Source organism: Novosphingobium mississippiense (assembly GCF_044029535.1).
In the GTDB taxonomy this organism is placed as follows: domain Bacteria; phylum Pseudomonadota; class Alphaproteobacteria; order Sphingomonadales; family Sphingomonadaceae; genus Novosphingobium.
In genome coordinates this window covers 1,822,501-1,934,034 of sequence record NZ_CP147003.1, presented here as the reverse complement: position 1 = coordinate 1,934,034, position 111,534 = coordinate 1,822,501, and the positions used below count along the sequence as shown (strand labels likewise).

Below are 111,534 nucleotides of genomic sequence, written 5' to 3'. Positions count from 1 at the left end.
GCCTCCCACAGCGCGCCGATCTGGACGTAGCGGCGGGCGATGTTAAGCGCGAGGATCTCGTAGACCGGAGCCTTCGGATTATCGCTCACGACCTTGCGCAGCCCGACGCTGGGCAGATCGATGGTGCGCGTGGCGATCGAGCCCTTCAGACGGCCGTTCCGATTAAAGATTTCACCGATGTTCATCGTCTTTACCTTTCGAATGTCGCTCGAAACCATTCTCGGCGACACCCTCACCGGCCCTTCTCTCCTCTCTATCCCGCGCTCGCCTCCCGCGCCGCCCGCCCGCGGCGAGGCGCTTCGCCTCCACCAGCGCGACGCCGCCGCGGTTCACGCGCAACGCCCCCGCCGCCCGCAACTCCGCGCGACACCGCGGCACGATCAGGGGCAGAGGCGCGGCACGAGGGATGGTGAAGGTGGATTGGGGCGCGACGCCGGGGGCGCGGCGGTAGCCGCGCGGGTGCTAGACTCGCGGGAGTCGCCGTAGCGAGGGGCAGCGGCGTGAACCGGCGGTCATCGCAGACACTGCGGGAGCGGCGTGGTCGGCGGCACCGGCAGGTGCGGTCCCGGTATCGGGAGCGAGCGGGAGATAGGGGCGGGCCGCGCGGCGGAAAGACTGGCCTTCGAAAGAAGGCGGATGCGACCGCTCGAAATCCCCAGCCAGTTCGGAGTTGAAATTGATGTAACGGCGTGATCGGCCGATCTGGGAAATGGCGAGTGCGTAAAAGGTTGGAGCCAGTGTTCCGGCTACCGCTTACTTGCCGTATCGCAGGACGCCAGCATCGTGCCGAACGCTTGGGACACACGGCCTTCGGAGTAACCGCCTATCCAGGCTATCCGTTCGAGATATGTCCTGTAGGGATTAGCCGATGTGGGCTCACCGCGTCGTGCCGCCACGAAACCGAGGTGGCGGATCATCGAGAATTCTTTCAAGAAAGCCTCCTGATTCGCTGGGATATTGCATTGCAGCATGCGGGGCACAGATAGTCCAGAGCTTCAGTGGAATGTCTCGCGTTTCTACTCCGGCCCTTGCTCGAAGGCTTTGGCCCCTGCGCGTTGGAAGGCCTCAAGAACCTCCGGTCCCAGAAGGCGGGCGGTTTCGCTGCTTTCCAGTCCGGAATACGCGATGGTGTAGGTGCCGTCTTCATGCGTGACGATCCTCACCTCGATGTCGCCTTTCGACGCGGTGGCCTGGGCCAGATCGATATTCCACTCACCGATGCGAACCTTAGACATGGTCGAAGCCTCATGGAAGATTTGGGAAACGCGGTGCCCCGGCCGGCAAACAGCACGAGAAGCAGCGGCTGGAGCGAGGTGCCCCACATGGGCCTGTGATCAAGGGGTTGTGCCTGCATCGGTTACCGCCCCCTGCCCGGAGCATCCGCTAGGCAAGGATGCGGCGCCACCGACGCGGCCCATCCTTCCGGATCGCGCAGCCGCAGTATTGACAGGTTCCGATGTAATGATCCCCGTTCCACCACATATCCCTCCGGAACGATTTATGACGATCGAGCGGACAAAAAACGAAGCGCCACACCAAAGAGATCATGGTCGTTCTCCAGGACTGCGATGCCCCTATGCGGTGGGCCTTCCTGCGCCATCGCGGCCCTGACGATGAAATAACCCGCCTGCCCCTCGGGTGCGCAGGTGGCCTTGAAGATTGGGACATTTGGCCGCAGGGGCGGCCAGATCTCAAGACCGGGCACATTGTGTGTGCTGCACGTGCGAAGAGTCAAGAGGGGGCGTCATCCTGCAGGTTCCAATGGAACGAGCGGTCGAATCCTCGTCGGTGCAGTGCATGCGCGAATGCAAGCTCTTGCGGATAGCCAGTACGCGAGACCGGCAAAATGAACATCACGTCCCATGCGGGTGAGGTAATCAGGCGGCGAGCCTCTCGACACCTTCGTTGAAGCGATCGATCCATTCGCGCATATGGGGTCGCCGCTCCACGGGAATGGCCGCCGCGACACGCTGGAAATCAATGAGATCGACTGGTGCGCCTGCGACGATGGCGTCGATCTCGTCGGGATCAAGAAGCCCTCGCTGCCGGATGAACATGGTCATGGAGCCGGGACGGGCTTTTGTCGCCCGACGCCACAATCCCTCGACATTGCGCAAGCGTGGGGCGGCCCGCGCCTCAACCAACACGATCAATCGAAGCACCCAGCGCGGCAATTGCGCGACTTCCTCGGAACGCATATGCGCACAGATGACGCAGCTCGATTTCGGGGGAACCGGCAAGCCTTCAGCCTCAATTCGCCGGATGCAGGCGTCGCGGTCCCAATGCCATTCGTGCAGAAGCGGATAAAGATAGTCGTATCGGGCATCCACGATACCTTCGCGGTTCGCATAACGCCGGCTGTCGGCAGGTGAAGCGTCATACCCGATCAGCTTGACAACCTTACCGCCAACCTGCCATATATTCTTTGCAAGTTGCCATTTTAACACCCAAAGGTCTTGAGGCTGCACCTTCCATTTGACCGAACAAGATTTTCTACCAAATGAGGCAGATGGCAAAGTCGAGTTCGTCAGGCAATTCTCCAATATTGTGAAGTACGGCGGCCAATGCTTGAATTTCTTCGGCTCGTATCGAACAATATGGTGCGATATGCCTCGATCGTCCATCCATTTCTGAAAAATCGGAAGGTAGGCGTAACTCTGGGGCTTTTCGGCGCCAGTATCCGCGGTCAATACGGCATCCAGCCTTCGGCCCCGGGCTACCCATTCTATAATCATGGCGGTGCTGTTTACGCCCATGCCCCAGGCCGCCACGACTGGATAGGTGGCAGATGGCATCGTCATGCGACCATCGCCAGCCAGCGATCGGGCCAGGCCGGCGGCCGCATCGTAACCCTGAACGCCTGTAGCGGCGCGACACCATGCACGACATAGTGCGGCACACCAGTCGCACGCCGCAGCTGCTGGGCTGTTCTGAGCGCGTGATCGAAGCTGGAGAGTTGCCGCCGCAGAGACGACAGGCTGCTGGGCGGGACAGGCGTAGACATGAAACCTCCGGGAAAGAAGCGGCGCCCGTGATCAGGCAGCGATCGGAAGATCGACAGCGGTCGGAACAGCGGTATCGAGCGCCAGCAGGCTGGGGAGCGTGACAGGTGGCCGGTTCGCCCGCCGCGTCTTCGGCCCGCGCGTGGGCCGCGCCGGATCATTGAACCGGCAGCCGAGACGCGCGGCATGCTTGCCGATGACGGCGGGATCGCGGCCAAGGGCCTGCGCGACATCGACCATCGAGACGCCATATGCCCAGGCGTTACGGATCGCCCTGTCCTCGTCGGCGCTGAATGCGCGCATGAACCCGTGGGAAAGGCCCATGCGGTTCGCATGGTAGAGAACGGCGCGCACGCCGCGGCCAAGCGCCTCGGCGATCTGGCGGGTCGGAACCTTGCCATAGTCTGCCCGCAACCGGGCTTCTTCCCCGGCCGTCCAGACCGGACCCTGCCGAAATCCGTCCCGGCGGACATGCGATCCCCTGAGCCCCAGCGCTTCGGCCCGCCAGCGGATCGAGTGGGGGGTGCGCCCAAGCCGCTCGCGCAGCGGCGTCAGGCTCGCGCCCGTCGCGTAAGCATGATGCAGAAGCGCGTCCTCCTCGGCGATCCACGGGCGGCCCCAGCCTCTGCCATAGCCCAGCTTACGCAGGCGCTGACCGAGGCTGCGACTGTTCCGGGCCGGGAAGCCTTCGGCCACCAGAACCTCGGCGATGGCGACATAGCGTGCGCCGGTTGTCGCGAGTTCGAGGGCGCGGTTCATTTCCGCATTGCTCCAGTCGTCCGGCTGGCAGGCATGGCGCAGCCCCAGCGCCGAAGCGCGCGAGATGACACCGGCGAAGGGTCGCCCGATCAGGCTCGCGATCTGCGCGACAGGAACGCCTGTGGCGTAGCCGGTGCGCAGCTGCGTGTCCTCCCAGCCACTGTACGGCGGGGATCCGGGTTCGGAGAGGCCAAGCAGCCGGGCGCGCGCATAGAGCGCGCTCACGCCGCGACCAAGCCGCGCCGACAACGTCGCCGTCGGCTCGTGGGCGTAGCAGCGCGCCATTTCCTCATCGTCCCAGTCGCTCCACGATCGCCGCGAATTACGGCGCAGGCCCAGGTCATGGATCCGGGTAGCGACAGCGGCCCGGGACCGCCCAAGCTGGGCGGCGATTTCCTCAATCGTGCAATCGTCGGTAAAAGCTACGCGGAGACGCGCCGTCTCATCGGGAAGCCATGCGTCCGCGCGGAAAGCCAGTTCCGAAAGCGGAATGGTCGGCGCGGTCTCCGTCGCGGGGACGAAAGGGGTTAGTTCGACGATATCGGCGTCGAGATCGAAGCTGGTCTGGGTCATGGTGGGCTTCCTTCAGGCCAGGCCGACGACCGGGGTGTCGACGACGCGCAGGCGCAACCGGGCCGACAGGCGCGCGAGACGCGTATCTCCGCGCGGCATGGTGTCCGAGGCGCCGATCGCGGCGAGCAGATCGAGACCGGCGTCGACGTCAGTGGCGGGGAGCGCGAGATGGCGCGCTAGATCATCGGCCGTGGTGGCGTTGGGCGTGATGCTGCCCAGCGCCCCGACAATGCGCGCGGCGGCGGGCGCCGCAGGATCGAGCAGGAAAGCATCGAGCGCGCGTTGGCCACGCATGGCGGCATGGGTGTTCCTGCTCGGCGCCACCTCGCGCAAGGTATCGAGGTCGAGGAGCGTGCGGCTCTCGTCCGGGTCGAGGTGGGCAGCGGCGACCAGATCGGGTGTCCGACCGATGTGCGGTGTGATCGTCGTGTCGATTTTCGCCAGTACGGGCAGCGCCGAAAGCGCGGGACCGAAGGCGAAGAACTCTCCCTGTGGCAATTGCCGGAGCAGCGCCGCCTGATCGCCGCCGAAACCGAGCAGGTCAGCGGCCCGCGCCACGTCACGGTCAAAGACGTTGAGACCGATCAGGTGATTGTGCAGTTCGGAGACCACTGAACTGGCGAGCTTGGCGAGACGCTGCGTGGCGATGATCGTGCCGATCCCGCGCTTGCGCCCCCGCGCGCACATGTCAGTGAGGGTAGCGACGCCTAGGCGGCGGGTTTCGGCGTCGCGGGCCGAGGCCGCCATATGCGGCGCGAGGAGATGCGCTTCATCGATGCAGACCAGCACCGTGTGGGCCCAATGCTCGCGCGGCGCCGAGAGGAGCCCTGCGAAGAAGGCGGCGGCCTTCTCGATGCGGTGGTCGGGCTCCAGATCGGTGAGATCGAGATGCAGGGCAATACGGTGCTGGCGGGTGCGCAGCGCCAGCGCAGTAAGACCGTCATTGGCGTAGTCGCGTGCGACGACGGTGGTCGCGCCGATATGCGCGGCAAGATTGGCGAACTCGCCTTCCGGATCGACGATGATGGTGGTCAGATAATCGAAGGCCTCCTCGATGATCCGGCGCAGCGTCTGGCTCTTGCCCGCGCCCGACGATCCCTGGATCAGGCAGCGGCCCGACATCAGTTTGCCGAGATCCAGTTCCAGCGTGCCGGCCGAACAGTGACCGAGCGGAACTTTCGCATTGCGGGTGAAGTCATGAGTGGCGATGGTCATGGGCGTGCTCCTTCCGTCGGCATCGTGTGCGGACGCCGGATCTGCTGCTCAGGGGATGGGTTCGGGCGGCGGCTCCGACATCGTCGCGCGAAGAGAACAGCGTCGCGTGGATCATGCATCCCAGGCGATCCGGGTCGATACCGCCGCCGCGGGTCACAAGGACCACGGCCTCCTCGATATCCCAACTGCCAGTGGGACAGACCAGGGCCGGGATTTCAATGGAATGGACGTGCCGCGGCGCATCCTCATGCCCGGTCTCGGCAATCTCCAGGTCGGCTACGATCCTGTCGACGAAACCTGAAGCGAAGCCGCATGGAAGGCGGTCGTCTTCACTATAAGGATGTTCGATGCCGCCGCGGTAAATCCGGAAGGAAACATAGAGGATGATCGGTAGAGCGTCGTACCAGTCATAGCCGTCGAGCCAGCGTTCCTCCTCCACCAGCACGAAATCCTGAAGCGGCGGCTGATGGTGGGCGAGTGCCAGCGCCTGCGCGATCTCGGAGCGCAGCGAGGGGACAACCATCAATGCGCCCCCAGAGACAGTCTCAGGGGCAGTTTTCGCACTGGCGGCCCTTTGATGTTCATCGCCGGACAGTGGATTCCAGATCGAGAGCCCTGGCCGTACCGCAGGCAGCATCACACCGAGTTCTCGAGCCCGCAGCCATAAGGCGAAGGGCAGGCGATGGTCCTCCTGGGCAGCAATGCCGGTATATATGGCGCGTTCGGCGGCGATGCGCAGCGCTTTCATCGCCTCGTTCGTGATCACCGCGTTGCGGGCCGGCAGGGCGAGGCGAATTTCAGGCGCGTCGATCACATCGATGCGAGCGGACCAGCGGCAGTCCTGCCTGTTCAACTCGAATATATTGGGAAGAGAGCACGGGACAGCCAGACCATGGAAGTTGATGCAGGGGCCATCCTGCCGAACCGAGTTGCCTTTATAGACGCCGATACGGCAACCGCAGGCCTCTTCGATCAGCAGCGCATCCTTGAGAAAATCCTCGCGGGGCAGCAACGCACCGTCCAGCGTCACCGGCAAGGGATAGTAACGGGTGGCCTCAGCAATGGTCGAACAAATGCCCATCTTCCAGTCGTCGGATATCTCGATGCGGACCATCGTTCCCCAGCCGAGGTCGCACGACTCGGGTTCAAGCGCCCTGTCGCCATTCCAGGCTTCAGCGGGAATCCGGACCTTCCAGCCGTGTCCCATCGCGGGCGAGAAGGCGTGGATCTCGATGGCACGACCGGCAAGGCAGAACAGGCCGATGCCGGCCGGAGCCTCACGCCGCATGATATCGTCGCCCCAAACGGATAAACCGAGGGTCAGGAGCGCTGCGGGATTATCGATGCCGCAGCCGTCATCGTGGATATCGAGAATGGCGCGGCCGTCTTTCTCGACAAGGTTGATCATGACGTGCTGCGCGCCGGCCCGGCGGCAATTCTGCAGGATTTCGTGGATCGCAGCGAGCGCGCGTCCCGCGACAAGGCGGGACGCGCAGCGAACGGCGTCCTGGCTGACTGCGATCTCGATCGTGGCGGGAAGAAGCATGATCATCTCCTGTCTCGGCGACGGACCAACCGGCCGTCTCCCCTACCCTGCCCCCTTCCCTTTCGTCCCGGCTTGACGCTCTGCCGACGCAAAGCGCCAAGACAGTTGTCGTCGCGGTGAGCGTCCTGCAAAGAGGAGGCGATGAGCGATTCAAACGATGTAAAACTGCGGGACCTCGTGCGGCGACTGCCCGACTGGATGCGCAAGGACCTGGCCTCGAGCGATGCCCCCCGGCGTGAGCGCGCGGAAGATGCCCTCCATGCGATGCTGCTGCCGCTGATGGAGGCCGGCGCGGGCGCTCCATGATGGATTGAAGGCGATGGTATTCCGAGTGATGCCCATCGCCGGCGGGATGCCAGCCAGACTCTTCCTGGCTGGTAAGCCGTTCCTCGATGCGGTCACCAGTCGTGGACGGGGAGATCGGCGGCGCGGTCTGCATCGCAGTCGAGGAGCAGGAACTGGAAGCCGCGATCACGTCCGAACGCGATGATTTCCTGGAGATCATCCGGGATCTGCGCTCGGCGGTCATCGGGAAGCGGCCGCGTCGGCACGAACCAGCCATAAACGGAGGCGGCGATGTCGATGGGGCGGTCGCTCGGAGGCCAGCAGGCCCATTTGTCGAGAAGGCCGGCCGTCTGCACCGTCAGATGGGCGGTCGAGAGCACACAGTAGGCGCCGCTTTCGATCGAAGAGACCGAGCGGACCGCCGGGAGGGGCTCCAGGCGCAGGATCTCGGTCGAATAGCTTTCCGAAGGGTGATCGTTGAAATAGGCGGCGAGGACCTCGTCATCGGGCAGCGTATTCGGATCGCGCCGGTCGCCGATCTCCTTCCACCATTCGCGCGCGTATTCCGCCATCTCCGCGACGAGAACGTCACGGTTCAGGCCTGCGTAGAAGTTGACGCCGTGACGGTGCTCGATGATGCCCAGATGCATATCGATCGGCCATGGCAGCGCACAGACACGGAGCCCGCTTTCGCTGGCGCCAATCGCCCCGGTCAATGTGGCGCGCGCGGCGGCATCGAGGCTGTCCGGCCTCTCCAGGGCAGCGCGCACGCGGGCGAGCAGGGCGACATGATCGTGCCGAGTGATTTGCGGCCTCGCTGGCTCGGGCGACTTCGACCCCGCTTGGGCCGCCATAGTCACATTGTCCGTCATGTCCGTGCCCGAAGCATTTATCCGGATGGCCGGATTATCGGGGTCCGACCAGTCGATGGTGTCGATGACCCACTGCTTCACAAAGGACCAGTCGAAACAGAAGGGGCAGGTCTCCTGGTTCCTGTACCAGGCGGCATCGACCGCATCGATCCAGCCCACGACAATGATGCGCATGGTGCAGGTCCCCATCGCCTCGAACGATTTGCGGATCGCCAGCGCACGAACGAGAGCGTCGGGTTCGGCGGCCGGATGGTCGCGCAGGTCGAGAACCGCTTCCCAGAGGGAGGCGGCCGCTTCGAGATGGGAAAGTGTGTAATGTATCATGTGCATCTTTCCTGGATCAGGCGGCGCGGCGATCGATGGACCGAGGCGGCGCCAGTTCGGCGGCGGTCAGGGTGTCGATGCGAGGAACGATGGCATCGAAAGCGGCATTGAGATCGATCGCCGCGACGCGGTGGGACGCGCTTCCCGGGTCATGGTCGAGCCGAAGCGCGATCGGCGCCAACCAGGTGGCCATCTCGGGAAACACCGACTGCAGCAGAAGCGCTTCGATGCGCCGCGCGGCGAGGCCGAGCTGGGCGGCAAGACCGAAGGAGACGGCCATATCCCGTTCGAACCAACGATGAGGTGCAATCGTGTCGGCAATGCGCGTGCATGCCGCACGGATCGTCGCGGCCTGGACATGCAGGACCGCAACGCGGTGTCGCCGATCGGAATCGACGTCTTCCAGTGGCACCAGCGCGCGATAGGAATAGAGAGGCGCGCACCCGGCGATGCGGGTGCGGGAAACGATCACATCCATGGGGTAATCTCCTGTGGCACGGAAGAGGCAGTCGACCGCCCCGGGTCCGTCGCCCCAGCTCTCCTCCCCTCTCCGCTCCCTGCTCTCTACCCGCGCCCATTCTCCATGATCAGCGTAGGAAATCGGGGGGTATGTCAGGGGAGACGCAAGTTGCTCGCCGCGTTGTCGTAGAGCGGCGTATCGCCGGGCTGCCAGTCGCCTGCGAGCCAGATGCGACCGTTATAGCTGATCCGGGCGATAACCGTGTCGCCAATGGTCAGTTCGGCTTCGACAAAGTCCCTCGCACCAAGACCACTGCGGTCACGGCGCTGGCAGTAACAGCGCGACGCCTCAGCCCAGTCGCGCACCGGGATCGGCGAATAACCCTGTTGCCGCAACAGCAGGGGCGTCCGATTGCGATGACCTGCAGGACCATAAAGGGTTCGCCGTATGTGCCCGGCATAAGTGGCGACAGTGGCGACAGCCGACCAATAGGCGGCCATGACGGCCTTGTGCCTGTTCCAGTTCTGGTGCGCTCTCGCGCGGGCGTCCTGCTGAAGGTCGCCGAAAAGAAGCGCCAGCAGCGCGCGCATATCGGGGTCGATAGTCGCAAGGATGCCCGCCGCCGGAAGCGCGAGGACCGGGTTGCGGACTTCGGCACGAGTCGATCTCGGGCAGTCTGCCTGCGCCCGGCCCGATTCAGCGGTCATCGTCGATTGGCCCTGGCTGGAGTATTGCCGTTTGCGCGTTTTTGCCGGACATGACGGGGAAGTTGGGCATCTCGTGCATGGGATCCTCCCAAATTGTCTGATCGTGCAGTGGGCGGCGCGGTCAGGCAGCCGCGTTGCGATGATGCGGGATGGCGGCTGCAAAGCGTCGCAGCATCGCCGCCATGTGTCTGCGCATATGCGCTTTGTTGGTAATGATCGCCTCGGGGTTCAGCAGTTCGCCCTGCGGCGTCATGAAGCCGATTGCGGGATCGCCATCGCGTAGTTCGATAACGAGGCGGTGTCCGCGTGGCTGGGCTTTATGGGCATAGCGGGCGACGAATTCGCCGAGGCGGCCGGACAGCCCCTGCGCGAGCTTGGTCCAGCGGATATGGCCGCCGGCGAGGACCTCGCCCTCGCATAGTCCGCGCTCGAGCCAGGCGCGCAATTGCGCGCGCTGCTGGATCGCCGAATTACACGTGCGCTCCATGGTCCGGCAGAGCGGAAGCATGCCGGCATGTCGGTCTATCCAAGCGAGATCTTCGCCATCGGCAATGATCAGCAGGTCGTCCGGTTCGATCCCGGCAAACAAGGCCCGTAACTGATCTGCTGGATTCCCGGTCTGGGCGGGCTCCGCACTGCGCCACGCACGAAAGCCCCGACCGACGTCGGCTATGATGATATGCGCCATTTCATGCCCGGGCTGTGCCTGGAGCATGGTCATCAAGCCTGCTGCGGCATTCGATGCAGTGGCAGCACCGATGATCACGGTGCGTTTCGACCATAATGCGGGACGCGGGGCGTCTGTCGGAGACGGCCAACTGCTCGGAGCCGGCCGTGAAACCAAAGCCTTTCCGGGAGCCGGGAATCGGTCCTCCTGTCGCGTGGCAGCCGCGTAGGAACGCCTGGCCACGTCGAACAGATCTTCGAAACAACCACCGCCATCGCGGAAGCCCTGGGCGTAAGCGGGCGAGGTTTCACCCGGTGGCGCCGAGAAATCGCGAGGTCCCCAGCCAGCCTCCGTCGCGTATCGACCCTGAGCATAGAGGACTGCAGCGTCCCAGTTATAGCCATGCTGGGCGCGTGCCTGGAGGATGGCCTGATCGAAGGGCCTGATCTGGCCGCTTGCTACGCGCTTCTCGATGCAGGCGAAGTTCGTGCGCTGTCTTTCGCGTTCGGCTTCCTCGCGGATGGCATCATTGAAGGGGCGGAGCGCGGCGACGCGCGCGCGGCTGCGCGCCATGCGTTCATGCAGCGGTGCATCGGAAGGAAGGTCCGGATAGTCCTTCCATACCGATGCCAGCACCTCGGCATGCTCGGGGCGGCGGCCATGGGCGATCCAGCACTGCCGGTCGGCGGGATCGAAGGTGGCAGGATCGGTCGTCACGCCGCAAGACCCGGCATCGATGAGGTGGCGAATGCTTCAGCCGCGCGCCAGGAATGGCAGGGCTGCCGACACTGACAGTACGAGGTAAGCATGGGGCGATCTCCCTGGGACCACCCTTCTGCCCTCCCCCTTCCCTTCTTCATGCTCGCTAACCACGAGAACCAGACCGGGAACGCCGTGCGAACCGGGCGTCAGGTGGTTCGGAGCCAGTTCACCAGTTGCAAGCCATCGACCCGCTCGAATTCGCGGATGTTGTCGGTAACGAGGGTCGCGCCGATTGCGAGCGCGTGGGCGGCGATCAGCATATCGTTAGCGCCGATCGGCGTGCCACGGCGCTCGAGGTCGGCACGCAGACGCCCATAGCAGGCGTCGGCATCGTCCTTGAGCGGCAGCACCGCAATGAGAGACAGCAAATCCTCGATCTTGCTTTTCAGGCGCGGCGATCCGCGCTTTTCTGCGCCATAGCGCAGTTCGCCGGCAACGATGATGCTGGTCGCAACCGCATCCTCGCCGACGTCGGCGATAGCGTGGGCGACCATGCCATCGGGCTGTCGGATCAGGTCCGACAGGATATTCGTATCGAGCAGGAACATGGATCAGATGTCGACCGGTTCTGCCGGCAGGTCCTCGATCGGGCCGATCTCTTCATCGAGCGGTTCCCATGTCTTGAGAACGGCAAGCAGGGAGCGCGGCCGGGCGGGTTCGATGATCAGGCGCGAGCCTTCCTTGCGGATAATGGCGTCCTCGCCCGGAAGCTCGAACTCACGGGGAATGCGGACCGCCTGGCTGCGGCCGTTCTTGAACAGTTTGACGTGACGCTCGAGGTTCATGGCGACTCCTTGGCATATGACATAGCCTATACAGGCTACGAATGCGAGATGTTTGCGTGTCCGGGCGCAGCAAGTGATGCGCCATTCGCGAAAGGAAGCGGGATCGGGACGGTCTGACCGCCGGCAAGATTGATGAAGGCCCCGGCATGCCCGATCGAACCGCGCCCGAGAAGATCGAAAAGCAGCGCGAGCGCATGGCTTGCGACGACGCGGTTGACGAACAGCGACTGACGCTCGAGCGCCTCTGCGACCGAACAGGAGGGCGCATCGTCTTCCGCTACGCTTTCGTCGGCGAGTTCCGGAAAGACTTCGAGCACGGTGGGAAGACGGGGGCGATCGCTGTGACTGGTGCGCCGCGGGCAGCCGATCAGGTACTGACCGTCGCCAGCGCGGTTACCGAGGTCCATCCAGTAGAGGGGCGGATTTCTGCCGGTCTGCAGTGCCGCCCCCAGCGCCCGGCGGGCCGCGGCGGTATCGACGCAGCTGATGAGCATGTCGAAGGCCTCGATGCCGATCGCTTCAGGAGCGCGTCCGTGAACCGCCTCCCAGGCAAGGCCATGCGCGAGATTGATGCGCTCGGTCAGTGTACGCGCCTTGGAATGGCCAATATCGCAGCGATAGAAAGGCTGACGCCCAATGTTCGCCTCGGTGACGATATCGTCGTCGACCACGGTGACGTCGAGCGAACGCGAGGAGATCGCGCGCAGTGCGGTGTCGAGCGCGGCGAGACCCATCAGCATCTGGGCTCCGTTCCCGCCGCAGCCGACCAGCAGGATCGTGATCGCACAATCGTCAAAGACAGCAGGAAGATAGTGCCGGGCTTGGTCAGTCTGCTCAGTCTGCATCGGGAGTTCCTGCAAAGGGACAGCGCGGCAAGGGCAGGAACATGCCGCCCGCACAGAGCCGCGCAGCCATGGTGGGACCATCGGGATGATCGAGACGTCCGAAGACGATCGCTATCTTGGTGGCATGGGCATCATCGGCGTCGTCGGTGGCGCTGAAGAATGCACGGCCGCCCGCGTGGCTGTGGATGTCACAGACCATGTGCCAGTCAGGCGGCAGCCTCGGCATACGATAGACCAGTCGTGTCGGTGTCGCTTCATCGATCTCGGGGAACTCGACGGCAAATTCACGGCTCGCCTCGTTCCACAGGATGAATGCGGCGGCCTCATTCGGCAGGGCCGCCTTGAGAAATTTCAATATCTGCACGAAATAACGCCGGGGTACGAGGCCGCAGCGTAGATCGGCCCGCGCCGCCCCGATGCTGCCATAAGGGACATAGCCGACGATGGGCGCCGCAACCGGCACGTCCAGCGCCAGCCACGGGCGACGCAGGATCAGCATCACACCGTCACTGCCGATGGCGAGACCATGGCCGACGCGGGAAGCGCGCAGCGTCTCGATGGCGGGCGACCTGCCGAAGGGCGGCACCGGATAACAGGGCATGGCCTCAAGCACCGCCGCTGCCGTCGCATCATCGGTGGGCATCGTCATACCCGGCCCCGCGCGATGAGCCGGCCTACCGTCACCGCGCAGGCGGCGGTCCTTCGCGGGCCTATCCCCTGCCCGGCCGTGCCGGTTCCAAAAGGCTTGAGACGGCTCACCGGAAACCGGGTGGCCCCGCGCGCTGCCAGATCGTCCCAGAGCCGCACCAGCCCGCCCTTTCCGCGTATCGTCCGATCCTGCCCGGGATTGGGATGCGTCGACCAGGAGTCGAACAGCGCGCTCTCATAGGCGGGAATGGAGGCGATACTGAGCGCCCTGGGTTTCGGGATGTCGCCCCAGCAGAGCCGCCCGTCGGCGAAGACGTTGAGGATCGGCGAGTGCAGAACCGGCGTCTCGGCGTCCGGGCGTTCATTTACCGGGAGGGCATAGACGCCAAGCCCATGGCGCGTGGCGATCAGGAGATGGGGCGGATAGGGAACCGGCAGCGTCGTTCGCGCAGCGAGCGCATGGAGATCGGCAGGAGGATCGGACAGCGCGAAATAGGCCAGGCGCACCTTAGCCGGCACCCACCAAGCCAGCATGTCGGGATGCGCGACCAGCACATGTTCGGGGAGAAGCTCGGGCTGGGCGGTACGGCCAAGCGCCTGTGACCACTGCCGCAGATGTGCGCGCGTCAGCGGGCTGCCGGCCGCGATCGTCGGCCGGCCATCGCCATCGTGTTCCACGGTATGGATGCTGGCGAAGGCGGTGGTATCGCCCTGCGCGGTGCCACAGGGTTTGAGATGCCGAGGCGCCTGGTTCGTATAGAGCAGGATGGCGTTCGTCAGGACGAGACCGCCGCCGCTCGCTTCGAAGTGGGTGCTATGGTCGGACATGGGAGGCTCCTGGCCTTGGGTGGATCGAAGCGGACGAGGTTCTGGACCGTGAGGAGGAACTGTGCGCCGAGCCGCAGTGAGGCGAACCAGTCGTCGATGCAGGCCACATCCGGCAGCGGGCAGATACCGGCGATATCCATGAACCCCATTTCCATGCCGCTGCGCATGACATCGTCGAGTTCGCGGGCGAACGGAACGAAGGGAACCAGCGTCAGCGGCGGCAGCGAGGCGCATTCCTCGATACCGGGGAGATATGCGCTGGCGATCTCGAAATCGAAGTGCCAGGCACCAGCTTCGGGCGAGAGCGTACTGAGAACCTCCTGCGCAGCACGCACATCCGCCAGCTTGCGACGCAGGGCAGCAGGAAGACGGCTCAGCGGCGCCGCGTTCGCTGCGATCATCCAGCCCGGCCGGCGTTCGTTCATCTGCGAAGGGAGCATGTGACCGTCGAGATCCTCGGCGTCCGCGCCATGACATTCGATCAGGCTGCGGCGGGCCGCTTCGTCATCGATTTCCCCTTCCCAGTAGTACATGGACATCTCGTCGAAGAGATCCTGGTAGCTGAAGACCGGCAGCACGCGCCCAAGCGTCTGCTCGAGCGCCCGGTAGGCGGCGGCGCGCCAGGCGGTGGGCGCATCGCCGGTTTCGATCCATCCAAGGTCAAGCTGTCCCATGCTGTCGCAGATGATCGCGATCGCGGGCGGCCCATCCGCCTCACTGTTGAGCACGGCGATGCGCAGATCGACGATATCGATCGGGTCCAGGATTTCACGCACAGCGGCATCGAACACCGCCTCGATGTGGCGGCGGGCTTCGAGGCGCGTACAGGCTCCTGCATCCTGTGTCCGAGGCGCGGCCCAGCGCCCGATCACCCGGTGATGCGGCGCCAGCGGCGCGTCGAAGATCGCGGGGACATCGGGGGATAGCCCGACGGCCCTGCCCGCAAGATCACCCGCAGGATCACTGGCAAGATCAGCCGAGCGGCGGGAGGCGAAGTCCGGCCGGCGGCTGGAGCGGTTCGCGGGACTCGCCCGCGCTGCCCGGCAGGTCGACGACGATCCGCGTATGGAGGGCTCGGGCACAAGGGCTACAGGCGGGCGGGGTGAAGCCGGCAGTGTCGCCATCGTCCGTCTCGATCCAGTCCAGGAGGGTTTTACGCAGCGCTGGCGGGATGGTCGCGCCGCGGCGTCGCGGCGCCGTCGGCACCGGGATCAGCCCTTGGTGCCGACGGCGCGGCGATATTCGGTGACATGCGCGCCGCCCATGACCCCGGCATCGACCGTCTCGGCGTTGAGGATCGCCGGGTAGAGCGTCGCATGATAGGCGCGCAGCGCGGCCGGGTCCTGCGCGAGATGCGGCGGCACCGGAAGGTCGATGCCGTCATAGCGATAGGTTCGGGTGAGATGATCGATCTGCATGACTGTCTCCGGGAGATAGAAGGAGAGATGGAGCGAGGTTTCCGCGCCGTAATTCACCAAAGGCTGGCGGGCTCTTCGGGCTTGGCGTCGGCCGGCGGACTGCCGGAAGCGTGCGCGGTCGCGCCAGCGGCCACCGGTTTCGGCGTCGGTTTCGGTGTCGGTGTCGCCGCCTTGGCCTTCGCGGTCGCGGCAGCGCGAGCGGCTTCGGTAGCCTGCCGCTGCTCTTCCAGCTGGTCGGCAAGCGCCTTGCGCCCGGCGATGAGCTGGCCGAGTGCGCCGTCCTCGCCCCGCGCAAGTTCGGCATCGATCTCGGCGGCGCTCGCGGTGAGCGCGATCGGCCGGAGTTCACCGGCGTCGGGCTTGTGGCCGCCGCCTTCGATCATGCGCGGGATGATGGTGAGCGTGACCATGCCCCCGGGCCCGGCGACAAGATCGCAACCGAGCGAATAGCGGGCGAGCAGCGGAAGCAGGCTGGTAATCAGCATGGGGAGAAATCCTTCTGGAAGAGCGTGGGACCGTTCAGGCGGCAAGGTCCGTGATCGGAACCTCGCTAGCGCGTGCAACTGCCCGAGCAGGCGGTGGCCCATATGCGCCGTCGAGGGTCATGGCGCTCGGCAGACGCCCTGCCCACTCGAAGCCGAGTGCGTGGAGCATGCCGGCGATGAGATCGGTCTTCTTCTGGCCGAGCAGTTTCGCGAACGCCTTCTCGCCGATGTGTGCGATCACCCCGCATTCGCGGGCGATGAACCTGAGTTCCTCTTTCGAGTAGCGTTCGAGGAAAGTCTTATCGACGTGCCAGGCGTCGCGCAGGTCGACGGCGAAGACCCGCGCCAGGTCGGCGACATGATCGAAACCGGCCACATCCTTCGCATAGGCCGCGCCGATGGCGGACAGCACTGTCGCGGCCTGTGGTTCCGGTAGCGCCTGGACCACCGCGATCTTCTCGCTGAAATCGAGATCGGGGAAGGACGCACCGACCAGCAGCCCGGCACGCCCGCGCAATGTCTCCGCCTTGATCTCCGGAAGCGTACCGGACATCGCGGCGACCAGGATCGTGGCCTGGGCATGGGCCGGATTAGCGGCGAGCGCGCGGGCGAGCGCGGTGCGCCAGGTCGCCTCGCGCAGTTCCCTGGTGCGGATCGCGATCGACCGGGCGGTGACGGGGGACTTCGGCGTGTCCGGCTTCCTGGCGCCAGTATCGATCGGCGCTGTCGGTTTTCGGGCATCATTCGCAGAAGATGCGGCCTGTTCATCCCGGAGATGAAGGAAGGGCGCGCCGCTGTCCCCGCTGTCGTCATCCACGACACCGTCTTCGTCACCATCGGCAGCGATATCCGGATCGTCGATGGCGTCGATCTCGTCCTCGGCCTGCTCAGCGCCGGTATCGTCGTCTGCGGAAACCTTCGCAGTCCGCGCAGCCTTTTCAGCGCATTCCTCCTGTTCGAAGCGGATCATTTCGGCGGTCTGGGTCTTGAGTTCGAAACACCCGGCATTGGTGCAATGCCCGTCCTCGATATGCGTCTCGAACAAGGCGCGCTGCGCTGCGGAGTTGAACGGGCAGGCAAGGCACTCGCCTTTATCGAAGCAGGCATGGGCGAGATCCTGGGTGACCCGCATCAGCAGGTCGCGGGTCTTCCCGACGTCAAGACCGGAGGCGAGGATCGTCTCGAGCGCCTTCTCCTGCTTGTCGGCGGGAACGGCGGCGAGCAGTTCGGCATGTCCCAGCTTGATCCGGCGCTGGTCGAGCGCGTGCTTGACCGGCTCGCAGAGGGCTGCGAGCGCGAGACGGCGATCGAGCTTGGTTTTCGACCACCCGAGCCGGCGAGCGGCTTCGCCGCGATCGTCCTGGCAGGCGGCAAGAACGCGGAGCGCCGCATCGGCCTGCTCGGTTTCCGAAGCGTCGTCGCGCACGTCGTTCTCGTCGATTGCCGCCTCGAGGGCCTCCTGGTCGGTCATCTCGCGGATGATGACGGGGACTTCGCCCTCGGGCCCGAAGGCTTCGAGCGCCGCGCGGTAGCGACGTCCCCCGGCGACAATGAGATAGCCCTCACCCGTCTCCTTGACGGGACGAACCAGTATCGGCTGGAGCATTCCGCGCAGCCGCAGCGATGCCACGAGCTCGTCATGCTTTCGGCTGTCGAAATAGCGGCGCGGATTATATCCGGCGCTGATGCTGGCGAGCGGCAGCGTCGTGGCGGGCGGGGGCGACGCGGCGATCAGCGCGGAGATTCCCGTGCCGAGGCGGCGGGTAGGTGCGCGGGTCATGAGCCGGGCCGCAGGGTGGCGGTGCGGCTGAGCCCGGGAATGCGCGGGTCGTCATAGACGCTGCTCACCGACATCTGCAGCGCCTGCTGGCGGGCGCTGAACCAGGTCGACGCGGTGACTATGTAGCTCTGGGTGGCATAATGCTCGCCGTCGCTGAAGAAGGCGACGTCCACGGTGAAATCGGAAAGGGAAATATCGGACTGGGCACGCATGGCCTCATCCTTTCATGAGCATAGCCGCCCCGGTCGAAGACCGGAGCGGGCGATGGAGGGAAAATTCGGATCGGGAACTGCGCCTCAGAGCGCCTGTTCGAGCAGCTTTCGGGCCTTGGCTTCGAGTTCGAGGCGGCTGTCCTGATGCGGCCTCGTGCGCGCAACGGCGGTGATGCCCTGCACGAAATCATAGACGCTCGTGGGCGGGTGCCCTTCCTCGGCGAGGACCGTCTGGATGATCTTCGTCGTCTCGGTTTTCGAGAAGCCGCGCCGCCGCAGGAACGCGTCGCGGTCCTCGTCCTTGCGCGCGACGATACGTTCGCGCGCGGCGTTGATGCCGGTGATGAAGTGCTGCGGGGAGGAGTTCGCGAAGTGCTCGAGCGCCGGGGCGGCCTGGTGTGCGAAGCGGGCGCTGGCGAATTTCGAGTGGCGAATGTTCACTTCCTCGAAATTTTCCACGCCCCACAGGCACCTGTTCGCGCATACGCCGCGTAGATAGAATGTCGCGATGCCGAGGGTTTTGGAGCCGACCTCGGAATTCCAGGCATAAAATCCGCGAAAATAGAGGTCGGGATCGCCGTTCGGCAGTTTACCGGCCTCGATCGGATGGGTGTCGTCGACGAGAAACACGAAGACATCCCTGTCCGAAGCGTAGAGCGTGGTCGTCTCCTTCGTTATATCGACATAAGGGTTATAGCGCATGCTTCCCCAATCGATCGTTCCAGGAACTTTCCACCGTGTATCGCCGACGCCATCCCCGGCGAATGCCATGATGGCCTGTATCAGTTCCCAGTCATACACCCTGCCATACTGACTTCCGGTCGCGGCCCGCAGTTCTGTTCGGCCATCGTCAGTCTGCAATATTTTGACCTGTTCGCCTCTGTGGGTGACAAGTCCGTGTTGTAGATTGATACCGGCAAGCGCCGCGGGCAGCTGGCGCAGGTAGGAGGCCGGGGCGCCGACGAGGCTCGCGACCTGGCCGAAGGACCAGTTGGTGGGTGTGAGTGGACGCTCGTCGCCCGGTGCGATCAGCGTGAGCCGTTCGGGATCATCGCTTCTCGCCTCGACGCGGATCGCGCGGCTTTCGACGGTCCGGGTGGTCGAGCGATCGGCGCGGGCTCGCACGCTGTCGTAGAGGCTGGAGAGCGAGAGGAATTTCTCGTCGTCGGGCCGGGAGAACCATTCCGAGGACACGCGGCCACTGCGGCCGCCGCGCGAGACGTCGATGCGATAGGGAGCGGACACGGGGGACGTGTCGGTCATGCGGGCCATGCTCGCCATGGGGAACCATCTCCTTGAGCTTGAGGGTAACGGGACGATCCACGTCTCCCGTCACCTTCCCGCACCCCCTTCCCCCTTTCCGGGTCATGGGATCGCGCATTCCAAAGCGGCTGATTTGGCGCTAGGATAGCGGCCGCGTTCCAAATCCTCCTTCTGGCTCATTGATCGCCAGGAGGTCTGTGCAGTGACGACATTTGGTATATTGGCGCGGCTGACGCAGCTGATGCTGTCGGAGCCGCTGGGTGCAAGGCGAAGCCTGGTCGAGGCCTTCGCCCTCGAAATACTGGTGATCGCGATGGGCGTTGCCGGACCCTACGCCCTCAAACTCCTGATCGACATGCTGGCAGGTCCCTCGGAATCGCGCCTGTATCTGTTCGTCACCGTGATGCTGTTCGTGGGATGCTGGGCAGGCGCATCGATCCTCGAGACCGCGAGGCTGTCGTGCACCGCGAAAATGGTCGATGCGCTGGCGCGGCATTACACCATCCGCGCGCTCGCTGCGGCCCTGCCCGAGATCACCGCGGCGCGCGACAGCCGCAGCGGCCGCGTTCCCGGCATGCTGGAGCGCCTGCCCTATAGCCTGACGCTGGTCGTCGAGGGGCTGATCTGGCGGCTCGGGCCGGTGATCCTCCAGGCCCTGGCCAGTCTCGTGGTGATCGCGGGCCTGATCCGGCCGCGTTATGTCCTGATCCTGGCGCTGACGCTGGTGGAATTTCTCGCCGCGACCTGGCTCGGCGCCAGGCGTCACCGCGTTCACGCCGAGGCGACGAATGCGGCGGCATCGCATGTCTCGCGCACGATCGGCGATATCGTGCGCAATGCCCGTCGCGTGGTGCTGAACGGCGCGCTCGACCGCGAGCTGCTGCATACCGGCGCTGCCCTCGGCGCGAAACGGCACGCGGCGGCCGGCATGTACCGTTCGCTCACGCTCATGGCCGCGCTGCAATTCTGCGTGGTCGGGCTTGGTCTCGTGGCGATGCTGCTGCTCGCCGCTCTCGATGTCGGCCAGGGGCGTATGAGTGCGGGCGATTTCGTCCTGCTCCAGACGTACGCCTTCCGGCTGACCGTGCCGCTCAGTTCGCTTGGCTACATCCTCGCGCAGGCGGGGGTGGCGATCGCCAATATTCGCGATGTCCTGACGTTTTCGACAGTCGATGCAATGGAGACCGCCTCAAAGCCCCATCCCACAGATCGGGCCGATCTCTCAGTTGAGAACGTCAGCTTCCGCTACGGCGAGGGCATGCCCGGCGTGGCCGGGATATCTGTGCATGTGCCGGCTGGTTCTTTCGTCGCGATCGTTGGTCCCAACGGTTCGGGCAAATCCACGCTCGCCCAGCTTCTCGCAGGCGTACTTGAACACTCTTCCGGCAGGATCGCGGTGGGCGGGATAGATATCGCGACGATCCCCTGGGCGGATCGGCATCGCCATATCCTCTATGCGCCGCAGTTCATCGGTCTGTTCAACCGGTCGCTGCGCGAGAACATCCTTTATCCACCGGCGAACCAGGCGATCGGCGATGTCGAGGAATTGCTGCACCTTTGGCGGTTTCACGAACCCGGCAGGCCGATCGACTTCGAGATGGAGCTTGGGGAACAGGGCGAGCGTCTTTCGGGAGGCCAGGTCCAGAAGCTGGAACTCGCGCGACTGGCGGGCGTGGACGTGCCAGTGCTGATCCTCGATGAAAGCACCTCCGCTCTCGATCCGCGCAGTGAAGCGAACGCGATCGCGAGATTGCGAAGCAGAGCCGGCGGGGCAACCACGCTCATCATGATCACGCATCGGTTGGCGACGGCGCAGGCGGCAGACCAGGTTCTGTTCATGGAGGGCGGACGCCTGGCAGGCTGCGGCACGCATCGGGAGCTTATGGATCATCACCGAACGTACCGGAAATTGTGGTGGGATGAACGCTCGGCAATATGCCCCGATGATCAACAGGCGGATCAGAAGAGGCTGAGCTGACGCGGTAGCGTCGGAGGCCTGTTGTAGTCGGCCGTGGCGGTCTCCTTATACGAGCAGGACGATTTGGCAGCCACAACAGGAGGGATCGTTTCGATCGCGGTCTTGTCCTGGGGCGTTGACGCCAGCCGGGCGGTCCAACCGCCAAGGATATGGGCCGGTGTGAACCACTGCTCGCGTATCTCACCGGAAAGCGCATTGCCGACGATCAGGCGCGCGGGAACGTGCAGCAGCGACAATTGCGCATAGGCCATATGGACCGCGCGGGGATCGATGTCGATCGCGGTCACATGGAGGTGGCGCTGATAATTGATGTCCTGGGCCCGCAGGGCGTCGGCAAGCGCGATGACCATGCTGCCGGACCCGCATGCCGGCTCCATGGCGGTAAGATGCCCTCGGGTTTCTATAGTTTCCCGACGGGTGGCGTTGTCACCGATCAGCATGTCCGCCATCGCCCTGCTGAGCGAATAGGGCGTGAAGAACTGGCCCTTCGCCTTGTTGTGCAGTTCGAGATCATGGAACAGCTGGCCGAGCACGTCGCCCATTCCCGTTTCCAGCGCCATGGCGAGTTCGGCCATGACCCGTGGGAAGCTTTCGACGACGTCGGCGCCGTAGCGCCCGATAATGTCGAAGTAACGGGCTTCGCGCCGCGCACGCTCGCGCAGATCGACGCTGTTGGCGATCGCGATCGCCATCGCCTCCATGCAGTGCCCGAACACCGTGTAGATATCGTGGCGCGGCTGGCAGCGCTCGAGGAGCTTCCGCATGGCCTTGAGATGCGGGGCATGAGCTGCTGACGCGTCCGCAGCCAGGGGTGAGGCGGCCATCGCTCAGGCCGCTGCTCGCCACTCGTATAGCAGATGGGCATCCGGGTCGTAATCCGAGCCGATGGAAATTCGCACCAGCTTGCCGTCGCAGGCGAAGGCAGCGGCGCGTGGGAAATCGAGATGGCTCCTGCCTTCGAGGATCAGGTCGCCCGATCGTACCCTGGTTATCGTGCGGGTCGTTCCCAGCGATCGGTGGCCCGCCGGCGCATCGATGAGTTTCAGGCTATCGCCCGGCTTCACCCGCTTCTTGAACGCGGCGAGTGACACCAGCGCTTCCACCGGATTTCTGGGACCGCGCCTCTTCGCGAGCGCCGCCCAATAGGCCCGCCCGATCCGCGCTTCGCAGAAGAATGAGCAACTGTGAAAACCCTGGAGCGCATTGGCGCACGTAAAACCGAACCGCTCCATCTGGTCGCGCACTTCGACGATGAACGCGTTCTGCCTATCGCGGTCGGTAAGGTCGGCAGGCGTATCGAGGATTTCTGCGGTGACCTTGCGGCCGCCCGCAAATTTGCTCGTACTGATCGCGATGCGCGTGAGGGTGAACTGTTCGGCGAGATGCCGGCCCATTCGTGACGCAAGGGAAGGGAGATCCTCGCCCGAGCGGTACAGATCGCCCTGGTACTGGAAATTGCCACGTTCGTCGTAGTCGGTCTGGCTATACAGGCGCGCGGGCACGTCCGGCGCGGTGACGTCGGTCATTGGTCTATCCTTGTTTTGCTGAAAAATGGCGCGACGGGACGCGGCGGCGTCCTCGCTGCCGGTCGCTTCAGGTCATGCGACTGACGAGGCGATCGAGTTTAAGGTGCCACACCGGCCGAGCTTTGCCGTATGGCGATCCAGGCGAGATAGCCGAGACGGATCTCGTCATTGGCAACTTCGGTTTTCCAGTCGGACACGGGATGGACCGGGTGATCGCTCCAGGGGTCGGCAGCGGGCTGCAGCGCCTTCGACAGTCCCTCGGCAGTCTCGCCGAATTCGATCCGGTCGGCAAAGATGGCGCACCATCCGCCGCCCGTATCCTCGGGCCGGGGACGCGAGGAGCCATAGCTCCACGTAAAGCCGATTGGCGCTTCGCTCAGCGTCTGCCGGCAGCAGCGCTGAATCAGCGCGGCGATGGCGTCGGGTTGAAAATCGCTGTCGCCATAGATCGACACCATGCACGGATCGGCTCCAGTGACCTGAAGCTCGGCACCGAAACGGGGAAACCGCGGATCGTCGAAGATCGCGAGCAGGCCATTGAAAGGGTCGCCCAGTTCGACCGGCGGGAAAGCCGCGAGGAATTCGGCGCTCGGATCGCCCGGCGCGCCGTCGTTATCGAGGTCAGCGGCATGCTGCCACGCCTCTTCGATCAGTGCGGCTTCCCGCGCTGTACAGGTCAATGCGACCGAGCCCTGAACATAGTGATCAGCCATGGGTGATCTCCAAGATGACGACATCGGTGGGCTGGTCGTCCACGATAACCAGGGGAGGCGGATTCATGCGTGCGCGCTGGTAGTCCGCTTCGATTGTTTCGATGCTTCCCAGTTTCCGGATGCGCTCGATGGAGAAGACCTGCTCGTCTTCCTCGGTGGTCAGGACCGGCTGTGGCTCGCCGTTACCCGTGTAAACGATGCGAACCGACGGGAAGCTTCCGGGAGAAGCGCCAGACCAGCGAACATAATGGAGACCGTGCCGGTGACAGATTCCCTCGATCTCTTCGAAACAGCCGTTGGCGACATCATGATCCATGAGCGCGAGCGGCTTACCGACCGGGATATCGTCGGGATCGAACGGCGTGCCGTCCCAATCGACAGCCGGATTATCGGCTCTGATCGCCTCGATCAGTTCGGGATATCGGGATCGGGCGAGTCTGCCGCCGATCAGGATGTGCGCGGATACGCAGTTCGCCATGTTGCACCTCATGGAATAGCGAGACCTCGAGCTGGTCTTCTGCTCTACTCCTCTCCCTCCCCTTTCCGCGGACTGACGGACTTGTTTCCACGGACGACTTGCATGAGACGTGGGAACAGGCTTAGCTCTTCGGCAATTCTTTTTCGGCAAGAGACAACTTCCCTATTGCCTTCCCTTAGCCTGGAGTTTTTGCGTGGCCGATACCGAGCAGCCCGATCTCACTGCAATGACGGTGCAGTTACTGAGCGCCTATTTCTCGAACAACCAGGTGCCGGCCAGTGACATTGCCGGGATCATCGAAGCGACACGCGGCGCGCTTGAAGGAAAGGGCGAAGCAGAAACGCCCGCGCCAGTCGAGCATGTTCCTGCCGTATCGGTGCGCAAGAGCCTGGGCTCGCGCGAGCACCTCATCAGCATGATCGACGGCAAGCCGTACAAGACGCTGAAGCGGCATCTGGCGACCAACGGGCTCACCCCGGCCGAATATCGCGAGCGCTATAAGCTCCCGCGGGACTATCCCATGGTGGCGCCCGCCTATTCCGAGCATCGCCGTGCCGTCGCTGCAAAGCTGGGCCTCGGAAGAAAGGCGGGCGAAACGGCTCAGAAGGAGGCGCCCGTCGCCGAACAGGCCGTACAGGAAGCCGCTCCGATGCCCGCCCCGGTGAAGGAACAGAAGCCGAAACGCACGAGCAGAAAAGCCAATACGGCGACGCCCGCCGATGAGGTTGCCGCCATTGCGTTGGAGCAAACACCGAAATCCGCGCCGGAAAAGCCCAAGCGTACGCGTGCAACGGCGGCTAACACCAAGCCGGCCATCGAGGCTTCCGTGATCGCCGTCGAGACGCCGGAAGCCGCACCCATGGCATCGGCCACACCGGGTGTCTCGGCTGCGGCCGCCCCCGCACCCGCACCCGCACCCGCACCCAGAAAGGCGAAGGGCGCAGCCACAAAGTCAGTCGCAAAGAAACCGGCGGCGAAAAAGGCATCCCCAAAAACATCCAGCGGTGCGAAGAAACCCGCCGCTGCCAAGGAAGCTGCCGCCCCGTCTCCAGAGACCCAAGCTCCTGAAGCGGCGAAAACGGAATCGTCCGCGCCTGCCCCCAGGAAGAAGAAGCTCGGGATCGTCACTGGCGCTAAGTCCGCCGCATCGCCGAAAGCCAAGACTTCCAGCAAGCGTACGAATGCCGTTAAGAAAGATGCAGCGCAGGTTGATACACCGGCGTCCACGGAATGATTAGAAGGGGTGAAGTGCGATTCCGTCGCGCTTCACCCTCTTCCTTCTGCAATATAGTGGGATCTGGAGCGGCATAGCCACGCGCGGCAATGGTCGATCAATTCCGATCCTCAATGATCCTCGTCAATATGGCGCATGCGCGATCGGGTGGCAGAAACAGCCTGGTCCTGAAGCTCAAGACCTCCGAGAATGCCCCGCAGGACTTGAGCCAGGTGCGATCCTCGGGCCGATAATCGCGTATCTCGAGGCGGGGACTATCGTTGACCTGGACCCGAACCAGCCTGGCTGGGCTCAGGCCCGGAATCGCTACGCCGCCGGCCATGCGCGCGCCGGCAATGATCTCGTCAGGCCCTAGAATCACGCCACCGGCAAGCCCGAATGCCTGTTCGAGCCGCTCGAGGGCGCCGGGATGGATGATACGCCCGAGAATGGACATGCCGGTGCCGTCGTCGATCCGCCATACGCGCACGTCATCGGCGGGTAGCCTCTTCCACACGGGCAGGAGCAGGCCCGTCGCGAGCGTGATCGTTTCGACCACAAGCTTTTCCCCAGCATCGCGGGCTTCCGCGTCCCAGAGCGCCTGGAAGCTGTCACGCTCGATCTCCTCCCAGTGGCTGCCGGCAAGTGCCGCGACGTCCATTCGCGCCCGGCCACCAGGGCGTATGAGATAACAGCGTTCGATCCATTGGCCCTCCTCGTCCTGCCCCGGCCATGTCGGCACATAGAGCGCCACTCGACCCGAGCGCGTGTTGTGCAGCCACCGCACGTCGTCCGAACCGCGCAACTCGAACTGCAATGCGGCCCAACCGGTGACCGGCGGTCTTCGATGAAGTTCGAGCCGTAACAGCCTCGTTTCGGCGCCGGTCACTGGGTCAGCGCGCAGGAGCTGGTCGGACAGAACATGCACACGTTCGGCGCGGATCGTCTCGATCCCCAGATCAAGCGTTCCGGCAGCCCGCGCCGCTTCGACGCGATCCTCGACCAGTCCCAGGAATTCTTCGAAGATGCGGTTCTGCGTGGCGATGCGCAGGGCGAGGATGCGATTGAGCCAGCGGTGGATCGGCGGCAGGCGCTCTTTCAGTTCCCCGCCCTCGTCGCACAGTTCCAATCCGGTGATCTCCTGGAAATCGGCGAGCGTCACACTGCGCAGCTTGCCCTCATAAAGAAGATGGAACCACTGGACGAGCGCATCGCGCGCGAACTCGGATTCCAGACTGTCGGATGGATCGAAAAGATTCTGCGATCCGGCCTGACGCTGGCCCCGGGTCAGCGCGCCGAGCGCTTCGAGGCCCCGGATAATCGTGCTGAGGAACCGGCGCTCGCCGCGGCAATCGGTCGTGAGCGGGCGATAGACCGGCGGCGTCACCTGATTGGTGCGGTGGCTGCGACCGAAGCCCTGTACTGCCGAAAGGATGCGAAATCCCAGTTCGAGGAGAAAATGGGTCCGGCGACAATGCGCGGTCGGGCAGTTCCGATCCGAATGCATGGACCGGCCGGTGCTGCCCGCGAGAGAGAAGGCGGCGATCGATTTATTGCCGTTCTGAAAGGCCTGGACCTCGAGGACATTGGTGCGGGCGCCGCGCCTCTCGATCTTCTGCCGGCCCGTACTGTCGGTGGCGATGCGCCGGGAACGGCCCGTGATCTCGGCGACCCGCTCCGTACCAAAATGTGCGATCAGCGCGTCGAGCGCGGTCGGAATGGCAGGCAGAGCGCACAGGTCCTCGATCAGTTCGTCGCGAGAAGCAATTGCCTGCCTGCAGAGCACGGGATTGCCTTGGGCGTCACTCATCGGTTCCGAGCGAACCGTGCCGTCATCGGCGCGAAAGACCCGCATCTGGCGCACCGGGAAGGCATTTTTCAGATAGTCGACGAGGGTCTCCTTGGGAGAGACCTGGACATCCATCATCGCCCGTTCCTCCGGCGAGAGTTCGGACAGCCGCCGGTCCATGATGGCTTCGCCCGTGCTCGCCAGCTGCACCAGCACGGCATTACCCGCCGCCAGTTCCTGCTCGATGGCCGCGATGAGCGTCGGGATCTTCAGGCTCACGAGCAGGCTGGAGAAAAACCGCAACTTCGCCCTCTCAAAGGAGCTGAGCGCTGACCCGCGCGCCTGGCCGTTCTGGGTCTTGCCGGAAATGCGGTCGACTACGCCGATCTCGGCGAGAACGTCTCGCAGGCCTCGATGGATGATCCCCCAACTGTCCGCGTAGGCATCGTATACCGAGATCTGGTCCGGCGTGAGCGCATGCTCCAGCGGTTCATACTCGACGCCGGCGAAGCTCAAGGCGCGGGCAATGTAGAGACCCATCGCCTTGAGGTCGCGGCACACGACTTCGAGCGCGGCAATGCCGCCCTCTTCCATAGCCTTCATGAACATGTCGCGCGTGGCGAAGGCCGTACCGGCTCCCCATAGCCCAAGGCGAACGGCATAGGCGAGGTTTTCGGGCCGGGCCGCGCCGGTCGCCGACATGTAGAGGATGCGGGCACGCGGCAGCGCATTTTGCAGCCGGACGCCGGCGAGCCCCTGTTCCGAGCCTTGCGCCTTCCCGAAATCCGTCTCGGTCCCGGCGGCATGGGCCATGGCGTGGGATTCGTCGAAGACGATCACCCCGGAGAAATCCTTACCGGTCCAGTCCAGCAACTGCTGCAGGCGCGATGCCGTATCATGGCGGCTCGAGCGCAGTGCAGCGTAGGTCAGGAAGACGATGCCGCTTTCCATGGTGATCGGCGTGCCCAGCGCAAAGTTCGAGATCGGCTGGATATCGATGGCAAGGCCCCCAAGCGCTGTCCAGTCGCGGCGTGCGTCCTCGATGAGATCAGCCAGCGAAATCCAGATCGCGCGGCGATTGCCGCGGTTCCATTGATCGAGAATGATGCCTGCTGCCTCGCGCCCTTTCCCGACGCCGGTCCCATCGGCAACGAAGAAGCCGGTCCGGTAGGTGCAGCCCTCCTCGTCCTCGAGCAGGCGATCACCAGCCAGATTGGCCGAGAAGCGCCCGGGAAGATCGCGTTCGTGCGCTTCGCCTGCATGGATGATGGCCTCAAGCTGCGCGTCGGAGAGCGCCTTGAAGGCACGCTTCTGGAGACGGGGGTGGTAGCGAGGCGCCGGAAGCGAGACGGATGCCATCGCGATGGATTCGACGAGTTCGTCCGGATGCGCGCAGGCGTTGTCGATCACAAGCTGAGCGGGTTGCCACAGGGAATAGATGCCGATCGCCTGTCCCGGAGCGAGTGGTGTGCCGCGTACGCTGTACGATACCGGTTCGGGCGGTTCGCTTGAGGGAATGCGGACTGGCGGTGCTATTTTCCGTGACGGCCGCGTTATCAGGGCAGCAGTCAGCGGTGGCTTGGGTTCGGGCGCGGGACAGGGCCTGACCATTGGTGCGGGCGCCGGGGGTGGATCGAAAGGATCAAGCCGGGAGGGAAGAGCCAGCACGATATCGAGAGCCGCTTCGATCGTGTCAGCAACGTGGCGCTGGGCTTCTCCCGTCCATCCCTTGTCGTAAACAAGGAGGCGAACATCGATACTGGTGCCATGCTTGGCATAGGGGGTTCCGCGGATGGTGATCTCGGCGCGCGGCGGCGCCATCTCGGCAACAGCGGTGTAGCCGAGCGAGGCCGTGCCGTCCGCCGCGAAGTTCGGCGGCATGATCGCCACGCAGCGGCCGCCGAGGGCGAGGCACGTCAGCGCGGCGCGCAGATGGCGGGCGCCGACGTGGCGATCGACACCGCGCCCGGCACTGCGACTGAAGGGTGGATTGATCAGCACCAGCGTCGGGCTTGGAGCGCCCGCGAGCAGATCGCCGATATGTTCACCGTCATGGCGAATAACGGTTCGATCGAAAGTCCGAGCAAGCAGATCGGCCCGTTTCGGATCTAATTCATTGAGTTGCAGGCACGCACCCGCGCGCCATGCATGGACCGCGAGCATCCCCGTGCCCGCCGACGGCTCGAGCACGATGTCGTCCTGCCGGATCTGCCCGGCAAGGCCTGCGAGCCAGGCGAGGCTCAGCGGCGTGCTGAACTGCTGAAATTCAATCTGCCGCTCCGAACGATAGGTCTGGGTGGGGAGCGCGTGCTCGAACGCCCGCAGTGCCGCGAACATCTGCCGTGGTTCTCCCCGCAGGAGCGGGCAATCGGCGTCCTGGAGCAGCATCACCTGCGCGGCTTCGAGTGCATCGTAGGCATCGCGCATGGCCCAGGCGCCATCGGCATCGTCGGCCGTGAATTCCTCCAGCATGAAGCGCTTGAGGGCCTGTCGTGTAATCTGCGCGCCGCGGCGCATGTGCTGGGCGATCGAGATGGCGACGCAATGCAAGGATGCTGGTGCATCCATGGTGGCGAAGGCGAGTTGGGACATATGCTTGGGCACCTCGGCAGATAACGGGATCAATCATCGCTCCCTTCCCCCTCCCTCCGCTCCTCGGGCGCTGGTCCCGGTGCGGATGCCAGGAATTGTGGGGAGATATCCGGGACGATGACGAGCGGGCAAAGGCGGGCTAGGAAGGGAAATGGCTTTCTCGTTCGACTATCTCGATGAGCTCGATCAGTTGCTGCTCGCGCAGGGCGATGACTGCATGCTGCTCACCCAACTCGACGGCTTCCTGACCGGCGTCATCGTCAGCCCGGACCTGATCGTGCCCAGTCAATGGCTGAAGACGATCTGGGCGGGAGACGACGGCGAGGGCATTCCCACATTCGCCGATGCCGGCGGCATGCAGCATTTCATCGATCTGGTGATGCATCGCTACCATGAGATCCTTGCATCGCTGGCACAGCCCGGCACATTCGAGCCGGTGCTGGAAATCGACACCCGGACCGACGAGACGCTGTGGGAGATGTGGATCGAGGGGTTCGGGCAGGCGATGGACATCTCGCCTGCCGGGTGGCTACGGGTTCTGGCCGACGATGACACCGGATGCAGGGCGGCGATCGAGGGCGTCCGGACATTGCGCGCCTTTGCCGACGGGACGCAGAAGCTCACGCGCGCCGAGGAGGATCGCTGGGATACCGAGGCGCCCGACCTGATCCCCATCTGGGTGGAGATGCTCCATCAGTGGCGGCTTGAAAATGATCCGCACCGGCCTTCCAGCATCAAACGCCAGAAGATTGGCCGAAACGACCCCTGCCCCTGCGGATCGGGGCGCAAGTACAAGAAGTGCTGTGGCCTGAACTGAGAGGCCAAGGCGGGACCGGGAGAGGCCCGGCCCCTGCGATCTTCACGCGGCGCGCGGCAGATTTTTGACTGTCGCGTTATCGGATTCGTCGGCCGACCGGGATGGAATATGTTCTCCAGGACAAGTAACAATGGAACGTTTAGCCTTACATAGGTCTCCGGAATCATCATGTGCTTGCCGGTAATGACCAACCTATTGCGCACCAAATCTCAATTCCGCCGGTCGACCTGAAAGTGCTTTTTTTGGTCAGATCATCGAAAATTTTCGAGGTCGGATTTCCCGCCTAACCTTCGCCATTATTTCAAAAGTACCCTGCTCCTTTCGGCAATTTTTGCGGAGTTCTTCGTAAAAGGACAGATGGTGAATTGTGTTATGGGTCTACTGGATTATTCTATTTTCTTTCAGATTATGCCAGACCTGATATTGGCGTACATCTGTCGGATAATCATCCTCTTTTCCATTTAGCCAAAAGTCCAGCCATTGGATGTTTCGTCGATAAACCGCCAGCCGATGCCCGGGCTCGATTTTTATATGTCCCTCGTCAGGGTAGACAAACATGTCGACCGGCCATCCACGATGACGCAACTCTCGATAGGTACCCAACGCCATCCGATATTCCGCAGCGGACGCCTGGATGAGAATCGGGAGAATCTTGGGATTCAGAGCATTGGCGAGGGATCCGGAGCGCCAGAAGGCCGCGCCGTTGGCGTTCGTGGCTGGATACCCCGCCTGTACATAATAGTCGTCCAGTGCAGATCCGGCGATTTCGAGCGCAAAAGGCCCTTCGCAACATGTACTGAGGATCGCAGCCGAAAACAGGGTGGAATGCGAGAGAGCAAATGTAGCGGTCACTGCGCCGTCGCTGAGACCCGTAATGGCGACCTTCGTTGGATCGATGATTTTCTCCACGTCGAGCTGATGGATTATTCTCTCGAGGGAAGAGAGGTTACTCCGTCTGTCGGCAAAGTTGCGTAGGTTGAATTGGTTGAATTCATCCTCGCTACGTGGCGCCATGGTGTAGGCGAACCATGGAGGTCTGTTGAAACTCAACACGGCGAAACCACGCGCAGCCAGAGCCTGAATCGGATACTCATCACCAGTCCCACCACGTAGGAAGCCCTTCGAATCATATTGGACGATTACCAGTGGGAGGCGCCGATCCCCTTGATATCCCGGCGGAAGGACGAGATCGCCAAAGGTGGAAATCCCAAAATCATTCGACCACTCCAGCCTGCGGACTGTACCCAGCGAGAATCTCTCGAAATCCGGATTGGGGTCGAAGATGCGGTGTCGAGCCCCATTTCGCGTCGAGATGGCGACCAGGGTGCGCGGCTTGGTGGCAGTCTCTTCCGCGCAAAGAAGGTCGCTATCGGCTAATTTGCATCCAAAGATCGAGTCTGCCGTGGCAAGCAATAACCGCGGGCTTCCGCGTCGGGGCATCCAGGCGTAGAACTCCGTCCGCCCGTCCGCCACACCGGCTCGGCGCTCGAAGTAAAGCGTTTGCCCATCCTTTGACCACCAGAGTCCTTGAACGTTCGAACATTTCGCCTGTGAACATGGCACTATTTGACCATCCACACGAAGCGCCAGTGTTGGCTTCTCGCCGAAGATCTGACCAGACGAGGCAGACCAGGCGACGCTGTCGCCCGACGCGAAGACCGCATAGGCGACAGCTCCCTCTGGCCAGGTAGACCAAGGCCGCAGCAACTGGACACTTTCCTTCGGCGGCGCAACTTCCGTTCCGTCCGCTGATCTGATCGCTTTGTGAACAAGAGGAACATTCGCCGAAATCAAAGGGCGGTCGCTGTATAGCGGTCGGAAGCGACTATCGTAGTGATATCCGTCGCGACCCTCAGCCTCGATGGCTTTACGGGCGGCTGTTCTATCTGGACGAGACGAATAGAGAATTGTTGAGCCATCCAGCTCCCAGGCCAGCTCTTCAATATCGACATCAGACGTAGCCAAGCGATGCGCTGACCGATCTGCTAGGTCAAATCGCCAGATTTCTGAGCGGTCCAGAAAGTTTTTCGTGTAGGCGAGATGGGTGCTATCAGGCGACCATCTTATCAGAATATTCTTGGGTATGCCTTTGGGAACCTCGGCTGCTCCATATGCGGTGCTGTAAGCCGCAACGATCTTTCCGCCGTCATCGATGACAGTAGGAGATTCGCCCCGCCTCGCAGGTGCAAGCACAATGGCCGTGCAATAGTCGTTCGTCGTTGAATCAGCTTGGCGAATTTGCAAGGCGATCCATTTTCCGTCGGAGGATAGTTCAAAAGGTTCGGAAGTGATTGCTACCCCCAACTCGCCAAAATCCCGCAGACGAAGGAGATCATCCGAATTGATGGCGCGATGTTCCGAAGCTTCGGCTGTGGCTGGTCTTGGCAGCGTACAAGGCGTTACCTGGGCCTTGGCTTGGGAAATGTGGGCGCATGATGCGAGCGCCAAGACGCAACTCGCGTGGGCTGCGAAACGAGACCGTGTCATGATGAAACTTTCGGGAGAGTGAGCGACCTGCCGGACTTGTTCGTTACCAGTCCTTCGAGAGCGTCAGGCTTATGAAGCGACCAATGGCCGAGAAATTGGTCGAATCGTAGTTCACATAGTCGAGGTAGCCGCTCGTCGGCGCCGCATAGGGCGGGCGCTGATTAAATATGTTCTGCACGCTGAGAAGAGCGCTTACGCCGTGGAATGGTCCTGCGGGGGTGGGAAGCTCATATCTGATCGATCCGTCAAATGTCGTTTGTGAGGAAATCTTGGCGACCGTCGTGGACCGCGTATCCTTCAGGCTGCTGATGTGATTGACATAAAGCATCGATGTGAAATTGCCGTCGGTCCATCCGATGCTTCCGCGCGCCTTGAATCTTGGAGGATTAAAGATAATGCCCGCCATATCCAGCGCTGTGCTTTCGCTGGTCAATTTCTGTTTCGACCAGAGCCAGGCTCCATTGGCGTTCAGCAGCATTGCTGACTGAGTGCCAATATCGATCCGATAATCGGCAGTCAGGTCGATGCCATCGATTTTCTGTTTTGCAGCATTCACGTAGCGATTATTAAGGATCGCGACGACATTATTCGGACCATCGGGCGTCGTATAATTATAGAATAGGTCTGCATTGGCGATTGTTTGATCAACCAGCGTCTGACTGGGGTCATAGGTGACATATTGCTCGTAATCCGGGTTAGACAGCGCCTGATAGACAGCCGTACCTGCTACTGGCTGCACGACGCGGTCCTTATACTGCACGTTGAAGTAGCTGACCTGAAGGTTGAAGCCCTTGATCCACTCTGGATGCACTGCGATGGAAGCAGACCAGGAAGTGGCTTTCTCCGGCTTTAGGTCCGCGTTGCCGCCAGACTCTATGAGCATTGTCGATCCGACGGGAAAGCGCTCTCCTCCAAATGTATCGGCAGTGTACAACTGGGCGTAAGTTGCAGCCCGAAGATCATTCAAGAGCGGGGCCTTGAATGACTTTCCCCATGACGTCTTTATGTCGATGGATGGGGAAACTCCATATACGACGCCAAACTTCGGCACGGCGACATTGGCAATGCCCGGATACCGTTCGTATCGCACGGCGGCGTTTGCTGAAAGACTATGAAGGAGAAGGCCGCCTTGACCGGGCTCAACGAATGGCAACGACAGCTCAGAAAACGCATAATAGCTTTTGACCGACCCAGCGGAGTCGGCTCTCGATGCGGAGTACCGCGTGGAGGTATAATGATTGTTGCGATAACCTCCACCCACAACGATGCCGATAGGATTAGCGATAATTCCCGGTATTCGCCCCGATACAAAGCCCTCGATATTGGCCAACTCGTTACAATAGCAGCCACGGATGCGGCTCGTCTGCGTGCCCTCGTACAGTCCTATTTGGTCGAACTTTGTGTCGCTCCGCCCATAGGTTCCCCCTAAGCTAAAATGCCAGTCGGGTGCTATTTTGATTTTAAGCGACGGGGATATCGAGTAGGACTCGGTTTCTGGAGAGTTCTGGTAAATATCTCCGTAAACCAATTCCTCCTGTTGAAACGACGTTCTGCGGCTGTAGGTGGCGTCGATTGAAATATCGGCAAACGATCCAATTGACTGATGGCTGGATATGATTGCATTTGTTTGCTTTATTTCGGGATACAGGGTGGTCCCCTGCGGCATATACTGCGTGAAGCTGCGATCATGGCTGTATATTGCGGAATTATAGTCATGGCTGACAGCAGCCATTACTCCGCCCGTTTGCCATGTCTTTCCTATCACGGCACTGTATTGCTGCTGAACATCGCCCCCCGATGTTGCTGCGCCTAGTCTTGCTACCAGGGTTGCTCCATCGAAATTACGCTTCAGTACGACATTCACCACACCGCCTACGGCATCCGAACCATAGATGGCTGAAGCTCCGTCCGCGACGATATCGACGTGGTCAACAGCGGCAAGAGGAATGGTACTGACGTCTACGGCTTGTACCCTTGCACCGTACGAAAGCCGATGGCCGTTCATCAACGTGAGCGTTGCATCGCCTCCCAGTCCTCGAAGATTGGGAGAAGAGCCAGAGCTCACATTGCCGTTGCCACTGCCGGTAGTGCCACTCATGACACCGGGGTTCTGCCCCCCGGCAAAATTCTGCGGCAACGAACGTAGTACTTCGCCAAGCTCAGCCTGCCCGGCAAGCCGCATTTGCTTGGCATCAAGATTAATAGTTGGAGAAGCGGAAGCTCCGCCTACGATTCGCGATCCGGTCACGACGATATCGGCGCTTTCGCTATCGGCTGCCGGCCGCACGGTCTGTCCATCGGCTGCAGATGTATCTGCCCGGATCGTGATTATGCTGGTCGATCCCGTGGACGAGGCTACTAACCCCGATCCTTCAAGAAGAAGGCGAAGAGCTTCCGCAACCGTGTAGCTGCCACGTACCAGGCGGGTGCGTCTCCCACGAAGGCTGCTTCCGCTGGCGACGACTTGGATGCCTGCTTGTTTGGCGAACATGGGAATGCCGCGTGACGCTGGCTGTGCCGGCACGTTGAATGTCCGCGTCTGGGCCAGCGCAGGATTGAGATTCACCGCAAAAGTGAGCGCCGCAGTGCTCGCCCAGAGAAGCTGCTGTACCGATGGTCCGAATTTTCCCCGCATTCGTTATCTCCCCCGTCCGCATGGACTGCGGCCCGATGAAAATAGGACGGTCGGGCAGCGTCTTTCCGATGGTGGCCATCGAAAAAAGTTCACGATTCACCGGGAGAGGTGGATGATATTGTCCTGGATTGACATTTTTGCCGCCATCGTCGCTTCGATGGCTTGGCCAAACCCTTCGGGTTGGTCGACGCGAAAGTAGCCGACTAGCGATTCCCGACCCAAAGCCGGGGTATCGATTACGATTTTGCGCGCGTTATAACGATTGAGTTCAGCGACCGCATAATCCAGGCTCTCGCCGTTAAGCGCCAGTTCCCCGGTGCGCCAAGACAAGGCCCGGTCGATCATGTTACCGGCCGATGCAACCTCGATCGGCTTGGCATCGGCAGCTACGAAGCTTTTCGATCCGGCGGCAATTTGGGTGCGTTGGTTCTCATGACCCTCCACCCAGACTTCTACCAAGCCTTCGGTCACGAGCACGTCGGCGCCATCATCGCGGCGGCGTACGGAGAAAGCCGTGCCGACTGCCTTCACCCGGACTGTGCCGGCTTCGACCACGAAGGGGCGGTTCTTGTCATGCGCCACTTGGAACCAGGCTTCACCGTCGTTCAGTCGGACATCGCGGCGTTTGTCCACCATGACCACCGCCACGTCGCTGGCGGTGTTGACCGACGCCACCGATCCGTCCGGCAGTGGCACACGCCGGATTTCTCCCAATGCGGTCCTGATCTCGATCGGCGCAGGTCGCGTGAGGATGAAGCCGGTGACGCTGGCTGCGGTCAGTCCGGCAAGCGTGCTTCCGCCGATCAGAAAACGGCGGCGCGTCCAGACCGGTGAATCATCGTCTTTGGGTGCTTCCACAAACGTATCCGCCATGGCGCGGCCGCGATCCAGATACGCCAGCGCGGCCTCGGCGCGCAGCAATGCGCCTTGCCGCCGCTCGTCGGCATGCAGCCAATCGTCGAGGGCCTGCTCCTCCGTAGAGGTCAGCGCCCCTTCGCCAAGCCGGACCGCCCAGCGCGCGGCGTCGTCATCATTCATTGCGCTGCTCGTCACGTTCACTTTCTTTCCTGCTCCCTCGCCGGGAAGGCATCGCTTCCATGCTTTCTCCCGCGATTGCTTTGAGTATCAGTTTGAGGCCGCGTATCGCCTGTGCCTCTACCGTATGTTCCGGAACGCAGAGCCTTTCGGCGATCTCACGCTGCGGCACGCCTTCGATTCGGCGCATTTCGAAGATCACGCGGCACCGTTCCGGCAGTTCCGCGATCAGCTGCCGGACCCGCTCCAGTTCCTGACGCGCGCTGGCCCGCCGTTCCGGGCCCGGATCGTCGTCGGCCAATGCCAGCATATCGGCTTCAGTAAGACTGTCGATCCGCACGATCCGGTCATGCCGGATACGATCGAGCAGCACGGATCGCGCGGTCGAGAAGAAATAGGCCCGGCCGCTGCGAATGTGCGAGACATCGTCGAGCCGGGCGATCTTCACATAGGCATCCTGAACTATGTCCCCGACCTCGTCTTCCGGCACAGCCATCCGCCTGAGCCGGGCGCGCAGATCCGCCTCGTGGGGAACCACATGGCTTCCCACCCAGGCGACAATCTCGCGCCTGTTGCGCGTCACGTCAGCGGATCCATATACTTGATCCTGTTTGCCATCATCTCAGAAGACGGTCGACGGCTCTATTTCCGATCGAGCGCTTAAGATATTTTTGAGTAGCTCAGCGGCCCTTCGGTATGGATCGAGGGCATCCGGACATTGCGCGCCTTTGCCGACAGGACGCGGAAGCTCACACGCGCCGAGGAGGATCGCTGGGATACCGGAGGGCCGACCTGATCCCGATTTGGGTGGAGATGCTGCATCGGCGGCGGCTGGAGAATGATCCGCATCGGCCGTCCAGCATCAAACGCCAGAAGATTGGTCGAAACGACCCCTGCCCCTGTGGATCGGGGCGCAAGTACAAGAAGTGCTGTGGCCTGAACTGAGGGGACAAGGCGGGACCGGGACAAGCCCGGTCCCTGCGATCTTCACGCGGCGCGCGGCAGAGTTTCGTCTGTTGTGTTATCGGATGCGTCGACCGACCGGACGGGCATGTCCGCATCGGCATTCGCCACTTCATCATCGGCATCGGCTTCCCCTTCGGCGGGACCAAATCGCATCTGCTCGGGCAGCCAGGCGAGCGCCCGTTCCTGAATTTCGGGCTCGATGACCACGTCGCCGCCAAACAGCCGCTCGGCCGATGCGGCAAGGTCGTGCTTCTTCGAACCCGAATAGCGTACGCGCAATTCCTTGCCGCCGATCTCCTCGAAGAGAGCCAGGATGCCGGGCCTGGTCAGCTTGTCGAAGAAGGTCAGTGCGGTGGGGCGCCACCAGGCAGCCACATCGATGCCGAGCTTGCGACCGAGATGGTTGAGGAAGTCGGTGCCCTCGCGGCCATCGGGAACGGCATGGAGCGTGCGCGCAATCGCCCATCCGAGCCAGGCCGCCCGCGCTTCATCGCCAAGCGCGCAGAAGGCATCGTAACGCTCCTCAAGCCCTGAGTAGCCGGTCCAACTGCGATCGAGCGCCTCTTCCAGCCTGCGCCATTCTGCCGCCGCCGCGGTCTCGGGCTTGAAATCGGCAAGAAGCTGCGGCGCCGGCGCGGCATATAGATCGCTCGGCAGGATGCAGGGCATATGCCGGCATTCCCGCTCGACCATGAGGAAGGTACCGAGATCGAGCGCGAATGCCGGGTCGCTGGCGACATGGACGGCCAGGAGCTCGGTCTTCATCATCGCCAGCATCTCCCGCAGGCGCTGGCTCATGGCGGGCGCGGTATCGATCGCCGCACCGGAGCCGCTGAGCCCGTCGGCAGGTTCGGCGTCTTCGTCATCGCTCTCGTCGGCACCCGTGTCGGCAGTGGGTGCGAGGTAGAGCTGATGATGGATCTGCGGGGTTCCATCGGGTTTCAACACCACATAGCCGAGCGCGAAGGCTTTCTGCCCGGGATCGATCACGGGCTCGCGTTCGGTGATCGCACGCAGTTCAGCCTGGAGGTCGACGTAGCGCTGCGCCTCGTCGCCTTCAGGCTCGTAGGTCTCATCTCTCGCGCGAAGGTCGATCCCGGCGATTTCCGCTTCGATCTCCTGTTTACGCGCCTCTTGTTCCCCGGTGAGGGGCTCAATGCTTCCGCTCAGCGGTTGCAGCGCGAAGGTCGCCATGTAGGGAACGTGCTCGGCGGCAACCACCCGCACCTCGCGCAGCCCTTCACGCTGACGGATCGCCTCGGCCTGCGCGGCGAGCTTCTCTGTGGCCAGGTCGTCGAGAATATGGGTATCGATCCAGCGCTCATCGGTAGCGGTGGAAAACAGATCCTCGTCTTCGACACGCCCACCGGCGGCGATATAGGCGTCGCGTCCGACCAGCAGTGCCCTGGGATCATCGGCCCGGTAGCTGTAGGATTTGAGCGCCCGGCGAATCTCGTTGACGTTATCGCGCGAAAAGCCGGTCCGCAGCGATCCCCACACTGCCATTTGCCGGCCCCTGTCCGCGGTCGTGGCATAGGCCTTGGCGACGTCGAGCGTGATCTCCTCGCCCTCGAGCGCGGCGAAGATCGGATCGGCGAGATTGGCCAGACGCAGGCGGCCAAGCACAAAGCGTTCCTCGATCCCGAAGCGCCGGGCTATGTCCGCAGGGCTCAGCTTTTCGACCTCGATAAGGTCCCGGAAAGCGAGGCAATCTTCCGCAGGGGAAAGCGCCTGCCGTTCGAAGTTCTCGACGAGGCTGATCTCACGACCGTCCTTCGTGTTTGAAAGAACCAGAACGGGCACGTCGTGATCGGGCCGCAGCACGCCTTTCGCGATCAGGCGGTGGATCGCATCGAGGCGCCGGCCTCCGGCAGTGATGCGGTAGTGCCCCTTCTTTCGGGACACCGGCACGCCGACAAGGTTCTGAAGGAGACCATGCGCGGCGATGCTGGCTTCGAGCTCGGCATCGGCGCGCGGATCGGTCCGCTTGCGCACGTTGATGGGCGACTTGGCGAGATGGCTCGCGGGGATGAGAAGGGCTGGTTTGATCATAAGGAAACTCCTGGAGGAGCGACGGCCCGCACAATCAGGCCGCGCGCGCTGCCCCCTTCCCCCTCTCCTTTTCGGTCGCGCCTTTTTGGGTCGTGACCATGGGGTGCTGCGCGGCTAAGGACACGGGGCTTCGCCATTTTCCAGGAGACTTTTCATGAACAATTCCGAACTCGCAGAAGCGCTGGCGGCGGCGCTCGGCCTCACGAAAGCCGATGCACGCCAGGCCGTCGACAGTGTCTTCGATCTGATCACCGATGCCGCCGCGAAGGGCGAAGACATTTCGCTGAACGGCTTCGGCAAGTTCAAGGTCAAGGATTCCCCTGCACGCGAGGGCCGCAATCCGGCGACCGGCGAGACCATCGCGATCAAGGCCTCGAAGAAGCTGAGCTTCGCCCCGGCCAAGGCGGTGAAGGATCGCCTCAACGGCTGACGGGTTCGCTGCCCCCGCGTCTCGGGACGCGGGGCGGCCTTCTCTCGTTGGCCGCTCCTCCGGCCGCGCGCAGCCGGGTGGCGAGCACATCGGCCCAGTCGTTATGCCCTGTAGACGGCCAGATACTGCGGATATCCAGGTGAGGCCGGGCATAAGCTTCGAGAGCGCGCTGGTGCGCGGACCATCCGGCCGCATCCCTGTCGAACAGGAGCACGAGCCGTTCGAGGCTGCCGGGCAGGAGAATATGCCCGGCGCGCTCGGCGCCGAGCGTAGCCCAGACCGGAAGCCGGTGCAGCCGCATGGCGGCAAGCGCGGTTTCGATCCCTTCAGCGAGACCCAGAATGTCGTTCGCCGGCGCCAGTTGGACAGCGCCGCGACCGGGACGCCCCAGCATCATGCGAGGATTGGTCAGATCCTTCGCCAAACTCACTGATAGCGGATCGAGGAAGGACCGGTGGACAGCGACGATCCGGTGCCTCTCGCGCACGGCGGCGATCAGCGCCGGTCGGAATACCACGTCGCGGCCACGTCCGAGCGGTGCGCGCGCTTTATAGCGGAGGTCTTGCCACGGCGGCTGAAGCAGGCGCCCGGACAGGTAGGCTTCGGCGGACGTCCCGATGAGTGGAACAGATGCATCCCAGAGGCGCAAGGCTGGCCCTGGTCGTTTCTCGGTCGACGCGGCGTGGGGATACGGTGCTTCCAGGGTGGATTGAGGAAGAGGCAGACGCAGTCGGCGGATCGCTCGCAGGACCGAAATCGTGTCACAGCCGGCGAAGCATTTGAACAGCAGGGCACGGTGGCCGACGCGGATGGACAGGCTGGGATCATGGTCGTTGTGCGCAGGACACAGGCAGAGCCCCTGCCCATTCGTCCATCTGCCGCCGAGCCGTCGGCACAGCCGCTCGCCCTCGATCTCGAGGTCAGGTGCTGGGGCCATGGTGCTCGTCTCCTACCTGGCCGGCGATGACCTTTCGCGGAATGACCTCGACATCATGAACATCGGGCACGCATGGATCCTGCCCCGAAAATCCGCCGGAGTTTGCCGGGAACGGGTAAGCGGGTGAACTGCGCCGGGGGATATGGGGAAGTCGGCAACGGGTGACATCCAGTGGGAGCTTCGCATGACGATACCTCGATTATTTCGCCATTCGCCCTCCCTCTCCCTTTCGTCGCATCCCGCTCGCGCCCGACTCGGATTGGCGTCGGGGTAAAAAGCGAGTCGTCGCCCGTACGAACCGGGTTAATAGATTTTAACCGTCTACCGTTGCCTTAAGGCTACATATCGTTGAATCTCTTCAGCAATCGCCTGTTTGACCTGTCACCGGGCGGGACGTAGAGGTATAGTTTGAAGCGGCATGTGATCGAATTCGACACCGTTACCGGCAAGTATAGCCGGAAGATCGGATACGACGCGCAGCAGGAAAGGTGCGACTTCATATTGCCCGAGGAGGGCGACGGGAAATGCCCTTGGTTACAGACCATTCGGACAAGATGAAGCTTCTCAGCCGGCGGCATGGCGACTGCCTGCGCGAAGCGGCGAAGAGCTATTCCGCCAAGGAAATCGGCCTGATTTTGGGTCTGTCGCCCAGCACCGTGAACAATCTCATATTCGAGGCGCGCCAGATATTGGGCGGGGTTTCCCGCAGGGTCGCAGCCCAGATGTTCGTGGCCTGGGAGGCACAAAATGCCCCATCAGAATTCCAACATTTATTGCCCCCTCATTTATTGCCCCTAGGCGAGAACCGCGATTCCTGCCCTGATGTGCGTGTTGACGAACCCACGGACACACAGACACAGGTAGCGCAGGCAGTCGACAGCTTCGCGGAGGAACAACGGCCTATGGCCAATGGAAACCGCTCTCGCTCGTTACGCGCCCTGCGTGATCTGGCTCCCGTCCGTACAGCAGGGAGGCAAGACAATGACCTGACCGGATCATATACGCTGATCATCTTTGTGATCCTGATGGCGGCGTTGCTCGTCATCATAGGTTCCGCAGTGTCGCTGCTCTCGGCGCTCAACACTCTCGTGAGCCAGTAGGGCAGCATCTATCCCAAAACCCCTATTCTTGAACCTGTCCGTGAGGATGGGAAGGAGCAAACATGCGCGCTCAACGCCAAACCATCGCCCGAAACGTCGCTGAACGTCTCTTCGCCGCTGAAGCGGCCCTCGATATTGCCGCCGCCCGGATTGCCGAACTGAATGCGGCGCTTCCCCTGGCTCGCCTGGACGCCCGTCTCTCGGCGGCCATCGGCCAGGAAGCCTTTGCCAGTTCCGCCTCGGCCATGGTGCTCGTGGCCGAAACGCGCGAACGGATCGTCGCGACCCACGCCAATCTCAAACAGGCCAGCGACGACATGGGCCTGACCGAGGTGAGCTATGGCGACCTGCTCAAGGTCAGGGGCGCTATCTCGGAGCCCGCCGGCCAGCACCTGCGGGCGGTATGATTGCCCGCGTCTCGTGATTGACGAGCTTTCACAAATCATGTTGCCATGGGTCATGACGAGACAAATCCTGTTCTCCGCTCTGCTGGTCGTCAGCAGCGGCTATGCGTTCGTGAAAGGGGGCCGTCCCGAGCAGATCGGGGCGGCAACCCTCCTTGGAGGCGCCGGTCTCAGCGTTCTGGCTGCATCGCCCGCCATTCACCGCTTCGAGCACGTCGAGACAGGTATTCTTCTGACCGACCTGGCTATCCTGGGAATATTCCTATGGCTATCCCTTCGGAGCAATCGCTTCTGGCCGATGTGGGTCGCAGCCATGCTGGCGGACGAGGTCATCCTCCATGTCATGCTGCAGACTGTGCCGAATGTCGTGCCGCGCGCTTACATGCATGCGATAGCGGTATGGAGCTGGCTGGCGCAGATCGTCCTGATCGCCGCGACATGGCGTCATCAGGACCGGCTGAAGCGCAGGGGTGCCGACGCGCCCTGGAAGAGCTGATCGGGCTCACCCGGCCCGACCGGGCCCGCGAACTGGCTGATCGTCTCTTCACCCGGTTCGGGTCACTGGGTGGCGCGCTGGCGGCGTGTCCGGCTGAGCGGATCGAGCTGCTCAACCACGCCATGGATGTCGAGCGAACATTCCGCTGCTTCCAGCGCGTGCTGAAGCAGATGCTATGGTCCGCCCTGATCCGGCGACCGATATTATCGAGTGATCAGACCCTTCACGACTATCTGCGCGGCAACATGGCCTATGAGCGGGTCGAGCATTTTCGCGTGTTGTTTTTGAACGCAGGTAACGAACTGATCGCCGACGAGGTCATGGGGATCGGGTCTGTTTCCGGTGTTCAGGTCTGGCCCCGTGAAATCCTCAAGCGGTGCCTCGACCTGAATGCGACGGCTATTCTTCTCGCGCATAATCACCCGTCAGGATCGCCCGTACCTTCGCGGGCGGATCGGGATCTTACAGAGAAGATCGCGAACGCAGCCCGATTTTTTGGTATCGTCGTGCACGATCATCTCGTCGTCGCGCGCCGCGGAATCGTGAGCTTTCGCGAGGCGGGGTGGCTGAAATGACGCTCCTCTCTCCAGTCCATTCCGCGCGCTACGGGCCGGGTGCAGGACAATCCGCAATCAGGAGCGTCGCTGCGCGATACATTGGTCCGGCGGATTGGCTGAGCCTTGCTCCAGAACCCGATAAGCAGATGGACATATCAATGCACGTCCGGCTCGAAGTGTTCAACGATGCGAAGAAGCGCGTCCCGAACCTCTTCGACATCGACGCCGAGTGTCTCCGCAATGGCCGGGACAGGCTGTTTCTGGCGGAAAAAGAGGTCGACGGCCTCGGCTACATAGGGCGGCTCTTCGCGCAGTATCGCTTCAAGCTTGCGGGTATGGCGCGCAAGCTGCCGTTTGCGTTGCCAACGGGTATGCGCACCACGCGCACGAAGAAGAAATTCGCGAAACGCGGTCAGGATTTTTTGTGTGGGCATGGCAGGTTCCACGCTGAAAATGAGGAAAACTACAGATCATCTGTCTTCCTCCTCCCGCTCCACTTCGCGAGACGCCGAAAATATGACGTTCGCCCTCAAACATAACGCCGAACATGGCGCGATCAATGGATGCGTTGAAAGGAAATTTCCGAACATGAATTAAGGAGGCATACGATGTTCGACAGGGACGACTACAAGCAGATAGTCAGTGTTCTGGGGGAGACGTCAGACGATAACCGGGTCTATGAAGCCCTTGAACGCCTGACTTTCGTTTTGGGATTCGACCGGTTCGCGATCAGCCATCATGTCGATCTGCTGCACCCGCCGGTCGGCGCTTATGGTCTCACCAATTACGACAGCGACTGGCTGAATGAGATCATAAGCGGACAGTATTTCCTCGATGACCCGGTCCAGATCTCATGCGACGGGCGAAACACCGGCTTCCTCTGGCCCAATCCCCGGATGCTGAAAACGCTCACGCCGCGTCAGCGCTACATCTTCGAACAGGGTGCGAAGCGGAACCTGCGCGGCGGTTACACGGTACCGATGCACCTTCCCGGCGAATATGCCGGAAGCTGCACTTTCGCCACCTCCCAGCTTGACACAGTGCCATCCGAGGCGATGCCTGCCGCCTTCTTCGCCGTGTCCTTCGCCTTTGAAGCGATGCGGCGCGTCGTAAGGCTCCGGGCAGGTCTTGAACTCCCCGCGCCGCCCAAGCTCAAACCCCGAGAGCGAGAAGTGTTGATCCTGCTCGGGCGCGGCAAGACCTATGGCGAGATCGCGGACATCCTGCACCTCTCGGAACATACGACGCATGAATATGCCAAGCGGATCATGCGGGCCTATGGAAATATCCAGCGCAACAATCTGATAGCACGCGCCCTGTTCGACGGCATCGTCACCTATCCCGAGTTGCTCTCGATGCACTGATCAAGTCCCAGTTCCGGGTACAGACTCGCGGTGTCCCTCACACCGATGATGCTCCCTGCCGATTCCGGCCACACAGGGAGCATCACCATGATCCGGATTTTCGAAGGACACGAACCGCCGGGCGCCAACCCGGTTCTCGACGCCATGCATCATGCGCGCAAGCGGGTGTTCGTGGACCTGCTAGGCTGGGACGTCCCGGTGGTCGCCGAAGCGTTCGAAATCGACCAGTTCGATGATGACCACGCAATCTACATCGTCGTCAGCGATGACAGCGGTGCCCATGAGGGATCCATCCGCCTGTTGCCCAGCGACCGGCCGCATGTGCTGGAGACGATCTTTCCTTCGCTATGCGACGCAAGCGTGCCCGTTGGCCCGCAAATCTTCGAACTGAGCAGGCTATGCCTTTCGCGCGGCCTGCGGGCCGCCAGGAGGCTGGAAGTCCGCAATGCGCTCGCGACAGCCGTGGTTCAGTTCGCCCTCCAGCGCGGCATCGCCGGGTATAGCTGCGTTGCCGATTCCAGCTGGCTCAGCCAGATCCTCTCGCTGGGCTGGACGGTTCGGCCACTGGGTATACCGCAGATGATCTCGGGTCTGCCGACCGGCGCCCTCCTCATCGAAATCGATGCCGACACCCCTGCCAAGTTGCGGGCGGCCGGAACCCACGTTCCGATGCGCATACTTCCCACCGCGGCGATCGATCGCAAAGCCGCCTGAAGGGAGATGGTCATGACCCTCATTGCTATCGACAGCCTGCAGCGCGACATCGCGCACTATGGCGACCAACTCGACCGGGACGGCTACTGCATCGTCCGCGGTGCAGCCCCGCGACTTCTGGTCGAAAAGCTGGGCGATGATCTGCGGGCCGGTTTCGAAACCACACCGCTCTCGCGAGGGCCCTTCTACGGCGACACGACGCGGCGGTTTCATGGGCTTCTGCACCGTTCGCCGCGCGCTGCCGGTTTCGTTCTCGATCCCCTAATCCACGGTCTTGCCGAGCGAATTCTCCGGCCCTGGTGCGATACGATCCAGCTCAACCTCACCCAGGCGATCGAGATTGAACCGGGCGGCCTGCCACAGCCCCCGCACCGAGACCAGGACATGTGGCCCATCCATGCGCCCGGCGTCGAATATCTTCTCAACGCCATGTGGCCCTTTTCCACTTACACGGCCGAGAATGGCGCAACGCGGGTCTGGCCGGGCAGTCATCGGCGCCAGGATGAAATCTTCATCGGCATGGAAGAGGCTGTTCCTGCAGAAATGGAGCCGGGTGATGCCCTGCTGTTCCTCGGATCCACCCTTCATGCAGGCGGGGCGAACGTGACCGCGACGCCGCGGCGCGGGATGATCATCAGTTACAGTCTCGGATGGCTCAAGCCTTACGAACTGCCGTGGCTTGCCTATCCGCCACATGTCGCTCGGTCACTGCCGCGCGATGTGATGGGCCTTGCTGGCTACCGCGCCCATCGGCCCAACCTCGGCACTTACGAGGGGCGCTGCCCCTCGCTGCTGCTGGATGAAGCGCAGAACGGTCCGGTCGGCGCAATCGACATGCTTCGCCCGGATCAGGAGGCGCTGATCGCCGACTATCGGTCGGGGCTCCTGCCGGTCGCTCCCGCCCCGCTTCGGACCAGGGCTGGGTAAGCGCCATGGATCAGCGACAGCGCATATGCGAAGCGCTCAAGCAGCAGCACCGCCTCGCTGAGCTCAAGCTCGGGCTCGAAAGGCGGCAATGGCCAGAATGGCTCATGGTGATCGATCTCTATCGCGCGAAGGAGCAGGGGATGAGAGAGGGGTTCAAGGCACTCGCCGCGACATCCGGGCTCTCAACCGCGACGGCCTTCCGCCGCACGGTGGAGATGATCGATGCGGGCATGTTGGACCGTAAGGCCGATCCAGAGGACCGGAGGCGAAGCCTTGTTTCGCTATCGGACAGGACCCGGTGCCGGATGGATCACATTATGGATGAGTTGGGAGATATTTTGAAAAACTGACTGGGACGCAAGCGACGAATATCAAACCCGTCGGCCCCTTGGGATAGGCGGGTATTGATCATCAGGATATTCATCCAGAGGGACAAAGAGCTCACTTGGGTTGATATTTAAGGCGCTCGCTAGCCGCTCCAGCGCTTTCACTGACGGGTTACGATTTGCGCATTCAATCCCGCTGACATAGCTCCGCTTCATTTCGATCGATAAGGCAAGCTGCTCCTGGGTCATTCCCTGCAGCTTGCGATGATGCTTCACATTTCGGGCGAGGATACGAACCAACTCCATGAAATGGAGATGGCGATACTCGCCAACCCATGTCTGTCCCTTAATCGTGCCATTTGTGATTGCGTCATGGGGCTCTAGGTGGTTATCATGTAACGATAAGGAGGCATTTGAGCGCCAAAAGCGGGTCCAGTCGCTTGTAACTCAGGAGCTTCCCAGCGTGAGGCGGTGGAAGTGGATGACGGTCAATCTCTTAGCGGTGCAGACGAAACAGATGGTACGATTGATAGCGCGAGCCACGATGTAATCGTCCAACTCTACTGTGAAGAAAGTCGGTGGCTAACGCGGTACTTCTATCGCAATTCAATATCCGCAGCGGAAGCCGATGAGCTTACCCAAGAGACGTTCGTTCGGTTTATTCGAAGTGGCGCAGTTAAAATTCTCACGACGCCCCAAGCCTATCTACGCCGTATTGCTATCAATCTGCTGCGCGACCGCGCAGATCTCTCTGCAACCCGCGTGGATAATAGGAAAAGTCCTTTGTCGGATGCTGACGACATCCCTACCCCATTCGATCCGCTTCGAATTTTGACTGCTCGCCAGGACATCGCTCTTTGTGAGAGGCTGCTGGAGGAACTTGACCCCTTCGATCGCGAACTGTTTCTTCTCAACCGAGTGGAAGGGTATAGTTTTCGCGAGATCGGGCGGCGCAAGGGACTGAATGAGTGGGCGGTGAAGAGAAAGATATTCAAGGTGTTGGACCATCTGTTGGACGGGATGGAAGGCCAATGACGGACGAAGAACCGGGCTTGCTCACCCTCAGCCAGCAGGCACGCCGCTGGGCGATGGCGGTCCGCGAGAACCCGGCACGAAAGCCTGCTGCTAGGAATTGGTGCGCGCAGTCGCCCGAGCACCAGGCCGCATTCGACGTCGCCGACGCCGCGATATCGAACATCGTTGATCCCGCATCTGTGAGATTTCGCGAACGTCAAAACAGTCACAAGAGCGACAGCCGGCCCCGAAGGCCCTGGGCAAAGTTGGCGATCGCCGCATCGCTCGCCGCCATCCTTCTGCTGGGAGCGCATTTTGTGCTTGGTCAGAATTTGCGTTCGCCCTCCGCACCTACGCCGATTGCATCCTCCGACGGGAAGTATGACGATCCGCCGCTTATCTTCACGACCCGAAAAGGTGAGGTCAGAAATATCACGCTTGCGGATGGCTCGGTAGTGACGCTCGATACCGATAGCCGGTTGCTCGTCTGGATGCATAGGGACCGCCGGGACGTCACGCTCGATCATGGCCGCGCCATCTTCGCCGTTGCTCATGATGTTTCGCGCCCTTTCACCGTCACCGCGGATGGCGGCACTACCACAGCGCTCGGCACGCGGTTCGGTGTGGAACGGCGCGCGCATTGCCAGATGAATGTGGTATTGTACGAAGGGCGTATCGCAGTCACTCCGCCATGCGAGACACGCAAGCCATCGGCGTCGGCAGCGAAGAGCTACCTTCAACCAGGCGAACGGATACGCTACTCTGGCACACCCACGGTAACCGGTAATGCTGTCACCGAACCGGCGCCGGCCAACGACGAGCAATGGACAATCGGCGTGAAGAGCTATGACGATGAGGCCGTTAATGTGATCCTCGCCGAGGTGAACCTCTATTCCGACGTCAAGCTGGTGGCAGCTTCTCCAGAAATTGCCGCGATGCGGGTGAGTGCGGAGTTGCATATCCGCAATCCCGAAAGTGTGGCGAAACATCTTGCTCGCGCGCTTGGCCTTACCGTTGAAAATCAAGGGTCGGACAGGCTCGTACTGACAAAATAATTGGCGGAATGCTCGCCGCCGAATTTCTCCCGTCAAGCTTTGTATGCGCGTCACGCAACGCGCCATCCAGGCAATGGGGGATGAAATGCGAGTGGTTCGTAACGGCTTTTTCGTCGGCGTTTGTGCCTGCGCGTTGATCAGCGCTACATCTGCAATGGCGCAAGCCGATCAGGTTCGGAACTTCGATTTACCCGCCCAGTCTCTAACCGAGGCACTGCGAGCCGTTGCCCGCCAAAGTGGGTTGGAATTTTCTGCCCCGGCGGACCCGCTGCGGGGAAAGACCTCTAAGCCGCTCAAGGGTCAATTTTCACCCGCACAGGCCGCAAAGCGATTGCTGAAAGGCACCTCCCTAACGGCCGAAGTTATCGACGGCGCATTGATCGTCCGTGCCGGAAGAGTATCCTCCGTCGCGAGCACATCGGGAAACGGTAATGATATCATTGTAACCGGATCGCGCCTGTCATCTGGGGAATCCTCTTCCCCTACAATCCAACTCGATGCAGACACGATCAAGTTGGCGGGACAAACCGACGTCGGCGCAGCGATGCGAGCGCTTCCACAAAACTTCAGTGGGGGACAAAATCCTGGAGTGGCAGCAGGTGCCATTGGCATCACCAATCAAAATCTCACTTCTGGTTCTTCCCCCAACCTGAGAGGATTGGGAGCCGATGCCACTCTCACACTTCTGAATGGTCACCGCCTCTCGTTCGGATCCTTTGTCCAGGCAGTCGATGTCAGCGCAATTCCTCTCGCCGCCATCGACCGGATCGAGATTGTCCCCGATGGGGCGTCCGCTGTCTACGGCTCAGATGCTGTTGCCGGCGTGGTGAATGTTATTCTAAAGCAAAACTATAATGGTCTTTCCCTGCTTGCAAATCTCGGGGGAGCAACCGATGGCGGCGATTTCAAGCAACAATATAGCGCGGTCGCTGGTCGAACATGGTCCACGGGCGGTTTCATGGCTGCATTCAGTCATGACAGGAACTCAGCGATCTTCTCCAGTCAGCGCGAATTTACAGCGTATATGCCAGACGGAAACACGCTATATCCCAAAACAAATCAGAATAGCCTCGTAATTACGGGACGGCAGGATATTTCTTCGGGAATCGAGGCATATCTCGACGCCACCTACAACGTGAGAACCGCGTTTTCCTCACAAGGCACGTCTTCTGGGTATGTGTACACGAACACCCCGAAAACCCGTGATTTCTCGGTATCACCCTCCGTGCAAATGTCTCTGGGTTCACGGTGGGGCGTGCGGATTTCAGGTACGTACGGCCGCAGCAAGACCGAATACGATCAAACCACTTTCTATCAGGGGGAAACTGCAGCCAGAACTCGCGGGTGCTATTGCAATGTTCTGGGCGGTGTTGAGGCTTACGCTTCAGGGCCGCTCGTCACTATCAATGGCAATACTCTCGATCTCGTCGCCGGGGGCGGGTACCGTTACAACCACTACGAAACGGTGCGCTACAACACCTCCGCAACCGATAACGATGGCTCCATCAGTAGCTACTATGCATTCTCCGAAATCTCGATACCGTTTGTAAAGCCGGGCCAAGGCTCTCCATTATTGGAAAAATTGATCTTTAACGCAGCGTTGCGGTATGAACGATATCCGCAGATTGCGTCCGTAGCAGTGCCAAAGATCGGAGTGATTTACGGGCTATCACCGTCTGTTGAGATAAAGGCTACCTGGGGAAAATCCTTCAAGGCGCCGATGCTTTATTATAAATTCGCTGATCGTGTGGCCTATTTATACCCCGTTTCAGCGTTTGGTGGAGCACAGCGCTACCCAGCCGGCTCAATACTACTGGTTGACGTCGGAGGTAACACGAACCTCAAACCAGAAAGGGCGACATCATGGTCAACAACTCTTTCCGTTCACCCTGTCGAAATACCGCGACTGAATCTGCAAGCCACTTATTTTCATGTTAACTACAAGGATCGGATCATCCAGCCTGTCCCCGGCGCGGCATCTTCGAGCATATTGTCCGGGACCTCGCCCTATGACTCATTTATAACGTACGACCCATCCCAAAGCATAGCTGACGCAATTTTGGCGGGAGCCGACAAGATATACAATTACGGCGGAACGGATGCCGCAAACAACATCGTTGCCATTCTCAATAATAGATACATCAACGCGGCACGCCAAAGTATCCATGGTATAGATATCACCATGGACTATAAAATTCCGCTCGACTCCTCCTCTGTGGTCCTGAATGCGAGCGGATCGTGGCTGTGGTCTAATCAGAAAGTCAGCGATAGCTTGCCGGTCACGCAGCTTGCAGGGACGATATTCAATCCTCCGCGGTTCAAAGCGCGAGCCAGCGTGGGCTGGATGAACGATGCGTTCTCGTTGATGACCTTCGTCAACCATCTGAGCAGCCTGGAAGATAACCGGTCCACCCCGTCCGGTCGAATAGCTTCACAGACGACGTTAGATGCTTCGATCCGATATAAGATGCAGAACCGCGCCGGACCTCTTCAGAACGTTAGCATAACCCTTAGCGCTCAAAACATACTCAATCGCAGACCTCCCTACTCTGCGCCGACAAGCGGGCAAACTTATTACGTTAACTATGACTCAACAAACCATTCTCCGATCGGACGATTTATAAGCGCCACAATATCCAAGGACTGGTGATTAATTTAACCCCTTCCAATCCGATGGATGCCATTATGACAAAATACTTATATTCATCTGCACTAATTATAATGGGCGCTACCGCCTTGATCCCTTCGACATTGTGGGCCCAGGCGCATCGTTGCAGCCTGCGTATCGACCCAACGGACACGAATAGCAGAAGGAGCATCTCAACGGATGACCTTCTCCGGCTGAGAGATTTCGGCAGTCTATCAACTTCCATTTCCTCTGAACCTTTTCAGGTCGGGCCCAACGGGTCGCTCCTTGCGCTACATCTTAGAAGGGCAGATGCCACGACAGATAGCTATTGCACCGCGATCATTCTTGTCCCGTTACGCGGGCGGCAAAAGCCCACCATAATCGATGATGGCGGGGAAATACTCCCATTTTCAGGTTATAGATTCGGGGTGGCGCAACCCCCGCTAGGTATTCCCAAAGACGCGATTCTGCGCTGGTCGCCCACGGGGAATGCGCTTGCCTATACTAAAATCTTTGCTGATCACTCTGAAATTTGGCGGTACGATCTGACCAGACGCAGCTTGCAGAAACTGCTGACCAGCCCGGTCGATATCGATGCGTTGGCTTGGTCAGAAGACGGATCAGCAATTCTGTACTCAAGTCGACCTGGTACCGTTGACGCGCGAGAGTCGATCACAAATGAGGGGCGCAGCGGATATCGCTATGACGGCCGCTTCGTGCCATATGCCAGTGACCAGCCATTTGTATCGTCGGATATTCCGCTCAGGAATTTTGCAATCGATCCGAACAGCGGCGAACCCGTGGCGCTGCCAACCCGGTCGGAAAATTTGCTCCCTCCTTCTTTTGGCTGGCCCAACGCGGTCACTGCCTTCGCGAAGGCTGCAGGCAATGCCAATACCGCCTATGCCTATACATCGGGAAAGTTATATCGGGAGAACCCTCAGTTAAAGGCGAACGTTGCTGGTCGCACGATTGAATGCCGGCAAACGTCGTGCTCGAACGCTCAGGGACTGTGGTGGTCATCCGATGGGAGCACGCTTTGGTATGAGCGCCGCACCGGCGTCGCCGATAGTGTCACAGAATTTTATGCCTGGAAGCCTGGCCGATCGGCACCCAAACTCCTATTGAGCACGCAAGACGCCATCTTTGGTTGTAAGCGCGTGCGGATTGAACTGGTATGCGCACTGGAAAGTTCGACGAGCCCCCGCTCAATTGTCGCAATTGCGTTGAATGACGGGACGCGACGATCCGTATTTGAGCCTAACCCGGAGTTTGCATCGCTAACGCTGGGAACAGTAAAGCGCCTGGAATGGGCCAACTCCTTTGGCATTTCGACCTTCGGCGATCTTGTGCTCCCACCCGATCGGAAAAACAATCAAAGACTGCCGCTTGTGATCGTTCAATATGATTCTCGCGGCTTTTTGCGGGGCGGGACGGCGGATGAATATCCCATCCAGGCATTGGCAGCACGCGGATTTGCCGTGCTGAGCTTCAATCGCCCGCCCCGGTTTGGCAGCACTTTACCTGTGACAAATGAACAGGAATATATGCGAGCCAATAATGACGGATGGGTAGATCGCAAAAGTAACGTTTCGTCATTTGAAAAGATCATCCAAAGGCTGACCGCCGAAGGTATTATCGACCCTCAGCGCGTGGCCATAACCGGACAAAGCGACGGAGCTTCAACAGCGACTTACGCGCTCGCGAATTCAAATTTGTTCTCGGCTGCGATCCTGAGCACTTGCTGCCAGGCAGATACGATGTTGGCGTTTGGAGGCGAAGGCCTCGCTGACTTTTATGTTCAGGGCGGGTATCCCGCGTCTCGCTATTCCAATCGGAATTTCTGGCACGAGGGCGCGCTAGAGAGCGCCACAAAGGCTCGGCCAGTCCCGTTGCTCATCCAGGCATCGTCGGTCGAGTTTCGCTTGGGTTTGACGACATACAGCGAGCTACGTCACCGTGGATGGCCAGTCGAAATGTTTATTTATCCCGATGAAGGACACGTCAAAATCCATCCTGTCCATCGCGACGCAATCTACAGACGCAACGTGGAGTGGCTGACAGAAAAATTGGCCCAATAGATCGGCTAGCTTGACGGAAAGCTGTATCAAATCCAATGACGGCACCAGGTCTCAATCTCGTGAATATGGAGAATGCGACTGGCACGAACCCTCTGGAACCGATCATCCAAGCGCGCGGCCTTTACCGCGTCGATGTCAAGAAGTCCCTGATCAGCGAGTAGACCATTTTCCAAATCATCAAACACACTGTCACGGTTTACGCTAAAGATTTGATAGACGATGGAGTCGAAAGCGCCTTTTGACGTGCGGTTAACAAGCTCGGACGGCAGATATTTCTGCATCGCAGCCCGTGCGACTGCCCTGTCCTGGCCGCCCGATATAGATAACCACGTCGGCAATGACAGGCAGGCCTCCATTATTGGCTGAGAAAGTAAAGGGTATATCGTCGGCACGTTACTGAAGATGTTCAGATAGTCAGTTGACGACGCACCTCCCGCCATGTTCCTCACAAGCTGTCTTTGACCGGGAAGCTTACCTCGAATTTCGTTAAGCCAGGGATGCCATTGCTCCACAGGCATCGATAAGGCACGTCTGGTGAGAAACTCCTTCTGGCGAGGCCAGGAAACGAGCATGTCCCTTTTCCAGATTGCGCGGCCCCCTTGCTTGAGAACTTCGGGCAAGGAAGCTCCTGTCGCATGGGCGACATTTATCGCCACATGAAGGAGGGACCAGGAGAAACCTTCGGTCAGTTGAAGGTCCGCCAAAGGGTACGCCGAATGAAGCTTCCCTAGAACATTATCGCCTCCGCCACCGTTGAAATGAGCGGAATTTCCTACCATTTCGGCACGACAAGCTGAAGCATCGTCATAGCCTTGGGTAAAAAGCCGCGCCGATGGTCGAGGGCGCGAGGACGACCTATTCTCCTGCACCGATACCTTCGTGACTTCAGACGTAATGCAATGAAGCGGCAATTTGATGTGGCTCGCCAGCAACTCGGCATAGTGTTGTTCGCCACCACCTTGCGTATTCGTTAAAAAGTGCATCAGATCTACATCGGATACGCGCGCCGCGATTGCTGCGATGATAGATGAGTCAAGCCCGCCAGATACGGAAACTGCTGGATTTTTGTAGCAACCACACCACGTCTGAATAGTTTCCACGAGCGCATGCTCTAGTATTTCCGTGGCTTCGTCGAATGTCGCCTTTTCATTTGTACCGATAGCCTCAGCGATATTCCATAATATTTCACGTCGTGCGCCACACGGATTAACTGCAACCATTTCGCCGGGAACCACTTCGGCAATTCCCTGAAGTGCCGTCTCATGCAATCGGAGATCAGGCGACAACAGGCTCGTGGCGATCGTGTCCCAATTTATGCGCGACGGAATCCCCAGATTGGTAATGATGCTCGATGCGTCCGTTCCGATGGCCACGCGATTTTCGATATAGCCATAATAACATGGGACCATTCCAGATGGATCTCGATATATTGCGGTTAAGCTGGAACCTGGATCATGCCCTATGGCGACAAAGCGGCCCCAATGGTGATTGGCGATATATTTAATACAGGACAATACATCGGCTAAATCCGTGAGATCACCTTTAAGTTCTGGAAAACAGTCCCCGATAACGACAACCGATCCCTGTCTTAAGAGCTGGACAATAAGATCAGTGCTGGTGAATATCTGCCTAATTACGGATGATGGACCCGCTTTATGGTCGTAAAACTCCCCCATGCCCTTCGGATTTACGACGAAGGAATAAGAGGTATTCATGGGAGAGTCAGGATCGGATGGAAGCTGCGGACGGTACTGATCTCTTGCCCCAACACGAAATCGTCTTGTTGTACCCAGCAGTGTGCCTGAAACGGATTAATTCGAACACCGAATACAATCTTTGTGGGTATGCCATAGAACGCAAGCATGGCCTTCAGCGCCAGCGCATCCGGTAAGCATTGATCTTTGCGCACAAACAGTAAGGCCGCCCGCCGGAATGCCGTTAAACACATTTGGAGGTTATCGGTTTGTGCTTCCCTTCCTGAAGTCCGCCCTATGGCTTTACATATTGCGACGGATCGCTTCAGCGGGATGGCCTTTACCGCCACATGAAACAGACCCAGAAGCAGGGTGGCAACCGTAAACAGATAGAGCTGCTGAAATCTTCGCGTTGATTTATACCTTCCAACTCTTGAGCCTCGGGGAGACACCATGGAGTCTGAAGTGGCGAGCATAGGGATAGCTTTTGGAGAGAAGAACAGTCCTGTTTTGATCAATTCTCGTGACTTGTCTATGTCAATATCTGATCCTGCTATGACATTTCGAATCGCATCATGGAGACGAATAGGCAAGGTACAATATCGGTTTCTGTCTATGTCGAGAAAGAAATACCTTCCTTCAACATAGCAGCATCCCACTCTTGGTTTCAGAACTAGGGAAGGCATGACACACCCCAGGCGTAGTGCTTGGCCCGGTGATCATACCGGGCCAAGCCGTTGGACTCAGTCTTCCAGCAAACCGAAAGACGGCTGTCCGCGCGGGTAATCGTCACCTTCCAGGCCTTGGCCCTGAGTAACCTCGGTTGCCAGTCCGAGTTCGACCACACCGTCATCGGTGGCTTCGTATTCGCGTTCCATACTTACCTCCTTCTATTCGCCACACTGTTCGTGGCGACAGAAAGGCTATGCCGGAACCCTAATATATTCAGCCTCTTTTGCTTTCATGGTGAAACTAATAACGACCAATATTGCGAAATAATCTTTCACATGCATCGGTTGTCATTTTATGGCGTAATTTCAGCTTTGTAATCGCGATTTGAGCGATTCAGAAAGCATATTGGCAGCCCGAATTCGGCGACGGTGATAGTTCCAGAGGGCCTCCAGAAGCCTGCTTCCGGGCTCAAATCTTGCCAATACATTGGCAGAGACGAGTTCTTCGGCACAGTCCGACCAGCGTTCCGTTTCGACGAGTCGCATAGTGCGCAGACGCTCACCCGCATTGGCGACAGCGGCCACGAGCTCGTTGGAAGAGGATCTGTTCGCCAGCGTGAGAAACATACGCTCCGCGGTCGCGACGATGCGATCGGGATTACTGTAATCGGTCAGCCATCCCTCGCGCGCCACCGGTTCCCGAAGCGCCTTTGGTCCGATCGCCTTGATGGCCATGCGCATGAGATGACCATGCCATGTGTAGCAATCTCTGAGTGCGTCGGCACTCCAGCTGGGCACTCTAAATCCCCGATGCGGGCCCGTCTGCAGGAGCCCCTCGCCATAAAGGCGATGCAAGCCGTCGCGGACCGGCGAGCCGCCGGCCCCAATATCCTCGGCGATAGCCGCAATCGACAGCTCCGTGTCGGACGCATAGCGCCCCGAGAGCACGGCTTCCTTAAGGTCCGCATAGACTTTCTCACCCTGGCGCGTTCCCGGCGACATCATCGTTCAGTCGTCGGGCGTTTGGTCGGCATCGCGTGCGAAGAGCTGGTGCGAGAGCGTGTCGAGGTTGTGCCGGGCAATGGCATCTATGCAGACGGTTTCGAGCTTCGAGAGGTCTCCTTCGAGTAGGCCGCGGGGAAAAACCCGCTGATGTTCCATGAACAGCAGCGGAATAACGAGATGCCCGGTCGAAAGCCCCAGGGCATGGGCGCAGCGGAAGTGATCGTCGAGCCGCGACTTGGGGTTCCCGGCCTCGATCTCGCGCAGCCAGCGCGCGCCGATGCCGACGCGGGCCGCGAAGTCTTCCTGCGTAATCTTTTCGGTACGCCGTTGCATTTCTATCCGTCTCCCCGACATCAGCTTGATCGTCGCAAGCACCGAGGGATCGCGTGCAGTGGGCATCGCCTGAAGCGGCATGACAAGATCTCCCTGCCAATGGCTCAAAGCTCCCGTGCACAGCCCAGTTCGGAGAAAATGTTGTTCGTTACGCCAAACGTCAATCCGGTAACGCTTTCATGGTGAAAGCATTATTCAAATAATCCCTACAGATAGTCGGTATCAGCGCGATCGCCGGACCGGAATGGTCCGGGCGGCTCTTCGATAGGCGGCCTGGACCTCTCCGTCCTCGGAACTCAGCAGCAGACTGAGACCGGCATTATAAAGGCGCCATGTCGCTATGGATCGACCACAGTTGCCACTATCGGCAAGGCGCGCGCCAACCTGCTCAACGAGATCGACAAGGTGTGATGTCGTCCCCACGAAGCGGTTCGAGGAACCACCCAGCGCATTGCACACCGGGGATTCCAGTTCGGCAGCGATATCCGCCGGATCACTCGCATCGAGCAGGCTCATGGCGACATAGAGCGTCATGCCATAGGGGATGAATTCCTTCGCCAGGCGCGCAACCCGGCAATGGCAGGCGAGGAACTGATCGATGCCCTGCCCTGAGAGCTGCAGCTTGTATGTTCTCGAAGTTCTCATGCCGAGGCTCCCTGGCTGATTCGCGATCGAAGCGAACCGTCGTGCGACAGCGCTCCCACAGACAAGACGGTAAAATCGACGTCGCAGGGCACGAAAAGCGGAACTGATGTGCCGATTCCGGCACTGTATTTCCGAACCGGCATCTCAGTACCCTGCCTATTGTGCGGGTTATTTCTTCGCTTCATCCTTCATCCATCCGATCACCACGGGGAAGGCGAGCGCAGCCCAAACCACGCTCCCAGCCAGAACCGCATGACGAAAGCCGGCGGCGCGCGGAATCGCACGCGCCGGAAGAAGGAGGCGTGTGCCAATGTTCCACAATCCTCGTGAATTGGCGATGACCGTCAGGCTACATCTCGTGCCCGGAACCGGGCACGCTGCGGCGCAGCGGAAAGACTCGGCCGCGACTTCGTCATGGCCGAAGCGGCCGGGTTTATTTGGTAGCGTGGCTGGTGTCGCAGCGCTGGCGTTCATGTCGGCTGCCCCCGTCCATGCTGGTGAACCGGATCAGATCACGGCCCAGCCCCAAGATGCTGCGAAAGCGCAGGCTCACGGTGACCCGCTGGCCAACGCGCAGGCCGATGCCGAGCAGCAGTTGCACCAGACCTTTACCAACCTGCGCTTCGAGGATTTTGGTCCCGCACCGGTCGAAGGTCCGCTCTATCAGGCCACTGCGGGCGGCAAGATCATCTATTTCGCGCCGCAGAGCGAGCATCTGCTGTTCGCCACGGTCTACGATCGTAATGGCGTGAACCTTACGGCGCTTGCCCAGGAACAGGGCGCGAGCCGGCGCCTGAAGGCGATCGATCCCGCCAAGGCCCTGGCGATCGGCCCAGGGGACGCGCCGACGGTGATCGAATTCACCGATCCCGACTGCCCCTACTGCCAGGCGCTAGACCGCTACTGGAACGCCAAGGCAGCCGAAGGCAAGCCGGTCCGGCGTCTGATCTTCTTCGTGAGCGGCATCCACCCGACCGCCGCCGCCAAGGCAGAGCATATCCTGTGCTCGCCCGATCGCGAGGCAGCGTTCAGGGCCGCGTATTCGGGCCAGACCCCGCCGGTTCTGCGCCAGTGCGCGGCAGGCCGCGACAAGGTCGCCGCCGATGCCGAACTGGTAGCCAGGGTGGGTGTCTCGGGAACGCCGACCCTCATCGCGGACGGCAAGCTCATCTCGGGCTTCCAGCAGGCCGAGCTCGAGGCGTTCCTCGACCGGCATGCGAAGCCCGCGCCGACGAAGGCAGTGACCGATGCGCCGCGCTGACTTCACACGCACCGTCGCGGCAAGCGACGATCTCTTTCCGGAGGACATCCAGCCTGCGCCGATCCCGGCGGGGCGGGTGAACCAGGATGCCGGCGGCGGCGGGCTCATGGAGCCGTCCACCGACGCCCCGGCCGACACCGATCCCCGTCGATGCCGGCAGGCGAATGTCCGGACGGCTCCTCTTTGGAGCAATGCCATGATGCGTACATTCGGTAACAAGGCTCTCGCAGCGGCGAATATCGGCCTCCCTTTGGGCGTGATGGCCCTGATCGCCGGCCCGGCCCATGCCTTCTCGGCACCGGCCCAGGGCGATCTTGGCTACGACATCTACGATATCGTCGTGAACAAGGGCGTGAAGGGCCCGCTGGGCTTCGTGGGCGGCGTCGCCGCCTTCCTGTTCGGCGTCTCGCGCCTCTTCTCGAACATCATGATCGGCATCCCGACCATCGTCGCGGCGGTGTGCCTGATCAAGGCGGATTCCATTCTCCAGACTTTCGGGATGGTCGTCTGAGACGCCGGGCGCAGGGCGCGCTTGGCCGACCGGCCAGGTCCGTCCCGCGCCGGCACCGTGCTGGGGGCCGATGGTCGGTCCCCGGAAACCGACACCTTCGCAAGGTGTCATGAAGCAGGAGGAGAAGGGCACATGGACGAGCGCCTTCCGCAATATCTGCATCGGCCGGTCCAGATCCTGTGGTTCGGATCGGACGAGTTCCTGCTCGCGACCTCGAGCGTGTTCGTGGCCGCGATCGTGGGCGGATTTGTCGGCTGGGCGCTCATCGCCGCCCTTCTCCTTTTCATCCCGTGGAAGCGGAGCAAGCCCAGGGGCTACCTGTCCCACCTCGCCTGGCGCTGGGGCCTGGTTTCCTTCCCCCACTATCCGGGTCCGACCCAGACCCGTTTCTTCGAGTAGGCGCGATGGGCATCATCTCACGCAAGCGAGTGGCCGAAGATCCGCTGCTGGGTAAACCGGCGAGTTTCGGCATCCATCGCTATCTGCAGGGTTCGGCCAACCTCTTCGAGGAGAACCGGCTGCTCAAGGTCGCGGTGGCCGGCATGTTCGGCGTGACGGTGGTGCTCGGAGCGGTCATCTACACGACCAACCAGAACGCGCGCACCGTGGTCGTACCCTTCGGTGCTACCGGCGATCTCTACGTCTCGGGCAGCAAGCCGTCCGAAGCCTACCTGGTCGCGATGACGCGCAACATCGTCGCGCTGTCGGGCACATGGTCGGCCTATTCGGCCGACCGCCAGTTCCAGGAGCTGCTGGGGCTGGTCCATCCGTCCGCCTACGGCGCGATGCGCGACAGCCTGAACGGCGTGCTCGACGAACTGGCCGACAATCCGACGCTGTCGATCGCCACCTACATCCGGGGTGACCAGCCGGTGCGCTGGACGCCGCATGAGATCCTCGTGCCGGTGGAGAAAGTCCGGGTCATCGGCGGGGTGATCCGCAAGTTCCGGGGCGTTCTGCGGATCGGCTACCGGATCGAGAATGGCCGCTTCTGGCTGACCCGCCTTTCCGAGGAACAGTTCGATGCCGAAACACGCTGACCCCGGCGCGTCGCTGCGCTGTGTCCCAATGCTTTGCCTGCTGCTCATGGCAGCGCCGGCATCGGCACAGGGCATCCAGGCTCTGCCGGACCAGACCAGCCATATCCGTCTCTCCAACCGCGACATCAATCATGTCGTATGCGAGGGCGGCGAGATCGAGGACGTGAAGTTCTCGGCGGAAAAGGGTCTCGCCGTCGAGAAAGGCGGCGCGGACGCCTGGATCAAGTTCCTGACCCGCGAGGTCGATGACGCCGGCCAGGTCACGCGGACCTATGTGACCCAGCCTGCCGAATTCTTCGTCACTTGTAACGGCGCAACCTATCCGCTCTATGCCGAACCTGCCGAGATTCCGGCGCAGACGGTGCTGCTTGTGCCCGGCGCCCGCCAGCGCGCGCAGGCGAACAGCGACCTTCTCGCCGCGCTCGCCGACGAGGACCGCGCGGTTTCGGTGACGATGGCGCTCCTCGACGATCATGTCCCGGCGACCTTCAGCGAAGTCGCGCCATCGAACACGGCGATACAGCTTGCGTCTCTACCCGCCCTTTCGCTCACCGAGCAGCGCCGGATCGCCATCGAAGGCACCGGGCTCTCCGCCTCGGAATATCGGCTGCAGGCCGCTGTGCCCATCGTGCTCGACGAACGCCAGCTGGTCGATGCCGGTCTCGGGGAGCGTATCTTCGCGATCACCCTCGATCGTGTGCGCCTGGCCGCAGGAGAAACCGCCCGCCTCGTGGTCGTACGCCGGGGAGCGGTTCAATGAACGGGCCGGACGACAAGGCCACGGGCACCCCTGAGCCGCGTTCGGCCTACCAGGCGCACCTGGCCGAACAGGCCGCGCGCGAAGGCGAGGATGCGCTGGCCCGTGCCGGGATTGACGCGGCCTTTGGCCTGACTGACTGGAAAGCACAGTGGGACCGGCTGTCCGCGAAGCAGAAGCTGCGCGCGCGGCAGCTCGCGGTCGCCGCCGCCGTCGGTGCGCTCGGCTTCGCGCTCTACATGGCTTCCGGGCGCAAGGAAGAGGTGAAGAGCACCGATCCCGCCGCTTCGCTCAACATGGGCGCGGGCCTACGCGGCGACAGCCTCGAGGTGAAGCTGCGCGGCGATCTCAAGAAGGTGCTCGACGGCCAGCAGTTGCTCGGAGACCGGGTGAGCGCCATCGAGGAAGGCAAGGTGGTTCCCGGCAGCAAGGCGGCTGCGGGTAACCAGGGAAATGACGGCGATCTGCCGCCCGCACTGCCGGATACCGTTCCCGCCCTGCCCTATCCTCCCGAGACGGGCGACATTTCCGCTGACGCCGACAGGTTGCCCGCACCGCCGACGGGGCCCTCGGTATCCGCGGCGCCGCCCGCCCCGCCGGTCGAGAAGACGGTTGGTGCGATCGGCTCGGCGACCGGCACGGTCATAGGCACGGGCGGCCCCCAGGGCACCGCCGATGCCTCGGCGTCGTCCAAAAAAAAGAATCGGACGATCTATTTACCGCCTGGTTTCATGAAGGCGCGGCTCCTGACCGGGATCGACGCGCTGGCGAGCCGGGACGCCACGAGCAATCCCGAGCCGATCATCGCAAGGGTCCAGGCCCCCGCAGTCCTGCCCAATGAGGTCAAGGCGAACCTTGCCGGCTGCTTCGTCATCGGCAACGCCACCGGCAGCCTCGCCAAGGAGCGGGTGGAAATCCAGCTCGTCTCGCTGTCCTGCGTCGATTTCGACGAGCATTCGGTGGTCGATCAGCCGGTCAAAGGCTTCTTCGTCGACACCGACGGCAAGAAGGGGCTCTCGGGGAAGGTGGTGACCCGCGCCGGCGCGACGCTCGCACGTGCCTTCATCGCAGGCACCATCAGCGGCATTTCGCAATCGGTCGAAAGCACGTTCGGCAGCACGTCGACTTCTGCGCTGGGCTCGGTGCGCACTCTCGATGCTGCGGACGCCGCCAAGACCGGGATCGCCGGGGGTCTTTCCAAGTCGTCGGACAAGCTCACCGACTTCTACCTCGATCTTGCCCGGCAAGCGGGGCCCATCGTCGAAGTCGGCGCCGCCAAGGACGTCGTCGTAGTGATCCAGGAGGGCGTGACCCTCGAGATCAAGCCCGGCTCCGCCGCCAAATTCTGACCCTCGCCAACCGGAGACAGGAACATGACCATGCTACGTCCCGCCTTGCTGGCTCTCCCCCTCCCCCTCATCGGCCTGTCCCTGTCGGGCTGTGCGGCGGTCGGGTCGGTGATGTCGCCCTACAGCGAGAAGTTCTCCTGCAAGAACAGCGACCATGGCCAGTGCATCCATCCCGACCAGGCCTATGCCGACGCGCTGGCAGGTAGGCCGTCCAAGTCCGATCCCGCCGTCACCAACGATCGTAAGCTGCTCGACCACGAAAAGCCGCAATCCGAAGGCGGGCACGCGCTGCCCGCTGCTCAACACGCCCCAACGGCGCTTGCCTCCAACCGCCGGGGTACGAAGATTTCCGCCGCCGGCCGACCCGCACAGCCCAATTTCGGCGCAGTGGTCGAGAGCCCTTCCTCGCCGATGCTGCGGCCCTCGCGAACCGTACGCACGCTGATCCTGCCCTATGCGGACAAGCAGCGGCCGGGTCGCCTCTATATGCCGCGCTATATCTATTCGATCGTCGACAGGCCCGCATGGGTGGTCGGCGACTATCTCGTCGAACCGGGCGGCCGGGTTCCCGCGCCGCCGGTGCTGCGCACCACGCGCGAGAACGACCCGGCAGGAGCCGCTGAACCGGCCACCGGTGCACGCCGCGACGCCCTCGAACCGGAGAGCCGGCCATGAGCGCGCGAAATACACGGGGCGGCCTCAGCTACCAGCGCCTGCGCGCGGCGGTGACGCGCGATGCCTATTCCGACTTCCTGCCGATGCTGGCCTGGGTCGAGGAGGAAGAGGCGTTCCTGTGCATCGACGATGGCTGGGGCCAGGCCTGGGAGCTCGTGCCCGCCACCTACATGTTCGCCCATGTCCAGCAGGCGCTGCTCGGACTGCTCAATATCCACTTCCCCGAAGGAACGGTGCTGCAGCTTATCACCTTCGCCGATCCCCTCATAGACCCTGCGCTCGATGCTTATCTCGACCTCAAGGTCCGGCCCGATCCGCTGGTCCAGGCCTCGGCACGGCGGACCGCAGACTATCTGCGCGCCGGATCCCGCGGGCTCGATTCCCTACACGGCATCCCGGTGCGCGACTTTCGCCTGTTCCTCGCGGTGAAGACGCGAGTGAAGCTGGGCGCCGATCTGCGTCGGCAGGTCGAGGAGCAACTGGCGAAGATGGGCATCCGCCGTCTGCCGCCATCCGAGCTTGTCAGTTTCTACCGGCGGATCTTCAACGGTGTGTTCGCGCCCGCGCCCGGCGTGTTCCTGCAGGACGGTGTCGGCGGCATGCCCGCGCCCTCGGTGGCGCGCCAGATCATCGAGGCGGGGCCCGACCTCTTTTTCGAGGGGCCGGAAGTTTTCCTCGGCAACCAGGTCGCGCGCTGCCTGACGCCCAAGGCGCCCGCGCGGCGCATCACCGCCGAGCGCGCCAACCGGCTGATGGGCGGCATGCGCGGGAGCGCCGAAGACAGCGACCAGATCGGCGGCCCGTTCCTTTCCTGTCTCTCGGTATTGTTCGACCATTCGCAGTTCGAGATTCACAAACGCGCCCAGATCCTTTCCGCACAGAAGGCGGCGGGCAGCTTCGCAGTCGAGGTCGGCAAGCAGATCGAGGAGATCGGCTGGATCCTCGACGAGGCCTCGAACAGCCGCTTCGTCTCGGTGATCCCCACGATGTGGGTGCTCGGCCGCGACAGCGCGCAGGCGCGCGACATGGCCGCGCGTGCCAAGCGGCTGTGGGAGTCCGAACCGCTACCCTTCATGGTCCAGGAGGAGAGCTATCTGCTACCGGTGCTGCTCGCCGCCAGCCTGCCCTTCGGGCTCTATCCTGAAAAGCGCACGATGAAACTGCTCGAGCGCAACTTCCGGATGCCGGTGAAGGCGGCCACGCTTATGGCCCCGGTGCAGACGGATTTTCGTGGGGGCGGGCGCCCGGCGCTGCTCTACGTGGGGCGCAAGGGCCAGCTAATCACGCTCGACCTCTTCGATCCCAGGATCAACAACTACAACTTTATCGTCTCGGCCGAGTCCGGCGCGGGCAAGAGCTTCCTGCTCAACAACCTGTGCCAGCAATATTACGCGCAAGGCGCGCTCATCCGGATCATCGATATCGGCGGCAGCTATCGCAAGCTCTGCACCCTGTGCTCTGGCCGCTACATCGACATCGGCGAGGAACGGCTCGTCCTCAACCCCTTCGACATGGGGCTCGCGCTCGATGGCGAGGACAAGCAGTCGGCGATCGCCATGGCGGTCGCGATCGTCGCGGAAATGGCCAATGCCGCCACCCGCAAGCCCGTCACCACCTCGCAGTGGAATCTCCTCAAGTCCGCAGTCCAGTGGACAGTCGATGGCGGGCGCGGCGAGGACGGCATCGATGCGGTGCGCGAATGGCTGGGGCGCTATCCCGAGAACGCCGTCTCGGACCTGGACCGCGTCGAGCATCTCGTGCCGGTCGCGCGCGAGCTCGCCTTCAACCTGCGCGATTTCGGGTCGGGAGGCGCCTACGGCCATTTCTTCAATGGCCCCTCGACGTTCGATATCCGCAGCGACGAGTTCGTCGTGCTCGAGCTCGAACGGCTCAAGGCACTGCCGGACCTCTTCAACGTCATCGTCATGGTGGTGGTCAACGCCGTCACTCAGGAGCTCTATCTCTCCGACCGCGGCCGTCCCCGCTTCGTGCTGTGCGACGAGGCCGCCCAGTTCATGACCCGCAGCGACGGGCAGGATCTCTCGCGGCTCGCCGAGGCCTTCGGCCAGGGCTATCGCCGAGCGCGCAAATACCAGGGCAGCTTCGGTATCGTCCTCCAGAGCATGAACGATCTGACGCTCTTCGGCGGCACCGGCCAGGTGATCCTCGAGAACGCGGCGACGAAGTTCCTGCTGCAGGGCTCGACTTACGACAAGGCGGTCGACAACAAGATCCTCGATTATTCGGGCTTCGTCCTCGACCTCCTCAAATCGGTCCGCAACGCCAAGCCGAACTATTCCGAAGTGTTCATAGATTCGCCGCTTGGCCTGGGGATCGCGCGGCTGGTCGTCGATCCCTTCAGCTACTGGATCAACACCTCGGCGCCGGGGGAGGTCGCCGCCTTCGAGGCGCTGCTGCGCGCCGGGCGCAGCCCGCTCGAAGCCGTGTGCGAACTCGCCGGCGTCGATCCCGTGCAGATTCTGGGTGATGCCGGCGGCCGGGAGCGCCGTTGGGACGGTCAATCGGATGGAGCCTCGGAATGACGCGCGCGCCCTCCCCGCATCCCGACCAGCTGCCGCTCGACTGGGAGCAGGACCCGGCCGTGCAGGCCGCCATCGAAGCGCGTGTCGCCCAGCGGGCGGAAGCGGCCGCCTTTCGCTGGCGGTTGCGGCTCGTCGCTATCGAAACCTTCATGATGGGCGCGCTGGTGACGATCGCCGGCCTCGCGCTTCACCAGCCTTTCCTGCCCGCGCTGCGCGCCGGGATCATCGTCGCGGCCGCCTGCTTTGCGAGCGGCATGTTGCTGATCGGTATTTCCGGCGCCTGCGGCAAGCTGGTGTCGCACCTGCGGCAGTGGAGGCATCGGTGAACGGTATTTTCTCCTCGACACCGGCCCCTGGGCCTATCCGCCTGCTGGTCGGCAGCCAGGGCCTGCTGCTGGTTCAGTCCTGCATCGCCTGCCAGTTGCCCGCCGTGCCCGGTCGGTTCCGCCTGCTCGTCGTCCTCACAGCGATCATCGCTATGGCCGCCCTGATCAGCGCGGCGATCGGCGAGGATCGCAATGGCGGTCAGCCTGGATGGAGGCGTCGTCATGGTCGCTAGGTCTATGCATCGCCTCAACCAGGTTTTGTCCGCGCTGGCGACGCTGGCCCTTCCCTTCGCGACCTCGACAGCAGCCCTTGCGGGGACCAGTACCATCGGTCGCACCTGGCCCATCGCCGAACCCGACGCGCTAAGCGAGATCGAGGGCCAGGCCGCGCGCGTTCCCGATATGACGAAGGCCTTCGGGCCGCGCGAACGCTGGTCGGCGATGAAAGCAGCGGCGCTCGGAGTTTCCCACGCGGATCGGAGCCGCACGGTGGTCCCTTTCTATACGCTCGACCAGGATATCCGCCTGCCAGAGGGCAAGCTGCTCTATGCCAAGGGCTACAGCTTCAATCCGCTCGCCTACGTGTCGCTGCCCCAGCGGCTGATCGTCGTGCATCCGCGCGAACTCGACTGGGCGCTACGCACTGCAAGGCCCGCCGACTTCATCCTGCTCGCGAGCGGCAGTCCTGGCGATGCCGATGCCATCACGCTCGGCGAACGGCACGGCCGCGCGCTGTTCCTGCTCGAGGAGCGCGTCAAGGCGCGGCTCGGCCTGACCGTCGCGCCGGTGATCGTCGCGCAGCACGGGCAGAAGCTCGTGCTTACCGAAGTGGACGTGGTTGAAGTGTACGGGGCGAAAGCCGCGCGAAAGGCGCCGCAATGACTATTCTGATCGTCTACGGGATCGGCAACAAATCAATGTCCGATCAGTTCGCGCAGCGTCGCGATCGGCAGGAACAGCCGAAGCGGCTGCCCCGGAAGCTCCGCGAATCCATGCCGCAGGTAGAAGTCCTTCCGTCGGGCGACCTGGACAGCATCTCCGCAATCGAGAACGTCGATCAGGACCAGCGCTATGCCCACCGAGCGTTCGGCCTCGACGATGCGCCAGAGGCTGTCGACGAGCAGGTCACGACCAAGGCCCCTGCCCTGGACGCGCCGGTCGACGCCGATCATCGAAATGAAGACAGCCGGTATTTCTCCGTGGCCGGGCCGTGTCCTTGCATAACGCGCCGGCAGATCGCGGTATGCAATGGCCGAGGCGTTCTGGGCGTAGAAGCCAAGCACCTTGCCCTGCCCGCCATCGAGGACGAACGTTCGCAGATTTGCCGCACGGGTCAGCTTGGCTGCGGTCTGGCGGAAGAAATTATCGACCTGCGCGACGCCGCTTTCGAATGTCGTGCGATCGTGCCGGGCGACATCGAGCGGCTCGGTAATGGGTCGGTACATGAACTCGTGCGTCGCTCAGTTGGACAGGTAACGATCGCGATACTGGGCAAATGCACTACGCATCGCCTCGGTCGGCGGAGAGGGATTCTCGAGGGCGTCGAGCAGAGCGACCGCGTCTTCTCCGCGAAGAACCGTCCGCTCCTGCGCTTCGATGACCTCGAGCGCGGCCTTGTAAGCCGCGTTCATGGCGAAAGTGGAATCGTCGACGCCCGACACCGCCGCGGCGTACTGGATGACCTCCTTGATACGCGGCTTCGTCCGGAAGCTCATACGCTCGGTAGCGCGCTCCTCGACCTTCGCAGCAATATCCACGAACTTGTTCATCACTCTCGCCTTCGCTTCCCAACCAGCGCAATGTACGCCAATCTGGCGCACATTTCAATGTCACTGCGCAAGCCCATGCTCTTCTGCCGTGTCGGAAAGATGGTCCTATTTCCATCGCGACGCGGCATCCTCGCGCTCGCTGCCGGCTTAGCCCTGGCGACGCTTCCGAGCGTACCAGCCCATGCCTCCAAATGCGAAGCGGGCACGGCGTTCAACCCGATCACCAAGGTGCGCTGGAACTGCATCTTCCCGATCACCATCGGCGGCGTGAAGGTCGGCCCCAGCGAACCGCTCGGCAAGGCGCTCGACGCCCAGTCGGCGTCCAAGCCGCTCTGCGCCTGCCGCAAGGGCGTGACCTTCTGGTTCGGGGTGAAGGTCAGCTTCTGGTCCCCTAACCGCACGGTCGATGTCGTGACCGAACCGGGCTGCATGATGGCGCTCGGCGCGGACATCATGCCGACCGGCGGCAAGCTGCAGGGGAGCCAGAGCAGCCTCGCCGACGGCACGAATACGCGCAAGATGTTCGCGCAGATGCACTACTACATCTCGCCGGTCTGGAAGATGCTCGACATGTTCACCGACCTGCCGTGCATCGAGGACGACGGCTTCGACGTCGCCCTCATCACCGAGGTCCTGCCGACCTGGCAATCGGCGACGCTGGGCGCGATCATCCAGCCCGAGGCGATCCTCTTCGGCAACCCGGCCGCGGGACTTGCCTGCATGGCCGACAGCGCCGCGGCTGCCGCGGGCAAGGTCGTCGATCCGCTGTTCTGGTGCATGGGCTCGTGGGGCGCGACCTATCCGGTGGCGGGCGACATTCATTTCGGGGACAGCGTCGAGGCCTGGGCGGGTCTTGCCGCGCGCGGCCTCTTCATGATGGGGAGGCTCGGCGCGCTCACAATCAGTTCGGCCGACGGCTGCTCTTTCATCCCCCAACCGGTGTGGGCCAAGAGCCGCTACAAGTTCCAGCTGATGGAGCCGGTCAAGGGCGGCAGCTGCGTCAATGTCGGCCGGCCCGGCGCGCTGTGGACCAGCGCGAAGCATGCGCCCGGCAAGGACAACGCCCAGTTCATGCTCTTTGAAAAGACGATCTGCTGCGCCGGGGTATCGACGCCGTGAGCAGGTCGCCTTCCGACAACCGCGTGAAAGCGCCCGGGATCAGCCGGTGGCCTGCCCGTCAGCCCATCACACCCGGCGTTTCCATCGCGGTCAGACCGGCGCCGTTTCCCCCCTGCGGTGTCGGTCGGGCGGTCGGCGTGGCCTTCAACACAGACGATGGACAGGCGGTGCGCCCCTCCTCGCCGTCTGTCGTCGTGGCCACGCTGACCGTCTTCGAGGGGCAAGCCGTGTTCAGGGCCGAGAGGCCGCATAGCGACGGCGGCGTTCTGCTGTTTCGTTTGCGTCGCGGCTCGCGCAGGCTGGCGCCAGGCGAGATCCAGCCATGAAGGCGTGCGCCCTGTTCCTTGTCACAGTGCTCGGGTTTTCCGCGGGGCTGCACGCGCAGACGCCGGAGGACCGCGCCCGCGCCGCGGCCGCCGCCGCGCGCGCCAAAAGCGCGGACAGCGATGCGCTGCTCGATAACTACGTGACACCGGGGATGGCGGGCCAGAGCATAACCACGGTGGACTCCTCCAAAGCGTTTACGCCCGATCTCGCCTGCCAGAAGACCGCGACTTATCTGGAATTGCTTGCGCAGCCGAATACCACCGGCGATATCGGCACACTCAGCATTTCGCGCGACAGCGATCTCGACGGCAGCTTCGACGAGGCGCTGACGGTGCCTGTCGTCACCTCGGGCATCTGCGCCAACGGGATTATCTCCTGTAACCCGGGGACGTGGGACGCCTGCCGGTTCTTCCGCTGGAATACCGCGACCTCGGGAGCGCTCAAGCTCAGCGAGGTCGAGCTGACCGAGCTTGCCGGCTGTTACTGCGTCAACAACAGCTGCGGCAACAACCTGGTGTGGGGCAACATCGCCTCGGTGCTGAAGGACCTCGGGGGCGGCGTCGTCGGCGCGCTCACCACGTCGGACGCGCGCATCGCCATTTCGCAAGTGGCGATCGATGGGCCGATCATCCGCTACACCGGCGCCCAGACGACCTCGTGCACAGCGCAGTCCGATGTCGGCGCCGCCGCGTACAAGAGCAATCCCGGCGCCATCTCGAGCGACGCCTCCGCCGCCGCGCAGGCCAGCAGCGTGTTCCAGGCGCTCGCTGCCTCCTCGACCGGCACCGGCACGTCCGAAGTCAGCCGCAGTTGCACCATTACCCGGCAGATCACCCAGGAAGAAATCACCATCGAGAAGATCATCGACCGGGTCGCGGGCGGCTATGCGACCTCCGTGACGGGCAGCGAGGCCGTCACCTTCCTCATGGGCTCGCCGTCCGACAACAGTCTTTCGGGCGGATCCTGCTCGATCTTCGATTTCCACATGACGCTGCGGGTCAAGGACAGCGATCGCCTGCGCCAGGTCCTGCTCACCCGTTTCGGCGCCGACGACTGGGCGCAGCTCCGCGTCGACGGCGAACTGCTGGGTTCCGGGCCGCAGACCTGGACCGGAACCGGATTGCCGCCGGGCAAATGCGAGAAGAAGAGCGCCTTCTACCTGAACCCCGCGCTCGATCTGACCTCGCGGATGACACAGGGCGATCATGACATCTGGCTGCGCGTCGCGGTGGCCGAAGGCGGCGAAGCCTATGCCGCGATCGATGCGAGCGTCGATACCGGATGCAAGACGAGCGAGCAGCTCGTCGACACCTGTTCCGGCTATGGGGCGAACGATGCCTGCCGGCTGCAGGATGAAGTGGTCGACGGCGTCACGACGTTTCGCAGCGGCGTCAATACCGGCCTCTCGCCGCTGCCGCAGACGCGGGTATTTGGAACCGGCGCCTGCACCGCGCAGATCGCCCGCGACTTCTTCCTGCGCGAGCGGACCTACCGGTGCACCGTCGATCTGGGAACATCGGCCGAACCCGATCTCTCGCGCGGCGCCTATATCATCGATCACTCGGCCGAGACCCTGCTCGCCGACCGGGTGGCGAACGCCGACGGCAGCTACAGCCTCACCACCCGCAGCTTCTCGATGCCCGAGCGCGGCAGCGTCAGCGCCTGCGAGCCGATCTGCAAGACCCGCAAGGCGGAAGGGAACACGGCAGTCGCCCCCGATGGCGTGACCGGTTCGAAGCAGACCGATCCGACAGGCTGGGACTATTACTACCGCACCTGCCAGGACAGCAACGTCTGCCCGGCCGGGGACGGCGAGGAACTCGTGGAGGGCTGCGGCTGTCTCGATGATTTTCCCGAAGCGGCGGTGATGATGCAGACGGTACGCCTTGGCGGGGCGGACATGGTCTGCACGAGCACCGTGCGATGAGCGCCGTGCGGTCCCTCCTTGCAGCGGCGATGCTGCTCATGTCCGGCGTGCTGGTGTTTCCCGCAGGCGCGTCCGCCCAGCAGCTTTGCGCGGCCGACCTCGACGGCAACGGCGATGCCGCCGACGAAGGCGAAACGGCCACCTGTCATCTGACCGCTTCGGGTGGTTGGATGTGCCCGATCGGCCAGGCGACGTGCGAGGCGGACACGGCAGGCGCGCTCCACTGCCCGCTCGGCGATCAATATGCATGCGAGGTTCCCGCGAGCGGCGGCGCGGCCGCGTGCTCGGCCAACACATGCATCGACACCGGCGCCAATCCCGTCGTCGAGGAAGCGGCGCTCGACGATCCCGGGGTCGAGGCCGACGGCGGCGTCGATGCGGACGGCAATTGCCTGGGCACGATCGAGATATTTTCGGGCCGCGCCGCGCGCTGTCGTCCCGCAGGTCTCAGCACCACATTCCAGAACTGCTGCAAGGACAAGGGCAAGATCGTCAAGGACGGCATGGGCGGTTCGATCTCGTCGATCTCGACCAAGATCGCCGTCGCCAAGGGCATCTTCACTGGCCTCAAGGCGGCCTACACCGCCTTCAAGGCGGGCGCGACGGCGAGCCAGGCGGCAAGCGCAGGCGCCAATGCGATCATCGTCGGCATCGATCCCACTTCGATCGCGATCAGCCTTGCCGTCAATTTCATGATCGAGGTGCTGCTGCAGGGCTGCGACCAGGAGGACATGGAAGTGGGCATGCTGCGCGGCTCGGGGATGTGCCACGAGGTCGGCAGCTATTGCTCGTCGAAGATCCTGGGCATCTGCGTGCAGAAAGCGAAAGGCCACTGCTGCTTCAACACCAAGCTCGGCCGCATCATCCAGGAACAGGGACGCCCCCAGCTCAAGAGCTTCGCCGAGAAGGGCTGGGGCACGGCGAAGAAGCCTTACTGCCGCGGCTTCACGGCGGAAGAATTCCAGGCGCTCGATTTCAGCAGGATGGATCTCTCGGAATATTACGAGGAGATCGAAACGCGCGCCCAGAGCGAAATCCAGATCGACATGAAGGACAAGATCGATGCCTATATGCAGACGATCAGCAACTAGGCGTGGCCTGCTCGTGGCAGGCCCTGTCTACTTGGTCGGCCTCACCTGTTTCGCGACCGTCGCGGAGGCGAACGAGCCGCCGGTCGCGACTGAACAGGCACAGCACAAAAACGCCCGCACGCGGATCGAGGGCCAGGGCGCGCAAACGATGGAGCGCGTCAAACGCGCCGCCGGCAAAGCGAAGGCCACAAGGGTCCCCTCGCCCGTTCTGCCCGCGATGCCAGACACCGCCACGCAGCGCCGCGCTTTCGAGGGGCTTCGCCGCCGCAAGACGGATTCTGCCATGTCGGCACGCGCGGAAAAAGACGTCACGGCGGCGCGCGAAGCGCTCGCCGCCGAGCGGGAAGCTGCCAGTCGCCGGGTCGCGCAGGCGCTGGGACTGGAACAGCCCGAAGCCGCGGCGCTGGCCGGCGTGGTCTCCGCTGGTGGTGAGACGCGCTGGGTGCCGGTGCTGTTCGTGTCGTCCGCGATGCCGGTCGCGACACTGCGGACCTACGCGGGCCAACTCGAGCGGGCCGGCGGCGTCATGGCGTTTCGGGGAATGCCAGGCGGGATGCGGCAGGTCGCGCCGATGGCGAAGCTGTCGGCGGCGATCCTGCGCATCGATCCGGGCTGCGACGGTCCCGCCTGCGCCATGCGCGATGTGCAGCTGATCGTCGATCCGCTGGTCTTCCGCCAGCATGGCGTCACCGGGGTGCCCGCGCTGGCAATGGTCCCCGGCGATCCCACCCAGCCCTATTGCGAGCGCGACGAAACGGCCCCGCGCGCGCGGCATCTCGTGTTCGGCGACGCGGCGCTTACCGGGCTGCTCGAGGAATATGGCCGCCTCGGCGGCGGAGAGGAGGTGCGGGATGCTCTCGCTCGCCTGGCGCGCCGGTAAGCGGCTCTGGCGCGAGGCCATGGATCTGCCGCTGCGCGCCGCCGTGGCGCTCGGCGCCAGTGGCCTTGGCCAGCCGGCGCGCCCCGCGCAGCTGTTCAAGGCTTACGGTATCGTTCTCCCGATCGGTCTCTTCGCCTGGTGGGCGATGCCGCACATGACGCTGGTGATGACCCCGTCGATCGACGCCTGGGTGGTGCACCGCGCGCCCGGGCCGATCGGGCGCGGCGATCTCGTATCGTTCATGCTGTCTGACCCGGTGGCGGGTCCGAGGGCGGTCAACGTTACCAAATATGCGCTGTGCATGCCGGGTGAGCGGATCGTCATGATCGAGAAGGCCGGTCGCCTCGGGCAGCCCGGCAATGGATGGTACTATTGCAACGGCCGCCTGATGGGCGCCAGCAAGCCGGTCGGCCGCGGCGGCAAGGCGCTGACGCACTGGCGCCCGGGCGTCACCCACATTCCGGAGGGCATGATCTTCGTCGGCTCGAAGCATCCCGATGGATATGACAGCCGCTATTACGGGCCGGTCGCAATCGATCGTCTGACACGGATGGAGAAGCTGCTGTGAGACGGCAGTTTGCCTTCGCCGCGGCGCTGTTGCTCCCCACCCAGGCGGTGCTGGCCCAGGCAACCGGCCCTGCCGCCATGGAAAGCGGAGCACGTGGCTATTGGTGGTATCAGGCGCCGGCCACGGTGGAGGAGGAGAAGCCCGATCCCGACGCGCTGGTGAAGCCGGTGATCCCGCCGATGGCGGAACTGGCGACCTGGACGCCGCCGAAGATACGCACGCTGATCGAACAGCAGCGCGACTATGCCGCGACGGTGCTTACCGTCGAGGCCGTATCGGACTTCTGGCGGCTGCAGGACTTCGCGCGGCGCAAGGCCCGCGCCTTCGCAGGCGTCACCCAGCTCGCCATGCTCACGCATCCCGAGCTCAATGCGAGGGCGGCAAACCCGATGGTCGGCGAGGCGCGCGATGTGCTCGGCGCGCAGAAGGAACAGCTGCGCCGGCAGTATCTGCGCTCGAAAGCGGGAGAATTCGCGCTCGTCATGTTCGCGCGCGGGTCCTGCGGCTATTGCCGGGTGCAGTGGCCGATCGTTCAGCGCTTCCAGGACGAGATGGGCTGGCAGGTCAGCCTCATGGATCTCGACCGGAAACCCGAACTCGGGCAGCGCTTCGGGGTGGAGGTGACACCCACGACCATGGTCATCCGCCGGAACAGCCAGCAGCGCATGGTCATCGCCGCCGGGGTCGAGACCTATCCCAACATCGCGCAGATGGCCTACCAGGCGGTGCGGCTGCTCAGCGGCGATATCCGGCCCGAGCAGTGGCTGACCGGCGCGGGCGAGGAAGACGGCTTCTTCGATGCGCTCGCCAATGGCCCGGTCTCCTCGACCGATCCGCGCGTGATCGGCGGCGATCTTATCGATGTGCGGGAGCCTAAACCATGAGGCTGCGCGTGCGTCTTGGATACGCCCTGCTGATCACCGCAGGATTTTGCGCGGCGAACCAAGCTGCCGCGCAGCAGGCGAACAGGGACATCGCCAGGCGGGCCGCCATTCACCCGGTATCGACCGCCTCCGACATGCGACAGTGGCTATCGCGCGCTCCGGTCACACACGCCTTTCCCCCCGACTTCGAAACCATGCTACGTGGCCAGGCCTCGCTCTATGTGATCGAGATGAGCACCGCGCCCGCTTGCCTGCCCTGCGCCGATCTGTGGTCGAAGCTGCTCGCATTCCGCGCCCGCTACGGCTGGCAGGTGCGGACCATTGGCGCTGAGGAGGCGATGTTGCGCTCGGGGCGTCTGGGGCTCCCCTGGGTCGGCAGCCCGGTCGCATGGGTCCGCGCGGCCACGGATCCGAACCGCATGGTCCCGATCGCGATCGGTACGGACCACGGACCCAACATCGCGCGCAATGCCTGGCTCGCGGCCCGGATGCTGACCGGGGCGCGGCCCGCCGTCGGCGTGCGCGCCATGTCCAAATTCACCGGGATCGTCGGCGTGAGGGCGCCGGCCTCCTCTTCCAACCCGAAGGGACGCTGATCATGGCGGGGCCGCGTCACCTTTCCACCTCACCGGGATGCCCGCCATGGAATGTAATCCACGCCGCCTGAACCGTCGCGCTCCTGCCTTAGTACTCTTCCTGGTGGTCGCGTCGTGCGGCCAAGCGGTTCCCGCCCATGCGCAGAGCTGGGCAGAAAGCTGGTTCGACAATGTCACCTACACATCGCCCGGAAGTTTCGAGGACCAGACCCGCGGCTACGTGACCGCGGGCGGGATGTCGGGCCGGGTCGATGTCCATGACGACTATCTCATGAGCCTGACGCTCCCCAAGGTGAAGGCGGGCTGCGGCGGCATCGACATGTTCCTCGGCGGTATGTCGTTCCTCGATCCGGAATATCTCGTCGAGAAGCTGGAGACGATCCTCCAGGCCGCGCCCGCAGTCGCCTTCCAGTATCTGCTGGAAACCCTCGAACGAGAAGATGGGGAATATAATTTCAAAGATGGAGGCCGCGACCAATTACCTGAACTCGATCCAGGTGAACGACTGCCGTCTTGCCAACCGCATGGTTCAGATCGCCAAGGGCGACGACAACATGTCGGGGATCCTCGAGGAGATGACCGGCTACAAGTCGATCCGCGAGGGCTATGCCAACAGCTGGCAGCAGAGCCGCGAGAAGATCCAGGCGAACAAGGGCAATCCGACCGAGGACCTGAAGGACGCGCTCGAGAATTGCCCGGCGGAGGTCACCGAGATCTTCAAGACCGGCTCGCTCCTCGCGCATGCCGCCGCCCGAGTCGGCGCTTCGGACTGGGCGGGCGTCATGCGGGCCCGGGTCGGCGACGTCTACATGCGCTGGGATGCGAACGACAAGGTGCCGGTGTTCTCGGCCATTCCCGCCTGCCCGCACCAGGACACCGAAAGCGCGGACGATTTCCTGACCGGCCGCGTGCCGACCCGTGCGCTCAACATTCCCGCCACCGCCTCGGACTGTTCGGTGAACGGCAGCGGGCGCGGCGCGCTGGTGCTGGCGCGCGAGAAGATGGAATCGGTCGCCGCGAAGATCCGCACCCGCTCGGCGCTGACGAGCGAGGAGAAGCAGTTTGTCGCCAACGTGCGGACCCTGCCAGTCTATCGCCTGCTTGAATGGGGCGTCCGCCAGGGCCTGACCGACAGCGTGATCGCCGACACCGACGAACTGGTCGCCCTCACCCTCGCCTACCAGATGCTCAACGACTTGACCCGTTCGATCGACTTCGCCCTCCAGAACGCCGAGCGCGGCGTCACCACGGCGGGCGCGGCCGATGCCGAGAACACGAACGTGTGCCAGACGCGGATTCTCACCAAGGGTATCGAGCAGCTTCGCGAACTCCGGGACGAGGTGCTGCGCCAGCGCGCGCAGATGCGCCAGTCCTACATGGCCGCGATGAACCAGGCGAACCTCTCCGCCAGCTATGCCGGGGTCCTGCGCCAGCGCGACCGCGACGCCCGCGATGCCGCGGGCGCCAACGCCAATCGTAACCGGTGAGGTCCGTCATGCGCTCCCTCCTTCGCCTGCTGATTGCCCTCGCCGGCTCGCTTGTCGCGACGCCCGCGCTGGCGATCGATTCCAGCTATTACACCTGGGACGGCTTTTCCGAGACCGTCGATGCGTTTCACCTGATCGCGATGATCTTCGGCGATCCGCGCTACGAGACGCTGGTGGTGATCATCGCGGTGGCGGGCATCGCCTTCGGCGCGGTGATCGCCAGCATCCGGGGCTCGGGCATGGGGCTCGTCGCCTTTGGCTTCCAGATGCTGGTCGGCATCGGCCTGTTCGCCGGGTTGATCGCCACTACCGGCACGGTCCATGTCTACGACCGAGTTCGCAACGCCTACCAGCCGGTGGGCGATGTCCCCAATCTCATCGTGCTGGTCGCGGGCGTCACCAATCTGATGGAGCGGGCGCTTGCCGAGACGATCGACGACAACACCACCGAACCCAACGCCAAGCTGGAGTTCGGAGCAGGTGGTCACGCGTTCGACCTCTTCCTGAACGCGGTGTCTCCGCGTAGCCCGATGGTCGACACCTTCCTCGATGCGACGGTGAAGGACTATGTGCGCCAGTGCTATCCGGTGGCGCGCGTCTCCCCGGCCTACGGCGTCGACGACGACCAGCTCTTCCGGACCTCGACCGACCTTCCCGCCTCTTTCGCAGCGATGGCCGGGCCGGCAACCTTCTCGACCGTGTTCACGGCGAGCGACAAGGCGGGAACGACAGTGAGCTGCGAGGCGGCATGGAACCACATTTCCGAGCGTCTGTCGGATTCCACGCTGCTCGATGCCTACAGCGACCAGGTCTGCGCGCGCACCGGCTTCGACGTGACCCAGACGGCCCAGCGCGATCGCTGCCGCCAGCAGATCGACGGCCTGGGCGATATGATGCTGGGGCAAGCGATGAACCGGCAGAAGTTCCTCACCAACATCCTGCTCGGCCAGACCGTGGGCGACGTCCTGTTCGAGGATTCGCCGGCGGCGACCGCACGGGTGATGGCCAACCGCGCGATCGAGTCCAACGGGCTCGCCACGCTCTCGACCGCCAACGAGTGGATGCCGACCATCCGCGCCTCGGTCTTCGCGATCATGCTGATGATGATGCCGATCGCGCTGCTCTTCATCCTGACGCCGATCAACCTTCGGGTCGCGAGTTTCGCGCTCGGCCTCTTCGTCTTCGTCGCGCTGTGGGGCGTGATCGATGCCGGCATCTACCAGCTGACCCTCGGCCGCGCGATGGACGTTCTGGCCGAACTGCGCGCGACCAGTGTCGCCGCCGACAGCTGGATTCTCGCGCCTTCGGCGGCGATGAAAGCACTCGCGATCTTCGGCTCGTTCCGTACAGCAGCCGCTGGCCTGGCGGGCGCGTTCGTGTTCACGGTCTTCCGCTTCTCGGGCAACATGTTCACCGCCTTCACCTCGGGCATGCTCGGGGTCCAGGGCCAGGGCAGCATGGCAGCGGCGACGGTCGGGACCAGCGAGGGCTACGCCTCGGCGCTTGAAGCGCAGGCGTCGGCGAGCGGCACGGCTGCGCGGCGATCGGCGTCCTCCGGGTTCGGCGACTTCGGCGAGCGCAGCAGTTTCGGTCTCGACCGGGCATTCGGCTCCTCCGGCACCGTGCTCGGCGAACAGGGCGGCGGCGCGAGCGGGACTGCCGCGTTTGGGCTTGGCCGGACCGACGCCGCGCGCGAACTGGGTGGCCTCGCCCCTGCCCTCGCCGGGCGGGACCTCAGCGATCCGGCGACGGCCCACGCGGTTCGCGCCAATGCCGCGACATCGGCCATCCATAACTTCGCCCAGGGCGATGCCTTGCGCAAGCTTGGCACGACGTATTTCGGGGAAGGACAGCCCGGCGAGCGGGCCTTTGCCGCCTTCGCGCAGAACATGGTGCAGTGGAAGGCCTTCGGCGACAGCCAAGCCTACGAGATGATGCAGTCGGGCGCACAGCGGCACTTTGAGCGCAGCGGCTATGACGCGAAGGATGCGGCGCTAAAGGCCTCCACCGTGATCGGGCAGGCAGGCGCCGATCCGACCTTCGCCAAGCTGACCGCCAATGCGTTCGACCAGGAGCAGATGCTGCGCAATGACCTGACCGCAGCTGAGACGCAGATCGGGGCGATGGAGGGCCGACGCGACTATGCGGGGAACCGGGTCGCCGCCGTCGAGCGCGGCAATGTCGCGACCGAGCAGGCGCATCGCACCGGCGGCAACCAGGGTCAGCGCCAGGCTGCGGGTATGCTCGGCCTCTCCGTAACCGAGACCAGCCGTCGCATCGGCTTCATCAATGCTCTCTCGGGCGAGGCGCGATCGACCGCGATCAGCCAACTTTCCCGCGCGACCGGGCGGAGCGAAGCGCAAGTGCTGCGCGCGCTGGAAAGTTACAATGCCGCGGTCCAGGTCGGCACGGCCGATGGCGCGAGTGCCGAGGCGGCGCGTGAAGGCACCAGCGTCTATGGGCGCACGCGGGAGGCTGCGGGCTACGACTTCGCCGAGCGGTCGGGCAAGCTCGACGCCCAGCGCGAGATCGGGCCCGACGGGGTGCGCAGCAATGCGCAGATCGGAGAGCAGCGGCGGCAGGCGGATAATGCCGGCTTTGCCGAAGGGGCTGCGGCGGCCGGAGCATCGGTTCGGGAAGCTGCGCGTCTCGATGCCTTCATCCGCGCGCTGGCCGGTACCGCTGGCAACCAGGTCGACATGGCCGAGGGCGGCGCGGAAGGTATCGCCGATCGTGCGCGCAACGAGCGCCTGACCGGGATCGTCGAGCGGGAGCGCCTCACCCGCACCCAGGCGCTGCTGCGCGCGCATGGTGTCGCAATGTCGAAGCGCCAGATCGCCATGGACCAGAATGGCGATGTCAGTCTCAACCTGACACCCGAACTCGCGGCGCAGATGTGGCGCGGCGGTCTCATCAACGAAAGCCAGCTCGGCGCCATCGCCAATGGCGGGCATGCGCGCTTCAGTTTCGCGCACAACGATCTGCTCGTCTCGAGCAGCACCGGGTTCAGCCGGTCCGCGCGCAATGACACCAGCACGCGCTTCGAGGCCGGCAAACAGGCCGGCCCCGACACGATCGAGCATTTCCTTGGCAGTGGCCCGGAGGGTCAGGCTGCCATGGCCAACTGGCTTCGCGGCGGGTTCGAAATGGATCGGCGGGGCAACTGGAGGCTAAAGCCCCAGGTGGCCGATACGCTGGAACGCGACGTCACCGCGATCATCGCGCAGACGGGATGGCAAAGGTCGCTTTCCCGAAACGCAGACCATCAGACGTCAAACACTGAGAGCGTATCTGGGGATCTCTCAGCAACGGCGAGCAGAGGCGTAAGCAGTGGCGGCAAAGCCAAGGACAAGGGCAAGGACGATAATTCGGGAAGTTCCGGAAACGCCGTGGGATCGCTAAGTGGCAAGGTGGGAATGGATATCTCCGATCGAGGCGCTGCAACCGTTTCGGCACAGTCATCGATGGACATTGTCAACTACGACGTTCGTGAGGTGATCGCGTCCGCAGAGAAGGCCGCGGCCCGTTCGGGACGTCCTGAGGAGACATTTGCAAAAGGATTGAGCGACGGAGTTCTCGGCAATCAGGGACTTCGAAATCGTTACCTAGAGCAAGCAGATTCCGGCCGCGGTACTATGCAGCTTACCGCCCCACTCACGTCGATGGAACAATCATCGATTCTGAGTTCGGGTCGATTGTTGATGGATCGAGATCATGGCCCTGCGGACGGAGATCCGACGTTTAAAGAGCGTCGAGATCCCTAATGTTTATCTTTCATCAGGCCGATATGTCTGTGGTAGATGCTCCCAGATCGTATATCAAACGGATCTGTATAGGGATCGATCATAGGTTTTTGCGACGGTGGCCCCGACATAATCACCCATTCCCCACAGGCAACCTTGGCCTTGAGGAAGCCATATCCCAGGACAGCAGCCACCGTGACTGGGTTGAACACAAAGATCAGCAACACCATCGTGTTAGCGAGATAGATGTTCAGCCGATCGAAGGGGGGGGCCATCATCAGTTCGAGGCCGATCCAGTAGAGCAGCGCCAGAGCCATGTAGAGCTTGGCATACCAGGGGCGCCAGAACCAGTCGGCCGCGCGCGGCGATGGCGGGGGCGCCTCTTCTGCCGGTTCGACGTGATCAACATCCTGCATGTGCAGAGCCTTTCCGAAGAGGAGAATAGCACAGGCTCCCACAGCAGAGAAACCTGGCGCGGTGGGTCGAGGGAAAAGACGATGCGAACCATCGCCGCCTTTACCCACCTTCCCTCCCTTCCTCTCCACCCTCCCCGCCGACGCTCACCGATCGTTTTCCAGGCGAGACGGCCGCTGCCGTCCTGGAGGTCACCGTGACGAAGCGGAAGCGGCGCGATCCCGAGCCTTGCCCTGCTCTGTCGCCGCGAGCCGAGGCTGCCATCATGCGTCTGGCGGAGCTTCTTGGCCGCCAGATCGCGCGGGAACTGCATGAAGAGCAGAACCGGCAGAGGGAACAGAAGGATGATCCGGCAAGACAGCCGTAGTGATGGCACGCTATCAGCATGAGGAGTTTATCCGGTCTTCGGGAATCTCGTCGGAAGACGCGGATGGGCCGGGCCGTGCAGCTGCATTGAGCGCTTGTTTCACCCGCTTCAGCGACGAATGGCTCCGCGGCGTACTGACTCCCGACGCTATAAACAGTATGGGCCCGCTTCGCGTATGATCCTCGCAGATGAGTGCCGTTTGGCATGGATGCCTCCCGGCGCGACATATTGCCGGCGCGGATATGGTACGGATATTTTGAGTAGCTGAAGTGAAGGCAGTTCACGGCAACATCGATGGCCCTCTCGCGCTCGACGAGGATATCGCACTCTACGGCAGGATTTCCGGGGGCGCGACAGTTCGCAGCGGCAAGCGATTCATCCTCCATGGCACGATCGCCGGCGATTTGCGGGTGGAGAAAGATGCCCGCGCCGTGGTGCGCGGAACCGTCGCCGGGCGCATCTACAACGACGGCGGACGGGTGGAACTGTTCGGCATGGCCGATGCCATCGCGAGCAATTCACACGATGGCGTCACCATCATCGATCCTGCTGCACACGTCCTTGGCGGCGGGAAACATCGTTCGGCCGCCTTTCGACGATCGGGAACGAGGCACTTACCGCTATAACGGCGGCGCGTGAGGGCGGTTTTTCCGATGGCCCCATAGCTAATCAATGCGGGATTGCCGCGCCCAAGGCATTGGAGCCAACGACGTTCTTATTTATCGAACGCCCTCATGCAAAATCTGATGTTGCACCAGGTTCTGAACGAGCGCAGCCAATCCACAGCCTTTTTGGGCATCCTCTCCTGACTTTTAAAGGCTGGCCCTGGCGGCCAGCTTCTTTTTCGCATGATGTTTCAGGACGTCGTGCCGAGAACCATGCCCCGCCGCATGGCAACGTTCGCAGCAAGGACGAACGTGGTCAACATGCTATGTTCGACTGCACATACCATGGTCCGACCTTGCAATATTGTAACGCGATTTGACGGCCCAAATGAGTTATTCACTGGCAGCGACCCGAAGGACGCCACCGGTGAGGCGGCGCTCAAGACTGGAGCCTTCCGGGAGTGTCCATGCGGAAGGCTCAATTTTTTCGCTCGAGGTCCGGGCGTGCGGAGTAGATGGCGCGATTTTGTGGCGCCACCTAGTTAGGCTCGGTCTCAGAACCATTCTCTTCATCGGCAAGGCGATGGAGATCCTGCTCGATGGTTTGCAGGATCGGCACGATGATTTCCTCGACGTCCTGATCGCGCAACGCCTCACGAGCCAGTTGCACCTTGACGATCGCCGCTTCGATATTCGGCGCCGGGAGGGATAGCAGAGTCTGGACTGCAAACTCGTAGGGGACGGCGAAACTGGCATCGGTTCGTTCCCATTCGTGTACCCTCGCACAGGCTTTATCATAGTCTTCGGGGGTGAGATTAGGATCAGGACAGGGCGTGCTCGCCCGCCACTCGGTGAAGGCATGGCGGCTCTTCCGAAATTGCTCTATCGCCGCGAGCCACGTCGCGACCATGTCGTCTCGCGATGTCATCCTCAAAGTCCCCGTACCAGTTGCAGGCGCGGCGCACGATAATCGATTTGCCTGGTCGCATACAAATCGGCCCTCTGCGCCGATCGCATCGGCTGTCCACGAGATAGCGACGGGCCTGGGAGATCGGTGTTGCAAGACTGCGGAGTCAGAGGTGGATTTTTGCCGGAAGGTGACCGGATTACTGTTGGCTGGCGGGCGGCAGGGAAGCGGAGCTGAATAGAGCCAGCTTCGGCGCGTGTCCCACAACATTCCGCCTACCTATTTCGACATCACCCGTCTTTATCCCCCGGAGAGGCCGCGCTAAATCGACCTGATGGATTATCGCGTCAGACTCATACCTCGCCTCCATCCTGTCGATGCCAAGGGACAGCCCGGCCCAGATGCTCCTGTCTTCGAAATCGCCTTTCCCGAAGCGTCGATCCAGACGCTGCGCGGCCGCGCCGAGAGGATCACCGGTCAGCGCAGCGCCAGGATCATCGCCGGCGATACGTCTTGTGATGGTGCGCCCCTGTGCTGAACGGGAATATCGACTGGTTTCGTCCCACAGATTTTACGGAGCAGGGCATGGTTCTCATGATCGACGGCAACCCTTGCGAAGTGCCCTGGGATGCCGTCCAGGGGATCAGCGCGGGCCGTGTTCGCATGGACAACGAAATGTGGCATCTGGCTCTGGCGGCGGACATCGACAGGCAAGGCAGCGCGCGCCTTGTCATTGTCACCGAGGCGGATCGGATCTGGGCAAGGTTCACGCAGATTCTGCCGCAGGTTTTTCCCTGCGTTCCGAGCGTGACGACATGGGGACCGCAGGCGCTGACAGCTTCGGAGCCGGTTTCGCTGTATGATCGGCCATCGGATCTTCCGCGTATGCGGGGTACCGAAACGCGCTTGCAGTAGGCGGGCATGGTCGTATTTCCAGCCTTATGCCCCGCCGTTCCTGGATTATCGACAGCGTCCCGGTTCGGACCTCTCTGCTTTAGGCCAGGAACGCCTCATGGGATGTCTCGCCTGAATCCGTCGAGGGAAGACGCCAACAGAGGTAGACAAAGACCGCGTGCAAACAGTGATTTGCCTGGAGCGCCGTTCAAGCGACTTTTCCTGCACTAGGCACGATTCATCTCGCTGGCGGGCAACCCTTGATCCCATCGGATGGTTACTCCAGTCGGGTCGACATCGATATCCTCGTGAGAAAGAAGGAGCCGAAAGATGAAGTATCTGGCAGGAATTCTCGGTTCGCTCGCAGCGACCACATTGGCTGTCACGGCCATTCCCGCAGAGGCGCAACATTCCAACAATCGTGATCGACGCAGTGAGGTTAGCCGCACTCGCGGTGATAGCCGGCACGAATGGCGCGGCGACAAGGATCGGAACTGGGATCCGGCCCAGAGCTACCACCGCGGCAATTACAAGGATCGGCGTCTTAGTCGAAATGACCGGGTCTATCGAGGCCGCGACGGACGGGCCTATTGTCGTCGTTCGGATGGCACGACCGGTCTTGTCGTGGGCGCATTGGGCGGCGCAGCTCTCGCGAAGCTGATCGGTGGCAACACTCTGGGCACCCTGGCCGGCGGAGCTGGCGGCGCCCTCGTCGGCCGACAGATTGACAGGGGCGAAGTGAAATGCCGTTAATGTCGTGATCGGGAGATCGGGAAGCAGGGGCGTGCGCGCCCCGGCTTCCGTTCCCATGAGCGCGCTGCGCTATACCGGCGATGCGGCCGCGCGATAGTCGAAGCCATGAATGCGGGCCTCAAGAATGGAGACGACGGCCGGTGAAGCTCAACTCTCCCGACCCCTCCGGGAGCCTGTCGCTCGATTTGACTGGACCGACAGACGCCGCCAAGCATCGGGCGCAAATTGCACTCTGACGAGAAGGCGGCGATCCGCTGCATTTCTTTTGATCGAATTCGGCGATCCCCTGACTGTAGCCGCCTGCGATCTATTACAGAATAAAAAGCCGCAGGGCTTATCGGCAGCCTGCGGGGTTCAAGTAAAGGTCTCCCTCCTACTTCGCCCGCGACACGCCTAAGTTTTGCCCCACTTGTCTGGCCCAGCCAGGTTTTGAAAATCGCAGCCGGAGTGTGACAGATTTTCTCATTTTTCAGAGAGGGTATGCCGTTTAGAGCGTGACGATCATCCCATTGTTGAGGTCTCTTCAGTTCGGACTTCGAAGTGCTGCAGTATCGCCGGCCCAAATGCGGTCGTCAAAGCGACATCGGTTGCGTCGCGGCCGCGCGCCATCAAGATTCGACCTATGCGGCGCTGGTTGTGCCGCGCATCATAAACGTACCAGCCACCATTGATATACACTTCAAACCAGGCGCTGAAGTCCATCGGTGCATCGACCGGGGGGACCCCGATATCGCCGAGATAGCCTGTACAGTAGCGAGCAGGGATATTCATACACCGGCAAAGGGTGATGGCGAGATGGGCGAAATCTCTGCACACGCCCTGACGCTCCTGATAACCGTTCCAGGCGTCCGGAGGGCCCGGATAGAAAGCATTCACGTGCCCTATCACGCAGCCATTTCAAGAATGCTGGATGATCGTCAGCACCAGGGCCGCGCGACCGTCCTTGTTTCACTTCATAGTTTCACCCCCATCCTGAACGGAAGCGCCCGACCTTGGGACGTCGGCATATTATATTGGCGGGGGCGTACGGACTTCGCGCTTGGGCTACGTGATGCGCTGGCAAGACAAACTGGCATCGTTGTTGGCGACAATGTCCCCTATGCGATGGACGAAACGGATTATACGGTCCCGTACCACGCATTCAGCCGCGCCCTGCCCTATGTGGAAATCGAGGTGAAGCAGAGTCTGATCGGTGATCCGCAGGGGCAAGCCGTCTGGGCGGCTCGGCTCGGAACTGCGGCCCGCGAAGCGCTGGACAGGATAGCGCTTTAGCTCTGTGCCTAGATTACGAGAACGAACACAAGCATCCCTACCTTTTCGTGGGCACGCTCCTGAATACGGCGTACCCAAACAAACCGGAAAGGACCGAGGCCGCGAATACGCCCAGGGAGGCCTCCTCGAACTGCGTCTCGTTGGCAAAGGCCAGTTCGGCGATGAAGAGGGATATGGTAAAGCCGATGCCGGCAACGCCCCCGATTCCAAGGACCATTTTCCAGGTCAGCCCTTCCGGCAAGCGGGCGAGATGCAGCCGACACGCGAGCCAGGTCGCGAAGAGAAAGCCTACCGGTTTGCCGACTGCCAGACCGGCTATGATGCCGATCGCCAGGTTTGAATGCAGAATGTCACTCAGCAGGTCTGGGGAAAAATGTATCCGCAGGTTGGAAAGAGCAAATAGCGGCAAGACCACATAAGAGACCCACGGCGTCAGTATCCGGATCAGCCTGGCCGCGGCTTCATCGGTAGCTGCTGCCATCTCGTGGACGTAGCCCAGGTTTTTCTGAGCGGACAGATGATGAGTATCTTCTTCATCCGGATCGTCGGCGCGTGCGGCCGCAGCCTCGGCTTTCTTGATCTCGTCGATGGGTCGCTGGACATGCGCTGCAAAGCGCCGCTCTGAAAGGCGCGAGTTTGTCGGAAGCAGTAGACCTATCGCGACGCCGGCTATCGTGGGATGAACCCCCGATCCCAATATGCCGATCCAAACCACGATGCCCAGAAAGACATAAAGGATTGGCGTGACCCAGTTAAGGCGCAGGAACAGGATTATGCCGAGATATGCGGCTCCTGCCAGTGCGAGAAACCAGGGTTGAAGCGTAGCGGTGTAGGCAAAGGCTATCACCAGCAGGCCAAACACATCGTCTATCGCTGCGAAGGCGAGCAACGTGGCGCGAAGCGATGGCGGCAAGGAGGTCGCGAACATACCGACGATCGCCAGGCTGAACGCCGTATCCATCGCCGCCACCGTTCCCCAGCCATGCTGGGCTTGGGTACCAAGGTTGAAGGCAAGGTAAATAGCCACAGGAACAACGAGACCACCTATCGCACCAACGACAGGGAGGGCTGCGGTCCGAACTGACGACAATGACCCTTTCACGAACTCGCGCTTCACCTCTGTTCCGATTATAAGGAAGAACAGCGGCATCAGCGCGTCATTGATCCATCCCGACAGGGGTTTCGCTATTGCCCAGCCATCATAGGTCAGCCTCAGGGGGGCGTCCCAGATGTGCGCGTATGTCGAACCCGAAGCGGTATTGATCAGCACGAGTGCGGCGATCGACGCGATCAGCAGCGGGCCGCCGGATACCTCGCCGATGACGAAGAAGGGTTCAAACTTCCTAAGGATGGCAGCCGCGGGCGAGTGATGGGCCCTTGCGGCGATGCGGCCCGACTGACGAGGGGGCAAACTCATTTGCCGTTCCTGGATTCGGTAAAATCACCGGGCATGTCTCCTCCAACCCGACCAAAGCGAAATCGTTGCAAAATGCTGTCGGGCAGATGCAAGTTTGAAGCCCGGTAAGCAGGAAGGTGCCAGTAGGATTGCCGGCGCTCGGCGGACTATGTCCGATCATTGCCAATGGACGTGCCGGTTCGCCACATGATCGGCAAAGGCCTTGCGAGACTATTTCATGCAGTGAACCATGCGGGCAATGCCAACTGGCTAATTAACACTCTGTTTCCAACGGGAACGATGCCGCCGAATTTTGATTTTATGCGGTATGAAGGAAGACGCTGCCCATCCGATCTGCCGAGAGGAAATTCTGGTCGTTGATGATGAGCCGCTGCTCAGAATGGTTTTGGTGGATTTGTTCGAGGATGCAGGCTTCCGGGTGGAGGAAGCGGGCGATGCCGGCGAAGCACTTGAACTATTGAAAGCGCATCCTTCCATCCGCATTGTCGTGACCGACATTCAGATGCCCGGATCAATGGACGGCCTGCGCCTCGCGAACTATATCCATGATGCATATCCGCCAATAGCGCTAATCGTGTGCTCGGGCGCGATATCACCTGATGGAGGCGCGCTGCCGCAGTCCGCCATCTTCATGCCCAAACCGGTCGATCACGCCGTTTTGCTACGCACGGTGAGCAAAATGTTGTCTGCGTAACGAGGCTAAGCTCCTGCTATTGCTTAGATAAGCCTTCGAAAACTAGCGAAAAGGCGGTTCCTTCGCCCACTTTGCTGGCGACTTCCATCCTTGCCCCCATCCGTTCGACAAGGTCGCGGCAGAGCAGTAGTCCCAGCCCGCTCCCCTTCTCTCCCGCAGTCCCTGGCGTCGTGACGCGGCGATCGATGCGGAAGAGATTGTCGATGGCCTGCTGCGACATTCCTACGCCGGAATCCCGAACATGGATAACGAACCGCCCGTCGGTTCCTTTCTCGCAGGCGATGGTGATGCCGCCCCCTGCTGGCGTAAACTTGATCGAATTGCCGACCAGGTTGCGCAGCACCGTCGCGAGCATGTCGCGATGGGCACGGACCATCCCGCCGCCACAATCGAATGACACCGATACGCCCTTCTCTTCAGCCGTGTGGCGGCACACACTCGTCGCTTCCTGTGCGATAGCAGCCACATCGACCATCTCGAGTTCGACATTGCCGCTATCCATCTGGAGCTGTGCCCAGTCGAAAAGGCTTTCCATCAGGGCGTGTGCCTGCACTGCCGCCTCCTGCACGGCCTGCGCACGGATTTGAACCTTCGCGGGATCCTTTTGCGCGGCGGTCCGGCTCAAAGAGTCCGAGAGACCAATGATTGCCTGGAAGGGATTGCGCAGATCATGCGCGATGATCGAAAGCAGCAAGGCCTTCTGACGATTGAGCGCATCGAGAGCGAGGGATTTTTCCTCGGCTTCCCGCTTCGCCTGCTCGAGTTCCGCCAGAAAGGCGCGCCTTGCCTTGGCATAGCGGATTGCACGCGCAAGGCCCGATGGGTTGAGCTCCGCCTTGCTCAAATGATCGAGCGCCCCCGCTCGCATCAGATCGAGGGCCGTCTCGGGGTTGGTCTCGCCGGTAAGGATCAGAACGGCATTGATACCGCACCCTGGAGCGAGCAAAGCCCCCAGCACATCGAAGGCATCGGCATCGGGCAAGCGATAATCGAGCAGGACGCAGTCGAAGGCTTTCTCGCCTGCGAGCGCTAGTCCTTCGGCAGCGTTTGCTGCCTCCGTCAGAACCCAAGTGAGGTCAGAGGCCGACAGCGCCCGCCGGACGGCCTGGCGATCGACTTCATCGTCATCGATAAGGAGGATGTGGGTCTGGGTCGGCATCGTCAGCGCGGAAACTCAACGATTCTCCAATAATGTTCAAGCAGTGATACGGCTTCCATAAAGGTGTTTGCCGGGTCCTGCTTGACGATGTAGCCCGCGACATTGTGCCCATAGGCGCGCGCCTTGTCCTCGTCCGCCTTGGAGGTGGTGATCATGAACACCACAGAGCCTTTCAGCTCCTCATCCGCCCGAATGGCTTCCAGGAATTCGATGCCGTTCATCCGGGGCATGTTGAGGTCGAGCAGGATGAGGTGAGGCTTGGGCAGCTTTTCCTGGCCGTTTTCGCCCCGCAGCACTTCCAGTGCCTCGATGCCGTCACGAGCCACTGTGATCGGGTTGGCGATCCGGCTTTTGGCGAACGCGCGCTTTAGGCCTTGCACATCGACCTCGTCATCTTCGACGAGCAACAGATTGACGGTTGGATTCATGCTCGAGATTCCTTGGAGATAGCGGGCCAGGTGAAATGCACGGTGAGGCCGCGGGCCTCATTCTCGCTCAACCACACCTGTCCGGATTGCCGTTCGACGAGCTTCCTTACAATCGCAAGCCCCATTCCGCTACCTTCCACTTCATCCCTTGGCTTGAGGGTCTGGAACATACCGAACACCCGTTCGCGGAACTGTTCGGGTATCCCTGCCCCATTATCGCTGACGGTGAACTCGTACATGTTGCCCACAGATGCCGCCTTAACCTGGATAAGGCCATGGGCCGGATCCGGGTGATGCTTTACCGCGTTTCCTATGAGGTTCTGCAGCGTCTGGGTGAGCGCGGCTTGCGCGGTTACCAGCGTAGGCAAACTCGCGTCCGCCTCGATCCGAAAGCCCTCCGGCGGGCTGATGAGGGCCGCAAGATCCGAGACCAGCGCCCTCGTATCAACCTCCCGGATCACATTGTCGTCGCGCCCGGCGCGCGAATAGGCGAGCAGATCACTAAGCAGACTCTCGAGCCGACGTACCCGGCTCTTCAGCAAATCCATGTTCGTTCGGGTATCGCCCTCCAGCTTGTCACCCAGGTCCTCCTCGATCCAGCTCGCCAGGTTCTCGATCCCGCGAAGAGGCGCTTTGAGATCGTGTGAGGCGACATAGGCGAACTGCTCGAGCTCGGCATTGGAACGCTGGAGATCATGAGCCTGATGCCGCAGCTTCTGGTCGATTTCCTTTCGATCCGTCACATCGGTAAAGAGCGCGACGACCCCAAGGATACGGCCGCTATTGGCGCGGTGGGGACGGAAGTAACCCTCGAAATCCCTCGGCGACGCGGCATCGGGCAGCTGGAAGGCAAACCGAACTTCCTCCCCGCTGAGTGCCGTCTGGAGTTCGTCGCCAGCGCCTGGGAACGTCTTTTGAGGAAACAATTGATCCAGATTTCGGCCCGAAACATGAGCTACGTCCTCCGCCGTAACGCTGAAGCGGCGCGCAAACTCCTCATTCAGAAAGCCGATGGATCTGTCCGCCTCGATATAAGCGATCATCGCCGGCATGGTATCCGCGGTCACCCGCAGGACCGACGTGCGGTCGAGTTCGATGAGGCTGTCTTTGAACACCGCGACGGCACGCGCCATGGCGCCAACCTCATTGCGGTGGTTGAGGCTTGGGATGGATACCGACGTGTCACGCGCGACAAGCCTCCGCATCGTTTCCGCCAAACCCACAAGGGGACGGGCTATGTACCGGCTGAGGGCTACTGCGACCCCCAGACTGATCAACAATGTCAGGACCAACGAAGCCCACAGGGTGAACCGCGCGGTTTCTTCCGCGCGCGCAACCAGGCGGGTCTGGACAACCAGCGAATCCTGTTCGCGCTGTTCGATAGTGGCGAGCCGTGCGCGGAAGGTGTCGAACATGGCCTTGCCCTGCCCGTCTGCTTCGATCGAACGGGCGTGATCGCGCGCCGTGGGATAGGCCATGTCCCTGATGATGACGGCGCCCACCTGACGCTGCCAGTTTCGCGCCGCTTGTTCGGCTTCTTCAAGCGCATCCAACTGAGGTTGGTTCGTGGCCAGCAGAACCTTCAGCTCCGCGATACTATGGTCGAAGTTGCGTCGCCCCTCTTCATAGGGCTGCAGACTTGTCCGACGTCCGGTCAGCAAATAGCCTCGCGCGCCGGTCTCCTGGTTGAGCATCTCGTTCTTGATGGCGCTCAGTCCGACAATGATCTGCGAAGAGCGGAAGCGCGACGCCGTCGCAGAATGCAATTGGGACAAGGTGATAAGGACGCCTCCGCTGCCGACGAGCGCAATGAGGGCGATCATCGCGATTGCGAAACCGAAAGTTCGATTCAGACTGTAGGTGTTCTCTCGCATCGCCCTTCGCATACCCAGCCTGTGGGAAAATAACAGCAACAGTTTTTAGGGTTTGGTTGGGCGCCAGACTCTGAGTACGAGCCGGTGACGATTCCAGGGATCCCGCTCGGCATTGCGGGCTTTTCTCCCCGTCGGCGGCGCGCGACGACCACCGAATCGATTACATTCATCAGCGGGTTGAGGACCGTCGAGCCCCGGCAATGCCTCGCCAGCAGCGTGACGATCTCCCTCATCGACGTTAGTGCGCCGCCCAGAACAGGCAGATAGGCCGAACGCAGGTAGTTGTCGTTTGCGCTCATCCATGACGATGGTCACGGTGCCCATGATCATGATCGTGATGCTCGTGTGCCCGTGGTGATGATAGCGGTAGGGCGCTGACGATGTTCAAGATTAGGCCAATCGCCGCCGCTACGGTCGCATTCCCGAAAGCGTGAGGGACTTCATCACTCGATACGGGAACAAACTCGGGGTCAGTCCATTTTAGAGGCCCGCGCCGACACTTTGCGCGCCTGTCGTGCAAGCGTCGCCAATCCGCCGGTTCGGGTCGCCATCCGCAACCGCGCCACAGACGCAGGATCATGTGCATACGATGAGCGTAATCCAGATTATCGCCGCAGCCACGCCCGCTGCAACTTCCCCAGCTCTCGCAAGAGCCGCCATCCCGGACGTATCCACGCAAATTCGCGACCTGTCGCGATCGACGGTTTCGTGGTTCCAGGCGTACTGGCTGCAGATCATCATCGCATTGGCCATCGCCGTCGCCATCGTCTCCGCGCTCTACGCCCTGCGCGGGCTTGGCGCGCGTCTGTGCCGAAAGGAGCGCGGGCGGGGCGACTGGCGTACCATCGTCGGCCGGGCCATCACCAAGACCACCAACTACTTCATCATCATGGTCGCCATCCGTGCGGTGGACGGATACGCGCAGACGCCTCCGATGCTCGACAAGCTGGTAACGTTCCTGTTCACCCTGGCTGCGGTGATGCAAGGCGCGATCTGGGCGCGCGAGTTCATCCTCGGCGCGATAGAGCACAAGACCTCGGCCGAGCATTTCAAGGGCGAGGCGATCATTAATGCCATGGGCCTCATCCGCCTGTTGGTCAGCGTGGTGGTCTTCGCGGTGGCGGCCGTGGTGCTGCTCGACAACATCGGCGTAAACGTTACCGGCCTCGTCGCGGGTCTGGGCGTCGGCGGTATCGCCATAGGTCTGGCTGCGCAGGGTATCTTCGCCGACCTGTTCGCCGCGCTGGCGATCATCTTCGACCGACCGTTTTCCAAGGGCGACCAGATCAGCTTCGACAATTCGTCGGGCACGATCGAGGCGATCGGTCTCAAGTCCACGCGCATCCGCGCCTATACGGGCGAACTGCGGATCATCTCCAACAAGAACCTGCTCGACAAGGAAATCCTGAACGTCAGCGGGCGTGATCATATCCGTTTGCCGTTCACCATCGGCGTCGCCTACGAGACCCCGCCCGAGACGCTCGCGCGCATTCCCGGCATCCTGACCGAACTTGTCGAGGCGGAAGGCGGTAAGGCGGCAAGGGCCGGGTTCGAGAGCTTCGGCGCTAGTGCGCTCGATTTCAGCCTGCTGGTCGACGTGCCGGGCAAGGACTGGGGCGTGGCGCATCCGCTGCGCGACCGGCTGATGGTGGCGGTCGTGCAAAGGTTCGCCCAGGAGGGGATTTCCATTCCTTATCCCACGCAAACGACGTTCACCGCCGCCCCTGACGGAAAGCTGATCATGCCCTATCCGAGCCCCACGTCATCTGACGACGACGCAAGGGCGCTGTAGGCCCTTCGTCGAAGCCCCGCATGCGTTTCTGCGGAAATTGGCCAGATGGAGGCGGAAATGTAGCTTTCCCGCCATATAGCAGCGGGCCCTGCGGGCCCGAACTGCACAGTCTGCTCCTAAGGACTCCTCTTAACCGGCAGCACGGGCTGGCCGTTAGCCCTGCCGTCCTGGCCGATTTATGGGTGGGTTCTGGGCCGCGTGTGGCGCACGCTGCCGTGGCATCGCTCGCGTTATGACCAATTCCATGTACCTGCATTAGGTCGGATTCCAGGGGGCGAAACCCAGTCAGGGCTCGAAGCCTTGTGCTATGGTGCTCCTCAAGGCGGCTCTACTTTTCCTCCTCGCCAAGCTGACCGGGTGGAGGAGAGGGAACGACAGAGCCACGCCGGTTCGGCATCTGCACCGATTTCTGGCTATCTGGCGATCCGCCATTTTTTGGCAGCATGCGTTCAACGAAGGTCGCAGCGACCAGGAGTAGGACGGCGAGGGCCGTACCTGCCAGCACAAGAATATACTGCCCAGCACCGGCGGTTATGCCGACAGCCGCAGCCATCCAGAGACTGGCCGCCGTTGTCATGTTTCGTACATCGCCCCCGCGCACAAAGATCAAGCCTCCGGCGATAAAGCCGATAGCTTGTGCAAGCCCTTGTATGACGCGAACAGGGTCGCCCTCCCCATGGTGTTCCACGAGTTCCAGGGCAGACAAGGTAAGCATCCCTGAGCTCAGCGCGACTAGACCATGTGTTCGCAGGCCTGCATCATGGCCGTGGCGTTCGCGTTCGAACCCCAGCACGAGGCCCAGAAGCGTCGCGAGCCCGAGCCTCATGAGGGTGACGGAGAGATCGTCCTCAAGCATTTTCGACACTCGGCTTAAAGGTGATGACGCGATAAACGTAGTACAGCAGCACTGCTGCCATGATCGTGAGGCCAGCAGGCCCAAGATAACGATCGACGGCCGAAAATTGTCGGCCGAGGAAGTATCCGGCTCCTGCAAGAAGGCTGTTCCACACAGCCGATCCCAGCGTGGTCAAGATGAGAAACCTTGGAAAAGGAGTGCCGAACACGCCAGCCGGAATCGAGATCAGCGTGCGCAGACCAGGAATGATGTGAGCGACGGGAATGGCCCAGGAACCGTGCCGATCAAACCAAGCATCAACGTGGTCGATTTCGTTAGCCGACAAGGTAAGCCAGCGTCCGTGGCGGTCAGCCAGCTTTTTCAATCGCCGTTCACCACATTTTCCTGCCAGCCACCACCAGAAGGCGGCGCCAGTGACCGTCCCTATCGTGCCGCATATGATGACAAGTATGATGTTGAGGCCGCCGTCGGCGGCAGTGTAGCCGGCCAGGGGCATGATCACTTCAGAGGGTATGGGAGGAAAGACATTCTCAAGCAGCATGAGCAGGCCGATGGCCCAGTACCCCATCCGCTCGACAATATCTGTGATCCATTCCGTCATACACGCCTATCCCGAAAATTAAGATTTGCAGTGCGTCACCAGGACACCCCAGCGTCATGCACGCCACTCACATTCGTGTGCAGCGCCATCATCTTGTGGGTCGACATCAGGCATTTCCCTTGCGTCGGCGGGTTTCCCAGCCCTTTTTCGCGGCCGCAGAGCGCTTTTCCGCGCTCTGACTCGATCCGCCCTTGCGGCCACCTTTGCGCGAACTTTCGTGGTTTTCTTTCTTGCCGCGGCCAGAGCCAGATTTCTTTCCGCCGCCGGACTCCTTGTTGACCGTCGCCCAGGCGCGCCTCTCTGCCTCCTCCTTGCCTACGCCGCGATCCTCATAGCCCTCTTCGATATGCTCGGCCTTGCGCTTCTGCTTGTCGGTGTAGCTCGACTTGTCTCCGCGAGGCATGATCCTTCTCCTTGTCGGTTGCCACCGCCAATCCCTTGAACGCGGCAGCAGCCAATTCGTCCCGATCTGTTTCGATCGGCTCGCCGCAATTTCTTGGTGGTCAGAAATCGCGCTTTGGCGCGATCTTCGCCAGATCGACGCGCGCTTCGAATGCATGCGCCTGAGCATTTCGAAGGTAAATCTGCCGCTGCCCGGCCCGTATTCCACGAGAACCTCGATGTTAGACCAGTTCAACGGGGCCAGCATACGGCGCACCATTCGGGCGCTTGCGGGAAAGGCCGAGCCGACCATTGACGGATGCCGGACGAACTCCCCTGCGGCAATCCATCCTGTATCTTTCACGAAAGCTTTCTCCCTGGAAGCTGATCAGAACGAGAATTTTGGCTCAGCCGGGATAGGGATTTTTCTGCAGCAAGCCGGCCAGATGGGCGGCGTTGCCAGCCACCATCTTTGCAGTTTCCGTCACCTTTTCCGGCGTCGTCGCCAAATCCTTGAAATCCGTGGACCCCATCGCCTCGCCGACCCAGTAGCATGCCGCGACCGCTGGAATGGTCCAGCCTACATCGTTCAGGGCCTGGAAAAGCTGGGCGGATGAAAAATGCGCGCCGTCCTCGTTGCCAACGATCGCCGCCACCGCGACTTTTCCATAGCTGGGCATGCGGCCCTGATCGTCCGTCTCCGAGAGAAACGCGTCCATCCGTTCGAGCACGCGCTTGGCGACGCTGGATATCTGCCCCATCCAGATCGGGCCGCCGAAGACGAGGATGTCGTGCGCCAGTATTTTCTCGCGCAGCGCAGGCCAGGCATCGCCGTCCCCTTCGTCGGATGTTACTCCGGCTCTGATATCGAGCGCTGCCGCCCGCACTGTCTCGGTAATCGTAACCTGACAGTCGGAAAATGCCTGTTTCAACACCGCGATCATGGTGTCGGTTGAGCTGGCTTCCTTCGCGTTGCTCTTAAGGGTGCAATTGAGAGCCAGGGCCTTGAGTGCCATCAATCGTCTCCTTTGGTGTCGACTGACGCAGGCGTGCGATCATCCGTTCACTGACAGGAGAACTCATCGGCAAGAAAAGGGTTCTGTCTCCAAAGGAGATGCCGCAATGACCGAGACCGCCCAGATGATCCACGAAGATGCGCTTCCCGGGCATGAAAGCAAACTCGAGCCAAAGCCCGAGTGGCAGCCTCGCTATAAGGGGGCTGAGCGTCTCAAGGACAAGGTTGCGATCATCACCGGCGCCGACAGTGGCATCGGGCGCGCCGTGGCGGCACTTTATGCCCGTGAAGGCGCTGACATCGCCATAGTCTATCTGCTCGAGGACGACGATGCCGCCGAAACGAAGCGGATCGTCGAGGCCGAAGGACGCAAGGCGATCACCATCCGCGGCGATATCGGCGAGAAGGATTTCAGCGAGGAGATCGTACGCAAGACGCTCGATGCATTCGGCAGGATCGACATTCTCGTCAACAATGCCGGCGAGCAGCATCCCGATGAGGACATCACGGACATAACCGAGGAACAGCTGCGCCGAACCTTCCAGACCAATATCTTTGGCATGTTCTTCCTGACGCAGGCCGCGCGCCCGCACCTCAAGCCGGGCGCGGCGATCGTCAACTGCACGAGCGTCACCATGTACCAGGGCAGCAAGGATCTGCTCGACTATAGCTCGACCAAGGGTGCGATCACGGCCTTTACTCGGTCATTGTCGGAAAATCTGGTCGGCGATGGCATTCGCGTGAATGCGGTCGCACCGGGACCGATCTGGACCCCGCTCAACCCATGCGGCGGCGCAAAACCTGAGAAGCTGGAGCATTTTGGCGAGAGCACGCCCATGGGTCGGCCGGGCCAGCCCAATGAAGTCGCCCCGGCCTTCCTGTTTCTCGCCTGCGAGGATTCCAGCTACATGTCCGGGCAGGTGCTCCATCCAAATGGCGGGATCATTGTGAACGGCTAGATCGCTTCTGCCGCTCGACGGGACATAGCGCAAACCAACTGCCCGGCGACGGGAAAATCGAGCCCGGCCTGGCAAATGGGTACAGAAATTTCACCCGATGAAAGGAACTGAGATGACGGACCTGAGCCAAATCAAGGAGCATATGGAGATCATCGGCGCAGATGGCGTCCATATCGGCACTGTCGACAAGGTCGAGGGCGATCGGATCAAGATGACGAAAGCCGACAGCGGCTCGCACTCCGATCATCACCATTATTTTTCAGGAGGATTGGTGGCCGCTGTCGAAGGCAATCAGGTACGTCTGTCTGCAGCCGGATCGGCAGCCGTTCTGCTGGAAGAGGAGGAAGGTGGCGAGGCGCTCAGCGACAAGTCGTCATAAGCGCGAAAAAGTAGCCGGCCCTACGGGCCGGCCACTTCTGTCCGATCAATAGGGGTAGTCGACGCCGTAATGGCCATATACCTCTCGCCCGTAGTTGCGATCGAAAGCCGGCTCGCTGTCGCCTGCATAGCGGGGCGCCTGTTCCAGCACGCTCTTGTCGAGATTGACGACATAGCCTCCCTGATCGGTATCATAGGTCAGCACGTCCCAGGGTAGCGGATAATAATCGCTCCCCAGCCCGAACAGGCCGCCGAACTGAAGTACGGCATATTCCACCTTGCCCGAGCGCTTTTCGACCATGAAATTGTAGATAGAGCCGAGCTTTTCGCGCTGGGCGTTGTAGACGGTGGTGCCCTCAACCTTGTTCGAGGCGATTAGCCGATTGGTTTCGTCCGTGGCAATATCGGTCTGTGCCATGACATCTCTCCTTCCATGGGATGAATGATCAAGGCGAACGCGACAGAGGGAAAGGTGTATCCCGCCTCGTGATACCTGATCGTCGGACTGCCCGTAAAAGCTGCTCAACCGCTTCCCAGACTTCCTCGTCAATTGGCGTCGCCTGTAAAAAGCTTGCCGAAGGGTCTTCGAAAACTGGGAGAGCGAATTTCTCTCGACCGCGGTCCTACTCATACTTTCCCTATTCTTCCGCCAAGGTGAAGCACCAGTATCCAAGCAGATTGCCGCTCCAGATGCCCAAACCGGCGAGTGACGAGGCTGGCCGGCTGAAAACCTGCTACGCCTCTGAGAACCATTTTCGCGGGCGGACTGTAGTCCTCAGGATTTTCCCCGGCATCGCCCTGAAGGGCGCTCGGATCATCTGCCAGCCGGCTGTTCTTTTATCTCGGCCACCCTTCTCCCTTTTCGTGCGTTACGCATACTACGACCGAAACCAGGAGGTGATCGAATGCGCAAACGAGAGAAAGTAGCCGACCTCATTGCCGGTCAGAATGGACGCCAGCGCCGCAAACAGCTCTTTCGCTCGCTCGAGGATACCGCAGCTCGCGCCGTTGTCACCGCGACGGTGACTTTCGCGGTCGGTTGGGTGCTGAAGCGCATGTTCGAAAAATCGGTCAAGCAGGCGGCGAAAGAGGGCGCCCAGGACGGCGTCGACCAACAGGTCGCGCAAAATCCAGATCTCGCAAAAGCAGGCATTTCCGGCACCGCCGCGTCGCAGAGCACTGCAGATACTTGATGCCGGTACCGACAGGATGACCAAATGGCCCCGATCGTTTTATCGGGAGCACCGTCTTACTGTTGGGGAGCAACTAGACACCACAGGTATTTTGCTGGCGTTATTTCGGCTGCTCGCCATCGGTTCCATCAATGCCCGAACATGGTGCTCATATGCTCGCGGGCATCGGCATCATATTGACGTTGAGATAATACAGATCGCCCCACCGATTGTCAGCACAACGATCGCCCAGGCGAGAAGGAACGCAAGGAGGGTCCAGCGTCCATCCGATTGGGCTGCTCGACTGGGATGATTGCGGCGCGCAGTGGATTTGCTCCCCAGCTTTTCAGCCAAGGCAGCGCAGGTGAGTGCATCTACATAATCCTCGGATTCATCCTCCTCGGCCTTTCCTTCGGACAGTCCTCAAGGCCGGTGAATAGCAGCTTTCACCCAAGCATCGTTACACCGGCGCAGGCAGAAAAGCGACTGCGTCGTGGTTTATCGGCGCCAGCTTTGCGCCGCTCGCTGCGCTGTTTCTTGCTGCGAGCCCGCAGGCCGGTGTTCCGTCCTAGTGGCGCGTCGGCTGCGCTGACGGCGCTTCCAAGAACTCGGCGAAAGCCGAATCATCGCCCAGGGCGTACAGTCGCAGCGGATCGTCCGGCGTCATGCGACCGGCCTGCACCTCACGCCCGGTCACATCACGAAGTCGGCTACGGTCCAGCACGCCATCGAGAAGGCTTTCGGCCCGCAAGAACATCCAAATCTGGCTTTGCCGATGAGCGGCAAAAGCGTGGAGATCGCCCCCCGTTTCTTCGAGATGCACCGCCACTAAGTCACAGACAAGATTGAAGATCCGCATGAGGCCAATTCGGCTCTCCTCATCGGTGATGGCCTCGTGCAACTGCAGAACCTCGTCACGGAATGCGGCAAGCGGAATAGCGTCGCCCTCATTGTAAGCCATGAGGCGATTCCAAAGATCTGTGACACGCTGATCCATCATCCTGCCTTCCGTCCGTTTTAGCGATGAAGCCTTTCTCATCACCGCTGCGGGGGCTGTGCAGCATTGTCAGGGTACGCCGCCCTCAGCCTGATCCCCCTAATGGGATGCCTTGAGGCACAAGCCTATGCAAGGCGGAAAGAAAGTTCTCTTTCAGCTCAAAGCAGGCGATCTCTTTCCTGGGCCTCGACAAGGCCGTTCTTACAGTCTTTCTCGTTCCGATCCGAGGCATTTCGGCTTCGGTGCGTGGCGGCCGATCTTGGGCCACAAGCCGCGTCATGGATGTTGTTACGCCCTGCCAGGCCCCCGAAAGAGGGGCTGCCGCCTGGCAGGATACAGCCGTTATTCTCTCCACTGCGGTCGATAGGAGCGTTGAAACGCTATCCTGAAGCCGTACAGCTTCCCAACGCTGTGGTTGGGCATACCGGGCATTCCAAGGCGCGCACCTTGTGTCGGTATGTGGGAGAATGAAGGACGTGGGCACTTAGCAATCGATGCCACCTATATCGGGCGGCAGTTCTGCACAGCAATCCCTACAGGACGCAAAGCAAGCCCTATGTCCAACTCGGCACCATGGGCGAACTATGGGTCGGCTGTCCTTCCTCCGGCGCGCCCGCGATCTTGGGTCTCGCTCGATCAGGTTCGCGCGCTGCTGGGCATTTCCGGCATCGACAGGATCGCCAGGGAGAATCTTCTGGACGTGACTGTAAGCTGGCTGGCCTTACTGCGCTTGGCAAGGAGCTGAGGCTGCGATCGATTTCTGCGATGGCGGGCTCGTTGCAGTGTCCCGTATCACCGACGCACCAGGACCGGCACTGTCAGCCTGAGACTGCAGCGGTTTGCCGTTCTTGGTTAAACGCTGCGGCCTTCCTTATGGGAGCGGGTATGGCCAGAGCGCGACCGCCCCGCTCGAATGGTGATCGCATGAATTTGCAGCAGATTCATTCGTTGTCATCGGCGTTGCGCTGACCCGGCAATCGGCGCGGTGCGATCATTGCCCCGGCCAGGGCGACAGCGCCACCGATCAGCGTTGCGAGCAATCGGTCGGTTTCCGCGCCTTTGATCTCTCCGCCCGCCAGCGCGATCATCAATATGACGCTCATGGTGATGGCCGCGCTCAGAACCGCGTAACGCGCTTTCTGGAACCCGAACGCACAACCAGCGGACAACACAGCAGCACCCGCCAGCGGAAGCGGTACCGCAGCCAGCAGATGCAGCACTATCGTCGCAAGAACAATGCCGGCGACCGTGCCGCCAATTCGCTCGATGCCACGTACACCGGTATCGCGTAGCCCCGGCTTGAGAACGACCATAGCGGTCAGGGCAGCCCAGTAGCCATGCTCGACACCTGCCTTGTCCGCGGCGACTTTTGCGATGGTGATACACAGCGCCGCTCGAAGCGCGTGGAGCAGCATTTCCTGTCGGGTCGCCCGATCGCTGCGCGCTGCCGGAATTTCTTTTCCCTCGCCGATCACTCCCACCATCAATCCGACCGCTGCGATCTGGATCGCAGACCCACCCGCCACCAACACAGCCCGGCGCAGACCATCGAGCACGCTTCCGGGGAAGTGCAGCGCCAGCAGAAAGGCAATGATGATCTGGAGCCAGACCCACCACAAATCGATGTCGCGGCTGATCAACGCACCGCAAAGACCTCCCATCAGGGCTGTCGCCGCCAGTGTCACATATGGATCGTTGCCAAGGATCGTGCCGATAAAGGCGACAAGTGTCATGCCGATTCCAGCCAGCGTCATCGCGGCCCATCGATTATGAAACACTCGCTTGGTCGCCCCGAAGCCGACCGAGAACGCCGCACCCGCTGCGATGGAGGCCGGCATCGCGGCGCCGGCACTCACACCGCCCACAAGCAACAGGGCGAACCCTGGCATCGCCAACAAAGCACTATGCGTGTTGAATCGAAATATATCTTTGAACTGAGGCATCAATCGGGGCGCCCTCCTGCAGGACACTCCTATCGTGATGATCTCGCGCTTGCCACATGCGCATGCGGACGAGAGCGGCATGTGCGACATACATTGCCGTTTCATCACTGCCGGCTACGGCTTGCGACATGCCACGAAGCTGCCAGCAGGGTTCTCCCGTCGAGGAGCCCTTCACATCCTCGGTAATTCGGGACCTTGGGCGGTGCATTTCAATGCAGTGCGGCGCGCGGTCCACTCCGGGACTTTCCTTTCGCAGAACGCTTCCTCAACCGGTATCGGCGGGTAACCCTTCATAGCCTGTCACCAACCCTACGGACCGGATCAACGCGCAGACCGTCCCCACAATCTCGTCAGGCGGCACCGCCGCCCCTACGGCCCGCGCCAGCTCCGGGGTTCTGCCCTGGCTGTGATAGCGAGAGAGCGGGCCAATCAACCGCATCAGATCTGGCGAGGGCTCGGGCAACCCGTTCCTCAAGGCGTCCAGCAAGGCATGCTCGAGATCGAGGCCGATTTGCCGGCGGATCAAGTGGTCGTGGTAGCCTGCCTTCAAAAGGATCGCCTTGAGCCCAAACTCGGTAGCATAGGCGGCATGGCGGACGAGGACATCAAGCCCGTATTTCGGCAGGGTCTCCTCCGCTGTCTCCAGGAAATACAGGGCGTGACGGTAATGAGACACCGCCAGAATCCGGTCGAAGTCCTGGGGGCGGTGATAGAGGTTGAGGTTGTGGGATGGGTGATTGCGCGCTCCGGGACGAAGCGAATGCGGGAGGGCATCGTCCCCGATGCACCCGAGCAATTTCCCAAAGGCCTGAGCGAGGTGCATCTCTTCTTTAGCTGAGCTGCGTGTGCACTTCGCCAGTCCCTTGACCGTGCCCAGCCCATGGCGCCGGTACCAGGCGAAGGCAGAATGCTGCGGTTCGGGCAGCCTCATGGCAGCGGCCGTAATCCTGTCAAAACGCGCCTGCGCCTTTGGCTCCCGCGGTCCATCCATTGCGCGGTCGTAGAGAACGATGCCCGTGTCATAGCGATCCGTCAGGAAGTGGTTGTCTTCAACGCGGAACCGTTTGGGCTCATCGATGGTGAAGATGGACAACGTGATCGTCGCCAGGTGATCCACTTCCGCTTTAATGATATGTCGGGCCTCATCCAGATGGCGTGCCCTTCCCTTATTGAACTCGGGATCGACGAATGCCCAGAGTTCGAATTTGGAGAGTTCAAGTTGGTGCTTGTCGATCTTTTGCGGATCGGCGTTGTCGCCCACGAGCATGAGCCAGTAGAGCGAGCCGTACCCGAACGCACGTTCCTGCCCGTCATCGAGACAGGCACATAATATCCGCGTCGTGCGCTCGATCGCTATTCGGTCGTGGGGACATAGATGCATGACGCGCGGCGGAACGCGCTGTCGCAGCTTTTCGAATTCCTCGACAGTGACGTGATCGCCCGTACGGCCCGATAGGGAAGGGTGCATCGTCTCCACGGCTTTCGTGCATGGGAATCTCCATCCCGCATCCATGGCGGATGAGGCGGAAGTGCCGAGGCGGATGCGGTGACGATCCCGAACTCCCGCGCACTGGACGCGGGAGCCGCCGGGACTGCTAACACGCAAATGACATGCGCCGCCGTCTTTCACCCGAAGGTTTGGACATGCACGGCGGCATCCCGGAAAACAGAGTTTCCCGAGCTTCCTTGGCCATTTGCGGGATTAGCAGTCCCGGCCCTGCCCTTTTCGCAGCGCCCTCGCCTTCTAGCACTCAACCATAGGGAAGCAAAGTTTGCTGATGCCGTTCCTTATCCCGACCAGCGAGCCGCTGATCGCGGGCTAGCGACAGCCCCATGCACCGGTCATCGACACCTTTGCCTGGTGCGGCGACGTAGATTACGCGGCGATGCAGATTGCGCGGGAACGAGCCGAAGGCATTAGGGATTAGGAGAATCTGCGAAGGAGAGGATCGATGGCTGCACGTCCCTATTGGAAAGGTCAGATCCGACTGGCGCTGGTCTCCATTCCCGTTGAAATCTATTCGGCGACGAGGAGCGGCGCCACGATCGCGTTCAACCAGATTCATGAGCCCTCGGGCCAGCGGATCAAGTATGAAAAGGTCGTGCCGGGGATCGGCCCGGTCGACGTCGATGAGATCGTCAAGGGCTTCGAATATGCCAAGGGCGAATATGTCCTGCTCGACGACGACGAGATCGAGGGGGTCAAACTGGAGAGCAAGAAGACGCTCGAGTTGACCCAGTTCGTCGATAGCCATGACATCGACGCGATCTATTTCGAGAAGCCCTATTATGTCGTGCCGGCCGACGATCTCGCCGAGGAGGCCTTCATCGTCCTGCGCGAGGCGCTCCGACGCACCCGCAAGATCGGCCTCGGCCAGCTCGCTATGCGCGGACGGGAATATGTCGTCAGCATAAAAGCTTGCGGGCGCGGCATGGTGATGGAGACACTGCGATACGCCGATGAGGTCAATAAGGCGACGAGCTATTTCCGCGAGATCGGCGATACCGATCCGGACGAGGAATTGCTCGACCTCGCCACCACCTTGATCGACAAGAAGACCGGCAAGTTCGATGCGAGGGAGTTTCACGATCGCTATGCCGACGCGCTCAAGGAGCTGATCGAGCGCAAGAAGAAGGGCAAAACGCTTAACATCGAGAGCGATGACAAGGGCAGCGATTCGCGTGGTTCCAACGTCGTCGACCTGATGGCCGCGCTCAAGAACTCGCTCGGCTCATCGGGTGGTGGCTCGTCCAAGGCGGCGGCAAAGAAGACCAGCAAGGCTGCCGCGAAACCGGCCGCCAAGAAGGCTGCGGCCAAGCCGGCCACGAAACCGGCTGCGCGCAAGCGGGCCTGATCCGTGGCGGACAGATCAGACTCGGTAGCGGCGACCGTCGACGACGATGCAGCGTTTGCCGAAGGCGCCATCACGCTGTGGGCCAATCTGCTGACGTTGATCGGCACGCACTTGCGAGAAACCGGCACACCCCGCCAGGAAGTGCTCGACATGCTCACCATGCTTCATGAGACCAATGAGGAGACGATCCGGTCGCCGCGCGCGCGGGCCGTCGCTTCTCGCCATCTGATGTCGGTTTATCGTGCCCTTGGCGAAGCCTGAGCGATCAGGCGTTCGGCCCGAAGCGCCGCCGTTCGGGATCGCGTGCGTAGCGAAAACGGTCCTTGATCAGCTCATTGAAGAAGCTTCCGGCCGAAGCCGCATGGCAGAAGCCCTCGAAGGTCTCGGCCGGCACGTCATAATGGAGATATGTGCCAGTATCGCGAAACGAGATCGACAGGATGCCGAGATCGTCATCGAAGCCGATGCGATCGATCATAGCGGACTGAGAGAAGCGGTGCGCGCGCATATCTGGAGAACTGCGTATCGTTGCGTGTCGTTCCGGGCGTCGCGTCATCTGGAACCCATAAGATGCCGAGGCGATCCTGCCGCACTTGCAAATGCTGGCATGGCAGGCTCGTCGTAAGATGGCAGAGGTCAGCGACGACGAGCTCCGCGAGATGGCGCAGCACCGGGGGCTGAGACTGGTCAAATCGCGGCGGCGCAAGCCCGGCACCGGCGACTTCGGGAAATATGGCCTGACCGATGCGGGCGGCAAGGCGCTGCTCGGTATCGGCGACGATGGCCTGACCGCGAGCGCCGACGACATTCAGGACTATCTGCGTAGCAGCGAGCAAAGCACATGGAAGCAGTCGGCCGACGCGACGCCCGACCGACCTGCCCCCAGAGACAAACCCCGCCCGGCCGAGCCCGAGGAGGACGAGGAACCCATCCGCCGCCGGGCAAAACCGGTGTTACGAGATCGTCCGGCGCCGCGTAGACGAGAAGAGCCAGGTCCGGCACGGAAACCTTCCAAGAAGGCGCGTCCGCAGCCTTCACTCCGGCTCGTCCCGAAAGCTGAGCCAGCGCCCCAGCCCGATCCCGAGCCTTTGCCCGCACCCGAACCGGAGTTGCGTATTCGCGCTGTCACCGCGAACGATGCTGGTTCGCTGGCGGCGCTTCTCGGCCAGCTCAGCGGCGTATCGCTCGGTAGCAGGGAGGTCGCAGACAATCTCGCGGCAGCCCGAAAGGCGAAGGCCGGCATGGTGGTCGCCGAGCTGGGCGATATCGTCGGCTGCTGCGGATGGGCGGTTGTAGCGACTGTCCACCGCGGCCCGATCGGGCGCGTGACAGTGCTCATAGTCGACAAGCGCCATCGTCGTCGCGGCGTCGGAACGGCGATGGTGGCGGCCGCCGAGACCGCACTGGCGAAGGCCGGCTGCCGTCAAATCGAGGCGATGAGCGACATCACGATCGACAACAGCCACAATTTCTTCCGCTCTCTGAAGTTCGAACAGGCAAGCTATCGCTTCGTCCGCACGATCGGCGAAGGGGCGAGCGGGGAACGAGTGCACCACCGTACGAATTAACGGGGTGATCGGAAATCAATATGGCCAGAGCCTCGAGAGCGAACAACACTTCGGCCGACGAGCGCCTCGCAAGATATCGCGAGAAGCGCGACTTTGACCGTACGGCCGAGCCGTCGGGCGCAACCGAGCCGACGAGCGGCAACGGGTTCGTCGTCCAAAAGCATGCGGCGTCACGCCTCCACTATGATTTCCGCCTCGAACTGGACGGCACGCTGGTGAGCTGGGCGGTCACTCGCGGGCCGAGCAGCAATCCCGACGACAAGCGCCTCGCGGTCCGCACCGAGGATCACCCGCTCGACTATGCCCGGTTCGAAGGCACGATCCCCAAGGGCGAATATGGCGGCGGCACGGTGATGCTGTGGGACAATGGCACCTGGGAATCGATCCCCGGCAAGGATCCTCGCCAGACGCTGCCCGAAGGTCACCTCCATTTCATTCTTCACGGCCGGCGGATGCAGGGTGAGTGGATCCTCTTTCGTCTGAAGCCGCGCGGCAAGGAAAAGGGCGAGAACTGGATTTTGCGAAAGGTGCAGGATGAATTCGCCGGCGGCTCAGACGATCTGATCGGCACCCATCTTACCAGCGTCGATACGGGGCGCACGATGGAGGAGATTGCAGCGGGCAAGGCTGTGCGCAAGCGCAAGGCGGGCGCCAAAGCGTCACCTGCGGCGGCCGGCAATTCCAGAACGCCCGCCGCCGCGCCCGCCCGCCGCAAGAAATCTGGCCTATTGCCGCCGTTTCAGCCGGTGCAGCTGGCCGCGCTCGTCGATCATGTCCCACCGGGCGATCGCTGGCTGCACGAACTCAAATATGACGGCTATCGAACGCTCCTCGCGATCGGTGGCGGCGAAGGGCGCGCCTATACGCGCTCGGGTCTCGACTGGTCCGATCGGTTCGCCGGGCTGATCACCGACGCGTTGAAGCTGAACGTCGGCAGCGCGCTGATCGATGGCGAGGCGGTGGTGACCCTTCCCGACGGCCGTACCAGCTTTCAGGCCCTGCAGGCGGCGCTCAAAAGCGATCCTGACGCGATCGACTATTTCGCCTTCGACCTGCTTGAACTGGACGGCGAGGATCTGACCCGGTCGCCGCTGATCGAGCGAAAGGAGAAGCTGGCGGCGCTGATCGGCGAAGCCAAAGGGCGCATCCGCTATTCCGATCACATCGTCGGCAATGGCGAGAAGCTGCTAGCCAGCTTCTGCGGCGCCGGCCTCGAAGGGGTGATCTCGAAGCGCGCCGACGCGCGATACAGCGGCTCGCGCTCGGGCACTTGGCTCAAGACCAAGTGTATCCGCCGGCAGGAGTTCGTCATTGTCGGCTGGACGCCCTCGGATAAGCAGCGCGGGTTCCGCTCGCTGCTGCTCGGCGTCAACGAGAATGGGAAGCTGCGCTATGCCGGCAAGGCCGGGACCGGCTTTACCGCCGATGAGATCGAGCGGCTCATGGAAATCATGGCGCCGCTCGCGCGCAAAGGCCCGACCGTCGACGCGCCCCGCGCCGCTGTTCGCGGCGCGCATTGGATCGAACCCAGGCTTGTGGCCGAGATCGCCTTTGTCGAGTTCACCGACGAAGGCGTGCTGCGTCATCCGAGCTATCTTGGGCTTCGCGAGGACAAGAAGCCCGAAGCCGTCGTGCTGGAGACCGAGACACCGGTTGCCATCGCGACCACCCCGGCCCGCAGCAGCGTCAAGATCAGCAATCGCGAGCGGGTGATCTTTCCGGAAGGCAAGCTCACCAAAGGCCAGCTCGCCGATTATTATGAGATCGTCGCGCCGATCATGCTGCCTTGGGCCGGCAGCAGGCCGATCAGCCTCGTACGCTGTCCGCAGGGTCGATCGAAGAAATGCTTCTTCCAGAAACATGACGCCGGCAGCTTTGGCGACGACGTCAAACAAGTCGGCATCCGCGAGAAGGACGGCCATGACGAACCCTATCTGTTCGTCGATACGCCCGCCGGCCTGCTCACCTGCGTCCAGATGGGCACGATCGAGTTTCATGGCTGGGGCGCGCGGATCGAGGATGTCGAGAAGGCTGATCGCCTGGTTTTCGATCTCGATCCCGACGAGGAACTGGATTTCCAGGATGTCGTCTCGGCGGCGTTCCATGTGCAGGACGTGCTCGCTCAGATGGGTCTCACGACCTTCCCGATGGTCACCGGGGGCAAGGGCGTCCATGTCATCGCGCCGCTCACGCCCTCGGCCGAATGGCCGGTAGTAAAGGACTTCGCACATCGCTTTGCTTTGGCGCTCGCCCAGGCCGAGCCGGGCCGCTTCACCGCCGCGTTGGCCAAGGCGAAGCGCACGGGCAGAATCTTCATCGACTATCTGCGCAATCAGCGCGGCGCGACCGCAGTCATGCCCTATAGCGCGCGGACACGCGAATATGCGCCGATCGCGGTTCCGCTGACCTGGGAGGAACTGCGCGATCTCGACAAGCCATCGCACTGGCATATCGGCGATGGAGCGGAGATGGTGAAGCGCGCGGCGTCGAAGAACCTTGCCCATTGGGGGCGCGCCGATCAGATCCTTCCCGACCTGTGATCATCGCAACCTACAATGTGAATGGGGTCAATGGCCGCTTGCCGGTGCTGCTGCGTTGGCTGGCCGAACGCCAGCCCGACATCGTCGTCCTGCAGGAATTGAAGGCGCCGCAGGAGAAATTCCCGCTGCGAGCGATCCGCGATCTTGGCTATGATGCGATCTGGCACGGGCAAAAGAGCTGGAACGGCGTCGCCATCCTCAGCCGTGTCGGCGAGATTCACGAAACCCGCCGGGGTTTGCCCGGCGATCCCGATGACAGTCACATCCGCTATATCGAGGCGGCGGTCAACGGAATCCTGATCGGCGGCCTCTATCTACCCAACGGCAATCCCAGACCCGGCCCCAAGTTCGACTATAAGCTCCGTTGGTTCGAGCGCCTGATCGCGCATGCTGCGGGGCTGCTTGAAACCGGCCTGCCGGTGATGCTCGCCGGGGATTTCAACGTCATGCCGACCGAACTGGACGTCTACAAACCCGAGCGCTGGCTCGACGACGCGCTGTTCGCGCCCGAGGTGCGCGCGGCTTATTTCCGGCTGCTCGACCAGGGCTGGGCCGACGCATTGCGCATCCTCCACCCGGGCGAGACGATCTACACATTGTGGGACTATTTTCGGAACGCCTACGCCCGCAACGCCGGTCTCCGGATCGATCATCTGCTGCTCAGTCCGGTGCTCACCGACCGGCTCACCGACGCGCAGGTGGACCGCCACGTGCGCGGCTGGGAAAAGACCAGCGACCACGCACCGGTCTGGATCGAAATTGCCGGCAAGCCGGTACGCCGCCGGAAGTCCGCATCGGCAAGGAAGAACGATGCGATGTCGTGATATTAGAGGCTTTTCCCTGAACGATTTTCCCCGAGTGCGCTGAATGACGGGTTTGAACCGTACCGACAGGTCTATCGTAGCTGGCTGTCCTTGCTCCCGCGCCGGTTGATCCCGACAGCGCGCATATTCGCATCCCGCTTCGCCTGGCACGCAACGCAGGTCCGCGTACCCGGCAAGGCGGCGCGGCGAGCCTGCGGAATGTCCTCGCCGCAATCGTCGCATTCGTCGCTACCTTCGCCCGTCGGCATCATGCCTCGGGCTCGCAAGACAGCATCGGTCACCGTATCATCGATCTGATCCTGTACGGCGCCATCGCGCGCCCATCCGTTCGCCATGTCGGATTCCTCGATCAAGTAATTGCGCCCCCCCTAGATAGGGAGCGACATAAGCGATTACAAAGATGCACTCGAATGCGAGCGGTACCCGCCTATGAAATCTTTGTCCGCCAATGAGGAACGTCGCCATGGATCATTCTGAAGCCTAGGCTATCTTGTCCTCGTGAGCTGCAGGAATGCTCCACTGCCTAAATGCGGGCCGCCCAATTTGGCAGGTAACGAGCATCATGTTAATTTCTCCGCGAGGAGAACGATATGACCCGCGTCGCCCTTTATGCCCGCTATTCCGACGACAAGCAGAGTGCTGCCTCGATCGAGGATCAGTTCCTAATATGCCGGGAGCAGGCGAAGCGTGAAGGCTGGCATGTTATAGGCAGCTACAAGGACGCTGCGATCTCCGGCGCCAGCGTTATCCTGCGCCCCGGCATTCAGGCCCTCGTTCAGGACGCACAGATGGGCCGGTTCGATGTTCTGCTCGCGGAGGCGTTGGATCGCGTATCCCGCGATCAAGCCGACGTTGCAACGCTCTACAAGCACCTGCAATTCGCTGGCGTGAAGATCGTCACGCTGGCTGAAGGCGAGGTGTCCGAGCTACATGTCGGCCTTAAGGGCACCATGAATGCCCTGTTCCTCAAGGACCTTGCGAAGAAGACCCATCGTGGCCTGCGCGGACGCGTCGAGAAAGGCAAGTCTGGTGGTGGCCTGTGCTACGGCTATGACGTTGTTCGCCGCTTCTCCAGCGAAGGCGAGGCAGTCCATGGCGAGCGCAGCATCAATGCCGTCGAAGCCGAGGTGGTGCGTCAGGTCTTCCGGCAGTTCGCCAACGGACTCAGCCCTCAGGCGATTGCGCGACGCTTGAATGAAGCAGGCATACCCGCGCCGACCGGCACACTTTGGACGTCGACGACGATCCGGGGGCACGCAAAGCGTGGGACCGGTCTGCTTAACAACGAGCTCTATATCGGGAAGCTGGTCTGGAACCGGCTTCGCTATCTCAAGAATCCTCAGACCGGCAAGCGCGTGTCACGGATCAATCCGCAATCGGAATGGATCGTCACCGACGTCCCCGATCTACGGATCGTCGATGAGGAACTGTGGCAGGCAGCCAAGGCAAGACAGGAAGATATAGCGGTCCAGTATGCCGGCGTGATCGAAGCGACGCGCGCGGCACACAACAAACTGAACCGAACCCGTCGGCCGAGGAGCCTTCTCTCCGGCCTCGTTTACTGCGGATGCTGCGGCGGGTCTTATACCCTTCGCGGGCAGGGGCGGTTTGCGTGTTCGAACCATATCGACACGAGAAGCTGTTCGAACGGGCATAGCATCTCTCGTGAGAAACTGGAGGCGCGGGTTCTCGATGGCCTCCGCGATCGGATGATGAGCCCCGAAGTGGCCGCCAAGGCCATTCGCACCTGCGTAGAGGAGACCAATCGTCTGAACCGCGAGCGCCGGGCAACCGACACGGCAGATCGCGCTGAACTCGAGAAGGTTTTGAAAGCGATCAAGGGCGTTCTGGACATAGTGGAAGAAGGCAAGGGAACACGCACCCTCGTCGACCGCCTTCTCGATCTGGAAGCACAGG

The 111,534-nt window shown here is 62.0% G+C and carries 111 protein-coding genes and 4 pseudogenes (1 of these 115 only partly in view); 55 read left to right on the top strand and 60 right to left on the bottom strand.

What is annotated here, in order from left to right; all coding sequences use genetic code 11:
• From WBP06_RS27050 to WBP06_RS27020, 7 genes are all read right to left on the bottom strand, one after another.
• A protein-coding gene (locus WBP06_RS27050) for a DUF736 domain-containing protein (RefSeq protein ID WP_086493719.1) crosses the window boundary here: on the bottom strand, positions 1-185 show its 5' end (the start). Its footprint begins 283 nt before the window's first position; the window shows 185 of its 468 coding nt (coding positions 1-185); it begins with the start codon at positions 183-185; its stop codon lies off the left edge, out of view.
• A gap of 831 nt (positions 186-1,016) precedes the next feature.
• Positions 1,017-1,235, bottom strand: coding sequence for a hypothetical protein (locus WBP06_RS27045; RefSeq protein ID WP_103094784.1), 219 nt, complete (start codon positions 1,233-1,235; stop codon positions 1,017-1,019).
• Positions 1,236-1,877: 642 nt separating this feature from the next.
• A complete protein-coding gene (locus WBP06_RS27040) occupies positions 1,878-2,801 on the bottom strand; it encodes a hypothetical protein (protein ID WP_279727981.1) in 924 nt (307 codons plus the stop codon).
• Positions 2,798-3,004 carry a hypothetical protein gene (locus tag WBP06_RS27035; RefSeq protein WP_080993670.1) on the bottom strand — a complete coding sequence of 69 codons (207 nt, stop codon included), beginning with the start codon at positions 3,002-3,004 and terminating at the stop codon, positions 2,798-2,800. The genes WBP06_RS27040 and WBP06_RS27035 overlap by 4 nt, the downstream gene beginning before the upstream one ends.
• Positions 3,005-3,035: 31 nt before the next feature.
• A complete protein-coding gene (locus tag WBP06_RS27030) occupies positions 3,036-4,334 on the bottom strand; it encodes a hypothetical protein (protein WP_279727982.1) in 1,299 nt (432 codons plus the stop codon).
• Between the two features lie 12 nt (positions 4,335-4,346).
• The gene (locus WBP06_RS27025; protein ID WP_284110893.1) at positions 4,347-5,549 is read right to left on the bottom strand and encodes an ATP-binding protein; all 1,203 of its coding nucleotides are present in this window, start codon (positions 5,547-5,549) and stop codon (positions 4,347-4,349) included.
• Entirely contained in the window at positions 5,530-7,095 is a 1,566-nt protein-coding gene (locus WBP06_RS27020) for an ATP-binding protein (protein WP_279727984.1), read from the bottom strand. Before WBP06_RS27020 ends, WBP06_RS27025 begins: the two co-directional genes overlap by 20 nt.
• A gap of 141 nt (positions 7,096-7,236) precedes the next feature.
• On the opposite strand from WBP06_RS27020, the gene WBP06_RS27015 reads away from it, so the two are divergent.
• Positions 7,237-7,401, top strand: coding sequence for a hypothetical protein (locus WBP06_RS27015; protein ID WP_199909654.1), 165 nt, complete (start codon positions 7,237-7,239; stop codon positions 7,399-7,401).
• Positions 7,402-7,493: 92 nt separating this feature from the next.
• Here the strand turns inward: WBP06_RS27015 and WBP06_RS27010 are convergent, their stop codons facing one another.
• The 15 genes from WBP06_RS27010 to WBP06_RS26940 form a co-directional block, all read right to left on the bottom strand.
• Complete coding sequence (locus WBP06_RS27010; protein ID WP_279727985.1) at positions 7,494-8,426, bottom strand: hypothetical protein; 933 nt, start codon at positions 8,424-8,426, stop codon at positions 7,494-7,496.
• A gap of 166 nt (positions 8,427-8,592) precedes the next feature.
• A complete protein-coding gene (locus tag WBP06_RS27005) occupies positions 8,593-9,054 on the bottom strand; it encodes a hypothetical protein (protein ID WP_048938825.1) in 462 nt (153 codons plus the stop codon).
• Positions 9,055-9,188: 134 nt separating this feature from the next.
• Complete coding sequence (locus WBP06_RS27000) at positions 9,189-9,743, bottom strand: hypothetical protein (protein ID WP_234415540.1); 555 nt, start codon at positions 9,741-9,743, stop codon at positions 9,189-9,191.
• Positions 9,744-9,864: 121 nt separating this feature from the next.
• Positions 9,865-11,046, bottom strand: a complete 1,182-nt coding sequence (locus tag WBP06_RS26995) for a hypothetical protein (protein ID WP_395335615.1) — start codon at positions 11,044-11,046, stop codon at positions 9,865-9,867.
• Between the two features lie 272 nt (positions 11,047-11,318).
• Entirely contained in the window at positions 11,319-11,720 is a 402-nt protein-coding gene (locus tag WBP06_RS26990) for a type II toxin-antitoxin system VapC family toxin (RefSeq protein ID WP_048938827.1), read from the bottom strand.
• A gap of 3 nt (positions 11,721-11,723) precedes the next feature.
• On the bottom strand, positions 11,724-11,957 hold the full coding sequence (locus tag WBP06_RS26985) for an antitoxin (protein WP_010338822.1): 234 nt from the start codon (positions 11,955-11,957) through the stop codon (positions 11,724-11,726).
• 35 nt (positions 11,958-11,992) lie between these two features.
• Complete coding sequence (locus WBP06_RS26980; RefSeq protein ID WP_048938828.1) at positions 11,993-12,802, bottom strand: PRTRC system ThiF family protein; 810 nt, start codon at positions 12,800-12,802, stop codon at positions 11,993-11,995.
• Positions 12,792-13,445 (bottom strand): PRTRC system protein A, encoded by a 654-nt coding sequence (locus WBP06_RS26975; RefSeq protein ID WP_395335611.1) that lies wholly within the window; start codon positions 13,443-13,445, stop codon positions 12,792-12,794. Before WBP06_RS26975 ends, WBP06_RS26980 begins: the two co-directional genes overlap by 11 nt.
• Positions 13,446-13,447: 2 nt before the next feature.
• Entirely contained in the window at positions 13,448-14,278 is an 831-nt protein-coding gene (locus tag WBP06_RS26970; RefSeq protein WP_048938830.1) for a PRTRC system protein B, read from the bottom strand.
• On the bottom strand, positions 14,227-15,402 hold the full coding sequence (locus WBP06_RS26965) for a hypothetical protein (protein ID WP_279727988.1): 1,176 nt from the start codon (positions 15,400-15,402) through the stop codon (positions 14,227-14,229). Before WBP06_RS26965 ends, WBP06_RS26970 begins: the two co-directional genes overlap by 52 nt.
• Before the next feature lie 87 nt (positions 15,403-15,489).
• The gene (locus WBP06_RS26960; protein WP_279727989.1) at positions 15,490-15,696 is read right to left on the bottom strand and encodes a PRTRC system protein C; all 207 of its coding nucleotides are present in this window, start codon (positions 15,694-15,696) and stop codon (positions 15,490-15,492) included.
• Positions 15,697-15,749: 53 nt separating this feature from the next.
• The gene (locus WBP06_RS26955) at positions 15,750-16,181 is read right to left on the bottom strand and encodes a PRTRC system protein E (protein ID WP_279727990.1); all 432 of its coding nucleotides are present in this window, start codon (positions 16,179-16,181) and stop codon (positions 15,750-15,752) included.
• 34 nt (positions 16,182-16,215) lie between these two features.
• Entirely contained in the window at positions 16,216-17,961 is a 1,746-nt protein-coding gene (locus WBP06_RS26950) for a PRTRC system ParB family protein (RefSeq protein ID WP_395335607.1), read from the bottom strand.
• Entirely contained in the window at positions 17,958-18,173 is a 216-nt protein-coding gene (locus WBP06_RS26945; RefSeq protein WP_103094772.1) for a hypothetical protein, read from the bottom strand. The genes WBP06_RS26950 and WBP06_RS26945 overlap by 4 nt, the downstream gene beginning before the upstream one ends.
• A gap of 84 nt (positions 18,174-18,257) precedes the next feature.
• On the bottom strand, positions 18,258-19,454 hold the full coding sequence (locus WBP06_RS26940) for a DUF932 domain-containing protein (RefSeq protein ID WP_103094771.1): 1,197 nt from the start codon (positions 19,452-19,454) through the stop codon (positions 18,258-18,260).
• A gap of 184 nt (positions 19,455-19,638) precedes the next feature.
• Here WBP06_RS26940 and WBP06_RS26935 point away from each other — a divergent pair, with 184 nt between their 5' ends.
• Entirely contained in the window at positions 19,639-21,414 is a 1,776-nt protein-coding gene (locus tag WBP06_RS26935) for an ABC transporter ATP-binding protein (protein WP_395335604.1), read from the top strand.
• Here the strand turns inward: WBP06_RS26935 and WBP06_RS26930 are convergent.
• The 4 genes from WBP06_RS26930 to WBP06_RS26915 all read right to left on the bottom strand — a co-directional run bounded on the left by WBP06_RS26930 (position 21,396) and on the right by WBP06_RS26915 (position 24,131).
• Positions 21,396-22,178 (bottom strand): N-6 DNA methylase, encoded by a 783-nt coding sequence (locus WBP06_RS26930; RefSeq protein WP_279727993.1) that lies wholly within the window; start codon positions 22,176-22,178, stop codon positions 21,396-21,398. The genes WBP06_RS26935 and WBP06_RS26930 overlap by 19 nt on opposite strands.
• Before the next feature lie 63 nt (positions 22,179-22,241).
• Positions 22,242-22,940, bottom strand: a complete 699-nt coding sequence (locus WBP06_RS26925; RefSeq protein WP_279727994.1) for a hypothetical protein — start codon at positions 22,938-22,940, stop codon at positions 22,242-22,244.
• A gap of 98 nt (positions 22,941-23,038) precedes the next feature.
• Positions 23,039-23,653, bottom strand: coding sequence for a hypothetical protein (locus tag WBP06_RS26920; RefSeq protein ID WP_279727995.1), 615 nt, complete (start codon positions 23,651-23,653; stop codon positions 23,039-23,041).
• On the bottom strand, positions 23,646-24,131 hold the full coding sequence (locus WBP06_RS26915; RefSeq protein ID WP_279727996.1) for a hypothetical protein: 486 nt from the start codon (positions 24,129-24,131) through the stop codon (positions 23,646-23,648). The genes WBP06_RS26920 and WBP06_RS26915 overlap by 8 nt, the downstream gene beginning before the upstream one ends.
• A gap of 193 nt (positions 24,132-24,324) precedes the next feature.
• Here WBP06_RS26915 and WBP06_RS26910 point away from each other — a divergent pair, with 193 nt between their 5' ends.
• Positions 24,325-25,365 (top strand): MucR family transcriptional regulator, encoded by a 1,041-nt coding sequence (locus tag WBP06_RS26910; RefSeq protein WP_279727997.1) that lies wholly within the window; start codon positions 24,325-24,327, stop codon positions 25,363-25,365.
• 97 nt (positions 25,366-25,462) lie between these two features.
• On the opposite strand, the gene WBP06_RS26905 is transcribed toward WBP06_RS26910, so the two are convergent.
• Complete coding sequence (locus WBP06_RS26905; RefSeq protein ID WP_279727998.1) at positions 25,463-29,725, bottom strand: strawberry notch family protein; 4,263 nt, start codon at positions 29,723-29,725, stop codon at positions 25,463-25,465.
• Positions 29,726-29,876: 151 nt separating this feature from the next.
• On the opposite strand from WBP06_RS26905, the gene WBP06_RS26900 reads away from it, so the two are divergent.
• Positions 29,877-30,542: a UPF0149 family protein gene (locus tag WBP06_RS26900; protein ID WP_279727999.1), complete on the top strand. Its 666-nt coding sequence runs from the start codon at positions 29,877-29,879 to the stop codon at positions 30,540-30,542.
• A gap of 378 nt (positions 30,543-30,920) precedes the next feature.
• Here WBP06_RS26900 and WBP06_RS26895 read toward each other — a convergent pair whose 3' ends face one another.
• The 4 genes from WBP06_RS26895 to WBP06_RS26880 form a co-directional block, all read right to left on the bottom strand.
• Positions 30,921-32,990: an Atxe2 family lasso peptide isopeptidase gene (locus WBP06_RS26895; protein ID WP_279728000.1), complete on the bottom strand. Its 2,070-nt coding sequence runs from the start codon at positions 32,988-32,990 to the stop codon at positions 30,921-30,923.
• Between the two features lie 82 nt (positions 32,991-33,072).
• Positions 33,073-35,664 (bottom strand): TonB-dependent receptor, encoded by a 2,592-nt coding sequence (locus WBP06_RS26890; protein ID WP_279728001.1) that lies wholly within the window; start codon positions 35,662-35,664, stop codon positions 33,073-33,075.
• A gap of 96 nt (positions 35,665-35,760) precedes the next feature.
• Positions 35,761-36,723 (bottom strand): FecR domain-containing protein, encoded by a 963-nt coding sequence (locus tag WBP06_RS26885; RefSeq protein ID WP_279728002.1) that lies wholly within the window; start codon positions 36,721-36,723, stop codon positions 35,761-35,763.
• Complete coding sequence (locus WBP06_RS26880; RefSeq protein ID WP_334183906.1) at positions 36,695-37,237, bottom strand: sigma-70 family RNA polymerase sigma factor; 543 nt, start codon at positions 37,235-37,237, stop codon at positions 36,695-36,697. The genes WBP06_RS26885 and WBP06_RS26880 overlap by 29 nt, the downstream gene beginning before the upstream one ends.
• Positions 37,238-37,395: 158 nt before the next feature.
• Between WBP06_RS26880 and WBP06_RS26875 the strand changes: the two genes are divergently transcribed.
• Complete coding sequence (locus WBP06_RS26875) at positions 37,396-37,644, top strand: SEC-C metal-binding domain-containing protein (RefSeq protein ID WP_334183852.1); 249 nt, start codon at positions 37,396-37,398, stop codon at positions 37,642-37,644.
• A 42-nt stretch (positions 37,645-37,686) separates the two neighbouring features.
• Here WBP06_RS26875 and WBP06_RS26870 read toward each other — a convergent pair whose 3' ends face one another.
• The gene (locus WBP06_RS26870; protein ID WP_395335597.1) at positions 37,687-39,717 is read right to left on the bottom strand and encodes a ParB/RepB/Spo0J family partition protein; all 2,031 of its coding nucleotides are present in this window, start codon (positions 39,715-39,717) and stop codon (positions 37,687-37,689) included.
• 154 nt (positions 39,718-39,871) lie between these two features.
• Between WBP06_RS26870 and WBP06_RS26865 the strand changes: the two genes are divergently transcribed.
• Complete coding sequence (locus WBP06_RS26865; RefSeq protein ID WP_279728005.1) at positions 39,872-40,147, top strand: HU family DNA-binding protein; 276 nt, start codon at positions 39,872-39,874, stop codon at positions 40,145-40,147.
• Here the strand turns inward: WBP06_RS26865 and WBP06_RS26860 are convergent.
• Positions 40,137-41,084, bottom strand: a complete 948-nt coding sequence (locus tag WBP06_RS26860; RefSeq protein ID WP_279728006.1) for a toprim domain-containing protein — start codon at positions 41,082-41,084, stop codon at positions 40,137-40,139. The genes WBP06_RS26865 and WBP06_RS26860 overlap by 11 nt on opposite strands.
• A 554-nt stretch (positions 41,085-41,638) precedes the next feature.
• Here WBP06_RS26860 and WBP06_RS26855 point away from each other — a divergent pair.
• The 4 genes from WBP06_RS26855 to WBP06_RS26840 all read left to right on the top strand — a co-directional run bounded on the left by WBP06_RS26855 (position 41,639) and on the right by WBP06_RS26840 (position 43,659).
• The gene (locus WBP06_RS26855) at positions 41,639-42,184 is read left to right on the top strand and encodes a LuxR C-terminal-related transcriptional regulator (protein WP_279728007.1); all 546 of its coding nucleotides are present in this window, start codon (positions 41,639-41,641) and stop codon (positions 42,182-42,184) included.
• Between the two features lie 62 nt (positions 42,185-42,246).
• A complete protein-coding gene (locus WBP06_RS26850) occupies positions 42,247-42,591 on the top strand; it encodes a hypothetical protein (protein WP_334183850.1) in 345 nt (114 codons plus the stop codon).
• A gap of 13 nt (positions 42,592-42,604) precedes the next feature.
• A complete protein-coding gene (locus WBP06_RS26845) occupies positions 42,605-43,084 on the top strand; it encodes a hypothetical protein (RefSeq protein WP_279728009.1) in 480 nt (159 codons plus the stop codon).
• Positions 42,988-43,659 carry a RadC family protein gene (locus WBP06_RS26840; protein WP_279728010.1) on the top strand — a complete coding sequence of 224 codons (672 nt, stop codon included), beginning with the start codon at positions 42,988-42,990 and terminating at the stop codon, positions 43,657-43,659. Before WBP06_RS26845 ends, WBP06_RS26840 begins: the two co-directional genes overlap by 97 nt.
• 137 nt (positions 43,660-43,796) lie before the next feature.
• Here WBP06_RS26840 and WBP06_RS26835 read toward each other — a convergent pair whose 3' ends face one another.
• Positions 43,797-44,075 (bottom strand): hypothetical protein, encoded by a 279-nt coding sequence (locus tag WBP06_RS26835; RefSeq protein WP_279776125.1) that lies wholly within the window; start codon positions 44,073-44,075, stop codon positions 43,797-43,799.
• A gap of 174 nt (positions 44,076-44,249) precedes the next feature.
• Between WBP06_RS26835 and WBP06_RS26830 the strand changes: the two genes are divergently transcribed.
• The 4 genes from WBP06_RS26830 to WBP06_RS26815 all read left to right on the top strand — a co-directional run bounded on the left by WBP06_RS26830 (position 44,250) and on the right by WBP06_RS26815 (position 46,996).
• Entirely contained in the window at positions 44,250-45,005 is a 756-nt protein-coding gene (locus tag WBP06_RS26830; protein WP_279728012.1) for a LuxR family transcriptional regulator, read from the top strand.
• Positions 45,006-45,092: 87 nt separating this feature from the next.
• On the top strand, positions 45,093-45,719 hold the full coding sequence (locus WBP06_RS26825; protein ID WP_395335591.1) for an acyl-homoserine-lactone synthase: 627 nt from the start codon (positions 45,093-45,095) through the stop codon (positions 45,717-45,719).
• A 12-nt stretch (positions 45,720-45,731) separates the two neighbouring features.
• Positions 45,732-46,646 (top strand): phytanoyl-CoA dioxygenase family protein, encoded by a 915-nt coding sequence (locus tag WBP06_RS26820; protein ID WP_279728014.1) that lies wholly within the window; start codon positions 45,732-45,734, stop codon positions 46,644-46,646.
• A gap of 5 nt (positions 46,647-46,651) precedes the next feature.
• A complete protein-coding gene (locus WBP06_RS26815; RefSeq protein ID WP_279728015.1) occupies positions 46,652-46,996 on the top strand; it encodes a MarR family transcriptional regulator in 345 nt (114 codons plus the stop codon).
• A 21-nt stretch (positions 46,997-47,017) separates the two neighbouring features.
• Here WBP06_RS26815 and WBP06_RS26810 read toward each other — a convergent pair whose 3' ends face one another.
• Positions 47,018-47,278: a helix-turn-helix domain-containing protein gene (locus tag WBP06_RS26810; protein WP_279728016.1), complete on the bottom strand. Its 261-nt coding sequence runs from the start codon at positions 47,276-47,278 to the stop codon at positions 47,018-47,020.
• A 171-nt stretch (positions 47,279-47,449) separates the two neighbouring features.
• Between WBP06_RS26810 and WBP06_RS26805 the strand changes: the two genes are divergently transcribed.
• From WBP06_RS26805 to WBP06_RS26790, 4 genes are read left to right on the top strand one after another with little or no spacing between them, the layout of a single operon-like run.
• Positions 47,450-48,007 (top strand): RNA polymerase sigma factor, encoded by a 558-nt coding sequence (locus WBP06_RS26805; RefSeq protein WP_279728017.1) that lies wholly within the window; start codon positions 47,450-47,452, stop codon positions 48,005-48,007.
• Positions 48,004-49,041: a FecR family protein gene (locus tag WBP06_RS26800; RefSeq protein ID WP_279728018.1), complete on the top strand. Its 1,038-nt coding sequence runs from the start codon at positions 48,004-48,006 to the stop codon at positions 49,039-49,041. The genes WBP06_RS26805 and WBP06_RS26800 overlap by 4 nt, the downstream gene beginning before the upstream one ends.
• 43 nt (positions 49,042-49,084) lie before the next feature.
• A complete protein-coding gene (locus WBP06_RS26795) occupies positions 49,085-51,691 on the top strand; it encodes a TonB-dependent receptor domain-containing protein (protein ID WP_395335587.1) in 2,607 nt (868 codons plus the stop codon).
• Positions 51,688-53,751 (top strand): Atxe2 family lasso peptide isopeptidase, encoded by a 2,064-nt coding sequence (locus WBP06_RS26790; RefSeq protein ID WP_395335585.1) that lies wholly within the window; start codon positions 51,688-51,690, stop codon positions 53,749-53,751. Before WBP06_RS26795 ends, WBP06_RS26790 begins: the two co-directional genes overlap by 4 nt.
• Positions 53,752-53,777: 26 nt before the next feature.
• On the opposite strand, the gene WBP06_RS26785 is transcribed toward WBP06_RS26790, so the two are convergent.
• The 6 genes from WBP06_RS26785 to WBP06_RS26760 all read right to left on the bottom strand — a co-directional run bounded on the left by WBP06_RS26785 (position 53,778) and on the right by WBP06_RS26760 (position 58,099).
• Positions 53,778-55,466, bottom strand: coding sequence for an asparagine synthetase B family protein (locus WBP06_RS26785; protein WP_279728021.1), 1,689 nt, complete (start codon positions 55,464-55,466; stop codon positions 53,778-53,780).
• Positions 55,463-56,038, bottom strand: a complete 576-nt coding sequence (locus WBP06_RS26780; RefSeq protein WP_279728022.1) for a lasso peptide biosynthesis B2 protein — start codon at positions 56,036-56,038, stop codon at positions 55,463-55,465. The genes WBP06_RS26785 and WBP06_RS26780 overlap by 4 nt, the downstream gene beginning before the upstream one ends.
• Before the next feature lie 150 nt (positions 56,039-56,188).
• Positions 56,189-56,323, bottom strand: coding sequence for a benenodin family lasso peptide (locus WBP06_RS26775; protein WP_107917581.1), 135 nt, complete (start codon positions 56,321-56,323; stop codon positions 56,189-56,191).
• Positions 56,324-56,482: 159 nt separating this feature from the next.
• Positions 56,483-57,121: a GntR family transcriptional regulator gene (locus WBP06_RS26770; protein ID WP_234415539.1), complete on the bottom strand. Its 639-nt coding sequence runs from the start codon at positions 57,119-57,121 to the stop codon at positions 56,483-56,485.
• A gap of 3 nt (positions 57,122-57,124) precedes the next feature.
• Positions 57,125-57,535 (bottom strand): helix-turn-helix domain-containing protein, encoded by a 411-nt coding sequence (locus tag WBP06_RS26765; RefSeq protein ID WP_048939501.1) that lies wholly within the window; start codon positions 57,533-57,535, stop codon positions 57,125-57,127.
• Between the two features lie 141 nt (positions 57,536-57,676).
• Positions 57,677-58,099, bottom strand: coding sequence for a hypothetical protein (locus WBP06_RS26760; RefSeq protein ID WP_279728023.1), 423 nt, complete (start codon positions 58,097-58,099; stop codon positions 57,677-57,679).
• A 472-nt stretch (positions 58,100-58,571) separates the two neighbouring features.
• Here WBP06_RS26760 and WBP06_RS26755 point away from each other — a divergent pair, with 472 nt between their 5' ends.
• The 11 genes from WBP06_RS26755 to WBP06_RS26705 all read left to right on the top strand — a co-directional run bounded on the left by WBP06_RS26755 (position 58,572) and on the right by WBP06_RS26705 (position 67,443).
• Positions 58,572-59,360, top strand: a complete 789-nt coding sequence (locus WBP06_RS26755; protein WP_234415538.1) for a DsbC family protein — start codon at positions 58,572-58,574, stop codon at positions 59,358-59,360.
• Between the two features lie 196 nt (positions 59,361-59,556).
• Complete coding sequence (locus tag WBP06_RS26750; RefSeq protein ID WP_029547519.1) at positions 59,557-59,871, top strand: hypothetical protein; 315 nt, start codon at positions 59,557-59,559, stop codon at positions 59,869-59,871.
• Between the two features lie 132 nt (positions 59,872-60,003).
• Positions 60,004-60,270: a type IV conjugative transfer system protein TraL gene (locus tag WBP06_RS26745; RefSeq protein ID WP_008827576.1), complete on the top strand. Its 267-nt coding sequence runs from the start codon at positions 60,004-60,006 to the stop codon at positions 60,268-60,270.
• A gap of 5 nt (positions 60,271-60,275) precedes the next feature.
• The gene (locus WBP06_RS26740; RefSeq protein ID WP_048939498.1) at positions 60,276-60,911 is read left to right on the top strand and encodes a TraE/TraK family type IV conjugative transfer system protein; all 636 of its coding nucleotides are present in this window, start codon (positions 60,276-60,278) and stop codon (positions 60,909-60,911) included.
• Positions 60,895-61,671, top strand: a complete 777-nt coding sequence (locus WBP06_RS26735) for a type-F conjugative transfer system secretin TraK (protein WP_080993736.1) — start codon at positions 60,895-60,897, stop codon at positions 61,669-61,671. The genes WBP06_RS26740 and WBP06_RS26735 overlap by 17 nt, the downstream gene beginning before the upstream one ends.
• On the top strand, positions 61,668-63,017 hold the full coding sequence (locus WBP06_RS26730) for a TraB/VirB10 family protein (RefSeq protein WP_279728025.1): 1,350 nt from the start codon (positions 61,668-61,670) through the stop codon (positions 63,015-63,017). Before WBP06_RS26735 ends, WBP06_RS26730 begins: the two co-directional genes overlap by 4 nt.
• 24 nt (positions 63,018-63,041) lie before the next feature.
• A complete protein-coding gene (locus tag WBP06_RS26725; protein ID WP_048939496.1) occupies positions 63,042-63,692 on the top strand; it encodes a TraV family lipoprotein in 651 nt (216 codons plus the stop codon).
• Entirely contained in the window at positions 63,689-66,235 is a 2,547-nt protein-coding gene (locus tag WBP06_RS26720; protein WP_279728026.1) for a TraC family protein, read from the top strand. The genes WBP06_RS26725 and WBP06_RS26720 overlap by 4 nt, the downstream gene beginning before the upstream one ends.
• Positions 66,232-66,561: a hypothetical protein gene (locus WBP06_RS26715; protein ID WP_048939494.1), complete on the top strand. Its 330-nt coding sequence runs from the start codon at positions 66,232-66,234 to the stop codon at positions 66,559-66,561. The genes WBP06_RS26720 and WBP06_RS26715 overlap by 4 nt, the downstream gene beginning before the upstream one ends.
• Positions 66,558-66,794: a hypothetical protein gene (locus WBP06_RS26710; RefSeq protein ID WP_048939493.1), complete on the top strand. Its 237-nt coding sequence runs from the start codon at positions 66,558-66,560 to the stop codon at positions 66,792-66,794. The genes WBP06_RS26715 and WBP06_RS26710 overlap by 4 nt, the downstream gene beginning before the upstream one ends.
• Positions 66,784-67,443 carry a conjugal transfer protein TraW gene (locus WBP06_RS26705; protein ID WP_279728034.1) on the top strand — a complete coding sequence of 220 codons (660 nt, stop codon included), beginning with the start codon at positions 66,784-66,786 and terminating at the stop codon, positions 67,441-67,443. Before WBP06_RS26710 ends, WBP06_RS26705 begins: the two co-directional genes overlap by 11 nt.
• A 32-nt stretch (positions 67,444-67,475) precedes the next feature.
• Here WBP06_RS26705 and WBP06_RS26700 read toward each other — a convergent pair whose 3' ends face one another.
• Positions 67,476-68,006: a GNAT family N-acetyltransferase gene (locus tag WBP06_RS26700; protein ID WP_048939491.1), complete on the bottom strand. Its 531-nt coding sequence runs from the start codon at positions 68,004-68,006 to the stop codon at positions 67,476-67,478.
• Between the two features lie 15 nt (positions 68,007-68,021).
• A complete protein-coding gene (locus tag WBP06_RS26695; protein WP_048939490.1) occupies positions 68,022-68,330 on the bottom strand; it encodes a DUF1778 domain-containing protein in 309 nt (102 codons plus the stop codon).
• Between the two features lie 99 nt (positions 68,331-68,429).
• Between WBP06_RS26695 and WBP06_RS26690 the strand changes: the two genes are divergently transcribed.
• The 10 genes and pseudogenes from WBP06_RS26690 (at position 68,430) to WBP06_RS26645 (ending at position 80,973) form a co-directional block, all read left to right on the top strand.
• Positions 68,430-69,449 (top strand): TraU family protein, encoded by a 1,020-nt coding sequence (locus WBP06_RS26690; protein WP_279728027.1) that lies wholly within the window; start codon positions 68,430-68,432, stop codon positions 69,447-69,449.
• A 137-nt stretch (positions 69,450-69,586) separates the two neighbouring features.
• Positions 69,587-69,775 carry a hypothetical protein gene (locus WBP06_RS26685; protein ID WP_279728028.1) on the top strand — a complete coding sequence of 63 codons (189 nt, stop codon included), beginning with the start codon at positions 69,587-69,589 and terminating at the stop codon, positions 69,773-69,775.
• Positions 69,772-71,703, top strand: a complete 1,932-nt coding sequence (locus tag WBP06_RS26680; RefSeq protein WP_279728029.1) for a hypothetical protein — start codon at positions 69,772-69,774, stop codon at positions 71,701-71,703. The genes WBP06_RS26685 and WBP06_RS26680 overlap by 4 nt, the downstream gene beginning before the upstream one ends.
• Positions 71,700-72,794 carry a conjugal transfer protein TraN gene (gene traN, locus WBP06_RS26675; protein WP_048939487.1) on the top strand — a complete coding sequence of 365 codons (1,095 nt, stop codon included), beginning with the start codon at positions 71,700-71,702 and terminating at the stop codon, positions 72,792-72,794. The genes WBP06_RS26680 and traN overlap by 4 nt, the downstream gene beginning before the upstream one ends.
• A 31-nt stretch (positions 72,795-72,825) precedes the next feature.
• A complete protein-coding gene (locus WBP06_RS26670; protein WP_279728030.1) occupies positions 72,826-73,674 on the top strand; it encodes a type-F conjugative transfer system pilin assembly protein TrbC in 849 nt (282 codons plus the stop codon).
• On the top strand, positions 73,646-74,242 hold the full coding sequence (locus WBP06_RS26665) for a S26 family signal peptidase (RefSeq protein ID WP_279728031.1): 597 nt from the start codon (positions 73,646-73,648) through the stop codon (positions 74,240-74,242). Before WBP06_RS26670 ends, WBP06_RS26665 begins: the two co-directional genes overlap by 29 nt.
• Entirely contained in the window at positions 74,239-75,126 is an 888-nt protein-coding gene (locus tag WBP06_RS26660) for a conjugal transfer protein TraF (protein ID WP_048939485.1), read from the top strand. The genes WBP06_RS26665 and WBP06_RS26660 overlap by 4 nt, the downstream gene beginning before the upstream one ends.
• The gene (locus tag WBP06_RS26655; protein WP_048939484.1) at positions 75,123-75,722 is read left to right on the top strand and encodes a hypothetical protein; all 600 of its coding nucleotides are present in this window, start codon (positions 75,123-75,125) and stop codon (positions 75,720-75,722) included. The genes WBP06_RS26660 and WBP06_RS26655 overlap by 4 nt, the downstream gene beginning before the upstream one ends.
• A gap of 46 nt (positions 75,723-75,768) precedes the next feature.
• A pseudogene (locus tag WBP06_RS26650) lies at positions 75,769-77,209 on the top strand (conjugal transfer protein TraH).
• Between the two features lie 8 nt (positions 77,210-77,217).
• Complete coding sequence (locus WBP06_RS26645) at positions 77,218-80,973, top strand: conjugal transfer protein TraG N-terminal domain-containing protein (RefSeq protein ID WP_103094729.1); 3,756 nt, start codon at positions 77,218-77,220, stop codon at positions 80,971-80,973.
• Here the strand turns inward: WBP06_RS26645 and WBP06_RS26640 are convergent.
• On the bottom strand, positions 80,970-81,368 hold the full coding sequence (locus WBP06_RS26640) for a hypothetical protein (protein ID WP_279731275.1): 399 nt from the start codon (positions 81,366-81,368) through the stop codon (positions 80,970-80,972). The genes WBP06_RS26645 and WBP06_RS26640 overlap by 4 nt on opposite strands.
• Positions 81,369-82,002: 634 nt before the next feature.
• Here WBP06_RS26640 and WBP06_RS26635 point away from each other — a divergent pair.
• The gene (locus WBP06_RS26635; protein WP_103094727.1) at positions 82,003-82,359 is read left to right on the top strand and encodes a hypothetical protein; all 357 of its coding nucleotides are present in this window, start codon (positions 82,003-82,005) and stop codon (positions 82,357-82,359) included.
• 517 nt (positions 82,360-82,876) lie between these two features.
• Here the strand turns inward: WBP06_RS26635 and WBP06_RS26630 are convergent.
• Entirely contained in the window at positions 82,877-83,248 is a 372-nt protein-coding gene (locus WBP06_RS26630; RefSeq protein ID WP_395335574.1) for a hypothetical protein, read from the bottom strand.
• Between the two features lie 582 nt (positions 83,249-83,830).
• On the opposite strand from WBP06_RS26630, the gene WBP06_RS26625 reads away from it, so the two are divergent.
• Positions 83,831-84,160 (top strand): hypothetical protein, encoded by a 330-nt coding sequence (locus tag WBP06_RS26625; RefSeq protein ID WP_103094813.1) that lies wholly within the window; start codon positions 83,831-83,833, stop codon positions 84,158-84,160.
• A gap of 309 nt (positions 84,161-84,469) precedes the next feature.
• Positions 84,470-84,892, top strand: a complete 423-nt coding sequence (locus tag WBP06_RS26620) for a glycine zipper 2TM domain-containing protein (protein WP_103094724.1) — start codon at positions 84,470-84,472, stop codon at positions 84,890-84,892.
• Between the two features lie 501 nt (positions 84,893-85,393).
• Here WBP06_RS26620 and WBP06_RS26615 read toward each other — a convergent pair.
• Positions 85,394-85,738 (bottom strand): annotated as a pseudogene (locus WBP06_RS26615) (transglutaminase family protein); the annotation flags it as partial.
• Here WBP06_RS26615 and WBP06_RS26610 point away from each other — a divergent pair.
• On the top strand, positions 85,688-86,164 hold the full coding sequence (locus WBP06_RS26610) for an N-formylglutamate amidohydrolase (RefSeq protein ID WP_395335571.1): 477 nt from the start codon (positions 85,688-85,690) through the stop codon (positions 86,162-86,164). The pseudogene WBP06_RS26615 and the gene WBP06_RS26610 sit on opposite strands and share 51 nt — an antisense overlap.
• Before the next feature lie 37 nt (positions 86,165-86,201).
• Here the strand turns inward: WBP06_RS26610 and nhaA are convergent, their stop codons facing one another.
• On the bottom strand, positions 86,202-87,581 hold the full coding sequence (gene nhaA / locus WBP06_RS26605) for a Na+/H+ antiporter NhaA (protein ID WP_279731279.1): 1,380 nt from the start codon (positions 87,579-87,581) through the stop codon (positions 86,202-86,204).
• Between the two features lie 307 nt (positions 87,582-87,888).
• On the opposite strand from nhaA, the gene WBP06_RS26600 reads away from it, so the two are divergent.
• Positions 87,889-88,275, top strand: a complete 387-nt coding sequence (locus WBP06_RS26600; RefSeq protein ID WP_004212645.1) for a response regulator — start codon at positions 87,889-87,891, stop codon at positions 88,273-88,275.
• Positions 88,276-88,291: 16 nt separating this feature from the next.
• Here the strand turns inward: WBP06_RS26600 and WBP06_RS26595 are convergent, their stop codons facing one another.
• From WBP06_RS26595 to WBP06_RS26585, 3 genes are read right to left on the bottom strand one after another with little or no spacing between them, the layout of a single operon-like run.
• Complete coding sequence (locus WBP06_RS26595; protein WP_048939554.1) at positions 88,292-89,434, bottom strand: hybrid sensor histidine kinase/response regulator; 1,143 nt, start codon at positions 89,432-89,434, stop codon at positions 88,292-88,294.
• 2 nt (positions 89,435-89,436) lie between these two features.
• Positions 89,437-89,862, bottom strand: coding sequence for a response regulator (locus WBP06_RS26590; protein WP_004212641.1), 426 nt, complete (start codon positions 89,860-89,862; stop codon positions 89,437-89,439).
• The gene (locus WBP06_RS26585) at positions 89,859-91,736 is read right to left on the bottom strand and encodes an ATP-binding protein (RefSeq protein WP_159078589.1); all 1,878 of its coding nucleotides are present in this window, start codon (positions 91,734-91,736) and stop codon (positions 89,859-89,861) included. Before WBP06_RS26585 ends, WBP06_RS26590 begins: the two co-directional genes overlap by 4 nt.
• Positions 91,737-92,325: 589 nt before the next feature.
• Between WBP06_RS26585 and WBP06_RS26580 the strand changes: the two genes are divergently transcribed.
• A complete protein-coding gene (locus tag WBP06_RS26580; RefSeq protein ID WP_279731281.1) occupies positions 92,326-93,528 on the top strand; it encodes a mechanosensitive ion channel family protein in 1,203 nt (400 codons plus the stop codon).
• Between the two features lie 328 nt (positions 93,529-93,856).
• Here WBP06_RS26580 and WBP06_RS26575 read toward each other — a convergent pair whose 3' ends face one another.
• From WBP06_RS26575 to WBP06_RS26560, 4 genes are all read right to left on the bottom strand, one after another.
• The gene (locus tag WBP06_RS26575) at positions 93,857-94,384 is read right to left on the bottom strand and encodes an MgtC/SapB family protein (protein ID WP_037491505.1); all 528 of its coding nucleotides are present in this window, start codon (positions 94,382-94,384) and stop codon (positions 93,857-93,859) included.
• Positions 94,377-94,985 carry a DedA family protein gene (locus tag WBP06_RS26570; RefSeq protein ID WP_004212634.1) on the bottom strand — a complete coding sequence of 203 codons (609 nt, stop codon included), beginning with the start codon at positions 94,983-94,985 and terminating at the stop codon, positions 94,377-94,379. Before WBP06_RS26570 ends, WBP06_RS26575 begins: the two co-directional genes overlap by 8 nt.
• A 106-nt stretch (positions 94,986-95,091) precedes the next feature.
• Positions 95,092-95,388 (bottom strand): hypothetical protein, encoded by a 297-nt coding sequence (locus WBP06_RS26565; RefSeq protein WP_004212633.1) that lies wholly within the window; start codon positions 95,386-95,388, stop codon positions 95,092-95,094.
• A gap of 385 nt (positions 95,389-95,773) precedes the next feature.
• A complete protein-coding gene (locus WBP06_RS26560; RefSeq protein WP_004212632.1) occupies positions 95,774-96,382 on the bottom strand; it encodes a flavodoxin family protein in 609 nt (202 codons plus the stop codon).
• A gap of 106 nt (positions 96,383-96,488) precedes the next feature.
• On the opposite strand from WBP06_RS26560, the gene WBP06_RS26555 reads away from it, so the two are divergent.
• Both WBP06_RS26555 and WBP06_RS26550 read left to right on the top strand, forming a co-directional pair.
• Positions 96,489-97,340, top strand: a complete 852-nt coding sequence (locus WBP06_RS26555) for an SDR family oxidoreductase (protein WP_103094715.1) — start codon at positions 96,489-96,491, stop codon at positions 97,338-97,340.
• Positions 97,341-97,452: 112 nt separating this feature from the next.
• On the top strand, positions 97,453-97,719 hold the full coding sequence (locus WBP06_RS26550) for a DUF2171 domain-containing protein (protein ID WP_004212628.1): 267 nt from the start codon (positions 97,453-97,455) through the stop codon (positions 97,717-97,719).
• A gap of 45 nt (positions 97,720-97,764) precedes the next feature.
• On the opposite strand, the gene WBP06_RS26545 is transcribed toward WBP06_RS26550, so the two are convergent.
• Positions 97,765-98,136 (bottom strand): PRC-barrel domain-containing protein, encoded by a 372-nt coding sequence (locus WBP06_RS26545; RefSeq protein ID WP_004212627.1) that lies wholly within the window; start codon positions 98,134-98,136, stop codon positions 97,765-97,767.
• Positions 98,137-98,308: 172 nt separating this feature from the next.
• Here WBP06_RS26545 and WBP06_RS26540 point away from each other — a divergent pair.
• Positions 98,309-98,428, top strand: a pseudogene (locus WBP06_RS26540) (DUF6766 family protein); the annotation flags it as partial.
• 195 nt (positions 98,429-98,623) lie between these two features.
• Positions 98,624-98,911: a hypothetical protein gene (locus WBP06_RS26535; RefSeq protein ID WP_004212625.1), complete on the top strand. Its 288-nt coding sequence runs from the start codon at positions 98,624-98,626 to the stop codon at positions 98,909-98,911.
• Positions 98,912-99,458: 547 nt separating this feature from the next.
• Here WBP06_RS26535 and WBP06_RS26530 read toward each other — a convergent pair.
• The 3 genes from WBP06_RS26530 to WBP06_RS26520 form a co-directional block, all read right to left on the bottom strand.
• Positions 99,459-99,851, bottom strand: a complete 393-nt coding sequence (locus WBP06_RS26530) for a hypothetical protein (RefSeq protein ID WP_004212624.1) — start codon at positions 99,849-99,851, stop codon at positions 99,459-99,461.
• A 977-nt stretch (positions 99,852-100,828) separates the two neighbouring features.
• The gene (locus tag WBP06_RS26525) at positions 100,829-101,830 is read right to left on the bottom strand and encodes an FUSC family protein (RefSeq protein WP_004212623.1); all 1,002 of its coding nucleotides are present in this window, start codon (positions 101,828-101,830) and stop codon (positions 100,829-100,831) included.
• Between the two features lie 265 nt (positions 101,831-102,095).
• Complete coding sequence (locus WBP06_RS26520) at positions 102,096-103,298, bottom strand: HEPN domain-containing protein (RefSeq protein WP_395337590.1); 1,203 nt, start codon at positions 103,296-103,298, stop codon at positions 102,096-102,098.
• Positions 103,299-103,782: 484 nt separating this feature from the next.
• Between WBP06_RS26520 and WBP06_RS26515 the strand changes: the two genes are divergently transcribed.
• Together WBP06_RS26515 and WBP06_RS26510 are read left to right on the top strand one after the other, a co-directional pair.
• A complete protein-coding gene (locus WBP06_RS26515) occupies positions 103,783-104,685 on the top strand; it encodes a Ku protein (protein ID WP_103094710.1) in 903 nt (300 codons plus the stop codon).
• Positions 104,686-104,688: 3 nt separating this feature from the next.
• Entirely contained in the window at positions 104,689-104,946 is a 258-nt protein-coding gene (locus WBP06_RS26510) for a hypothetical protein (RefSeq protein ID WP_103094709.1), read from the top strand.
• A gap of 4 nt (positions 104,947-104,950) precedes the next feature.
• Here WBP06_RS26510 and WBP06_RS26505 read toward each other — a convergent pair whose 3' ends face one another.
• Positions 104,951-105,163, bottom strand: coding sequence for a KTSC domain-containing protein (locus WBP06_RS26505; RefSeq protein ID WP_279729627.1), 213 nt, complete (start codon positions 105,161-105,163; stop codon positions 104,951-104,953).
• 148 nt (positions 105,164-105,311) lie between these two features.
• On the opposite strand from WBP06_RS26505, the gene WBP06_RS26500 reads away from it, so the two are divergent.
• The 3 genes from WBP06_RS26500 to xth are packed head-to-tail and all read left to right on the top strand — an operon-like array spanning position 105,312 to position 109,617.
• The gene (locus WBP06_RS26500; protein WP_279729628.1) at positions 105,312-106,253 is read left to right on the top strand and encodes a GNAT family N-acetyltransferase; all 942 of its coding nucleotides are present in this window, start codon (positions 105,312-105,314) and stop codon (positions 106,251-106,253) included.
• A gap of 20 nt (positions 106,254-106,273) precedes the next feature.
• Complete coding sequence (gene ligD, locus WBP06_RS26495) at positions 106,274-108,793, top strand: DNA ligase D (RefSeq protein ID WP_395335561.1); 2,520 nt, start codon at positions 106,274-106,276, stop codon at positions 108,791-108,793.
• A complete protein-coding gene (gene xth, locus WBP06_RS26490; RefSeq protein ID WP_279729630.1) occupies positions 108,790-109,617 on the top strand; it encodes an exodeoxyribonuclease III in 828 nt (275 codons plus the stop codon). The genes ligD and xth overlap by 4 nt, the downstream gene beginning before the upstream one ends.
• 71 nt (positions 109,618-109,688) lie before the next feature.
• Here xth and WBP06_RS26485 read toward each other — a convergent pair whose 3' ends face one another.
• On the bottom strand, positions 109,689-109,952 hold the full coding sequence (locus WBP06_RS26485) for a DksA/TraR family C4-type zinc finger protein (RefSeq protein ID WP_004212606.1): 264 nt from the start codon (positions 109,950-109,952) through the stop codon (positions 109,689-109,691).
• Between the two features lie 255 nt (positions 109,953-110,207).
• On the opposite strand from WBP06_RS26485, the pseudogene WBP06_RS26480 reads away from it, so the two are divergent.
• A pseudogene (locus WBP06_RS26480) lies at positions 110,208-111,260 on the top strand (recombinase family protein); the annotation flags it as partial.
• Positions 111,261-111,534: the final 274 nt, after the last annotated feature.

Excerpts from the sequence above, each read along its gene's own strand:
- WBP06_RS26620 (WP_103094724.1), top strand. The coding sequence starts at position 84,470 with ATGAAGTATCTGGCAGGAATTCTCGGTTCGCTCGCAGCGACCACATTG.
- WBP06_RS26705 (WP_279728034.1), top strand. The coding sequence starts at position 66,784 with ATGGTCGCTAGGTCTATGCATCGCCTCAACCAGGTTTTGTCCGCGCTG.
- WBP06_RS26735 (WP_080993736.1), top strand. The coding sequence starts at position 60,895 with ATGCCGAAACACGCTGACCCCGGCGCGTCGCTGCGCTGTGTCCCAATG.
- WBP06_RS27045 (WP_103094784.1), bottom strand. The coding sequence starts at position 1,235 with ATGTCTAAGGTTCGCATCGGTGAGTGGAATATCGATCTGGCCCAGGCC.
- WBP06_RS27025 (WP_284110893.1), bottom strand. The coding sequence starts at position 5,549 with ATGACCATCGCCACTCATGACTTCACCCGCAATGCGAAAGTTCCGCTC.
- WBP06_RS26900 (WP_279727999.1), top strand. The coding sequence starts at position 29,877 with ATGGCTTTCTCGTTCGACTATCTCGATGAGCTCGATCAGTTGCTGCTC.
- WBP06_RS26905 (WP_279727998.1), bottom strand. The coding sequence starts at position 29,725 with ATGTCCCAACTCGCCTTCGCCACCATGGATGCACCAGCATCCTTGCAT.
- WBP06_RS26785 (WP_279728021.1), bottom strand. The coding sequence starts at position 55,466 with ATGAATACCTCTTATTCCTTCGTCGTAAATCCGAAGGGCATGGGGGAG.
- WBP06_RS26955 (WP_279727990.1), bottom strand. The coding sequence starts at position 16,181 with ATGCTGATTACCAGCCTGCTTCCGCTGCTCGCCCGCTATTCGCTCGGT.
- WBP06_RS26825 (WP_395335591.1), top strand. The coding sequence starts at position 45,093 with ATGATCCGGATTTTCGAAGGACACGAACCGCCGGGCGCCAACCCGGTT.
- WBP06_RS26750 (WP_029547519.1), top strand. The coding sequence starts at position 59,557 with ATGATGCGTACATTCGGTAACAAGGCTCTCGCAGCGGCGAATATCGGC.
- WBP06_RS26595 (WP_048939554.1), bottom strand. The coding sequence starts at position 89,434 with ATGCCGACCCAGACCCACATCCTCCTTATCGATGACGATGAAGTCGAT.
- WBP06_RS27015 (WP_199909654.1), top strand. The coding sequence starts at position 7,237 with ATGAGCGATTCAAACGATGTAAAACTGCGGGACCTCGTGCGGCGACTG.
- WBP06_RS26920 (WP_279727995.1), bottom strand. The coding sequence starts at position 23,653 with ATGGCTGATCACTATGTTCAGGGCTCGGTCGCATTGACCTGTACAGCG.
- WBP06_RS26830 (WP_279728012.1), top strand. The coding sequence starts at position 44,250 with ATGTTCGACAGGGACGACTACAAGCAGATAGTCAGTGTTCTGGGGGAG.
- WBP06_RS26855 (WP_279728007.1), top strand. The coding sequence starts at position 41,639 with ATGAAGCTTCTCAGCCGGCGGCATGGCGACTGCCTGCGCGAAGCGGCG.
- WBP06_RS26740 (WP_048939498.1), top strand. The coding sequence starts at position 60,276 with ATGGGCATCATCTCACGCAAGCGAGTGGCCGAAGATCCGCTGCTGGGT.
- WBP06_RS26485 (WP_004212606.1), bottom strand. The coding sequence starts at position 109,952 with ATGGCGAACGGATGGGCGCGCGATGGCGCCGTACAGGATCAGATCGAT.
- WBP06_RS26515 (WP_103094710.1), top strand. The coding sequence starts at position 103,783 with ATGGCTGCACGTCCCTATTGGAAAGGTCAGATCCGACTGGCGCTGGTC.
- WBP06_RS26525 (WP_004212623.1), bottom strand. The coding sequence starts at position 101,830 with ATGCCTCAGTTCAAAGATATATTTCGATTCAACACGCATAGTGCTTTG.
- WBP06_RS27040 (WP_279727981.1), bottom strand. The coding sequence starts at position 2,801 with ATGACGATGCCATCTGCCACCTATCCAGTCGTGGCGGCCTGGGGCATG.
- WBP06_RS26610 (WP_395335571.1), top strand. The coding sequence starts at position 85,688 with ATGGGCGAAATCTCTGCACACGCCCTGACGCTCCTGATAACCGTTCCA.
- traN (WP_048939487.1), top strand. The coding sequence starts at position 71,700 with ATGAGCGCCGTGCGGTCCCTCCTTGCAGCGGCGATGCTGCTCATGTCC.
- WBP06_RS26695 (WP_048939490.1), bottom strand. The coding sequence starts at position 68,330 with ATGAACAAGTTCGTGGATATTGCTGCGAAGGTCGAGGAGCGCGCTACC.
- WBP06_RS26850 (WP_334183850.1), top strand. The coding sequence starts at position 42,247 with ATGCGCGCTCAACGCCAAACCATCGCCCGAAACGTCGCTGAACGTCTC.
- WBP06_RS26870 (WP_395335597.1), bottom strand. The coding sequence starts at position 39,717 with ATGATCAAACCAGCCCTTCTCATCCCCGCGAGCCATCTCGCCAAGTCG.
- WBP06_RS26565 (WP_004212633.1), bottom strand. The coding sequence starts at position 95,388 with ATGCCTCGCGGAGACAAGTCGAGCTACACCGACAAGCAGAAGCGCAAG.
- WBP06_RS26680 (WP_279728029.1), top strand. The coding sequence starts at position 69,772 with ATGAAGGCGTGCGCCCTGTTCCTTGTCACAGTGCTCGGGTTTTCCGCG.
- WBP06_RS26535 (WP_004212625.1), top strand. The coding sequence starts at position 98,624 with ATGCGCAAACGAGAGAAAGTAGCCGACCTCATTGCCGGTCAGAATGGA.
- WBP06_RS26570 (WP_004212634.1), bottom strand. The coding sequence starts at position 94,985 with ATGACGGAATGGATCACAGATATTGTCGAGCGGATGGGGTACTGGGCC.
- WBP06_RS26965 (WP_279727988.1), bottom strand. The coding sequence starts at position 15,402 with ATGGCGACACTGCCGGCTTCACCCCGCCCGCCTGTAGCCCTTGTGCCC.
- WBP06_RS26985 (WP_010338822.1), bottom strand. The coding sequence starts at position 11,957 with ATGAACCTCGAGCGTCACGTCAAACTGTTCAAGAACGGCCGCAGCCAG.
- WBP06_RS26690 (WP_279728027.1), top strand. The coding sequence starts at position 68,430 with ATGGTCCTATTTCCATCGCGACGCGGCATCCTCGCGCTCGCTGCCGGC.
- nhaA (WP_279731279.1), bottom strand. The coding sequence starts at position 87,581 with ATGAGTTTGCCCCCTCGTCAGTCGGGCCGCATCGCCGCAAGGGCCCAT.
- WBP06_RS26640 (WP_279731275.1), bottom strand. The coding sequence starts at position 81,368 with ATGCAGGATGTTGATCACGTCGAACCGGCAGAAGAGGCGCCCCCGCCA.
- WBP06_RS26890 (WP_279728001.1), bottom strand. The coding sequence starts at position 35,664 with ATGCGGGGAAAATTCGGACCATCGGTACAGCAGCTTCTCTGGGCGAGC.
- WBP06_RS26600 (WP_004212645.1), top strand. The coding sequence starts at position 87,889 with ATGAAGGAAGACGCTGCCCATCCGATCTGCCGAGAGGAAATTCTGGTC.
- WBP06_RS26860 (WP_279728006.1), bottom strand. The coding sequence starts at position 41,084 with ATGGCCCCAGCACCTGACCTCGAGATCGAGGGCGAGCGGCTGTGCCGA.
- WBP06_RS26665 (WP_279728031.1), top strand. The coding sequence starts at position 73,646 with ATGCTCTCGCTCGCCTGGCGCGCCGGTAAGCGGCTCTGGCGCGAGGCC.
- WBP06_RS26715 (WP_048939494.1), top strand. The coding sequence starts at position 66,232 with ATGACGCGCGCGCCCTCCCCGCATCCCGACCAGCTGCCGCTCGACTGG.
- WBP06_RS26875 (WP_334183852.1), top strand. The coding sequence starts at position 37,396 with ATGGATCGAGGGCATCCGGACATTGCGCGCCTTTGCCGACAGGACGCG.
- WBP06_RS26865 (WP_279728005.1), top strand. The coding sequence starts at position 39,872 with ATGAACAATTCCGAACTCGCAGAAGCGCTGGCGGCGGCGCTCGGCCTC.
- WBP06_RS26950 (WP_395335607.1), bottom strand. The coding sequence starts at position 17,961 with ATGACCCGCGCACCTACCCGCCGCCTCGGCACGGGAATCTCCGCGCTG.
- WBP06_RS26975 (WP_395335611.1), bottom strand. The coding sequence starts at position 13,445 with ATGCCCACCGATGATGCGACGGCAGCGGCGGTGCTTGAGGCCATGCCC.
- WBP06_RS26775 (WP_107917581.1), bottom strand. The coding sequence starts at position 56,323 with ATGGAACGCGAATACGAAGCCACCGATGACGGTGTGGTCGAACTCGGA.
- WBP06_RS26840 (WP_279728010.1), top strand. The coding sequence starts at position 42,988 with ATGGAGCTGGCTGGCGCAGATCGTCCTGATCGCCGCGACATGGCGTCA.
- WBP06_RS26580 (WP_279731281.1), top strand. The coding sequence starts at position 92,326 with ATGAGCGTAATCCAGATTATCGCCGCAGCCACGCCCGCTGCAACTTCC.
- WBP06_RS26550 (WP_004212628.1), top strand. The coding sequence starts at position 97,453 with ATGACGGACCTGAGCCAAATCAAGGAGCATATGGAGATCATCGGCGCA.
- WBP06_RS27000 (WP_234415540.1), bottom strand. The coding sequence starts at position 9,743 with ATGACCGCTGAATCGGGCCGGGCGCAGGCAGACTGCCCGAGATCGACT.
- WBP06_RS27035 (WP_080993670.1), bottom strand. The coding sequence starts at position 3,004 with ATGTCTACGCCTGTCCCGCCCAGCAGCCTGTCGTCTCTGCGGCGGCAA.
- WBP06_RS26500 (WP_279729628.1), top strand. The coding sequence starts at position 105,312 with ATGGCAGAGGTCAGCGACGACGAGCTCCGCGAGATGGCGCAGCACCGG.
- WBP06_RS26970 (WP_048938830.1), bottom strand. The coding sequence starts at position 14,278 with ATGTCCGACCATAGCACCCACTTCGAAGCGAGCGGCGGCGGTCTCGTC.
- WBP06_RS27020 (WP_279727984.1), bottom strand. The coding sequence starts at position 7,095 with ATGCTTCTTCCCGCCACGATCGAGATCGCAGTCAGCCAGGACGCCGTT.
- WBP06_RS26940 (WP_103094771.1), bottom strand. The coding sequence starts at position 19,454 with ATGGCGAGCATGGCCCGCATGACCGACACGTCCCCCGTGTCCGCTCCC.
- WBP06_RS26575 (WP_037491505.1), bottom strand. The coding sequence starts at position 94,384 with ATGCTTGAGGACGATCTCTCCGTCACCCTCATGAGGCTCGGGCTCGCG.
- WBP06_RS27005 (WP_048938825.1), bottom strand. The coding sequence starts at position 9,054 with ATGGATGTGATCGTTTCCCGCACCCGCATCGCCGGGTGCGCGCCTCTC.
- WBP06_RS26815 (WP_279728015.1), top strand. The coding sequence starts at position 46,652 with ATGGATCAGCGACAGCGCATATGCGAAGCGCTCAAGCAGCAGCACCGC.
- WBP06_RS26720 (WP_279728026.1), top strand. The coding sequence starts at position 63,689 with ATGAGCGCGCGAAATACACGGGGCGGCCTCAGCTACCAGCGCCTGCGC.
- WBP06_RS26745 (WP_008827576.1), top strand. The coding sequence starts at position 60,004 with ATGGACGAGCGCCTTCCGCAATATCTGCATCGGCCGGTCCAGATCCTG.
- WBP06_RS26555 (WP_103094715.1), top strand. The coding sequence starts at position 96,489 with ATGACCGAGACCGCCCAGATGATCCACGAAGATGCGCTTCCCGGGCAT.
- WBP06_RS27010 (WP_279727985.1), bottom strand. The coding sequence starts at position 8,426 with ATGCGCATCATTGTCGTGGGCTGGATCGATGCGGTCGATGCCGCCTGG.
- WBP06_RS26520 (WP_395337590.1), bottom strand. The coding sequence starts at position 103,298 with ATGCACCCTTCCCTATCGGGCCGTACGGGCGATCACGTCACTGTCGAG.
- WBP06_RS26810 (WP_279728016.1), bottom strand. The coding sequence starts at position 47,278 with ATGGAGTTGGTTCGTATCCTCGCCCGAAATGTGAAGCATCATCGCAAG.
- ligD (WP_395335561.1), top strand. The coding sequence starts at position 106,274 with ATGGCCAGAGCCTCGAGAGCGAACAACACTTCGGCCGACGAGCGCCTC.
- WBP06_RS26770 (WP_234415539.1), bottom strand. The coding sequence starts at position 57,121 with ATGATGTCGCCGGGAACGCGCCAGGGTGAGAAAGTCTATGCGGACCTT.
- WBP06_RS26915 (WP_279727996.1), bottom strand. The coding sequence starts at position 24,131 with ATGGCGAACTGCGTATCCGCGCACATCCTGATCGGCGGCAGACTCGCC.
- WBP06_RS26945 (WP_103094772.1), bottom strand. The coding sequence starts at position 18,173 with ATGCGTGCCCAGTCCGATATTTCCCTTTCCGATTTCACCGTGGACGTC.
- WBP06_RS26755 (WP_234415538.1), top strand. The coding sequence starts at position 58,572 with ATGTCGGCTGCCCCCGTCCATGCTGGTGAACCGGATCAGATCACGGCC.
- WBP06_RS26630 (WP_395335574.1), bottom strand. The coding sequence starts at position 83,248 with ATGGTCGCGACGTGGCTCGCGGCGATAGAGCAATTTCGGAAGAGCCGC.
- WBP06_RS26545 (WP_004212627.1), bottom strand. The coding sequence starts at position 98,136 with ATGGCACAGACCGATATTGCCACGGACGAAACCAATCGGCTAATCGCC.
- WBP06_RS26795 (WP_395335587.1), top strand. The coding sequence starts at position 49,085 with ATGCGCGTCACGCAACGCGCCATCCAGGCAATGGGGGATGAAATGCGA.
- WBP06_RS27030 (WP_279727982.1), bottom strand. The coding sequence starts at position 4,334 with ATGACCCAGACCAGCTTCGATCTCGACGCCGATATCGTCGAACTAACC.
- WBP06_RS26980 (WP_048938828.1), bottom strand. The coding sequence starts at position 12,802 with ATGCAGACTGAGCAGACTGACCAAGCCCGGCACTATCTTCCTGCTGTC.
- WBP06_RS26800 (WP_279728018.1), top strand. The coding sequence starts at position 48,004 with ATGACGGACGAAGAACCGGGCTTGCTCACCCTCAGCCAGCAGGCACGC.
- WBP06_RS26835 (WP_279776125.1), bottom strand. The coding sequence starts at position 44,075 with ATGCCCACACAAAAAATCCTGACCGCGTTTCGCGAATTTCTTCTTCGT.
- WBP06_RS26820 (WP_279728014.1), top strand. The coding sequence starts at position 45,732 with ATGACCCTCATTGCTATCGACAGCCTGCAGCGCGACATCGCGCACTAT.
- WBP06_RS26560 (WP_004212632.1), bottom strand. The coding sequence starts at position 96,382 with ATGGCACTCAAGGCCCTGGCTCTCAATTGCACCCTTAAGAGCAACGCG.
- WBP06_RS26700 (WP_048939491.1), bottom strand. The coding sequence starts at position 68,006 with ATGTACCGACCCATTACCGAGCCGCTCGATGTCGCCCGGCACGATCGC.
- WBP06_RS26645 (WP_103094729.1), top strand. The coding sequence starts at position 77,218 with ATGCGCTCCCTCCTTCGCCTGCTGATTGCCCTCGCCGGCTCGCTTGTC.
- WBP06_RS26590 (WP_004212641.1), bottom strand. The coding sequence starts at position 89,862 with ATGAATCCAACCGTCAATCTGTTGCTCGTCGAAGATGACGAGGTCGAT.
- WBP06_RS26960 (WP_279727989.1), bottom strand. The coding sequence starts at position 15,696 with ATGCAGATCGATCATCTCACCCGAACCTATCGCTATGACGGCATCGAC.
- WBP06_RS26530 (WP_004212624.1), bottom strand. The coding sequence starts at position 99,851 with ATGGCTTACAATGAGGGCGACGCTATTCCGCTTGCCGCATTCCGTGAC.
- WBP06_RS26925 (WP_279727994.1), bottom strand. The coding sequence starts at position 22,940 with ATGACCGACGTCACCGCGCCGGACGTGCCCGCGCGCCTGTATAGCCAG.
- WBP06_RS26930 (WP_279727993.1), bottom strand. The coding sequence starts at position 22,178 with ATGCGGAAGCTCCTCGAGCGCTGCCAGCCGCGCCACGATATCTACACG.
- WBP06_RS26725 (WP_048939496.1), top strand. The coding sequence starts at position 63,042 with ATGACCATGCTACGTCCCGCCTTGCTGGCTCTCCCCCTCCCCCTCATC.
- WBP06_RS26625 (WP_103094813.1), top strand. The coding sequence starts at position 83,831 with ATGGTTCTCATGATCGACGGCAACCCTTGCGAAGTGCCCTGGGATGCC.
- WBP06_RS26760 (WP_279728023.1), bottom strand. The coding sequence starts at position 58,099 with ATGAGAACTTCGAGAACATACAAGCTGCAGCTCTCAGGGCAGGGCATC.
- WBP06_RS26990 (WP_048938827.1), bottom strand. The coding sequence starts at position 11,720 with ATGTTCCTGCTCGATACGAATATCCTGTCGGACCTGATCCGACAGCCC.
- WBP06_RS26655 (WP_048939484.1), top strand. The coding sequence starts at position 75,123 with ATGAGGCTGCGCGTGCGTCTTGGATACGCCCTGCTGATCACCGCAGGA.
- WBP06_RS26585 (WP_159078589.1), bottom strand. The coding sequence starts at position 91,736 with ATGCGAGAGAACACCTACAGTCTGAATCGAACTTTCGGTTTCGCAATC.
- WBP06_RS26730 (WP_279728025.1), top strand. The coding sequence starts at position 61,668 with ATGAACGGGCCGGACGACAAGGCCACGGGCACCCCTGAGCCGCGTTCG.
- WBP06_RS26765 (WP_048939501.1), bottom strand. The coding sequence starts at position 57,535 with ATGCCGCTTCAGGCGATGCCCACTGCACGCGATCCCTCGGTGCTTGCG.
- WBP06_RS26505 (WP_279729627.1), bottom strand. The coding sequence starts at position 105,163 with ATGATCGATCGCATCGGCTTCGATGACGATCTCGGCATCCTGTCGATC.